The following is a 115343-nucleotide window of genomic DNA, read 5'->3' as shown; positions in this document are numbered from 1 at the left end:
CCCGCAGCCGCTGCCCGAGCAGGTCGAGGAGCTCGCTGCGCCCCGTGAAGTTCTGGTTGCGTGGCGGCAGGTTCCCCCAGACGCGTGGCTGTACGGTGCGCTCTCCCTCCACAGTGCGCTGGGGCGTGGTCGACATCGGCGGGGCTCCTTCGGTGGATCCTGAAGCGGTGGACGGGGCTATGGCGGCTCCGGCAGGCGGGACCTTGGCAAGCGAGACTGCATACCGCTGATCGTGCCATTTCAGCGCATGTCGCAACAATCGGGCGCGCTGAAGGTGTGATCCGGACAAAGCGTCCAGCGCAGTCAGCTCGATTCGGAGGAACGGTGCGGTCTTCTGGGTCACCCGCGGCTGTGACCCCTTGCCCAAAGGTTCCGCGGGAGGCGGCAGGAGGGAGGCGCTCGACGGGTCCGAGGCCAGTACCTCGCGGACGTCGCGCAACGTACGGATGGTGGCGCTGCGGCGGCCCAGTGCGAGGAGTTGCTCGCGGGCGTCGGGGAGGAAGTCGTAGACCACGGCCCCCGGGGCATCGCGGTGGACACCGGTCGGCCGGACCAGTCCGCTCATGAAGAACTCGGAGGCGTGCACCGGCCCGGCGCCGGGAGTCGACCGGATCAACCTGCGGACGATCGGCAGACTGAGCGGTGCCGCAGCCAGGCGGGTGCCCAGCCGGAACGCCGTCGGGGAGGCCGCTGCACGGAAATCGAAAACACGGTCGGCGGCGGACAGCGGTCCCTGAGAGTCGGAGAACTCGGCCGCCCACGGAAAGTTCCGGGCCGCGTCCGGCCGTCCCTTCCATGCGTTGGCCGGCGTCGCAGGCAGGTCCAGCGGGTCCGGCTGTGCCCCGGCCAGCAGGTCGGACAGGGCACGCGAGCCGTGGTGCGTGAGGGAGAGGACGGGTACCGCGACCGGACGGTCCTCGCCGTCCGTACCGCTGACCGGTTGTGCCGGCTCCCCTTGCACGCCGCGCAGTGCGACCTCTTGTTCGTGCCAGTCCCAGTCGGCGTTGCAGGCCCACGGGTCCAGTGCCCTGACCTGCACGTGCAGTACGTCGAGGCCGGTACGGAACCAGAGGTGGGGCGGCAGCGGGTCGATCACGGCGACGGGCTGGGACTGCGCCCAGCGCCATAAGAGGGGCTGGACCGCTCCGAGGTGCCAGCCGGCCGCCAGGCCGTCCGTGACCACGAGGATCACCCGGCGTGTTCCGCCCGGCGGCGGGTCCAGGGGAGGCTCGGTGCGAACGGAGGCCGGGGCCGTCTCGTCCGTGCCGAGCAGAGCCACGACCTGCACCGCGGTGAAACTCCCGGCCAGGGCCCGGGTGAGGCCGTCGATCGCCTCGTCCCACACGCGCATGGTCACGTGGGAGTCGACGACGAGGACGGCTTCCCTGGGTGCCGCCCCACCCTGGAAACGCCAGTCACTCCACGGGCGCGTCGGGTCAGCTCCGGATCCTGACCGGTCGCGCCGAGCGTTGTCACTGGCCATGGTCACTCTCACGGCATCGCTGTGGTGGCGGAAACGGGGACACGAGGCTCCCGGTTCCCGTTGCGACAACCCCGTACGAGGGCCAGCCTACCCACAGTCCGGGCAGGCGGCAGTGCTCTCCGGTCGACGCACTTGACATCTCAGAGTGCCCTCCCTTCTGTCCCCCGTCCGCGGTCAACTCTCATCTGTCACTGCCGGGATCGCTGCCCGCTGCCGAGGGGCCGGGCATGCGCTCCGGATCGTCCAGGAGGAGGGCCAGATGACGGCCCACGTGTCTGTGCCAGTCGTCCGGTCCCAGCGCCAGCGCCTGATTGCGCCATCGCCGGGTCCGCTCCAGAACCCCGGCCAGGCCGCGTTCCTGGACGATGTCCGCGGCCGCCTCCCGGAACGCGGTGCCGGTGCCGCCCCGGTCCCAGAGGATGGCCGGGATCCCGGCACGCAGGGCCGCGACGAACTCCTGGCGGGCGGCGGGCGAATCGGCGCCGGGCGGGGTGCTCAGCACGAGGCAGACGATCTGCTGGTCGTCCTTGAGCTCCCGTTCGAGGTGGAAGGCGGACTGGTTCGGCAGGCTCCAGTGCGAGCGGCTCTCCGCGGGTCTGTCCTTGAGCTGCCGCCAGCGGTTGTTCCAGGGCCGGTGCCAGGCCGTCTTGCGCAGGCGTTCGAAACTTCGGATGACAACGGTGTAGTCCATGACCAGAGGAGTGGGTACGGCCGCGTCGGTCTCCTTGTGCCACCACTCCACCGGCTCTCCCAGCAGTGCCCAAGGAAGGATGAACTCGATCACGACTGGCTGACGCAGATCCCACCAGCGTTCCTCGGCCTGTTCGATGAGGCGGTCCACGGCAGCCGGGAGTTCGTCCCGGTGCAGCTTGAGCGTCTCACCGGGTATCGGATGCCAGCCGTCGGAGTCGGACTGCCGCCAGTGGGCCACCCAGAAGCTGTCCGGGTCCACACCGTCCGGTTCGAACTGGATGAGCAGGTACGCCGGGTGTAACGACGCCTCGCCGGGAGAGACGAACTCCCCCTGCTGCCAGACGGCCATCTCCTCGGCCAGCCCCCGGAGCTGGGCCTGCTTCCGGTTCCAGCGGCGCAGCTCCTCCGCCTCCTCGGCGCGGCCTTCCTTCACCAGGTACTCGGAGACGAGAGAGAGGAACGCCATGGACGGGGGCAGTTCGTCGGCGGCCGTGTTGTTCCCGGCCAGGTGCAGGAAGACCGCCCAGCCCGTGTCGCACCATTCCTCCAGTTCCTGGGTGCGGGAGTGACTGGCGCGGCGGGCGAGGGTGGTGAGGAGTGAGGTGGAGCGGATCTCCCGCAGGGTGGGCCGAAGGAGATGCAGATCTGTGCCCTTGAAGAAGGCGGCGGCCTCCCACTCGTCCACCAGACGCCAGAGTGCGAGCACACTCACCGATCCCTGTTCCGCGTAGCCCAGACAGCGTGCCAGGGTCTGGAGCCCCTCGTCGGCCTCCGCGCACGTCTTGACCAGCCGTCGCGTCCACAGGCCGAGCGGTTGGTCCTGGGGCGGATCCACGGACAGCCGCAGTTCCGAGTACAGGTCTTGCACCAGCATCTCCGCGCCGGTGTGGCGCCGTACTGTCTCCGTCGCCGCGAGCACACCGGCCATCTCGGCCATGAGTTCGTTGCGAACGCGTGCGGCGCTGCGCCCCTCCACCTCGTGACCTCCCCCGGGCCGTCATCGAGTTCGTCCGCGTCGGTCCAGACAGCGTACGACTAGCCTTCCCGCTGCGTCAGCGACGCGAACAAGGCGGAATCCTCAACGCTCTCCGTGTACCTCGTCGTCCGAGACCAGAACGTGGTGGTGGGTGCCGTCGGGTGCCACCAGGGTGGGCTGGAAGGTGAGCGTGACGCGATGCGTCCGCGAGGAGGAGACGGACGCGTCACCGTTTCCCTCGATGACCCAGAATTTCACCTTGCCGCCGACGCCCTCCGTGCGGTCGACCGCCACGGTCGCCTCGATCTCCACCGAGCCGAGCTCGAAGCGCAGGGGTCCGCGGCCCGGCTCGGTCAGTGCGAGGTTGAGTTGTGACCTCAACTCCCTTACCACTTCGGCCAGTTCGATCAAGATTCCTCCCCCGGTGGCGTCGCAGGGGTGTGATGATACCGAGGAAAGCCAGTGCGCCGGTCCACTCTCGGGATCACCGTCAGCCTTTGGAGTTCGCGATCACAGGTCAGTTCGCGTGGGACGGCCCGAAGAACTCGATCTCCGCGATGGCCACCTGCTTGCTCGCGGACGTCTGGTAGGCGGACTCGATCGTGAAGCGGACCGCGGTGACCTCGCCGACCCGGAAGGCGCGGCGCTGGCCGCCCGCGCCCTGGTCGAGGGTGAGTTCACGGGTCTCGGTCTTGCCGTCGGCCCTGGTGACGCGGGCCTCGACGCGGTGCGGGAGGGCCGACTGGGAGAGCTGGTCGGCGTGGGTCGACACCCCCGGAGTGATGATCAGGTCGAGGAGCCGGGTGGGCTGGTCGAAGCGGGCCTCGATCCACTGGCCCTGGCCGGTCTGGGACACCCCTGGACCCCACCAGGTGTTGTTGAGCTTGTCGAAGGCCAACGGGGGCTTGTGGCCGGGGTAGGAGCGGGACGCGGTGATCCTGTCCGGGGCGACCGGGGCGCGCTTGGAGAAGTGGTCGCGGGTCGCCTGGGCGCCCTTGGGGATGTTGACGGCCAGCACGATCAGCAGGGTCAGTACGATCGCCGCGCCCAGCCAGGCCAGGACGCGGTCGAAGGCGCGGCGCAGGCGGGGGCGGTCGCCGGCCCACGGGGTCTCGCGGTTGCCGGATCCCCACAGCCGGCGCCACCACGGCAGGCGCGCGGGGGTGTGACCCTCCCCGGCCATGGGCATCGCGCACCGGGCGCAGTAGTGCCGGTCGGGCCGGTTCCGCGTGGCACACCAGGGGCAGGGGACCCCGCCGTCCGCCCCGAGTTCCTCACCCGGGGCCCGGACGACCTGCGGGCGCTGGGGCGCCGGGCGGCCGGGCAGTACGGGGGCGACGGAGGGGGATGCGGCCGGGCGGGGACCGGGGTCGGAGACGGGTACGAGGAGTTGGCGGGCGCGGTCGGTCAGGCCGTCCGGGTCGCCGGGGGCCGGCGCCGGGCCCGCGGTGGGGACGGGTTCGGTGGGGGCGGTCTCGTCCACGGGGACGGAGAGGGTGGGACGGGTGACGGCGGGCGAGGGAACCGTGTCCGGGGCATCGGGCGAAGCGGTGGCGCCGACGGCGCTCTCGCCGCGGTCGTCCGCGTCGGCGGGCGCGGCCGGAGCCCGTTCCGGGGCGTCGCCGGAGGCGGCGGTGGCCGCCTCGGAACCCCCGGTCGTCGTGGCCGGATCCAGCAGGTCCCGCGAGGTGCGCGCCGGGCCCGCGCCGCCGTCCCGGCGGGCGAACGCGTCCCCGCCGGGGCCCGCGTCGGCCGGGGTGCCGGATGTGCTGGAGACGGCGGTGGCCGCGGGGCGGGAGGACGGGCCGCCGGACGAGTCGGCCGAGTCGGCGTCTCCGCCGCCGGCGGCTCCGCCGGGCCGGGTCGCCACGGCGTTGCCCGGGTCGCCCGCCGGTCCCTCGCCGGAACGCTCCCCGGATCCGCCCGCCGATGCCGCCGGGGCCCCGGCCGCCGTCCGGGCCCCTGCCCGGTCCGTCCAGCCGAGCACCGCCCCGCAGGCGTCGCAGAACGACTGGCCCGGTTCCGCGCGGGTGCCGCATTCGGCGCAGCTCTGGGTGGTCGTCATCTCTCCGGGGTCCTTTCGGCGGGGCGGGCGGGCTGAGCGGCGGTCACCTGGACCGTGTACGGCATGTGGGCGGGACGGGCGGCGGCCACCAGGGTGTCCAGGCGGTGCCGGTCGGCGGGGGTCGGGTCGGGCAGCCGCAGGTGGACGTGCAGCCGGGGGCGCGTCTCGCCGGGGACCGGGCCGAGCGGGCGGGCGCTCCAGTCGGCGCCGCCGCTCTCGCTGATCTCCGGTTCCACGCCGAACGCCAGCCGCACCGCTTCGGCCAGCCCGCGCCGGGTGCCGCGGATGCGGTGCAGATACGCGGCGGCGGCCACGGCGGTCCGCAGCAGCGGCTCGGGTTCGCTGCCGTCGGTCTCCGCGCCGACCCAGCCGCCCAGCCACTGGGCGAAGTCGAGCGGGGCGAGGGACGGCCGGAAGTAGGTGTCGAGGCAGTCCAGCACGCTCAGGATCGGCGCGATCACCTCGTCGAGACCGGCGACGAAGCGCTGGGCCAGATCGTCGTCGGCGAACACCGCGGGCAGCATCATGCCGATCGGCGCGGAGGAGCCGAGACCGTCGATGGAACCTCTCATCAGGAGCCGTCCCCGATCACCCGGACACGATGGTCGAACGAGAACACCAGCGAGGGCGGCGACAGGTCGATGCGGTCGGTCGGCTCGCCGCGCTTGCCGGTCAGCGGGTCGGCGGGGTGCAGGACCACGTGGTCGACGAGTTCCACCCCCGGTACGCGCTGCAGCACCGCGAACACCTCACCGGCCTGCACGGGCCGGCCGAAGGGCCAGCCGGTGCCGTCCGTGCCGCCGGTCAGCGGGTCGAGGTGGCGGTAGAGGGCGTCGTGCGCCTGCCGCCGCACCCGGCCGGTGTCGGTACCCCGGAAGGCGTGCACCGTGGCGACCACCGTCACGCCCTGGTAGTACGGCGGCCCCACCGCCAGCCGTGTCCCGATGAGGCGCCGTTCGTCCAGATGCCGGGTGATGCGGTCCAACAGGGCGTCACCCGGGACCAGTTGCTCGAAGCGCAGCCGGCCGCCCGGGTCGGGGACCGCCTGGGGTACCACCAACACCCGTACCGCGTACGCCCCGTGCTCGCCCTCCTCGCCCTCCAGGCAGGTGATGCGCGCGGTCTCCGGGGCGGCACGCCGGGCCAGCTCCTCGTAGTCGCGCAGGGTCACCGCCCGCTCCTGGGCGCGCAGGGTGACCGGCGCCCGGACCTTCGCCTCCTCCACCGTCTCCCCCTCGACCCCGCCGCGCGCCGCCTCCCGGTTGACGACCTCGGAGACGTACGGGATGGAGGTGCGCAGGATCTGTACGGCGCCCCGGGCCACGTTGCCCGCGCGGCCGCCGCCGGTGCGGTAGCGGCGGGCACGGATCGGGGCCCCCTTGGGGGCGACCGCCCCGTACTGGCGCAGGGAGCCGTCGGGTTCGCGTACGGCCGGGCCGAAGGCGATCTCGCCGGTCGTGGCGTCGAGGGTGATGTGCCGGTCGTACGGTCCCGATGCCGCGAAGTGCGGCACGACCTGCCAGTCCACCCACCCGTCGTGCTCTGCGGTCTGCAGCAGCACCGGCGGGTCGTCGCCGACCACGGGCGCGTGCGCGAGCCGCAGCCGCTGCCCCGGCAGCCCGGTGGACTCGCCGAGCGCCTCGTCGTACACCGTCTCCGCGTGGACGGCGGGGGTGGTGCCGCCGATCGTGAAGGCCTCGGCGGCCCGGACGGTGGGGGAGGTGGTGTAGAAGGGCTGGCCGGGGAGGGGTTCGGTGACCCGGCAGCGGATCCAGCCCGCCTCCTGGCCGGCGTTGCGGGAGAGCACGTGCCCGCCGGGAACGTGCAGGACCACCTCACCCGGGCGGTTGAGGCCACCGGTGCCGTCCCGGTCGACCTCGCAGGGCTGCCAGCCGTCCGCCGTCCACGCCTCCCACACCAGCGGCGGCTGGCGCGGGTCCACGCCGACGCCGTCCACCCGGCTGTCCAGGTCCAGGGCGAGCGCGCAGTGCGGTACGGCGGCGGTCAGTCCGAGCAGCATGCAGTCGCCGGGCCCGGGGGACTCCGAGAAGCACAGCAGGTCCTTGTCCTCCTCGGCGAGGTCGTGCGTCCGGTCCACCGCCGGCTCGCCCTGGTGCTGGACCAGCAGGTGACGCAACGCGCAGGAGACGACGGTCAGTTCGCGCTCGGTGGCGAAGACGACCGCCTCCTCGCTCTCGGTGCGCAGGGTGGCGACCTCGGTGCCGACCGGCACCGCCACCGGCTCCTCCTGCGGCGCCGACAGCCAGAACGTCACGTCCGTGCGGGCGGCGGACGGCGGGAACAGGGTGATCCCCACCAGATCCAGGAAGGCCAGATGGTTCTTCTCCGGCACCCGGTTGAGCCGGTAGACGATCTGGTCGGCCATGTGGGCGACCGTCTCGATCAGGGTGACGCCGGGGTCGGAGACGTTGTGGTCGGTCCACTCCGGGGCGCGCTGCTGGATGTAGCGCTTGGCGTCGTCGACGAACTGCTGGAAGCGGCGGTCGTCGAGGTTGGGGGAGGGCAGGGCCATCAGCGGTCGCTTTCCGGAGCCGGGGAGGTGCCGTCCGGCTCGTCGTGGGACGGAATGACGTAGAACGGGAAGACCAGGCTGCGCGGGTTGTTGGTGCCGCGGATCGAGTAGCGGACGTCGATGTAGAGCACGCTCTGGTCGGAGCCGGCCGTGACCTCGACGTCGTCGACCTCGATGCGCGGCTCCCAGCGGTCCAGGCTGACGTACACCTCGTGCTGGATGCGGCCCGCGGTCTGCTCGTTGACCGGCGCGAACACCAGGTCGTGGATCGCGCAGCCGAAGTCGGGCCGCATCGGCCGCTCGCCCGGCGCCGTCGACAGCACCAGCCGGATCGCCTCCTCGATCTCCCGCTCCCCGCTGACCAGGGCGATCCCGCCGGTCGGCCCGATGCGCAGCGGAAACGACCAGCCGGACCCGACGAACTGCTCGGCCATCAGAACCACACCCCGCCTTCCACGGAAACGGTCACGGAATCACCATCGGTACGGGGATGGTGGTGACCCCGAACACGGGGGACCCCACCAGGGTGGTCGGCGCCTTGATCGTCGTGTTGACGGCCGCCGTGATCTGCACGGTGGCGCCGCCCGTGAGGTTCGCGGCGCCCAGGGCGCTCATGTTCAGGGCGCCCCCCGCGTTCACCCCGATCTCGCCCGCCGCCTTCACGTTGACCAGGCCGGCGCCCTCGATGCTGAGCGGGCCGCCGCTCTTGATGGTCAGCCTGCGCCGGGCGCTCAGCGTGAGGTCGGTACCGGCCTCGACCGACACCGACCGGCTGCCCTTGATCGTGACCGAGCCCCTGCTGTCCACGACGATCTCGGTCTTCGTCCGGTCCAGGCTGATGGTCAGCCGCTTGTCGCCGGACACCAGCCGGACGCCCTGCTTGCGGCCGCCGGTCTTCTGGCTGAGCAGGTCCATACGGTTGCCGTCCCGGTCGGAGACGGTGTGCCGGCTCGCCTTCTTGCGCACGGTGTCGTGCAGCGGCACGTCACTGACGACGGTCGGCTTGTCCTTGCCGTTGTAGAGCCCGCCGATCACGAACGGATGGTCGAGGGCACCCCGGTCGAACGCGACCAGCACCTCGTCGTTGACGTCCATCGGGAACACCCCGCCGCCGCCGAGACCGCCCATCTGCACGGTCCGCGTCCAGTCGCTGACGTAGGTGTCGTCCAGCCACGGGAACTGCAGGCGGACCCGCCCCTGCTTGAGCGGGTCGTTCACGTCGGTGACCAGGGCGTTGGCCACGCTGGGCAGCCGGGGCGCGGTGTCGGAGCCTCCCGAGGACAGCCCGTACAGCGAGCGCCACTGCCGTCCGCTGACCGTCACCCACGCCTCGTAGTGCTTGCCGTCGCCGAAGACGTGCCGTACGGAGGTGACGGTGTACTTGCCCTCGAACGGCTTGCCCACGTCGGCGAGCGCCACCGGAACTCCCGGACGCAGTTTGGGGTTTCCGCGCGCGATGACCTCCAGCTCGGCGAAGGAGGAGGTCACGTCGTCGGCGAGGGCGTCGGCGGCGAACTTCACCTCGTTCTGCTTGTCGTACGGCGTGCCCGTGTCGACCAGCTTGGCCGCCTTGAACTTCCCGGCCGCCGCGCCCGGAGTGGTGGCGATGGTGATGCCCGGGTTGGCGGTGGCGGGCGAGGTGGCGGTGAGCTTCTTCTTCGTCGTCACGTCCCACCCCCGCGACTCCACCTTGCCGACCTGGTCGGCGGCGGTCACGGCGGCCCGCAGCCGCAGGATGTCGTGCCCGGCCTGGAGGACGAACGGGCTCTTGTCGCCGTCGGTGCTCGGCGAGGGCGCTCCGGAGGCCGACTTGGGCTTCACGAACTGGAACTTCCCGTCCGCGTCGACCGACATCACCATCTCGTTCTCGTCGGCGAGCCGCGCGAGGAAGTCCCAGTCGGTGACGTTGGACTGGCTGATGAACTCGTACACCGTCTTCGTCGACTGGATCCGCCCGATCGGCACCCCGTCCTGGGCGGCCAGCTTGCGGGCGATGTCGGAGGCGCTCTGGTTGCGGTAGGCGGCCACCCGGCGCTGGCGCAGCAGGCGGTGCCCGAAGTCGTAGCCGCGGATGACGGTGAAGGTGCCGGTGCCGTCGTAGTCGGCCTCCAGGGCGGTGACCTCGCCCGTCAGCAGCGGATCGGATGCCCCCTGCCCGTCGGCCACCGGCGCCAGGACCACCCGGGTGCCGAAGGTGACGCCCAGCTTGCCCAGGATCAGCCGGTACGGGTCGCGGAAGGTCAGCCGGAACGCGGCCGGCACGCCGGCGCCCTGGTCGACGTAACTGTCGACGAGGGCACGGGCGAACTCGGAGGGCAGCTTGGCACCGCCGATCTTCACATCGATGACGTTCGAGAACGCGGACCGCACCATCAGGCACGCACCTCCTCGGCGGCGGGGAGCACGAGTTCGACGCCGGTCGGCAGGTGCGCGGGATCGTCGATGCCGTTGGCCTCGGCGATGGCCCGCCAGGCGGCCGCGTTGCCGTACTCCCGCCAGGCCAGCGACTGCAGTGAGTCGCCCGCCACGGCCCGGTGCACACGCTGCGCGGTGAGCGCGCCCGAGGTCGGGTTCTGCCCCTTGGTCTTGCTCGGTATCTCGTGCAACTGGAGGCGGCAGGTGGCGCGGATGGGCACGCCGGTCGTCCCGAAGAGCGTGTACGTGGCCTCCACGGAACTGACGTAGGCCGTGAACCGGGCCGTGGAGAAGGACCCCCACTGGAGCACCACCCAGGGCGGCGAGGGCTGCTTGGCGGCGATGCTCTTGGTGGTCACCTCGCAGCAGTCGAGCAGCGACTCGACCTTCTTCAGCACGGTGTTGCTGGACGGCTCGTCGGAGGAGTCGAGGAAGACCTCCACGTTCATCTCCCGGGGCCGGGACCCCATGAACTCCGGCAGGGAGCCGTCCCGTTCGATCTGCGCGGGGGTGGTCTTCCACTCGGCGTGCCGGGTCAGCGACAGCTGCGCCGGGTTGAAGTCGAAGCCGAACGTCTTGATGATCCCGCCGGGGGTCGTGCTGCCGCCGACGGGGGGCTCGTGGATGGCGAGCGTGGCGCGTACGAGGCTCTTGCCGGCGCCGCCCTTACTGCCCTTGGCCATGGTTCTCCCGTCCCCTCAGTCCGTGAATCCGTGATGGGCGATCTCCAGGACCTCGGTCGCCACCGACGGGTTGGCCGGGTCGAGGGCGGGCCCGGTCCAGTTCACCGGCAGTACGTCGATCAGCCCCCAGCGGGCCACCTCCGAGCCGTCCGCGCGCAGTGCCGCGATCTGTGCGGTGGGCCGCTTGATACCCGTCTGCACGGACGAGATCCACTTCGCGACCTTCGCCGTGTCCGGGGTGATCGGGCGGGTCAGCCGGATGGTGGAGAAGGTGACGCGGGTCGGCAGCACCCAGACGAAGCCGTTGTTGCCGCCCTCCTGGCGGTGCTCGACCTCCACCTGGGACGACAGCCCCTCGCATCCGTTGAAGTAGCCGAGGCTCTCGCCGTCGATGCTGAGGGTGAACCAGATGGTGGAGCCCGGGTCCTGGCGGGACATCGCGGGTGGGCCTTTCTGTCGTTCCTGGTCGGTTGGGGGGCTGGTCAGCGGCGGGGGTCGCGGAGCTTGCCGATCCGTTCGCGGTCCAGGCGGAGTTCGGTGCGGATCAGACGGGTGATGCGGCCGATGATCCGGTGCACGAGTTCGTCGAGTTGGAAGTCGGTCAGCTCCCGCGGGTCGAAGGCGCCCGCGGGGATGGCCTCGTACTCCGGCGGGGGCGGTTCGCCGGGCCGAGGTGCGGAGGGGGGTGGGGAGTCGCCGTCGGGTGTGTACGGCGGTGGCGGGGCGCCGGCGCGGTGGGTGATGGCCGGCTGGGTCAGGCTGGTGGCGACGGTGGCCGCCGCGGCGGCCGCGAGAGCGCCCGTGGCCGAGTTCCCGACCGGCTTCCTGGTCCTCCGGCCGAGGCGCTGGAGCACTGGGAGAGGTTCCGCCGGGCCCGAGGGCGTGGCGGAGCCGGGGGGCGGGGCGAGGGGGACGACCGGCAGGGGGGAACGGTCGCCGTGGGGGGCCGGCGGTGTGGGGGGAGTGGGTGTTGCCGCGCGTTGGACGGTGGTTGAGCCGGGGGTGGGGGGAGCGGGTGTTGCCGTGGGCTGGGCGGTGGTTGGTCCGGGGGTGGGCTCAGCCTGGGTCGCCGTGCGCTGGACGGTGGCTGTGCTGGTGATCGACGGTTGCTGCGGTGCAGCGGACGGGGGCGCCGTACGGGAGCCGATCAGGGGCGTCGGGGAAACGGCCGGGGCGTGCTGCTGCGGAGCCGGAGCGGGGCGGCCGACGAGGGGCGCGGCGCCGGCGGGTGCGGTGGTCATGGGCGCGCCGAGGGCGGAGCGGCGTGAGGTGGGAGCCGTACCCGTGGTGGACGGGGCGCGCTGCACGCTGGGCCGGGGCGTGCCGCCGGCGGTGGCGGTGGCGGTGGCGGACAGCTTCGGGACCGGGGGCCCGGGTGAACCGGTGAAGGGGGAGGGGTTTTTGGGGGTGCCAGGCCGGGCGTGCGTGTTGGGCTCGACTCCTGCGCTGGAGTGGGCCGGTGGGGCCGGCGGGAACGGCGTGCTGGAGTGGGCCGGTTTGGTCCGCTGGGCGGGCAGATCGGCCTGGGCAAGTGGGCTTGGGTGGGCTACGGGGCTGGGTGGGGTGGGGGTGCCGGTGGGTTGGGCCGGTGGGTTCGGTGGGGTGGTGGTGCGCTGGACCGGCACGCTGGGGTGAGCCGCAGGGGTCGGTTCGAGGGGCGTGCTCGGCTGGGTCCGGTGGCTCGGGCCGGCGGGCGGGGCCGCGGGGGCGGACGGCTGCGGGGAGATCGGGGCGCCGAGGCCCGGACGGGGCGCGCGGCGGGAGACGCTTCGCTGGACGGGCGGTGCCGCGCTGGTCGAGCCGCCGGCAGGCGGGGCGGCCGGGTGCGCGGGGGCGGCGGTCCCGGAGGTGGCCGGGCGCGCGGCGTCGGGCCCCGGTGTCGCCGGCGGACGCGCGAGGTCGGCGGCACGTGGAGCGGCCGGGCGTGCGGAGGCGGTGTCCGGCGCGGTGATCGGGTCCGCCGGGTCGGCGGCGCGAGCGAGGGTGGGACGTGCGGTGCCCGTCCCGCGTGGGGCGGACAGGGGCGCGGACTCGGCTGCGCGTGCGACGGGCGTGCGTGCCAGGTCGGTGTCGGACGCTGTGTCAGGGCGCACGGAGTCGCCGGTCCGCGCGGTCCTCGGAGGCGTGGAGTCGGCGGCGCGTTGAACCGGCTCGGTGGTCGGGGGGGTGGAGTGGTCCGCCGGGTGCGGGGAACCGAGGGCACCCGGGTCGTCCGCCGGCCGCGGTGCAGGTGCGGGCGCCTCGCCGGGGGGCGGCGGCGTCCGCTGGACGGGGGGCGTGTTCCTGGTCGGTACCGGGGAGTCGGTGCTGTGCGTGTCCCCGGCCCGCACCGGGACGGTCGGCGTGGGCGTCGCCGCCGCCCGCTGTACGACGGTTACCGACGGCGGCTGCGGGGTGGCAGTCGGCGGGGGAGGGGCATCGGGTGAAGGCGGTCCGGCCGGTCCCGCGGACGACGCCGGCGTGGCGGGGACAGCCGTGGGACGCCCGAGGCCGCCCGACACACGGGCGGGGTCGGGGGACGCGGGCCGTGGGCGGCCGGAGCCGGCGGCAGGCTGTCGCTGGACGGCGGGCGGCGTTCCGCCGGGGCCGGGGGCCGTCGGGTGCGGGGCCGCGGAGGCACTCGGCGTGCCGCCCCGAGGCGGTGCGGCGGCCGGCACGGTGCCGGCGGCCGTGCCCTCCTGGGCAGGCCCGGACCCGGGCCGTTGGCGATCGATGGGTGCAGCGGCGCTTCCGGTCAGTGATCGCTGAACGGGGAGGCCGCCGGCCGCCGTACCGCTCGCCGCCGTGACGCCGTCGGCCGAGGCGACCGACCGGTGGACACCGGGCACGGCCTCGGCCCGGTGGGCTGCCGCGTCCTGGCCGTCGTGAGCCGCCGACGCGGGCGAACCGCCGGCGTCCGCCGTCGTCTTCACCCCGGACGCCGCGTCACCCGCGGGCGCAGGGAGCCGCCGCGCGACCGGCAGCGCTCGCCGCTGAACCGCCGCCGCCTCGGTCCGCGCCCGGGTCAGGGACCTCTGCTGGGACGCCGAGCCGGCCGGTACGGGCGTCACCCGGAGACCGGGGACGGGGAGCGGCGTCTTCACCGCCGGGACGTCCGGTGGCCGCGGCAACACCACCGGGACGTCCGGCGGCCGCGGCGACACCACCGGGACGTCCGCCCCGGCAGCCGTCGTCGCAGCCCGCGTCGGCGTGACGGTCATGGAGCCGTCCGCGCCCCCGCCCGTACTCCCGGAACTCACGGGGCTACTCACGGCCCGCACCGACCCCACGGCACCCGACCCCACGGCACCCGACCCCACGGCACCCGACCCCACGGCACCGGACCCCACCGCACCCGGCCCCCCGTCCGGCTCACCCGGCACCCGCGGCGGGATCAGCCGCAGAGGTACCGCCGGAGCCCGCTGCACCGTCTGCTGCCCGGGAGGAGCGGCCAACGGCAGGGCGCCCGCGGGATGTTCGAGGCCCGACACCGGTCGTGCGGACGCCGGGAGGGAGGACGTGCCGCCGAGCATCGCGCTCGACCGCCCGTCCAGTACCGACGGGGACGCCGTGCCCATGAACATCGGGTTCTGCCACGTCGGCAGCCGACCGCTGAACCGGGCGTCGGCGACCCCGGCCGGCCTCGGGGCCATGGCCCGCCGGATCGGTGGCAGCCCGGGCCAGGAGGCAGCCACCACCGGCCGTCCGCCCGTAGGGGCGCCGCCGCTCGCGGCCCCCGACACCGCCGAGGCGTCGGGGGACACCTCGACGCGGGGCACGACGCCCGAGCCGCCCGAGTCGTCCGCCCGCTTCCGGAACCGGTCCAGGAAACCCACCGCTCAGCCCTCCCCGCCGGCCCGCGTCACCAGGGACGCGATCTGGTCCGTGTAACGGCGGCGGTCGTGGTGTTCCAGGTCCAGGATCTCCTCCAGGCTCCAGTGGAAGTGGTAGGCGACGTACGCGATCTCCTCGTGCAGCCGGTCGGTCGCGTACGTCACGATTCCCCCAGGCGGCTCCCGCCGAGTTCCACCTCGAACGGCTCCGCGCAGTGCGGACACCGCACGGCGGCGCGGGTGTGGCCCTCCGCGTTGATCTGGCGGTAGAAGTCCTGGAGGAAGGCCAGGTCGGAGGCGAACATGTTCTCCACGATCCCGTCGTGCACCATCGGCAGCGTGCCGAGCCGGGTGATGACCCGGCCCAGCAGCACCACCGACAGGAACGCCGGGTTCTCCTGCACCCGCACGTCACGCAGCGGGACGAGTTCGTCCCGGGCCGTCGACAGGCGCATCACGCCGTCCCGGTGGACGGTGCCCGACTCGTCGACGTATCCGCGCGGCAGCTGGAAGGGGAACTCCGTACGCAGTGACTCCTGTTGCTGCGCGGCGGCGGGTACCGGGGCCGGCATCGGCTCCGGCCCCGGCAGTTCCGCACCCGCCTCCTCCTCCGGCGCCTCGGCACCGGAGTACGCGACGGCGCCGCCGGCCCTGGCAGCCGTACGCCGCATTACTCGATGACCAGTTCTTCGAACACGATGGTCACGGTCTCGGTGAGCGCGGACGCCTCGCCCGCCTTCACCGTGCTCGCGTCGACCTTGCTGCACCAGGCGTTGCGCAGGTGATAGCGCTTCACCGGGTTGTTCTGGAAGTCCATCATGATGATCGAGGCGTTCTTGCGGGCCGTGGTCATCTGTCCGGCGATGGAATCGTTGATCCACTGGGTGAAGGAACCCGACTGGGTCATACCGCGGACGACCGTGCAGGTCCCGTCCTTCTTCACACCCGGCAGGATCTTGACCACGTTCTGGCCGTTGGGGGTGTTCTGCTGGTACTTGATGGTGTCCTGTTCGATGCTGAGGCCGCTGACCTCGGCCAGGTACTCGACCATCACGCCGTCGATCTGCAGGCCGAAATTGTGTGAGGTGAGGGCGTCACCCGGCTGGAGACTCATGTGTTCGCTGTCCTTCGGGTCCTTCTAAGGGGTGGTGAGGAAGAGCTGGGAAGGGGAGCAATGATGCGGCCTACTCCTCCAACTCCCCGCTTCCGCTGGAGAACTGGGCCAGCCGGAAGATCACGAACTCGGCGGGCTTGACCGGCGCGATGCCGATCTCGCAGACGACCCGGCCGACGTCGACCGACTCCGGCGGGTTGGTCTCCTCGTCGCACTTGACGTAGTACGCCTCCTCGGGCCGCTGGCCGAAGAGGGCGCCGCTGCGCCACTCGTTGACCAGGAACGCCGAGATGTTGCGCCGGATGCGGGCCCACAGGGCGTGGTCGTTCGGCTCGAACACCACCCACTGTGTGCCGATGAGGATCGACTCCTCCAGGTAGTTGAAGTACCGGCGGATGTTGAGGTAGCGCCAGGCCGGGTCGGAGGACAGCGTGCGTGCGCCCCACACCCGGATGCCGCGGCCCGGGAACGCGCGGATGCAGTTGACGCCGATCGGGTTGAGCAGGTCCTGCTCGCCGCGGGTGATCTGGAGCTCCAGGTCGACCGCGCCGCGCACGACCTCGTTGGCGGGCGCCTTGTGGACCCCGCGCTCGGAGTCGTTGCGGGCCCAGACGCCGGCGACGTGGCCGCTCGGCGGGACCAGCCGGGACTGGCCGCTGGCCGGGTCGAAGGTCTTGATCCACGGGTAATAGAGGGCCGCGTACTTGGAGTCGTAACCGGCCGTCTCCTGGCGCCAGACCCGGATCTGACGGGCGTTCAGGCCCGGCGGCGGGTCGATGACCGCGACCCGGTCGCCCATCAGCTCGCAGTGCGCGATCAGGCCGAGCTGGACCGCCTTGACGGCCTCCAGGTCGATCGCGCCACGCTGGTAGGCGGCCATCAGGTCGGGCACAGCGACCATGGAGACCTCGTCGATCGCCTCCAGGCCGCCGAAGCCGGTGCGGTCGGCGGAGTCGCCGAGGTAGTGGCCCGGGCCCGGGTGCGACTCGTCCGACGCCCCGGACGACGGTGCGGCGGGCGCGGCGGCCGGGGTCGCGAGGGTCACCGTCTGGTTGTCCGGGCGGGCCAGCTGCGCGGCCGGCGCGGCCTCGGTGACGGTGATGAGCTTGGAGCGCTCCTTGACCTGCGTGACGACGTAGTTGCGGCCGCCCTTCTTGGCGGTGACGTCGAAGCTCTCGACGGGCTTGTCGCCGTCCTTGACGATCAGCTTGAACCGCTCGGCCGGGCCCTCGCCCTCCGGGTCGGCGACCTCGACGCTCAGCGATCCGTTGCTGCCCGGGGCGATGGCCGCCACCGTGAACGTGCCGAGCTGCTGCGGCTCGGCCGGCGGCAGCGCGGCCGGGGCGGCGGAACCGGTCACGGCGGCGGGGGCGCTGCCTGCCGTGCCGTCGACGGGCGCGCCCTCGGCGGAGCCGCCGACGCGGACCACGTAGGCCGCCGTTCCGCCGTTGTTGAAGAAGCCGTAGACGGAGTGCGCGAGGTAGTACCCCTCAGTGAACTCACCGAAGGCCGCGACGTACTGGCTCCAGTTGGTCACCAGGGTCGGCTCGTTCAGCGGACCGGTCGGCGCGAGCCCCACGAAGGCCGCGACCGACGTGCCCACCCCCTCGATGGGGCGTGAGCCGCTGGCCACCTCCTCGACGTAGACGCCGGGCGACAGGTAGGACGGCATGCTCTGCTCTCCTCGGGGTACGAGACAGGAACGCCCTCCAGCCTCACGCGCGCGCGCACCCCGGGAAACGGCCGTCGGTTCCCTTCCGGGGGCATCGCCGTTGCCCCCGGACGTGCCCGTTGGGGCAGCTCCGGCCGGGAGTGCCCCCACGATTGCCCCTGAGGCCCTTGCGCACCCGGATCCGGCCCCCGTACCCGTAGGTGAAGCCGGTAGTCGCAGCCAGTGAGACGCCGGTCGAGGAAACGCCGTCGCCGCAGGGCCGAAAGGGAGTTCATGCACGCACCGGAGGACCGCAAGCAGACCACCCCGACCGCGCCTTCCCGCCTCCCGGCCGGCCCGGTCACCTCGCGTGCTCCCGTGAGCGGCACCGCCGCCGGGCTGATCGCCCTCCAGCGCACCGCGGGCAACGCGGCGGTGGCGCGCGCGGTGGCGCAGGAGCGGCACGAGCACGACGCCGGCTGCGGGCACGTGCCGTCGGTGCAACGCCGTGCCCTGGTGCACAAGGTGCTGGAATCCCCCGGGCAGAGCATGGACCCGGTGATCCAGCGGGAGATGGAGGCCCGGTTCGGGGGCACCGACTTCAGCCACGTGCGCGTGCACACGGGCACTCTGGCGCGTGAGTCTGCGGCGGAGCTGCGGGCCAAGGCGTACACGTCGGGAAACAACGTGGTCGTCGGTGACACCATGACCAAGGAGGACTGGGCGCACGAGCTCACCCATGTCGAGGACCAGATGGCGGGCCCCGTGCCCGGCACGGACACGGGCTTCGGGGTGCGCATGTCCGACGAGAACGACGCGGGCGAACAGCACGCGGTGAACAAGGCCCGGCAGGTGATGAGCGGTCCGGTGCCCGTTCAGCCGATCCGCGCCCCCGGGGCGGACACCGCGGCCGGACCCACTGCCGGGAGGGGGCACGGCGTGCCGATGATCCAGCGCACCGTCTGGGAATTCGTGCCGGGCTCCAGTTTCCGGGATCCCGTCGGCGGCCCACAGGTCCGCTGGCAGGACGAGACCAACCCCGGCAACGTCCGCACCTCCGCCCAACTCGGTATCGGCGCCGATGTCACACCGCATCCGGGCGACAGGTACGACGACGTGACCCGGCAGCACCACAGCAGCGGAAACGTCAGGTTCTCCAAGAAGGGGACCATCCCCGACCCCGACTACCCGCGGCACGAGATGCGGACCCGCCGGGCGGTCGTCGAGGCCAAGGAGAAGATCGCGTCGGTGCTGGCCATGCTGCAAGCGGCGGGCAACGACCCCGCCGGCCCGCTGCTGGCCGGCCTCCGGTCGGGCTTCCCCGAGTTCCGCAGCGCGAAGCCCCCGCAGATCGGGACCTTCCTGCCCCGGGTTGCCGAGGTCGTGCGCCGCATCCAGGCCGGCCTGAACTCGGCGGGTACGGAGATCGCCCTGGTCGGGGAGGGAACCGGCACCCCGGCGGACGTCGCCGGCTGGGTCGCCCCCAGCACGCGTGACATCGCCAACCGCGTGTTCAACCCGAACCAGCAGAAGAGCGAGGAGCTTCCCACCATGGACATGGGGCGCTCCGGCCCGATCCACCTGACGGAGAAGGGCCAGAACGCCTGGTACGTCATCCACGAGGCCACGCACCGGTTCGCCGGCACTCTGGACTACCAGTACAGCCCGTACGACCAGGAGTTGGAGGAGGAAGGGTACGAGAGGGAACTCGCCGCGATCATGCCGGACGAGGCGGCGGCGCGGGACGCCGCGATGCTCGGCAGGCGTGCCGTCCGCGACCCGGGCGCCTACACCGGCAAGGACGAGCCCTCCCCGGCGAAGCAGCCGAACTGGTACGCCATGGGGCAGCGCGCACTGATGAACGCCGACTCCTACGCTCAGTTCATCCTGACGGCCACCGGAACACGGGCGCCGCGGACCTGAGGCTGGGGAAATGCCCCGCCGGATGTCCACAAGGGCAACGCCCCGTGACCTTGCGCCGTGAAGTCTGCCCATCCGTCCGCTGCGCCCGCACCGCACCCCGGCTAGCGTCGCGGCGTGAGCCTGTGGACTTCTCTGGAACCGGCTTCCGCGACGGTGGATCCGGGTGGCAGTACGCGTGTGCGGCTGCGGCTGCGGAACACCGGTGACGTGGTGGACGAGTACCGTTTCGAGCCGGTGGGGCCGGTGGCGCCGTGGACGAGTGTGGAGCCGCAGACGCTGCGGTTGTACCCGGGGACGACGGGGACGGTGGAGCTGACGTTCGCGCCGCCGCGTACGCCGGACGCGGCGGCGGGCCCGAACCCGTACGCGGTGCGGATCACGTCGACGGAGCATCCGGAGGCGACGACCGTGCCCGAGGGGAATCTGACGATCACCCCGTTCACGGAGGTGCGGGCGGAGCTGGTGCCGCCGACGGTGAAGGGACGCTTTCGGGGCCGCCCCCGTCTGGCCGTGGACAACCTGGGCAACACCAAGCTCACGGCGTCGGTCAGCGGCAGCGACAACGGCGATCAGCTGTCGTACGACATCCGTCCCGGCAACCTCCAGATCGAGCCGGGCCGGGCGGCCTTCGTGAAGACGACCCTGAAACCGCGCCGCATCATCTGGTTCGGTTCGAAGGAACAGCGACCGTACACGCTGAACGTCCTCCGCTCCGGCGTCAACCCCCTTCCTGTGGAGGGTACTTATGTCCAGCGAGGGTTCCTGCCCCGCTGGCTGGCGACCTTCTTCGGTGTCTTCATGGCGCTCGCGATCACGTTCGTGATGCTGTGGATCGCCTACAAGCCCAACGTGCGCACCGGCGCCACCGAGAAGACCGCCGAAGCCGGCGCCACCCTCGCCCCCAGCCCCTCGGCGACCTCGACGCCACCACTGCCACCGGCCCCCGCGGCGACCACCACACCGCCGGCCGCCGATTCCGGTGCCACGGCCGGGGCGGGCGGTTCAGGAGACGGCGGCGGTGCCGGGCCCACGGTGACGGCCAAGCCCAAGACCGACACGGCGGCGACCGCCGTGAACCGCCTGGCCGCGCACGACCCCAGCGGGCGGCACATCTGCTACCGCTCCTACGTCCGGGGCGAAGGCTGGCAGAAGCCGGCGTGCGACGGCACCGTCAGTGGCACGGTCGGACAGGACAAGCCGATCAAGGCTCTCAACATCGCGGTGTACGGCGTCCAGGGTTCCGCCGCCAACGTCATGGTGTACGACCCCCAGTCGACCAGTGGTCAGGGCAAGTGGAAGCCGAACTGGACGGCCATCGTCGCCGACGGCAAGGACAACTACGTCGGCAGCACGAAGAAGAACGCCCCCTACCTGGTGACCTTCGTCTACAACGTCGGCTCCGGCCAGGCCTGCAACATGGTCAAGGTCCGCGACCAGGACTGGAGCGGCCAGGCCTGTAACAACGCACGCCCCGACCTCAACACCGCCGGCGCCTTCGACAACTCGCGGTGGATCGAAGCCATCAAGCTGACGGTGTGATCGCATGACTCTCTGGACCTCTCTCGAGCCCGCTTCCGCGACGGTGGATCCGGGTGGCAGTACGCGTGTGCGGCTGCGGCTGCGCAATACCGGTGACGTGGTGGACGAGTACCGTTTCGAGCCGGTGGGGCCGGTGGCGCCGTGGACGAGTGTGGAGCCGCAGACGCTGCGGTTGTACCCGGGGACGACGGGGACGGTGGAGCTGACGTTCGCGCCGCCGCGTACGCCGGACGCGACGGCGGGCCCGAACCCGTACGCGGTGCGGATCACGCCGACGGAGCATCCGGAGGCGACGACCGTGCCCGAGGGGAATCTGACGATCACCCCGTTCACGGAGGTGCGGGCGGAGCTGGTGCCGCCGACGGTGAAGGGGCGGTTCCGGGGCCGGCCGAGGCTGGCGATCGACAACCTCGGCAACACTCGGCTGACCGCCTCGGTCAGCGGCAGTGACAACGGCGACCAGCTGTCGTACGACATCCGTCCCAGCAACGTCCAGATCGAGCCGGGTCGGGCCGCGTTCGTGAAGACAACCCTCAAGCCGCGGAAGATCATCTGGTTCGGGGCGAAGGAGCAGCGGCCCTACACCCTCGCCGTGCAGCGCTCGGGCGCCAACGCGCTTCCCATCGAGGGCACTTACATTCAGCGCGGGTTCCTGCCCCGCTGGCTGGCGACCTTCTTCGGTGTCTTCATGGCGCTCGCGATCACGTTCGTGATGCTGTGGATCGCCTACAAGCCCAACGTGCGCACCGGCGCCACCGAGAAGACCGCGGAGGCCGGCGCCACCCTCGCACCCACCCGTTCGCCGAGTCCGCCGCTGACTCCGGCGGCACCGCAGGCGTCCGCCTCGGCGCGGAGCGGCGGGGAGCAGACCGAGCAGCCCGGCGGGCCGGGGAGCTCGGAGACATCGGGCGGCGGCTCGGACTCCTCCGGGTCGGGCAGCGGCGGCAGCAAGCCGGGCGGGTCGAAGGCCTCGCCCGAGCAGACCGCGGCCGCCGCCGGGCAGCTGATCATCGGGCAGCCGTCGAACCGGTGCATCGACGTCACCGACGCGCAAGGCGGCGAGGGCAAGGACGGCGCGCGGCTGCAGCTGTGGGACTGCGCGGGAAGCGCCAACCAGAAGTGGGACTTCCGCGGCGACGGCACCGTGCGCTCGCTCGGCCTGTGCATGGACGTGGCCTGGGGTTCCAAGGACGACGGGGCGGCGATCCAGCTGGCCCGGTGCAGCGGCAACCCCGCGCAGCAGTTCGTACTGAGCGCCGCCGGAGACCTGGTCAACCCGCAGGCCGACAAGTGCGTGGACGCGGTGGACAACGGCACCGGCAACGGCACCAGGCTGCAGCTGTGGACCTGCGCCGGCACGGCCAACCAGAAGTGGCGGGTGCAGGACTAGGACCTTGGGCCGCTACCAGGTGCCTTCGCCCGGCAGCAGCCGTCCCGCCTTGCGGTACTCCCGGCGGGCGCCCTCCAGGAGGTCGGCCGCGGTGACGACGTCGCCGCGGCCCGCGGCCAGGTACGCGGCGGTCACCACGGCGCTGCGGATGGAGCCGCCGGCCAGCTCGAAGCCGGCGGCCACCGGCCCGGGTTCGATGCCGTCGGCGCAGGGCACGTGGGACAGGCTGTGCCGCCACAGGGCGAGACGCTGTTCGGCGTCGGGGAAGGGGAAGTCGACCACCAGGTCCAGGCGCCGGGTGAACGCCTCGTCGATGTTGGCGCGCAGGTTGGTGGTGAGCAGGGCGATGCCGTCGAAGGACTCCAGCCGCTGGAGCAGATAGGCGCTCTCCATGTTGGCGTACCGGTCGTGCGAGTCCTTCACCTCGGAGCGCTTGCCGAAGACGGCGTCGGCCTCGTCGAAGAGCAGCACGGCGTCGGTGCGGTCGGCCTCGGTGAAGATGCGTTCGAGGTTCTTCTCGGTCTCGCCGACGTACTTGTCGACCACGGAGGACAGCTGGACCACGTAGAGGTCGAGGCCCAGTTCGGCCGCGACGACCTCCGCGGAGAGCGTCTTGCCGGTGCCGGACTCGCCGGCGAACAGGCCGAGCACGCCCCGGCCCCGGCCGCCGCCCGCGCTGAGCCGCCAGTCGCCGAGGACCCGGTCGCGGTGCCGGGCGCGCAGGGCGAGTTCCCGCAGCTGGGTCAGCGGGCGCTCGGGGAGCACGAGGTCGGTCCAGTCGACGGCGGGACGGATCCGGCGGGCGTGCTGTTCCAGGCCGGAGGCGGACTGCTGGCGGGCGGCGAGGCGCAGATGGGCGGGGGAGAGCGGGGCGCCCTCGAAGCCGGCGAGGCCCCGGGCGGCGCGGGCGGCACGGGCGATGCGGTCGTCGGGGAGGTGGTACGGGGCGACGGTGGCCGCCAGATCGAAGCCGGGCTCCTCGCCGAGAGCGGCCGACCAGGTGCGCACCGTCCCCGCGCGGTGCCGGGGCACCTCCAGGACGAGGGGGTCGTGGTCGCACCACTGGGGGTCGTACGGGCGCGGGCCGGCGATCAGGACGGTGATGTCGGAAGCCGCCCACAACTCCCGCAGCAGCACGCGGGGTTGGTCCGGGATCCCGGAGACCACGACAGCCTGCCCGCCCAGCCGGGCCTCCCGCAGCAGCTCGGGCACGCGCTCCTCGGGTCCCGAGAAGCGCAGGGCGGGGACCCCTGCCGTGTCCAGGGCGGCGGCGACGCAGGCGAGCCCGTCGCCCTCGCGTCCCTCGCGGAGATAGGCGGTGAGCGGGGGACCGGCGGTGAGCCGGGCGGCGAGCCGGCGGACGAAGCGGGTGAAGTCGCCGTCGTCACCGGGGTCTTCGTCGTACGACTCGGGGGGCGCCGGCAGCGGATGGAGGTGCCCGGCGAGCGCCGCGTCGGGGGTGTCGTCGCCCAGCAGGTGCGCCGCCGGCCGGTCGGGTACGCGCAACGAGCGGCTGAGGAAGGGACGTTCGGGCTCCTCCACCGTGAGCAGCCCGAGCGCGGACAGCGGGGCCGAGGCGTGCAGCCGGGCCCGGGCGCCCGCCGAGTGGGCGGGGATCCCGCACAGGTCGAGGGCGAGGGCGACGGTGGCCCGTCGCCTGCTGACGTCGTCGTTGAGGTAGCCGTACAGGGGCTCGAAGGTGCGGTCCAGGTCGGGGGCCAGGGCGATGAGGAGGAGGGCGGTGTCGAGTTCGGTCAGGCCGAAGCGGGCCGACAGGGCCGCCAGGCGGTCGTCCGGCGGCTCGGCGGAGTCGGGTAGCGGGGGCGGCGGGGGCTGCGCCGGGCGCAGCAGATGCCGTACCGCCTCGTCCGACAGGTACAGGCCGCGCAGGGGATCGGTGGCCGTGGGGTCGTCGGCGGAGCGGTGCTCGACCAGCAGGGCGACCCGGTCGCGCAGGGCGGCGAGGCGGGCGAGGAGTGGGGCGGCCGGGTCGGATGCCGATGCCGTCATGTCGTACGCCGGGGTCCACGTGGTCACGTCGCCCGGCCCGCCCCGCCGCGACGCCTGGCCGCCCTCCGGGCGTCCCGGGCCGCCGCCACCTGCCGGGGACGGTGCGCGCGTTCCTCCGCCTCCGCGGGGATGCCGTCCAGGGCGCGTACGCGGACCGCCGCGCCCTCGGTGACCGGCGGACCGGCGTCGTACTCGGGGTAGGCCGGGAAGGGCGCGGTGACCACCAGGTCGAGGGACGGCTTCAGCTCACCGCCGAGCGCGGACCAGATCTCCGCCAGGGAACGTGACTCCGTCTGGATTCCGGCCACCGACAGCGGTACCGCCATGCCCAGTCCGCCCAGGGCGCCGGGCAGTTCGGAGGGCGGGAGCAGCTCGCGCGGGATCAGGGTGGCCAGCACGGCGGACAGCAGCCGGTGTTCGTCCTGGGGCTGCTTCGTCCACGCCGTCACCAGGTACGACAGCCGGAACCAGCGCGGCGGCTGGCGGCGCTTGACGACCACCTCGCGCTCGTCGAGCACCGGGATGTGACCGCGCTGGCGGCGGTTCACGTCCTCCCGGATGTCGTACAGGTAGGCGTTGATCGTGGGCGCGTTGCGGCGGGCGGCCCAGTCGCGGGTGGGGGCGTCGAAGGCGACGTCGATGCCGGAGCCGGCCAGCGCGCCACCGCCGAGCAGGGCCTTGAGGACCTCGTCCACCTCGTGGATCACCGTCGTGCTCCCGCCCTGCCGTGCCCAGCCTCGTCCGCCTGCCGCCGTCACCGATCCTGCCCTCCGGGGCGGCCGTTCCCGCAGGCACGCCGGGGACGGCCGCGGGGCAGAGCGCAGTGCCCAAGAGGTCGGCATCGGATGCCCGTTCGGTCAGAGGTAGCCTTCCCGCAGGGCATGCGCCACGGCGTGCGCCCGGTTGCGCAGGTGCAGCCGGGTGGTCAGCCCGTGCATGACGTTCTTGACGGTCCGTTCGGAGTAGGACAGCTTGCTGGCGATCTGTCCGGTGTCGAACCCCTCGGCGACCAGCCGCAGGACGTCCACCTCACGCGGTGTCAGACCCGAGGCGGCGGCGCCCGGACGGCCGGCCGCGCTGCGGTGCAGCGTGCCCACCTGGCTGATGAGCCGGCCGACCAGGTCGGCCGGCAGGTCGCCGTCGCCGCGGGCCGCCGCGAGGACGGCCTGCACCAGGCGGGTCGCGGTGGCTTCGTGGCGCCACACGATGGCGCCCACCCCGCACTCGATCACATCGAGCAGCTCGGCCTCCCGCAGGGACCTCACGACGAGCACCGCCCGAGCCCCCTCACTGCGCACCAGCCGGCGCAGCCGGGTCAGCGCGGCCTCGTCGAGCACGTCATCGACGAGCAGCGCCACCGTGCCGGGGCCTGAGTCGCCCTCCTTCCGGAGGTCGACCTCCGGGTACCGGCGCAACTGGCCCAGCACTCCCTCGCGCAGGATCGGGTCGGGGGCGTGCACCGCCACCGGTATCCGGTCGGCGGAGTCGGCCGTACCGGGGTGTGTGGTCCGCGATGAGCTGAGCAAGTGTTCCCCCCCATGTCCACGTGCGCGCCACCTCTGCGGGGCCGGTGGCAGGCGTGCGTTCCTCACACTCCTGGGGCCGCGGAGGCCCGCGCAATCGTGGAGCACCACGAGCGGCACCACGAGATCGGCCGTACAACGACCACGACGTGTGTGACTTCCATGACACAACGTGTGTGACCTCCATGACATGTGTGACGTCACGACCTCTGTGACCCCCCAGACGACCACGACGTCTACGACGATGACCCCGTCCGAGCAAGGAGGCAGGGATGTCCGGACCGCAGGGTGATCAGCCGCGCGAACACGGGGAGGCCGCCGCGGCGCTGGCGGCCGGGGCCGCGCGCGCTCGCAGCGGTGCGGGCGGCCTGGTGCTGCTGCGCGGGGCCACCGGCACCGGCCGGACCACGGTCCTGGAGGCCGCCGCCAAGGCCGCCGCCGACCACGGCATGCGGGTGCTGCGTGCCCGCTGCGCACCCGGCGACGCCACCGTGCCCTTCGCCGCCGTGCTCCAGCTCCTCGGCCCCGTCCAGTGGTTCGGTCAGCCCGAGGGGACCGGCGGGGAGCGGGAACAGGCCGCCCTGCTGTGGCGGGTCCTGCGCGGTTACGCCGACGAGTCCCCGCTGCTGATCGCGGTCGACGACGTCCACCTCGCCGACGCCCCCTCGTACCGCTGGCTGGTGGAGTCCGCCCGGCACGTGGACCGGTTACGGCTGCCGATCCTGCTGGCGGTCACCGAACGCAGCCAGTACGACGTCGACCCGCCCGCACCGGGCTTCACCCACAGCCTCTCGCCCGCCCTCGTCCACACCCACACCCTGGCCCCGCTCACCGCGGACTCGGCGGCCGAACTGGTGCGCACCCGGTTCCCGGCGGCCACCGAGGCGTGGGCGGACGGCTGCGTACGGGCCGGCGCGGGCAGCCCGATGCTGCTGCGCGCCCTCCTCGACGACCTCGGCGAACCGGGCCGGCACCCGACCGTGCCGGAGACGTCCGCCGCGCTGTACCCGGGCGCGTACCCGGCGGCCGTGTCGTGGTGGCTGGACAGCGCCGGGCCCGGCACGGCGGAGGTGGCGCGGGCGCTCGCCGCCCTGGACGAGGGCTGGGACGGCAGGGCGGGTGGCGACCCCGGGTGCTCCGCGGAGGCTCTGGGCGGGCTGCTCGCCGAGCTCGCCGGTGCCGACCCGGCCCGGGTGACGGGCTGGCTCACCGCGATGACCGGCCTCGGCATGCTGCGGGCCGACCCGGACGGCCGCCCCCGGTACGCCCATCCGCTGCTGCGGGACGCGGTGCTCACCGGCGTGCCCGCGGCCCGGCGGCGCGCGGCGCACCGGCAGGCCGCCGAGACGATGCTGCACCGCGGCGCCCCCACCGAGACGGTAGCCCGGCAACTGCTGCTGTCCGGCCCGGTGGGCGACCTCTGGGCGCCGGGCGTGCTCCAGGACGCCGCCGCCCTCGCCCTGCGCGACGGCCGCGCCGAGGACGCCGTCGACTTTCTGCGGCGGGCGCTCGACGAGCCGCTGCCCGACGAGCGCCGGCAGCGGCTGCTGACCGAGCTGGGCTCCCTGGAGTGCGCCGGCCCGGGGGCCGCGTCCGGGATCTCCCGGCTCACCGAGGCCCTGCGGCTGCCCGGCGCCCCCCAGGACCGGGTGCGCGCGGCCGTCGCCCTCGGCACCGCGCTGGCCGGACGCGGGAAGACCCGCGCCGCCGTGGAGGTGCTGCGCACGCTGAACGGCCAGCTCGCCGGCCGCCCCGATCTGGCGGGGCTCCTGCACAGCGCCTCCGCCCTGCTGTCCGACCAGGACCAGACGGTCCGCCGCGAGGTGTACCGGTGGCTGTGCGACACCGCCGAACGCTCGCCCGAGCTGGTGGGGCCGGCCGCCCGGGCCCTGCTCGTCCGGTACTCGGCGACCGCCGGGCTGACCTCGGCCGACGACGCGATGAAGCAGCTGCGCGCCCTGCTCGCCGAGCCGGCAGACCCGCTGACCGAGCCCTTCCTGCTGGGCACGGCCGCCGCGGTCGCCCAGTGGGCCGACGAACTCGACGAGGCGGACCGGCTCGTGGACCGCGGCCTGGCCGGTCAGCGTCCCGACCTGCTGCACCCGATGCACGAGGCGCTGCTCAACGTACGGGCCGACATCGCGGCGGCGCGCGGCGAGTACGGGCGGCTGCCCGCCGAACCGCCCGTGACCGCGGACGCCGGGCCCGCCAACGCGCACGCCCACACTCTGATCGCACTCGTGGAACTGGGCCGCACGGCCGAGGCACGGCGGCTCGCGGACGGCTTCGACCTTCACGCGGCGCCCGACTCCTGGGAACTGAACCGGTTCCTGTACGCGCGGGGCGTGCAGCGCGCCGCCGCGGACGATCCGGCAGGCGCCCTGCACGACTTTCTGGAGTGCGGCCGCCGTCAGTCGGCCCGCGAGGTGGTCAGCCCGGTCGTCACCCCGTGGCGCTCGGCCGCCGCCGAGTGCCGGCTCGCCCTCGGCAGCCCCCGCGAGGCGCTCGCGCTGGCAGAGGAGGAGCTGCGGCTGGCCCGGGTGTGGGGCACGCCCCGCACGGTGGGCCGCGCCCTGCGGGCGCTCGGCACGGTCACCGGCGGCCGACGCGGTCTGCAGCTGGCCGAGGACGCCGTACGGCTGCTGCGGGACGCCGGCATCGGCACGGAGCCGGAGCTGGTCGCCGCGCTCATCGCGCAGGGCCGGCAGCTGACCGCCGCCGGCGACCGCGCCCGGGCCCGGGACGGCCTGCGGGAGGCGGTCGAACGCGCCGAGCGCCTCCGCGCGCCACGGCTGCACGCCCTGGCCGAGGCGGCCCTGCGCGAGGGCGGCGCCCGCCGCATGAGCGCCGCCCGCACCGGCTCCGGTGCGCTCACCGGCAGCGAGCGCCGCATCGCGCAACTGGCCGCCGACGGCCGCACGAACACGGAGATCGCCGCCCTGCTGCACCTCGCCCGGCGCACCGTGGAGACCCATCTCACCAACGTCTACAAGAAGTTGGGGATACGGCGCCGGGGCGAGCTGCGCGAGGCGCTGGGCGGCCCTGCCTGTGCCGGGGCCCTGATCCCGACCCCGCGAGCCCGGCGGCCTTGAACGACGCACGCCGGACGGCTTTGCCGTCTCTTTACAACCCGCCCCGCCGCTCCGTCGTCTCTCCGCTCGATCCGTAACACGGCCCACCCCTGCACCGGGCGGGCCGGCCGACGAAGGAGAGCGATTCATGCGCCGAACTGTCCTCAATGCCACAGCACTCGCGTGCACCGCCGTACTGGCGGGCTCGGTGCCGGCGTTCGCCGACGGGGCGAGCCCGGTCCCGAGCGCCCGCCAGGACGCCAGTGGCGCCCCGAGTGCCGATCCCAGTACCCGGGGCACCGAAGCCCCGAGCGCCGTGCCGGGCAAGGGCCAGGTCGGCGTCGTGCCGAAGGGGGCGCCGGACACCGGTGTGGCGTCCGGATCGCAGGACTCCGGAGGGAACGGCATGCTGATCGGCGGGGGTGCCGCCGGTGCCTTCGCCGCGGGTGGTGCGGCGTTCCTTGTCGTACGCCGCCGACGGGCGACCGGGGCATGACCTCGCTCTCCAGGCGCGCGTTCGTCACCGCGGCGTCGGGCGTGCTGCTCGCCGGCTGCGGGCCCAAGCCCCGCCGGGCCGCGACCGCACCCTCCGCCACCGGCACGGCCGCACCCGCCCGGCCCGCCGCGAACGGCGTGCGCGCGCTGGCCCGTTCGGTCCCGGTGCGGCTGCGGATACCGGCCATCAAGGTCGACACCCCGGTCATCCAGCTGGGGCTGGGCGCGGACGGCAGCGTGCAAGTGCCCCCGGTCACGGCGCACGACCGGGCGGGCTGGTACCGGCACTCGCCGACGCCGGGTCAGACCGGCCCGTCGGTGATCCTCGGTCACGTCACGGTCGGCGCCCACGGGGACGGGGTCTTCCGGCACCTGGACCGGCTGCGCCGCGGCGACCGGATCGTGGCGCGCCTGGAGAACGGCACGTCGGCGGAGTTCACCGTCACCGCCGTACGGACGGTCGCCAAGGCGGACTTCCCGACGGACGCGGTCTACGGGGACACGGACCGGCCGCAGCTGCGGCTCATCACATGCGGTGGCCCCCGCACCGGGGACGGCTACCTCGACAACGTGATCGTCTTCGCCGTGCTGAGCGCCGCGAGTTCCTGACCGCCGCCCGGCTCCCGGGCCGGCGGACCGTACGGGCCCGCAACCCCCGGGGAACGTACGCCGTCGGCCCGGGCTCTTCCCCACGAGAGCCCTCACCCCACCCATGGAGAGCGTTGAAACGGTCCCGCGAGAAGGCAGCAGCCGAGCTGTTCGCCGCCCTCTACCCGCGCCTGGCCGGCTGGTGCCGCGGTCTGGTCGACGACGACGAGACGGCCCACGAGGTCGCCTCGGAGGCGTTCACCCGGCTCTGGGCCCGCTGGACGTCCGTGGCGGAGCCCCGGGGCTTTCTGTACGTCACCGCCGCCAACCTCGTCCGGGACCACTGGCGGAAGCTGGAGCGCGAGCGCCGGGCCGTGCGCCGCGCCACCGCCGAAGCGGCCGTCCGCCCGCCCGCCGAGCAGGCCGACCCGTCGGTCCGGCTGCTCGTGCAGGCGCTGCCGGAACGGCTGCGCACCCCGATCCTGCTGCACTACTACGCTGACATGCCGATCCGGGAGGTGGCCGTGCTGACCGGGCGCAAGGAAGGAACCGTCAAGGCCGACCTGCACGCGGCCCGCGAACTGCTCCGCGCCCACCTGAGGAGAAGTCTTGATCACACACTCTGACGACGGTCCGGACTTCGAACCCGACGACCCCCTCGCCGTCATCCTGCGGCCGCCCTCCGAGCACCTCGCCCCGCCCCCCGGCCGGTACGAGGAGACCCGCCGGGGCGCGGCCCGCCGCCGGCTGGTCCGCACGGCGGCCGGCGTCGGTGTGTCGTGCGCCGTCGCGGTCGTCGTCGCGCTGCCGTTCCTCCGGGCGGTCTCGCACGAGCACGTGTCTCCGACGGTTCCGCTCGCCCCGCCGCCGGCGAGCAGCCCGTCGGGCGTACCCACCCCGTCGGCGTCGCCCAGCACCGGCCCGAGCGCCCGCCCGGCGCCCCGTCCCACCGGACGGACCCACCCCGGCCCCTCCGCCACGCCCACAACACGCCCCACGGCCGTTCCCACCCAGTCGCCGTAGGCGAGCCCGGCCCGGCCCCCGGTTTTGAACACGTTCAACTCGGGGCGTACGCTCCTGCCATGAGCGACAGAGCCGCCCAACTCAAGGGCATCCGCGTCTGGCTGGCCTGCTTCGTCGTGTGCCTCGTGCTCAGCGGCGCCACCGCCTTCCCGCTGGTCCACGAACTGCGCTGGACCGAGGACGTGTTGCGGTCGCTGTCCGTGCCCGAGCACCTGCCGGCGCTGACGGACTGGATCACACGCGTCCGGCAGGGGCTGGACACCGCCGACACCGACTACCCCTTCCTTCTCTACGGCACGGACTGGCTGGCGTTCGCCCACCTGGTCATCGCGGTCGCCTTCTACGGGCCGTACCGCGACCCCGTCCGCAACATCTGGGTCGTCGAGTTCGGGATGATCGCCTGCGTGGGGATCATCCCGCTCGCGCTGATCTGCGGGCCGATCCGTCAGATCCCCTTCTGGTGGTCGGTCATCGACATGTCGTTCGGGGTGTTCGGGATCGTCCCGCTGTACGTCGTACGGCAGAGGATCAAGCGGCTGGAGGCGCTCACTGCGCCGACCACGGCTCCGGCTCCCGTCGCTTGAGGGCCGCCACGACGGATCCGCTGGGCCAACCGGCGATCGTGGAGTCGCGGATCGCCCACCGCGCCTCCCGCAAGGGCCGAAAACCTGTTGTCCCGGGGCCCGTCACTCCGTCTCCGCGCTGTCATTCCCGGTACACCGGCGACCTGGCCGGGCGGCAGTGGCGCTCGGCCATCGCGGCCGCGCAGCAAGGCGACCGGCGGGCGATGGACGAGCTGGTCGAGGGCCGGCTGCCGTTGGTGTACAACGTCGTCGGCGGGCGCCGAACGGGCGCGCCGACGTCGACGACCCCGTCAGCAGCACCGACGGCTCCGCCACCGGCATGGGCGACAGGACCACCGGCTACGCCGTCCAGCCGCCCGGCACCCGGCAGATGTGGCAGAACGAGTACGTCTGCCTCGACGGCAGCGTCACCCTCACCGTGAACGAGCGGGGCGCCGACCACGGCCTGAACGTCTTCCCGGCGACCTGGGACGCGGTGGAGAAGGACGTCACGACCGGCCCCGGGCAGGGTGCCGGGCGCTACGGCCGCGTCCGCGACACAGGCAAGGACGACGCGCCGGTGCCCCAGTACGTCACGCGCGCGACCCCGGCCGACCCGGCGACGGTGGCTCAGCGTTCACGCGTGTAACGCTCCTGCGCGGCCATCACCTCGTCGCCGTGCTCGAACGCCCAGGCGCCGAAGGCGTCGATCGGGGCGAGCAGCGTACGCCCCAGCGGGGTCAGTTCGTAGTCCACCCGGGGCGGCGAGCCGCCGTGCGCGTGCCGCTCCACGAGGCCGTTGAACTCCAGCCGCCGCAGAGTCTCGGTCAACACCTTCTGGCTGATCCCGCCGATGCGGTCGCGCAGTTCGCCGTGGCGCACCGGGCCCTCCCGCAGCGCCCACAGCACCACGGCGTTCCAGGTGTTGGCGAGCAGGTCGAAGGCGAGCCGGGCACGGCAGTCGGCGAGGAAGTCCTGGTCGGTGGTCACGTACCGAATGGTGCCCGAGCGGCTTCCTACAGTCGCGGTCATGCGCATAGGAATCATTGGCAACGGAGCAATGGCGGACGCACTGGGCACGCAGTGGAGGCGGGCCGGGCACGAGGTGGCCGCGGGAAGCCGCTCGGGCGGTCTGCGGGAAGCTGCGGAGTCCGGGACGGACGCGGTTCTGCTGGCGGTGCCGTACGAGGCCGCGGTCCAGGTCGTGGCCGAACTCGAAGAGGTGCTGCGCGGACGGGTGCTGATCGACTGCACCAATCCGGTGGGCCCCGGCTTCGCGCTGCTCACGGCGGGCGGTCCGGCCGCGGCCGAACGCATCGCCGCCGCCGCGCCCGCCGCCCGCGTGGTCAAGGCCTTCAACCTCTGCCACGTGGACGTCTGGCGGCTGACCCCGCCGGTCTTCGCCGGCCGCCCGCTCGCGGTGCCGCTGTGCGGGGACGACGAGGCCGCCGTCTCGGTCGTCCGGCACCTCGCCCGCGACGTGGGCTGCGAGCCGCTGAACGCCGGGGGCCTGGACCGGGCGGGGCTGCTGGAGGCGACGGCCGCCCTGTTCATCCGGCTGTGGGTGGGGGAGGGGGCGGACGCCCAGGCGATCGCGCCCCCGGTGGCGTTCGCGGGATCCTAAGCGGTGCGCAGGGCGCACAGCAGATCGACGCGGTTCGTCGTGATCGAGTCGACTCCGAGGCCGAGGAGGCGGCGCAGGGAGCGGCGGGTGTCGGGGGTCCACACGGACAGCAGGTAGCCGTCGCGGTGGACGCGGGCCGCGAGGGCGTGGTTCACCAGCCCGAAGCGGTAGTTCAGCCAGCGCGGCCGCACCGCGTCGAGCAGCCCGGCCCGCGGTGGCGCGAGCGTCGTCCAGGTCAGGGCGAGCTCGGCGGACGGATCCGCGGCACGCACCGCGAGCATCGTCTCGGCGCCGGCGCAGTAGTACACGCGGTCCTGCGCTCCGCACTCGCGTACGACGCCGACGATCCCCCGGGCCGCCCGGGTATCGGCCCGCCCCGGCAGGTCGATCATCACCCGGGCACCGTCCGCGGCGGCCAGGGCGTCCACCAGCGTCGGCACCCGGCCGCCCGTCAGCCCGCGCACCTCCTCGGCGGACAGCGAGACGATCGGCCGGTCCTGCTCCCACAGCCGCTTCAGCGTCTCGTCGTGCAGCAGCACGGGGACGCCGTCGCGGGTGAGCCGTACGTCGATCTCGACCGCGTCCGCGCCCTGGTCGAGCGCGGAACGCAGCGAGTCGAGCGTGTTCTCGCGGAAGCGGTAGGGGTCGCCGCGGTGGGCCACGGCGGTCACGGTCTGCATGGCCCCCATTGTGGAGGGCGTCAGCGGGCCGGCCACGCCGAGGTGTACGACTCGATCTCCTCGGTGATCCTGGCCTTGCCCGCCGCGTCCAGGAAGGAGGCCTCGACGGCGTTCTTCGCGAGGTCGGCCAGGCCGCGCTCGTCGAGGTCGAGGATGCGGGCGGCCACGGCGTACTCGTTGTTGAGGTCGGTGCCGAACATGGGCGGGTCGTCGGAGTTGACCGTGACCAGGATGCCGGCCCGCACGAACTCCCGGACGGGGTGCTCGTCGAGGGTGCGGACCGCGCGGGTGGCGATGTTGGAGGTCGGGCAGACCTCCAGCGGGATGCGGTGCTCGGCGAGGTGCGCGAGCAGCTTGGGGTCCTGTGCGGAGCTGGTGCCGTGCCCGATGCGTTCTGCGCGCAGCTCGGTGAGGGCGTCCCAGACCGTCTGCGGGCCCGTGGTCTCGCCCGCGTGCGGCACCGAGTGCAGCCCGGCGGCGATGGCCCGGTCGAAGTACGGCTTGAACTGCGGGCGCGGTACGCCGATCTCGGGCCCGCCGAGACCGAAGGAGACCAGCCCCTCCGGGCGCAGCCGGTCGTCGGTGGCCAGCCGCACCGTCTCCTCGGCCGACTCCAGGCCCGCCTCGCCGGGGATGTCGAAGCACCAGCGCAGCACGGTCCCGAACTCGGCCTCGGCCGCCTTGCGCGCGTCCTCGATGGCCTCCATGAAGGCGGCCTCGTCGATGCCGCGCCGGGTCGAGGAGAACGGGGTGACGGTCAGCTCGGCGTACCGCACCTGCTGGCGGGCCAGGTCGCGGGCCACCTCGTACGTCAGCAGCCGGACGTCCTCCGGGGTGCGGATCAGGTCCACGACGGACAGGTAGACCTCGACGAAGTGCGCGAAGTCCGTGAAGGTGAAGTAGTCGGCCAGGGCCTCGGGGTCGGTGGGGACCTTGGAGTCGGGGTGGCGGGCGGCCAGTTCCGAGACGATGCGGGGGGAGGCGGAGCCGACGTGGTGGACATGCAGTTCGGCCTTGGGCAGTCCGGCGATGAAGGCGTGCAGACCGCGGTCGGCGGTGCCGGCGGTGGGTACGGCGCTGAAGTCGGTCAAGGTTCCTCCCCGGAACGGCGCCCAAGGACCGTGGTCCGGGCGCGGGTGATCGGCTGATCGGTGACTCGGGGATCATCGTAGGCCGGGCCCCTGCGGCTCGTGTCCTTGGCCGTAACATGACGGGACGCACAGGAGAGGGGACCACCCACCATGTCCGACGAGGTGCGTCGGGGGAACGGTCACGAGGACCCGGCCCCGGATCCCTGGCCGCCACCCGCCGGCCAGGTCCCCGGTGACCACGCGCCCGCCGACCGGATACCCGGCGATCCGGCACCGAGCCCTTGGGTATCCCCGGCCGCCCACACCGCCCCCGGTCCCGGTGACACGATCGTCTCCGGCGCCGCGGGCACCCCCGCACCACCCTCCGTCCACGACGAGCGGACACTCACCTCCTTCCCGGACGCGCCGGCACCCCCGGCATGGGCCAACCCCTTCGCCGCACCGTCGCGGACGACGGCGCAGAGCCCGCCCCCGAACCCCTTCGCCCCGCCCACCGCGGCCGCCCCCCAGCCGCGGTACGCCACCGTCCCGCCGCCGCCCATCGCCCCCGACGGCCCCGGCCAGGTCCCGTACGGCTACCCGGCCCAGCAGGGCTACGGCTGGCCCGGCATGCAGCCCGTGCCGAGCAACGGGATGGGCACGGCCGGACTGGTGCTGGGCATCCTCGCGGCGATCTGCTTCTGCCTGTGGCCGCTGGCCATCGTGCTCGGCGTGCTGGCTGTGATCTTCGGCGCGGTGGGCCGTGGCAAGGCCCGCCGCGGTGAGGCGACCAACGCCGGCCAGGCCCTGGCCGGCGTCATCTGCGGCGCGGCCGGCATCGTCCTCGGCCTGGTGGTGGTCGCCTTCCTCATCGCCACCGGCTGACCCTCGCCACCGCCTGACCTCGCCGCCGCCCGGCAGCAGACAGCCGGGGCGCCCGTCAGGCGCCCGCGGCCAGCCGCTCCCGCGCCTCCATCAGCGCGAACCCCAGCAGGTTCGGCCCCCGCCACCGCTCCGGGTGCATCGCCGCCTCGTCGTCCGCCGCGAGGCCGATGCCCCACACCCGGTCCACGGGGCTCGCCTCCACCAGGACCCGGTCACCGGTGTTCAGCAGGAACTCCCGCAGCTCGGGATGCGCGGCGAACTTGTGCACGCTGCCCTCGACCACGATCCGGAAGCGCTCCCGCTCCCATATCGCCTCGTCGAAGCCGCGCACCAGCCGCCCCGCCTTCTTGGCCTGCGAGGGATGCCCCGCAGCCAGCACCCGGCGCTCCCCCTCCGCGTCCTCGAAGAGCCGCGCCTTGCCGGCCATCATCCAGTGCTCGGCCGTCGGGTACTCCACCCCGTCCACCACGAACGGCGACGGCCACCACTGGCTGAGACAGCTCGCCCCGACCCGCCCGTCCGGCCGCGGCCGGTGTCCCCAGAAGTGCAGGTACCTGACCTTCGCCCCCGTACGGACTTCCCTGATCAGGGCTTTCCGGCAGTCGACCTTCCCCATGCACGCGAGTCTGGCACGCACCACTGACACTCCGTCCCCCCTTTTCCGTGCCGACTCGACACCTGGTCGACAGATTCCGTCGCGTAACCAAAAGGCAACAACGGAATCACTTGTTGGAGTCCCTTCCCTCTGTCAGGATCGGCACTCAAATCGAGCTGGAGCTACGCCACCCGCCCCCCGGACGGAGGAGCGACATGCACAACCCGGGCACCGCCACCCCGGAACGATTCCCCGCGCAGGAGCGTCTCGCGGACGGCGCGCAGTTCATCGCCGGCCGCCTCACCAAGGGCACGTCCGGCCGCACGCACGCCGTGACCGACCCGGCCACCGGCGAGGACGTGTACACGTACGAGCTGGCCGGGACGGACGACGTCGACGCGGCCGTGGCCGCCGCCCGGGAGGCCTTCGCGGGCTGGGCCGGTGTCACCCCGGGCGAGCGGTCCGACGCGCTGCACCGCTTCGCCGCCGTCATCGCCGACCGCGCCGAGGAGTTCGCCCGCGCCGAGTCCCTCCAGTGCGGCAAGCCGCTGAAGCTGACCCGGGAGTTCGACGTCCCGGGGACGATCGACAACACCGCCTTCTTCGCGGGCGCCGCCCGGCACCTCCAGGGCCAGTCCGCGGGTGAGTACTCCGGCGACCACACCTCCTACGTCCGCCGCGAACCCATCGGCGTCGTCGGCTCCATCGCGCCCTGGAACTACCCCCTCCAGATGGCCGCCTGGAAGATCCTCCCGGCGGTCGCCGCGGGCAACACCATCGTGCTCAAGCCCGCCGAGCTCACCCCACTGACCTCGCTGCTGTTCGCGCAGGCGGCGACCGACGCGGGCATCCCGGACGGGGTGATCAACATCGTCACCGGCACCGGCAAGGAGGCCGGCGAGCACCTTGTCGGTCACCCCGACGTGGCCATGACCTCCTTCACCGGATCCACCGCCGTCGGCAAGCGGGTCGCCGAGATCGCCACCGCCACCGTCAAGCGCCTCCACCTGGAACTGGGCGGCAAGGCGCCCTTCGTGGTCTTCGACGACGCCGACCTGGAGGCGGCCGTCCACGGCGCGGTCGCGGGCGCGCTCATCAACACGGGCCAGGACTGCACCGCCGCCACGCGCGCGTACGTGCAGCGCCCGCTGTACGAGGCGTTCGTCGAGCGGACCGCCGCCCTCATGGAGAGCGTCCGGCTCGGCGACCCCTTCGCCCCCGGCACCGACCTCGGCCCGCTCATCTCGCACGTCCAGCGCGACCGCGTCGCCGCCTTCGTCGACCGGGCGCGCGGCTACGCACGCGTGGTGACCGGCGGCGAGGCCCCGCGGGGGGAGCTCGGGAAGGGCGCCTACTACCGGCCGACCCTGATCACCGGAGCGCCGCAGGACAGCGAGGTCGTCCAGGCGGAGATCTTCGGGCCCGTACTGGTCGTTCTCCCCTTCGACGATGATGATGAAGGCATCCGCCTCGCCAACGACACCCCCTACGGCCTCGCCGCCTCCGCGTGGAGCCGGGACGTCTACCGCGCGAACCGCGCGACCCGCGAGATCAAGGCGGGCTGCGTCTGGGTCAACGACCACATTCCGATCATCAGCGAGATGCCGCACGGCGGCTTGAAGCAGTCCGGCTTCGGCAAGGACATGTCGGCGTACTCGTTCGAGGAATACACCCAGGTCAAGCACGTAATGTTCGACAACACGGCGGTTGCCCGCAAGGACTGGCACCGCACGATCTTCGGGGACCGATAGCGACGACCGGCGCTGCCGCCGACCACGGCAGGCCGAACCCTCCTTCCCGAAAGGGCACCACGCGCATGGAGCAGTACGAGCCCGACCGCCTGACCCCGGCCCAAGCGGCCGCGATACGGCGCAGCCTCCGAGGCGGCCGGGCGGCCATGACCCGCCGTTCGCTGCTGCGCGCCTCCGCGGGCGGCGCGCTGACGGCCGGCGGACTCGGGGCGCTGAGCGCCTGCGGGATCCCCGCGGCAGGAAAGACCCAGGGCGGTACGTCCGCCGAGGACCACTCGGCGAAGGAGAAGGTCGTCGACTTCTCCAACTGGACGGAGTACATCGACGTCGACGACAGCGGCAAGCACCACCCGACGCTGGAGACGTTCGCCAGGCGGACCGGCGTCCAGGTCAAGTACACCGAGGACATCAACGACAACAACGAGTTCTTCGGCAAGATCAAGCCGCAGCTCGCCGCGGGCCAGGACACCGGCCGCGACATCATCGTCCTCACCGACTGGCTGGCCGCCCGCCTGATCCGCCTGGGGTGGGTCCAGAAACTGGACCCCGCCAACCTGCCGCACGCCTACACCAACCTGTCGGCGCAGTTCCGCAACCCCGACTGGGACCCCGGCCGCGCCTACTCGTACCCCTGGCAGGGCATCTCGACCGTCATCGCCTACAACAAGAAGGCGCTCGACGGCATCGAGGTGAAGTCGGTCTCCGACCTGCTCGACAACCCCAAGCTGAAGGGCCGCGTCGGCTTCCTGTCGGAGATGCGCGACAGCATCGGCATGACGCTGCTCGACATGGGCAAGGACCCCGGGAAGTTCACCGACGACGACTACGACGCGGTGATCGCCCGCCTGCAAAAGGCCGTCGACAAGGGCCAGATCCGCCGCTTCACCGGCAACGACTACACGTCCGACCTCACCAAGGGCGACTTCGCGGCCTGCATCGCCTGGGCGGGTGACGTCGTCCAGCTCAAGGCGGACAGCCCGGACGTCGACTTCGTCATCCCCGACAGCGGATACATGACGTCGACCGACAACCTGCTGATCCCCAACAGGGCCCGTCACAAGACGAACGCCGAGCGGCTGATCGACTTCTACTACGAGCCCGCGCAGGCCGCAGCCCTCGCCGCCTACATCAACTACGTGACTCCGGTCGACGGAGTGAAGCCCTACCTTGTGAAGATCGACAAGGCGGCGGCGGACAACCCGCTGATCATTCCCGACAAGGCCATGCAGGCCCGGTCCCACGCCTTCCGCTCCCTGAGCCAGAAGGAAGAGACGGCCTACGAAGAGAAGTTCGCGAAGCTCACAGGGGCGTGACGACGATGAAGACGACGACACACAGCAGCGGCGACGTCCGCCTCTCCGGCATCGGCAAGACCTACGGCTCCTTCACCGCCGTGCACCCGCTGGACCTGACCGTCCCGCAGGGCTCCTTCTTCGCCCTGCTCGGCGCCTCCGGCTGCGGCAAGACCACCACCCTGCGCATGATCGCCGGTCTGGAGGAACCTTCCTCCGGCACCGTGCACCTCGGCGACCAGGACGTCACCCACCTGCCGCCATACAAGCGGCCGGTGAACACCGTCTTCCAGTCCTACGCCCTCTTCCCACACCTCGACATCTTCGAGAACGTCGCCTTCGGCCTGCGCCGGCGCGGCATCAAGAGCGTGAAGAAGCAGGTCGGGGAGATGCTGGAGCTCGTCCAGCTGGGCGAACAGGCGCGCAAGAAGCCGCACCAGCTCTCCGGCGGCCAGCAGCAGCGCGTCGCGGTCGCCCGCGCCCTGATCAACCACCCCAAGGTGCTCCTCCTCGACGAGCCCCTCGGCGCCCTCGACCTCAAGCTGCGCCGCCAGATGCAGCTGGAGCTCAAGCGCATCCAGACCGAGGTCGGCATCACCTTCATCCACGTCACGCACGACCAGGAGGAGGCCATGACGATGGCCGACACGGTCGCCGTGATGAACGCGGGCCGCGTGGAGCAGCTCGGCTCGCCCACCGACCTCTACGAGAACCCGAACACCACGTTCGTCGCCAACTTCCTCGGCACCTCCAATCTCATCGAGGCCGAGGTCGACACCAGGAGCGGCGACGACATCGTCCTGAAGGCGGGCGGCGGCAAGCTGGTGCTCCCCGAGGCGCGCTGTTCCGCGCCGACGGCCACGGGCGGCAGGGTGCTGGTCGGCATCCGCCCGGAGAAGATCTCGCTCACGCACGCCGACGACGCGGGCGCGATCCCGGAGGGCCGCAATCGCATTACCGGCACGATCGCCGACTCCAGCTTCATCGGCGTCTCCACGCAGTACGTCATCGACAGCCCCGTCTGCCCCGAGTTCGAGGTCTACGCCCAGAACATCGACCGCGACGCCCGGCTCCTGCCCGGCGCCGAGGTCGTCCTGCACTGGAACCCGGCCCACACCTTCGGCCTGGACGCGGCGCAGGACATCGACGCCGGCGTGGAGAGCGTCGAGGAAGAGGCCGCGTAGACATGTCGACCCTCACCGAGGCGCCCCCGCCTCTCGCCCCCGCCGCGTCCGAGAAGAAGCCGCCGCGCAAACGCGGCCGCTTCACGCCGTACTGGCTGCTGCTGCCCGGCATCCTCTGGCTGGTCGTCTTCTTCGCGCTGCCGATGATCTACCAGGCCTCCACGTCCGTGCAGACGGGCTCCCTGGAGGAGGGCTACAAGGTCACCTGGCACTTCGCGACCTACTGGGACGCGCTCGGCGCGTACTGGCCGCAGTTCCTGCGCTCGGTCTTCTACGCCGCCGCCGCGACCCTGCTGTGCCTGCTGCTGGGCTACCCGCTGGCCTACCTGATCGCCTTCCGCGCGGGCCGCTGGCGGAACCTGATCATGATCCTGGTGATCGCGCCGTTCTTCACCAGCTTCCTGATCCGCACCCTCGCCTGGAAGACGATCCTCGCCGACGGCGGCCCGGTCGTCGGCGCCCTCAACACGCTGCACGTCCTGGACGTCACCAACTGGCTCGGCTGGACGGCGGGCGACCGCGTCCTGGCCACCCCGCTGGCCGTGGTGTGCGGCCTGACGTACAACTTCCTGCCGTTCATGATCCTGCCGCTGTACAGCTCCCTGGAGCGCATCGACGGGCGGCTGCACGAGGCGGCCGGTGACCTGTACGCCAGGCCCTGGACCACCTTCCGCAAGGTCACCTTCCCGCTGTCGATGCCGGGCGTGGTCTCCGGCACGCTGCTGACCTTCATCCCGGCGGCCGGCGACTACGTCAACGCCGAGCTCCTCGGCTCCACGGACACCCGCATGATCGGCAACGTCATCCAGACGCAGTTCCTGCGGATCCTCGACTACCCGACGGCCGCTGCGCTGTCCTTCATCCTCATGGCCGCGATTCTCCTCATGGTCACGATCTACATTCGCCGGTCCGGGACGGAGGATCTGCTCTAAATGCCACTTGTCACCTGGCTCAAGCGCCATCTGGTCGTGATCGCGGGACTCCTGACCCTGGGATATCTCCTGCTCCCGAACGTCGTCGTCACGGTGTTCTCCTTCAACGAACCGAAGGGGCGCTTCAACTACGAATGGCAGCAGTTCTCCACGGACGCCTGGAAGGATCCGTGCGGGGTCGCCGACATGTGCGGCTCGCTGTCCCTCAGTCTCCAGATCGCCGTGTGGGCGACGGCCGGCGCCACCGTCCTCGGCACGATGATCGCCTTCGCGCTGGTCCGCTACCGCTTCAGGGCGCGGGGCGCCGTCAACTCGCTGATCTTCCTGCCCATGGCCATGCCCGAGGTCGTCATGGCGGCCTCGCTGCTCACCCTGTTCCTCAACATGGGTGCTCAGCTGGGATTCTGGACGATCCTGATCGCGCACATCATGTTCTGCCTCAGCTTCGTCGTCACCGCGGTCAAGGCGCGCGTGATGTCGATGGACCCGCGCCTGGAGGAGGCGGCCCGGGACCTCTACGCCGGACCGGCGCAGACGTTCCTGCGGGTCACCCTGCCCATCGCGGCCCCCGGAATCGCCGCTGGCGCGCTGCTGTCGTTCGCGCTCTCCTTCGACGATTTCATCATCACCAATTTCAACGCGGGCTCGACCGTCACGTTCCCCATGTTCGTGTGGGGGTCGGCGCAGCGCGGAACGCCCGTTCAGATCAATGTCATCGGTACGGCCATGTTCCTGGTCGCCGTCCTGCTCGTGCTGGCCTCGATGGTCGTCACCAACCGCCGTACCAAGCAGAAGGCGTAACCGCAAGAACTCTGTGGGGAGTTGAAATCATGGCCCCGAGCGCCATGAGTCATGGCAAGGACAACTGGATCGCCTCTCTTTCGGAGGCGCAGCCGGTCCCGTACTGGCTGGAAGACCCCGGCAAACCCCACCCCGAGCCCGCGCTCACCGGCGCCGATACCTGCGACCTGCTGGTCGTCGGCGGCGGCTACAGCGGACTGTGGACCGCGCTCAACGCCAAGGAGCGCGACCCGCAGCGGGATGTCGTCCTGCTGGAAGGGCGTGAGGTGGGCTGGGCCGCCTCGGGCCGCAACGGCGGCTTCTGCGCCGCCTCCCTCACGCACGGACTGCCCAACGGCCTCACCCGGTGGCCGGACGAGATCCAGACCCTCCAGAAGCTGGGCGAGCGCAACCTCGACGAGATCGAGGCGGCGATCGTCCGGCACGGAATCGACTGCGACTTCGAACGCACCGGCGAGATCGACGTCGCCACCGAGACGTACCAGGCCCGGGAACTGCGCGACTGGCACCGGGAACTCCAGGACAAGGGCCTCGCGGACGGCATCGAGTTCCTGGACGCCGACGCCGTGCGCGAACAGGTGGACTCGCCCACCTTCGAGGCGGGCCTGTGGGACCGCCGGGGCGTGGCCATGCTCCACCCGGCCAAGCTGGCCTGGGGTCTGAAGAAGGCCTGCCTGAAGCTCGGCGTGCGGGTGTACGAGCACACGCCCGCTCTCACCCTCAAGCAGTACGGCGCCGGCATGGCCGTACGCACTCCGTACGGCTCGGTCCGCGCCCGCAGGGTCGCGCTCGGCACGAACATCTTCCCGAGCCTGCTGCGGCGCGTGCGCTCGTACACCGTGCCGGTCTACGACTACGCGCTGATGACCGAGCCGCTGAGCACGGACCGGTTGGCGTCGATCGGCTGGAAGAACCGCCAGGGCCTCGGGGACTCGGCGAACCAGTTCCACTACTTCCGCCTGTCCGCCGACAACCGCATCCTCTGGGGCGGCTACGACGCGATCTACCCCTACGGAGGCCGCGTCCGCGCCGAGTACGACGACCGCCCGGAGACCTACGCCAAGCTCGCCGGGCACTTCTTCACCTGCTTCCCGCAGCTGGAGGGCGTCCGCTTCACGCACGCGTGGGGCGGCGCGGTCGACACCTGCTCCCGCTTCTCGGCGTTCTTCGGCACCGCCCACCAGGGGAAGGTGGCCTACGCGGCGGGCTACACGGGCCTCGGCGTCGGCGCCACCCGCTTCGGCGCCGACGTGATGCTCGACCTGCTGGACGGCGAGGAGACGGAGCGCACCCGCCTGGAGATGGTCCGCAAGAAGCCCCTCCCCTTCCCGCCCGAGCCCTTCGCCTGGACCGGAATCGCCCTCACGAAGTGGTCCCTGGCCCGCGCGGACGCCCACGGCGGGCGGCGCAATCTGTGGCTGAGGGCGATGGACCGGTTGGGGCTGGGGTTCGACAGCTAGCGCGGAGGCGAACGGGCGGCCGCAACGCCGGCCACAACGAGGACAGCAGCACCGCGCACAGGCACCAGCTGGCCACGACGTCCAGTGGCCAGTGCCAGCCGTGCCGGACCAGCCCGAAGGAGACCCCGAGCACGAGGGCGGCGCAGGCGGCGACCAGTGCGCGACGGGCCAGGGGTGAGCGGAGCCCGGGGAGGAGCAGCAGGGTCGCCGAGCCGTACGCGATGGCGGCCGTGGCCGTGTGGCCGGAGGGGTAGTAGCCGACGCCGGGCGGCACGACCGGGGTCCCGGGGCGGGCGGTCCAGTGCTTCAGCGGTACGACGACCACCGGGACCAGCGCCATCAGGAGGGCCGCCGCGGTGGGCGGCAGCCACCAGCGGTCTGTACCGGTGGCACGGCCCCGCCCTGCCACGTACACCAGTACGGCCATGAGGACCGGCACCGCGACCTGGACGTCGCCGAGGCCGGCGAGGACTTCCGAGGTGCGGTCCGGGTGGACGACGGCGCTGCTCAGCCGCTCGTCCAGACGCACCAGCGGGCCGTCGGACACGACCTGCCAGGTGATGAACGCGAAAAAGAGGGCCGGAAGGCCCAGGAGAAGGAGGAGAAGGAAGGAGGTCGGCCGCCCCGGAACAGGGGGGGTGGTTCCGAGGCGGCCGTCCGGATCGGAACGTCGCGCGCCCCGGGGGGTTTGGGGCGGGCGACCGTCCGATCGGTGAGGAGATCCGGAGCCGGAGGCTCCGGTTGTGTGCGCGAGGGCACGACCAGGTCGAAGCTGGGGAGGCCCCGGCCTGATGTCGCCCACAGTCCCCTGTGGGCGGGGTGTATCTCTCATCTGGGTAGAACCTACGGCAGGGGGTGGCGCCAAAACAGACCGAATCGCGTCCCGTCATCCACCTCGCACACCTTCTTCACACGGCCTGCCGCAAGGGCCCTGTCCAGGTCCTTCGGAGGTGCGGACCAGCCGCTCAGATGCGTGCGAACGCCTGCTCGATGATGTCGAGGCCCTCGTTGAGGAGGTCCTCGCCGATGACCAGCGGGGGCAGGAAGCGGAGCACGTTGCCGTACGTGCCACAGGTCAGGACCAGCAGTCCCTCCTGGTGGCAGGCCTTGGCCAGCGCGGCGGTCGCCTCCGGGTTCGGCTGCTTCGTCGTACGGTCCTTGACCAGCTCGATCGCGATCATGGCGCCGCGGCCACGGACGTCACCGATGACGTCGAACTTCTCTGCCATGGCGGTGAGGCGGCCCTTCATGATCGCCTCGATGTTCTTCGCCCTGGCGTTGAGGCCGAGCTCCTTCATCGTCTCGATCGCGCCGAGCGCACCGGCGCACGCGACCGGGTTGCCGCCGTAGGTGCCGCCCAGACCGCCCGCGTGCGCGGCGTCCATGATCTCGGCGCGGCCGGTCACGGCGGCGAGCGGCAGACCACCGGCGATGCCCTTGGCGGTGGTGATCAGGTCGGGGACGATGCCCTCGTCCTCGCACGCGAACCACTGGCCGGTGCGGCAGAAGCCGGACTGGATCTCGTCCGCGACGAACACGATGCCGTTGTCGGCGGCGAACTGGCGGACGGCCGGCAGGAAGCCCTTCGCCGGCTCGATGAAGCCGCCCTCGCCGAGCACCGGCTCGATGATGATCGCGGCCACGTTGTCCGGGCCGACCTGCTTGGTGATCTGGTCGATGGCCTGCGCGGCGGCCTCGGGGCCGGCGTTCTCCGGGCCGGTCGGCCAGCGGTAGCCGTACGCCACCGGCACGCGGTACACCTCGGGCGCGAACGGCCCGAATCCGTGCTTGTACGGCATGTTCTTGGCGGTCAGCGCCATCGTGAGGTTGGTGCGCCCGTGGTACCCGTGGTCGAACACGACCACGGCCTGGCGCTTGGTGTACGACCGCGCGATCTTGACGGCGTTCTCCACGGCCTCGGCACCGCTGTTGAACAGCGCGGACTTCTTGGCGTGGTCACCCGGCGTGAGCTCGGCGAGGGCCTCGGCGACCTCCACGTAGCCCTCGTACGGGGTGACCATGAAACAGGTGTGGGTGAAGTCCTGCAGCTGGGCGGAGGCCCGGCGTACGACGGCCTCGGCGGAGGCGCCGACGCTCGTCACCGCGATGCCCGAGCCGAAGTCGATCAGCCGGTTGCCGTCGACGTCCTCGATGATGCCGCCGCCCGCGCGCGTGGTGAACACGGGCAGCACGGAGCCCACACCCTGCGCGACCGCGGCGGTACGACGGGCCTGCAGCTCCTGCGACTTCGGACCGGGGATGGCGGTGACGACGCGGCGCTCCTGCGGAAGTGCGCTCATGGGGGGCTCCTGGGGGTCTTGCGGTTCTTTCCGTCCTTTCTCGCAGGCTAGGACGGGGAGCGGGGGCTGGGCATGCTCCATGTGGGCGTTGTCAGGGAGTCCGGTTGTCCGTGGTGGACATGGTGCCCCGGAAGGGCATCCGTACGTTCTCTCGGCCGCGTAAGCGGTGAACTCCCCAGGCCGGGGCGTTAGATTGACTCGCTGATGGTGGACGGAACGGCTGGTCAGGGGGCAAGGGCGATGGACAGCGACGGGACGCGGGACGTGCGGGGTACGCATGCGAATCCTGTGCCGCGTCCGGCGGGGCCGCCGGAACACTCCGCTGTGCCGCCGAGGCCCTCGGCGCCGCCCGGGGTGCCACCGTTGCCGGACGGTTCGGCGTTCCTGGCCTGGTTGAGGGCGCCCAGGCCTCAGGCGGCGCCGGGGGTGTGGCGGTACGGGCACCGGCCCAGGCCGGAGGAGGAACCGGAGCAGATCCCGACGCGGCAGCTGCTGAGCGGGGCGCTGATCGCGTTCCTGGTGGGGTGGCTGGTGTGGTCGCTGCTGTGGAACGGCTATCTGGGCGGCTGGTGGGTGCTGCCCCTCGAACTGTTCACCCCCGACTCCTGGCGCCAGGGCAACGACCGTGTCGGCAACGCCATCCTCTGGTACAGCTACTACACGCTGATCGCCGTCGCCATCATGCTCGTCGTGGGTCGGCTCGGCCGCTGGGGCGAGGTCTGGCGCCGCTTCGGCCCGCCCGCCTGGGGCCCGGCCACCCAGGTGGACGAGCGTCCGCCCGCCCCCGAGGAGGACCCCGCCGCATGGCCCCACCTGCGGGCCGCCGGGGCCCCCGACGCCGCCGACCGGCTGGCCGCCGAGGCCCGGGCCGGGCTCATGCGGGACGTGGACCACGCCCGGATCAGCCGCGCCTGGCAGGGCGTGCAGCACGGCCGGCACAGCCTCGCCTCCTTCCGCGGCGCCGTGGTGAAGGACGGCGCCGCCGCCTGCCCGCACCCCTCCGGGGACCGCGACCTCCCGGCCCGGCACGCCCGGCACGACCTGGTCACCGGGCAGGTACGGCTCGGCACCACCGCCGACGACCCGCGCAACCCGTACCACTACCGCGGCACCGGCCTCGCCCTCGGCCCCGACCTGCTCGGCACCTCGCTGCTCGCCGTCGGCCCGGCCGGGTCCGGCAAGACCGGCAGCATCGTGCGGCCCCTCGCCGAGTCGCTGTGCCTGCACGCCCTCGCCGGCCGGGCCGCCGTCGTGGTGGTCGGCGCGGCCGGCGCCGGGATCGGCCCGGCCGACGCCTACGACGTCGTCGTACGCGTCGCCCACCCCGAGTCGGCGTACGACCTCGACCTGTACGGCGGCACCACCGACCCCGACGAGGCCGCCGCCATACTGGCCGAGGCCCTCGTCGGCGACCTCGCCGACCCGCACCCGGGCGGCGACAGCCGCCGCTCCACCACCGTCCTCGCCCAGCTGCTCGGCCCGTTCCGGGCGGTCCACGGCCGCTTCCCCTCCGTACCGGAGCTGCGGCAGCTCCTCGACGGCACGCCCGGCGCGCTGGCCGCGCTGCGCAAGGCCCTGCACGACACCGGGCACGAGTCGCTGATCAGGGAACTGGACGCGCGTGAGCGGCAGATGAGCCACCCGGGGGACGTCGGGACCGTCCTCGCCGACCGGATCGCGCTGCTCGACCGGCCAGCCTTCGCCGGGTTCTTCGACACCTCCGGGCAGTCGCGGCCGTTCTCCCTCAAGGCCCTGGACCACCCGGTGCGGGTGCGCATCGACCTGCCCGAGCGCGGGCACGCGGACGCCTCGCGGATCCTGGCCCGGCTGGTGCTCGCCCAGTTCACGGCGAGCGTCGCGGTACGGGACGACCGGTCGCTGTTCGCCGGCCTGCTGCTGGACGACGCCTCCGGCGTGGTCACCCCGGAGGCGGTCCGCGGGATCCAGCGGCTGCGGTCGGTCAACGCCGGGGTCGTGGTCACCCTGCGCACGCTGGACGACGTACCCCGGCCGCTGCGCGGGCCGCTGCTCGGGGCCACGGGATGCCGGATGGCGCTGTCCGGGCTCACGCCGTGGGACGGGCAGGACTTCGCCGAGGTGTGGGGCAAGGAGTGGACCGAGACGCGGGACGTCACCGACCGGCAGATCATCGCCGAGACCCCGGCCGGCAAGGCCGTGCACGTGCTGCGCCGGGTGATCACCGGCAAGGCGCCGACCGCGCGGGCGGTGACCGTCCGGCAGGTCGAGCGGGAGCGGTGGTCCGCGTCCGAACTGGCGCACGCCGTGCCGCCGGGGCACGCGGTGCTGTCGCTGACGAACGTCAAGGGCGAGCACGCCCCGCCGCTGCTGGTGGATCTGCGTGGCTGAGGTGTGACCACAAGGTCAGCGGGCGACCGTACGGTGAGGCAGAATCGGCATAGGCCGTTCATACGCAGCGGCCAATAGATCACAATGATCACCCGATCTCCCCAGACCTGAAGGCCCCATGCCCCCGACGCTCGCCTCGCTCGTCCACCACTCCGCGCTCAAACTCACCGTGCGCGCGGGCGAGGACCGACTCGACGTGCCCGTCCGCTGGGCGCACGTCAGCGAGCTCGCCGACCCCGTGCCCTACATGGAGGGCGGGGAGCTGCTGCTGATCACCGCGCTCAAGCTGGACGCCGAGGACCCGGAGGCGATGCGGCGGTACGTGAAGCGGCTGGTCGGGGCGGGCGTCGTCGGGCTCGGCTTCGCCGTCGGGGTCAACTACGACGAGATCCCCAAGGCCCTCGTCGACGCCGCCGAACAGGAGGGGCTGCCGCTGCTGGAGGTGCCCCGCCGCACCCCCTTCCTCGCGATCAGCAAGGCGGTGTCCGCGGCCATCGCCGCCGACCAGTACCGGGCGGTCACGGCCGGATTCGCCGCCCAGCGCGAGCTTACCAAGCAGGCGCTGAACGCCGGCCCCGAGGGGCTGCTCGGCGCGCTCGCCGCGCAGGTCGACGGCTGGGCGGCGCTGTACGACGCCTCGGGCGCCGTGGTCGCCACCGCGCCGGAGTGGGCCGGACGGCGGGCGGCCCGGCTCACCGCGGACGTGGAGCGGCTGCGGGACCGGCCCGCGCCCGCCTCGTCGGTGGTCGGCGGCCCCGACAACGAGGACCGGGTCGAGTTGCACACCCTCGGCACCGGGCGGCGCCCGCGCGCGGCGCTCGCCGTGGGCACCGCTTCCGCCCTCGGCACCGCCGAGCGGTACGCCGTCCACTCCGCCATCGCGCTGCTCACCCTCACCACCGAGCGGTCGCGGTCGCTGCAGGCGGCCGAGCAGCGGGTCGGCGCGGCCGTGCTGCGGATGCTGCTCGCCGGGGAACCGGATCACGCCCGGGCCGTCGCCGGAGACCTGTACGGCGGGCTCCTCGACGCGCCCTTCCGGATGATCGTCGCCTCCGCGCTCGCCGCCGCCGACACGGGCGGTGACCGGCTGGGCGGCCTCGCGGAGACGGTGGAGTCCGCGGCGGCCCGGGCCGGGGAGGCCGTGCTGGTCGTGCCCGAGGGGGAGCGACTGGTGGTGCTCGCCGCGGACGGGGGTGCCGCGGTGGCCGCCTGCGCGGAGTACGCGGCGGGGCTGGAGGCCGCGCGGGCGGTGCCGGAGCAGGGGACCGCCGAGGAGGGCGACCTCGTCGTGGGACTGTCGGCGCCGGCCGGGCCGATCGCCGCGGCGGCCGCCTACAAGCAGGCCGAACAGGCGTTGTCCGTGGCCCGGCGGCGGGGGCGGGTGCTGGTGGAGCACGAGCAGTTGGCGGCGGGGTCGGTACTGCCGTTGCTGGCGGACGACGCGGTGAAGGCGTTCGCGGACGGGTTGTTGCGGGCCCTGCACGAGCACGACGCGACGGGCCGGGGTGACCTGGTCGCGTCCCTGCGGGCCTGGCTCTCCCGGCACGGCCAGTGGGACGCGGCGGCGGCCGACCTGGGGGTGCACCGGCACACGCTGCGGTACCGGATGCGGAGGGTGGAGGAGATCCTGGGGCGTTCTCTGGACGACCCGGATGTGCGCATGGAGCTGTGGCTCGCCCTGAAGGCGACGTCGTCCGAATAGGTGCCCCGGGTGGGTGCTGGGCGGTGGGTCGCGCAGCCCGGCGCCGACGGGTGCCTCCCCCGCCCTCGGCCTCGCTCGAGCGGGGGGACCCCCATCGCCACGTAGGACAAAGCGGAGTGTCTCCAGCCACCCACTACTCCTACTCGGCCAAACGCTCCGCGCCCGCCCCCGCCCTACCGTGGACCCGAACGCCAGGAAACAACCACCCCCAACGCGGAAGGGCCGGGACTCGCACATGCCCCAGGAAAAGAATGTGGGGGCCACCCACGCCTTCTGGCTCGCCGGCCGCCAGGTCACCGGCGAGGACACCTTCGACGTCACCTCCCCGTGGGACGGACGACTGGTCGGCAAGGTCAGCGTGCCGACGGACGCCCAGGTGGAGGAGGCCGTGGCCGCCGCTTACGCGGTCCGCGAGGACTTCGCCGCCACGCCGGCCCACGTGCGCGCCGCCGCCCTCGACCACGTCAGCAAGCGGCTGGCCGAGCGGACCGAGGAGATCGCCCGGCTGATCTCCGCCGAGAACGGCAAGCCGGTCAAGTGGGCCCGGGGCGAGGTCGGCCGTGCCGTGTCCGTGTTCCGGTTCGCCGCCGAAGAGGCCCGGCGGTTCAACGGCGGCGAGGCGCAGCGCCTCGACACCGACGCCGGCGGCCAGGGGCGCCTGGCGCTCACCCGCCGCTTCCCGAAGGGTGTCGTGCTCGGCATCGCGCCGTTCAACTTCCCGCTGAACCTGTGCGCCCACAAGGTGGCCCCGGCCATCGCCGCCGGTGCGCCGATCGTCCTGAAGCCCGCCCCGGCCACTCCGCTCTCCGGGCTGGTCATCGGCGAGCTGCTCGCCGAGACCGAGCTGCCTGCCGGTTCCTGGAGCATCCTGCCGGTCTCCAACGACCGCATGCCCGCCCTCGTGCAGGACGAGCGGCTGCCGGTCATCTCCTTCACCGGTTCCGAGAAGGTCGGTTACGCGATCATGGACTCGGTGCCGCGCAAGCACTGCACCCTGGAGCTGGGCGGCAACGGCGCGGCGGTCGTGCTGGCCGACTACGCGAGCGACGCGGACCTCGACTGGGCGGCCACCCGCATCGCCACCTTCTCCAACTACCAGGGCGGCCAGTCCTGCATCTCCGTGCAGCGCGTGATCGCGGACGCCTCCGTCTACGACCGCCTGCTGCCGCGCATCGTCGCCGCCGTCGAGGCCCAGGTCACCGGCGACCCCTCCGACGACAAGACCGACGTCGGCCCGCTGGTCAGCGAGGACGCCGCCAGGCGCGTGGAGTCGTGGGTGCGGGAGGCCGTCGACGCCGGCGCCTGCCTCCTCACCGGCGGCAAGCGCGACGGTGCCTCCTACGCGCCGACCGTCCTCACCGATGTACCGGCCGACACGACGATCTCCTGCGAGGAGGTCTTCGGGCCCGTCCTCACCGTGCAGAAGGTGGACGGCGAGGCCGAGGCGTTCGCCGCCGTCAACGACTCCAAGTACGGCCTCCAGGCGGGGGTGTTCACCCACGACCTGCAGACCGCCTTCCGCGCCCACCGCGCCCTCGAGGTCGGCGGCGTGGTCATCGGCGACGTGCCGTCCTACCGCGCGGACCAGATGCCGTACGGCGGCGTGAAGCAGTCGGGCGTCGGCCGCGAGGGCGTGAAGTTCGCGATGGAGGACTACACCTACGAGCGCGTGCTGATCCTCACCGGGCTCGCGCTCTAGCCCACCCCCAGCCAATGGGAACCATGTTCAGCTAGGCGTCCCGAAGGGGCGCGGCACCGATGCCTTACGGTGCCGCGCCCCTTCTCTGTGCCGGCTTCGTCCGGACCCTCGCCGAAGTCGCAGTCGCAGTGGACCAGGAAGGACCCCCGACGCACCACCGAGGGCGAAGACCGACGGTTTGGGCCGAACGGACGCGCGAGGACTGGTGAGGGCGGCCTGTTTCGGGTACCAACGATCCAGTAGCACTGGTCGGTAACGAACGGTCCGCAATCATCCCTCTCCGGGCGAGGTGAGCCTCATGTCCGCCCCCACCACCAAGAAACCCACCGTCACCGAACGCGAGGCGCGCCAGGTGGCGGAGGCCGCCCGGGAACAGGACTGGCGCAAGCCCAGCTTCGCCAAGGAACTGTTCCTCGGCCGCTTCCGGCTCGACCTCATCCACCCGCACCCGCTCCCAGCCGACGAGGACGCGCAGCGCGGCGAGGAGTTCCTCGCCAAACTGCGCGACTTCTGCGAGACGAAGATCGACGGCGCCCGGATCGAGCGCGACGCGCAGATCCCGGACGAGGTCATCGACGGGCTCAAGGAGCTCGGCGCGTTCGGCATGAAGATCGACACCAAGTACGGCGGCCTGGGCCTGACGCAGGTCTACTACAACAAGGCCCTCGCCCTGGCCGGCTCGGCGAACCCGGCGATCGGCGCCCTGCTGTCGGCCCACCAGTCGATCGGCGTACCCCAGCCGCTGAAGATCTTCGGCACCCAGGAGCAGAAGGACACCTTCCTGCCCCGCTGCGCCCGCACCGACATCTCCGCCTTCCTCCTCACCGAGCCGGACGTCGGCTCCGACCCCGCCCGGCTGGCCACCACGGCCGTCCCCGACGGCGACGACTACATCCTCGACGGGGTGAAACTCTGGACGACCAACGGGGTCATCGCCGACCTGCTCGTGGTCATGGCCCGCGTGCCGAAGTCCGAGGGGCACAAGGGCGGGATCACCGCGTTCGTGGTCGAGGCCGCCTCGGAGGGCATCACGGTCGAGAACCGCAACGCCTTCATGGGCCTGCGAGGCCTCGAGAACGGCGTCACCCGCTTCCACCAGGTGCGCGTCCCGGCCGCGAACCGCATCGGTCCGGAGGGTGCGGGCCTGAAGATCGCGCTGACCACCCTGAACACCGGCCGGCTGTCGCTGCCCGCGATGTGCGCGGGCGCGGGCAAGTGGTGCCTGAAGATCGCCCGCGAGTGGTCGGCGGCCCGGGAGCAGTGGGGCAAGCCGGTCGCGCTGCACGAGGCGGTCGGCGCCAAGATCAGCTTCATCGCGGCCACCACGTTCGCGCTGGAGGCCGTACTCGACCTGTCGTCGCAGATGGCCGACGAGGACCGCAACGACATCCGCATCGAGGCCGCCCTCGCCAAGCTGTACGGCTCCGAGATGGCCTGGCTGATGGCCGACGAACTGGTCCAGATCCGCGGCGGCCGCGGCTTCGAGACGGCCGCGTCGCTGGCGGCCCGCGGCGAGCGCGCCGTCCCCGCCGAGCAGATCCTGCGCGACCTGCGCATCAACCGGATCTTCGAGGGCTCCACCGAGATCATGCACCTGCTGATCGCACGCGAGGCCGTCGACGCCCACCTGTCGGTCGCCGGTGACCTCATCGACCCGGAGAAGACCCTGTCGGACAAGGCGAAGGCGGGCGCCAACGCCGGTGTCTTCTACGCCAAGTGGCTGCCGAAGCTGGTCGCGGGGCCGGGCCAACTACCGTCCTCGTACAGCGAGTTCAAGCACGGGGTGGACCTCTCCGGCCACCTGCGCTACGTCGAGCGGCACGCCCGCAAGCTCGCCCGCTCCACCTTCTACGCCATGTCCCGCTGGCAGGGCCGGATGGAGACCAAGCAGGGCTTCCTCGGCCGGATCGTGGACATCGGCGCGGAGCTGTTCGCGATGAGCGCGGCCTGCGTCCGGGCCGAGCACCTGCGCGGCCAGGGCGACCACGGCCGCGAGGCCTACCAGCTCGCCGACGCGTTCTGCCGCCAGTCCCGCATCCGGGTCGAGGAACTCTTCAACCGGCTGTGGCACAACACCGACGACCTCGACCGCAAGGTGGTCGAGGGCGTCCTCGGCGGCGCCTACGAATGGCTGGAGCAGGGGATCATCGACCCGTCGGGCGACGGTCCGTGGATCGCCGACGCCACCCCGGGCCCGAGCCGGAGGGAGAACGTGCACCGCCCGGTGAGGTGACCCGGCAGTACGCACAGCGTTCGCCGCGGTGTCCGAAGACAACGGCGGCACCCGCGCTCGCGGGCGGCACCCCCAGGGGTGCCGCCCGGTCTTCACGCAGACTTCACAAGGGGGATTTCGCTCCAATCGGCGACGAGACCAGATAAGGCACCCGCCCGAGGGACGCGCTGTCCTTCCGGCCACCGGTTGCGGCCACAATGGAGGGATGACCGACAGTCCCGCCAGTCCGGCGCCCCTCGCCGACCCGCACCTCGTCCACGACCCTCTCGCGGGGGACGGTCCCAAGGACGTGGTGATCCTCGGCTCCACGGGGTCCATCGGCACCCAGGCCATCGACCTCGTGCTGCGCAACCCCGACCGCTTCCGGGTGACCGCCCTGTCCGCGAACGGCGGCCGGGTGACCCTCCTCGCCGAGCAGGCGCACCGGCTGCGGGTACGGACCGTCGCGGTCGCCCGCGAGGACGTCGTACCGGCGCTGCGCGAGGCGCTCGGCGCCCGGTACGGAACCGGGGAGCCGCTCCCCGAGATCCTCGCCGGGCCGGACGCGGCCACCCAGGTCGCCGCCTCTGACTGCCACACCGTGCTGAACGGCATCACCGGCTCCATCGGCCTCGCGCCCACCCTCGCCGCCCTGGAGACGGGCCGCACCCTCGCGCTCGCCAACAAGGAGTCGCTCATCGTCGGCGGCCCGCTGGTCAAGGGGCTCGCCAAGCCCGGCCAGATCATCCCGGTCGACTCCGAGCACGCCGCGCTCTTCCAGGCGCTGGCGGCCGGCACGAGGGCCGACGTGCGCAAGCTGGTCGTCACCGCCTCCGGCGGCCCCTTCCGAGGCCGTACGAAGGAGCAGCTGGCGCACGTCACCGTCGAGGACGCCCTCGCGCACCCCACCTGGGCCATGGGCCCGGTGATCACGATCAACTCCGCGACCTTGGTCAACAAGGGCTTGGAGGTCATCGAGGCACACCTGCTGTACGACATTCCCTTCGACCGCATTGAGGTGGTCGTGCATCCCCAGTCGTATGTCCACTCGATGGTTGAGTTCACGGACGGATCGACACTCGCTCAGGCGACGCCCCCCGACATGCGCGGGCCGATCGCCATCGGCCTCGGCTGGCCCGAACGCGTCCCCGACGCGGCGCCCGCCTTCGACTGGAGCACGGCCTCCACGTGGGAGTTCTTCCCGCTCGACAACGACGCGTTCCCGTCGGTCGCCCTGGCGCGGCACGTCGGTGAGCTCGCGGGAACCGCGCCGGCGGTGTTCAATGCGGCCAACGAGGAGTGCGTGGAGGCGTTCCGCACCGGCGCGCTGCCGTTCAACGGGATCATGGATACCGTCACCCGGGTGGTCGAGGAGCACGGCACCCCCCGGACGGGAACCTCACTCACGGTGTCGGACGTCCTCGAGGCGGAGACCTGGGCACGGGCCCGGGCCCGGGAACTGACAGCGCAGACGGCGACCGCGGAGGCGCGTGCATGACGACCCTGATGTTCATCCTCGGCATAGGCGTCTTCGCGCTCGGCCTGCTGGTCTCGATCGCGTGGCACGAGCTGGGACACCTGTCCACCGCCAAGCTCTTCGGCATCCGCGTGCCGCAGTACATGGTCGGTTTCGGCCCGACCATCTGGTCGCGCAAGAAGGGCGAGACGGAGTACGGGATCAAGGCGATCCCGATGGGCGGATACATCCGCATGATCGGCATGTTCCCGCCCGGCGACGACGGCCGCATAAGCGCCCGCTCCACCTCGCCCTGGCGCGGCATGATCGAGGATGCCCGCTCGGCCGCCTTCGAGGAGCTCAAGCCGGGTGACGAGACCCGCCTGTTCTACACGCGTGCCCCGTGGAAGCGGGTCATCGTGATGTTCGCGGGCCCCTTCATGAACCTGATCCTCGCGGTCGGGCTGTTCTTCGCCGTCCTGATGGGCTTCGGCGTCACCCAGCAGACCACCACCGTCAGCTCGGTCTCCAAGTGCGTGATCTCCCAGACAGAGAACCGCGACACCTGCAAGAAGTCCGACCCCGTCTCCCCGGCCGCCGCCGCGGGCCTGAAGGCCGGCGACAGGATCGTCTCCTTCGACGGGGTGAAGACCGACAGCTGGAACCAGCTCTCCGACCTGATCCGCGCCAACCCCGGCAAGACGGTGCCCATCGTCGTCGAGCGCAAGGGCCACGAGCTGACCCTGAACGCGACGCTGGTGAAGAACCAGGTGGCGAAGAAGGACTCCCACGGCCAGATCGTCAACGGCTACACCAAGGCGGGCTTCCTCGGCTTCAGCGCCGCCAACGGCGTCGTACGCCAGGACTTCGGCGAGTCGGTGACGTGGATGGGCGACCGCGTGGGCGAGGCCGTCGACTCCATCGCGGCGCTCCCCGGCAAGATCCCCGCCCTCTGGGACGCCGCCTTCAACGACGCCCCGCGCCAGCCCGACTCCCCCATGGGCGTGGTCGGCGCGGCCCGCGTCGGCGGTGAGATCTTCACCCTCGACATCCCGCCCACCCAGCAGCTGGCGATGTTCGTCATGCTGGTCGCCGGCTTCAACCTCTCCCTCTTCCTGTTCAACATGCTCCCGCTGCTCCCGCTCGACGGCGGGCACATCGCGGGCGCCCTGTGGGAGTCGCTGCGCCGGCATGTGGCGAAGGTGCTGCGCCGCCCGGACCCGGGCCCGTTCGACGTGGCGAAGCTGATGCCGGTGGCCTATGTGGTGGCCGGGATCTTCATCTGCTTCACCGTCCTCGTGTTGATCGCGGACGTGGTCAACCCGGTGAAAATCTCGTAGCCACGCAGCGTTTCGCGGCGGCCCGGACCACTGCGTTCCGGGCCGCCTCCCAATGAGTGGGTTTCCGGGTGTGATGTGCTCCGGCGTCGGCCCGTGCCGTAATCTCGAAGCCTGGAGCCCGATGCCTGACGGGACCGGACCTTGATCCACGACTTGGGGTTGCACAGCAGATGACTGCGATTTCTCTCGGCATGCCGTCCGTTCCGACCAAGCTCGCCGAGCGCCGCAAGAGCCGGCAGATCCAGGTCGGATCCGTGGCGGTCGGCGGGGACGCGCCGGTGTCGGTGCAGTCGATGACCACGACCCGTACGTCCGACGTCGGGGCCACGCTCCAGCAGATCGCCGAGCTGACCGCGTCCGGCTGCCAGATCGTGCGGGTGGCCTGCCCGACGCAGGACGACGCGGACGCGCTCGCGACCATCGCCCGCAAGTCGCAGATCCCGGTGATCGCGGACATCCACTTCCAGCCCAAGTACGTCTTCGCCGCGATCGAGGCGGGTTGCGCGGCGGTCCGCGTGAACCCGGGCAACATCAAGCAGTTCGACGACAAGGTCAAGGAGATCGCGAAGGCGGCCAAGGACCACGGCACGCCGATCCGCATCGGTGTGAACGCCGGCTCGCTGGACCGGCGGCTGCTGCAGAAGTACGGCAAGGCCACGCCGGAGGCGCTGGTCGAGTCGGCCCTCTGGGAGGCGTCCCTCTTCGAGGAGCACGACTTCCGGGACATCAAGATCTCGGTCAAGCACAACGACCCGGTCGTGATGATCGAGGCCTACCGGCAGCTGGCCGCGCAGTGCGACTATCCGCTGCACCTCGGGGTGACGGAGGCGGGCCCCGCCTTCCAGGGCACGATCAAGTCGGCGGTCGCCTTCGGCGCCCTGCTCTCCCAGGGCATCGGCGACACGATCCGGGTCTCGCTGTCGGCGCCTCCGGTGGAGGAGGTCAAGGTCGGCAACCAGATCCTGGAGTCGCTGAACCTCAAGCAGCGCGGCCTGGAGATCGTCTCCTGCCCGTCCTGCGGCCGGGCCCAGGTGGACGTCTACAAGCTGGCCGAGGAGGTCACCGCGGGCCTGACCGGCATGGACGTCCCGCTCCGCGTCGCCGTCATGGGCTGCGTCGTCAACGGCCCGGGCGAGGCCCGCGAGGCCGACCTCGGTGTCGCCTCCGGCAACGGCAAGGGCCAGATCTTCGTCAAGGGCGAGGTCATCAAGACCGTCCCCGAGTCCAGGATCGTGGAGACCCTCATCGAGGAGGCCATGAAGCTCGCCGAACAGATGGAGGCCGACGGCGTGGCCTCCGGCGAGCCCGAGGTGTCGGTCGCCGGCTGACCGTCATCCCCCTTGCCCACACCCGTCACTTTCCTTGTGGCCGGGCGTAAGCGTTGTTTCCAGTTACCCTGCCAGATCCGATGTACAGCGGAGCCTTGACCCTCAAGGGCATCACGCAGTGGGACCCGTACGACGCGGTGTTCAAGGTGCTGACGGCGCCGCACCGCGAGGGCCTCTACCGCGCCGGCCAGGTCAAGGCCAGCGAACCCGCCCTCACCGACGGCGACTTCACCACGTACACCGACAACAAAGGTGTCCCGCCCGCCGGTTACACCCTGGACCTCGGCCGGTCCGCACGGCCGCCTTTACCACCGGGAGAGCCTCGGCAGGAAGGAGGACTCGGCGCGGATCAAGGACTACCCGGTGTCCGTGAGTGACGACGGCGCCACCTGGCGTGCGACGAAGGCAGGCGTGCTGGAGAGCGCGCGGCGTCCGCTTCACCGACCTCGGCGACCGGCTGCGCACCCGGTACATCCGGCTCGACCTGCCCACGACCTGGGCCGCGCCGACGGTTGCCCCCCACTGCCAACAGCTGAAGACCGACGAGATACAGGCCGGTTACGGCCACCCCGCCGGTCGCGGCTGACCCACCCGTCCCACCGCGCCGCCCCCGCAGGGCGGCGCGGCACATTTCCGGCAGGTACAGTGCGGAGATCAGCAGACCCTCAGGGTGAGGCCTCGCACGTGTTGACCCAGACCACCTCTCGGGTGCTCGAACCGAGCGACCTGGACGCCGCGCTCGCCGTCCTCGACCGCGAGCCGGTCGCCAACGCCTTCGTGACCTCCCGTGTCCAGGTCGCGGGCCTCGACCCCTGGCGGCTCGGCGGCGAGATGTGGGGCTGGTACGAGGACGGCATGCTGACGTCCCTGTGCTACGCGGGCGCCAACCTCGTCCCGATCTGCGCCACCCCCAGGGCCGTACGCGCCTTCGCCGACCGCGCCCGCCGGGCCGGCCGCCGCTGCTCCTCCATCGTCGGCCCCAGCGGGTCCACCGCCGATCTGTGGCGTCTGCTCGAACCGCACTGGGGCCCCGCCCGTGAGGTACGTACCCGCCAGCCCCTCATGGTCACCGACCGCATGCCCGTCGGCATCGCCCCCGATCCGTACGTCCGCCGCATCCGCAAGGACGAGGTCGAGACGATCATGCCGGCGTGCGTGGCGATGTTCACCGAGGAGGTCGGCGTCTCCCCCCTGGCCGGCGACGGCGGTCTCCTCTACCAGGCCCGCGTCGCCGAACTCGTCGGCTCCGGCCGCTCGTTCGCCCGCGTCGATGAACACGGCAAGGTCGTCTTCAAGGCGGAGATCGGCGCGGCGACCTCCCAGGCCTGCCAGATCCAGGGCGTGTGGGTGGCGCCGGAGTACCGGGGGAGGGGGCTCGCAGCGCCCGGAATGGCGGCGGTCCTGCGGTACGCGCTGGCCGACGTGGCGCCGGTCGTCAGCCTGTACGTCAACGACTTCAACACCCCGGCGCGGCGGACCTATCAGCGGGTGGGCTTCCAGGAGGTCGGCGCCTTCATGAGTGTCCTGTTCTGAACCCAAGGGGCGCGGGGAACCGCGCGGCCGGCCATGGCGGAGCCGCACCCGGAAATCAACCCGCAGTCCGCCGCACCATCCGGCGAAACACCCCGGTAGTCTCCCCGCATGGACGTCGTGATCGGCCCCCTGGACCTCTCAGCCCACGTCGACGAGGCCTTGGCCGTCCAAGCCGTCGCCTTCGGACTGGGCGACGACGAGGTGGCCGTACGCCGCCAGATCGTCCTGCGTCACATGCAGTACCCGGGTGCCAGAGCCCTCGGCGCAACCGCCGGAGGGCGCCTCGTCGGGTTCGTCTACGGCATGCCCAACGACCGCACCCACTGGTGGTCCACGGTCGTCGAACCGTATCTGCGGGCCCGCGGCCACGACGACTGGCTCGACGACTCCTTCGTGATCACCGAACTGCACGTCCACCCGGGCCACCAGAACCGCGGCATCGGCCGTGCCCTGATCACCACGATCACCGACCGGGCCACCGAACCCCGCTCGATCCTCTCCGCGATCGACACCGACAGCCCGGCCCGCGGCCTCTACCACTCCCTCGGCTACCAGGACCTGGCCCGCCAGGTGCTCTTCCCCAGCGCCCCGAAGCCGTACGCCGTGATGGGCGCCCCGCTGCCGCTGCGCCGAGGTTAAGGATTTCCGGCCGTGGCAGCCGCCCGGCTAACCTCCTAGCCAGCACCCTCCCCCACTCGTGGCTTCGCTCGAGCGGGGGGACCCCCATCCGGCAGGAGTACGAGAACCATGGCGAACGCACCGGTCCAGCGCATGTCCCAGCTGATGGCGAAAACGCTGCGCGACGACCCGGCCGACGCCGAGGTGCTCAGCCACAAGCTCCTCGTCCGCGCCGGATACGTCCGCCGCACCGCCGCCGGCATCTGGACCTGGCTGCCGCTCGGCAAGAAGGTCCTCGCCAACGTGGAGCGCATCGTCCGTGAGGAGATGGACGCCATCGGCGGCCAGGAGGTGCTGCTCCCCGCCCTGCTGCCGCGTGAGCCGTACGAGGCGACCGGCCGCTGGGACGAGTACGGACCCGAGCTGTTCCGCCTGCACGACCGCAAGGGCGGCGACTACCTCCTCGGCCCCACCCACGAGGAGATCTTCACGCTGATCGTGAAGGACCAGGCGTCCTCCTACAAGGACCTGCCTGTCATCCTCTACCAGATCCAGACCAAGTTCCGCGACGAGGCCCGGCCCCGCGCGGGCATCCTGCGCGGCCGCGAGTTCCTGATGAAGGACTCCTACTCCTTCGACCTGGAGGACGACGGTCTCGCACAGTCCTATGCCCTGCACCGCCAGGCCTACCAGCGGATCTTCGAGCGCCTCGGCCTCGACTACCGCATCTGCGCCGCCACCGCCGGCGCGATGGGCGGCTCCAAGTCCGAGGAGTTCCTCGCCCCGGCCGGTGCCGGCGAGGACACCTTCGCGGACTGCCCGAACTGCGACTTCGCCGCCAACACCGAGGCGATCACCTACGAGCTGCGGGAGCAGGACGCCGCCGGCGTCCCCGCCGCCGAGGAGATCCCGACCCCGGACACCCCGACCATCGAGACCCTCGCCGCCTCCCTCGGCGTCCCGGCCTCCGCCACCCTGAAGAACCTCCTCGTCAAGGTCGGCGGCGAGATCGTCGCCGTCGGCGTGCCCGGCGACCGCGAGGTCGACATGGACAAGGTCGAGGCGCACTTCGCCCCGGCCGCCGTCGAGCTCGTCACCGCCGAGGACTTCACCGGCCGCCCGGACCTGGTCCGCGGCTACGTCGGCCCGCAGGGCCTGGACAAGGTCCGCTACATCGCCGACCCGCGCGTCGCGCCGGGCACCGCGTGGATCACGGGTGCCAACAAGGAGCACACGCACGCCAGGAACGTGGTCGCCGGCCGCGACTTCACGGTCGACGCGTACGTGGACGTCGTGGTCGTGCAGGAGGGCGACCCCTGCCCCAAGTGCGGCACCGGCCTCAAGCTCGACCGCGCCATCGAGATCGGCCACATCTTCCAGCTCGGCCGCAAGTACACCGACGCCCTCAAGCTCGACGTCCTCGGCCAGAACGGCAAGCCCGTCCGCGTCACCATGGGCTCCTACGGCGTCGGCGTCTCCCGCGCGGTCGCCGCCCTCGCCGAGCAGCACGCCGACGAGCACGGCCTGGTCTGGCCCAAGGAGGTCGCCCCGGCGGACGTGCACGTCGTCGCCGCGGGCAAGGCCCTCCAGACCGAGCTGGCCCTCGAGGTCTCGGGGAAGCTGGCCGCCGCCGGCCTGCGCGTCCTGGTCGACGACCGGGCCGGCGTCTCCCCGGGCGTGAAGTTCACCGACGCCGAACTCATCGGCGTACCGCAGATCCTGGTCGCGGGCCGCCGCTCCGCCGAGGGCGTCCTGGAGCTGAAGGACCGCCGCAGCGGTGAGCGCGAGGAGCTCACGGTGGACGAGGCGATCGCGCGCCTCACCGCCTGACGGATCCGGTCGAAGAAAACTCCCGGGGACTTCTGCCGAGGCGAACGGACGCCTCACAGACTTCCCTCAGGCCGTTCCCCGACCGTGGTGCGTGACCCAGCGTCACCGTGGCCACCGAGGGGAACGGCGCGAGCCGGGCGGGCCATCCGCTCGGGAATCTACAGCCAGCCCGCGAACTCCAGGAGCAGTTCCGCGTCCTGCTCCCGGCCCACCCGGCGGGCCCGCACCCCGGACTCCACGGCCCGGAACAGGGTCCAGCCCCTGAGCCGCTCCTGGTCCACGTCCAGCGACTCCGCCAGCCGCTTCACCCGCCGCCGGGTCGTGGCCGCCCCCGACGGCGAGGCGATCAGGTCCTCCACCCGGTCCCGGACCAGCCGGGCCAGGTCGAAGGCGCACTCGCCGACCAGCGGGTCCGGGCCCACCGCCAGCCACGGCATTCGCTCCCCGGCCAGCACCTTGCTCTGCCGGAAGGTGCCGTGCAGCAGCCGGTGTTCCGGCGGCGCGGCCAGCAGTTCCTCGCGGACCGCGAGCGCCGCCTCGACCAGCGGGGCCACCTCGGCGTCGGTCGCCGCGCTCGCCCGCATGGCCTCGGCCTGCCGGCCGGTCCGCCCGGCGACGGTCTCGAAGGCGAAGTCCGCGGGCGGCTCGACCCACAGCCGGCGCAGCGTCCCGGCCGCCTCCAGCAGCGCCTTCGCCTCGGGCAGGGACCGCACGGACACGTCCGGGTGCAGCCGTTCGAGCAGCAGCACGCCCGGGGCGCCGTCGGTCTCCAGCAGCTGTACGGCGCCCAGGCCGTCCCAGCGCGCGAGCGCCGCCCGCTCCGCCTCCGGCCGGGCCCGGGGCGGGGCCAGCTTCAGTACCGCGGGCGTCCCGTCGGCCCGCCGAACCAGCACGACCAGGCTGCTGCGGCCGCCCGGCACCTGCACCCGCTCCACGGTCAACCCGCGTAGCGCGACGGCCTGCCGCACGGCCTCCGGCAGCTCTTCCAGCCAGCCGTCACCGTCCGGTGCCGTCTCACCGAGCGCCCTGACGAGACGCCGCGGCGGTTCGAAAGCCATGCGCGAGCCGTTCCTTCCTGGGCTGCCGGATCATGCCGTCGCCGACGCGGCGGCCGGCGCCGGGGTCGCGGACGTACCGGTCCCGTCACCGCCCCGCTCGGCGAGACCAGGGAAGGCTACGCTCTCCCCGCGCCAGCGCACCGCCCGCACCGCGGCCTCCCGCAGCGCGGCGGCGGCCGCCCCGCGCCGCCCGCCCGTGGTCGCCCGCACCAGGTCGGAGTACACCCCGGCCACGCGTTCCTCCAGCACGGCGGCGAGCCGGACCGCCGCGGCGGAGTCCGGTACCGGGAACGGCAGCGCGTACGCCGCGGACGCGGCCACCGGGTCGCCGCCCAGATCGCGCACCTCGCGCACCAGCGCGTCCCGGCGCGCCCGGTGCGCGTCGTACGCGGTCCGTGCCTCAGTGCGCCGATCCGCCCGGATCCGGCCGCCGACGACCCCGTACCCGTACACGGCCGCGTGCTCGGCGGCCAGGGCCGCCTGCAGGGCCTTGAGCTCGCCGTCCCTGGCCTCGTCGCTCACTTGCCACCCTCCGTCAGCAGATACGCGTGCGCCGCCCCGGCCGCCGCCACCGAGGCCAGCAGCCGCGCCAGCTCGGCCTCCACCGCCGGCAGCGCCCCGGCCCGCCGGTCGGCGAGGGTGCGCTCGGCGGCGGCGAGTGCGGCGAGGGCGTCCTTCCCGTCCGCCGGCACGGCCGGGGACGCCGACGCCCGCGGGGACCGCGACGGAGCGGGCGCACCGTCCCCGAACGCCTCCGCGTGCGCCGCGGTCTCCTCCCGCAGCGGCCGCAGCCGCTCCGCGAGCGCCGGATGCGCGGCGATCACCGCGTCGTACCGCTCCACCAGCCCCCGGCTGTCCCGGGCGGCACGCGTGCGTGCCCGCGTGGACACCGACGGGCCGTCGCCGCTGCCCGCGGCATCGGGGCCGGTGGAGCAGCCCACCAGCACGGCGGCCGAGGCCGCCGAGACGAACAGGCTCCTTCTGCGCACGCCCGAGGGCATGGGCGGCGGTGGGGGGAACGGCACGGCTGACGTCCTCGGGGAACTCGTACGAACAGACCACGATCAGGCGGGTGGGCCGAGGCCCGTGATCACCGTACCCGCGCCCCCGCCCGGCACCGGTCATCGGCACCCTCCGGGCGCAGGTGGACGGCAACACCCCGTGCGACCGGATACCCTTTGACCAGACACGCGACCCATCCCACAACAGCACACGCGGCCGAGGAGTCACCCGGATGAGCACCACCCAGAGCGAGAGGCTGCGAGAGCTCCTGGAACCGCTCGTGGCCTCCCAGGGCCTGGATCTCGAGGAGATCGCCGTGGACTCCGTCGGACGCAAGCGGGTGCTGCGCGTCGTCGTCGACTCCGACACCGGGGCGGACCTGGACCAGATCGCCGATGTGAGCCGCGCGCTCTCGGCGAAGCTCGACGAGACGGACGCGATGGGCGAGGGCGCGTACGACCTGGAGGTCGGAACCCCGGGCGCGGAGCGCCTCCTCACCGAACACCGGCACTACGCGCGCGCCGTCGGCCGGCTGGTGAAGTTCCAGCTGACCGAGGAAGGCGAGCTGGTCGCCAGGATCATGACGGTCGACGACGAAGGTCTCGACGTCGAAGTGCCCGGAGTCAAGGGCCGCAAGGCCACCACCCGCAGACTCGGCTTCCCGGACATCGCCAAGGCGCGCGTGCAGGTCGAGTTCAACCGCAAGGACAAGAACGAGAAGGAAGAGGAGGCGTAGCCGTGGACATCGACATGAGTGCCCTGCGGGGCTTGGTTCGGGAGAAGGAGATCTCCTTCGACCTGCTGGTCGAGGCGATCGAGTCGGCCCTCCTCATCGCCTACCACCGCACCGAGGGAAGCCGCCGCCACGCGCGCGTGGAGCTCAACCGGGAGACCGGGCATGTGACCGTGTGGGCGAAGGAGGACCCCGAGGACCTCGAAGAGGGCCAGGAGCCCCGCGAGTTCGACGACACCCCGTCCGGCTTCGGCCGTATCGCCGCCACCACCGCCAAGCAGGTCATCCTGCAGCGGCTGCGCGACGCCGAGGACGACGCGACGCTCGGCGAGTACGCCGGCCGCGAGGGCGACATCGTCACCGGTGTGGTCCAGCAGGGCCGCGACCCGAAGAACGTGCTCGTCGACATCGGCAAGCTCGAGGCCATCCTGCCGGTGCAGGAGCAGGTGCCGGGGGAGACGTACCCGCACGGCATGCGCCTGCGCAGTTACGTCGTACGGGTGGCGAAGGGCGTCCGCGGTCCGTCCGTCACCCTCTCGCGCACGCACCCCAACCTGGTGAAGAAGCTCTTCGCGCTCGAGGTGCCGGAGATCGCCGACGGGTCCGTCGAGATCGCCGCCATCGCACGTGAGGCCGGTCACCGTACGAAGATCGCCGTCCGTTCCACCCGTTCGGGCCTGAACGCCAAGGGCGCCTGCATCGGTCCCATGGGCGGCCGGGTGCGCAATGTGATGGGCGAGCTGAACGGCGAGAAGATCGACATCGTCGACTGGTCGGACGACCCGGCGGAGATGGTCGCGAACGCGCTGTCACCCGCGCGGGTGTCCAAGGTGGAGGTCGTGGACATGGCCGCCCGGTCCGCCCGGGTGACCGTGCCGGACTACCAGCTGTCGCTGGCGATCGGCAAGGAGGGGCAGAACGCCCGGCTCGCCGCCCGGCTCACCGGCTGGCGGATCGACATCCGTCCGGACACCGAGCCGGCCGGGGAATAGATCCAAGCCGCAGCACGCTTAGATCACGTCAGTTATACGCGCGGCAACTGTTCGATTCCTGCCCCAAAAGGGGTGAGGTCGCCGCGGGGAGGTAGACTTAACTGTGTCTGGCCGGACGCACGCCCGAGTATGCCCTGAACGCACCTGTGTGGGGTGCCGGGAGCGGGCGGCCAAGACTGATCTGCTGCGCATCGTGGCGATCGAGGACGCATGCGTCCCTGATCCTCGCGGTACGCTGCCCGGCCGGGGTGCGTACGTGCACCCCGCCCTGGTCTGTCTCGACCAGGCGGTACGCCGTCGGGCGTTCACGCGGGCACTGCGCGCCCCGGGAGCGCTCGACACAAAGGCGTTGCGCCAGTACGTCGAGCAGACAACAGTTGCTGAGCAGGCAACACCGTAAGACGTGCCGTACGGAACCCCGTGCGGCTTGGTACCTCGCGAGTCGAAAGCAGGTCGAGATTGCGATGAGCACTCGATGAGTACGCGATGAGTACGCCCATGAACTAGCGACGGTCCGGCCGCAACCCGGACCTCAGAGGAGCGAAGTGGCTAAGGTCCGGGTCTACGAACTCGCCAAGGAGTTCGGTGTCGAGAGCAAGGTCGTCATGGCCAAGCTCCAGGAACTCGGTGAATTCGTCCGTTCGGCGTCTTCGACGATCGAAGCGCCTGTAGTACGCAAGCTGACCGACGCCTTCCAGGGCGGTGGCAACGGCAAGTCCGCCGGCAAGCCCGCCCCGCGCAAGGCCGCCCCCAGGCCCGCCGCGCCCTCTCCGGCGCAGGCTGGGGGTACCTCCCACGGCGTCAGGCCGGTGGGGGAACGTCCGGCTGCACCGAAGCCGGGCGCCCCCAAGCCGCCGTCGGCCCCGCAGCCGGCCGCCCAGCAGCCCACGGCCCAGCAGCCGTCGGCTCCGTCGGCGCCCGCGCCTGCCCCCGGCCAGCGTCCGGTGCCGGGCCCCAAGCCCGCGCCGCGTCCGGCCCCGGCGGCCCCGACGACGCCCGAGTTCACGGCCCCGCCGTCGGCTCCGGCCTCGTCCCCGGCCGCCCAGGGCCCGCGCCCCGGCGCGCGTCCCGGTGCTCCCAAGCCCGGTGGCCGTCCGGCTCCCGGCCAGGACCGGCAGGGTCAGCGTCCGGCCGCCGCACAGGGCGGCGGTCGTCCCGGTGGCCAGGCGCCGCGTACCGGTGCCCGTCCGGCCGGTCCGCGTCCGGGCAACAACCCGTTCACGTCCGGTGGCTCCACCGGCATGGCCCGTCCGCAGGCGCCCCGTCCGCAGGGCGGTCCGCGTCCCGGCGGTCCCGGTGCCCCCGGCGCCGGTCCCCGTCCGCAGGCGCCCGGCGCCCAGGGCGGCGGTCCGCGTCCGCAGGCTCCGGGCGGTCAGCGCCCGACCCCGGGCTCGATGCCGCGTCCGCAGGGCGGTCCGCGTCCCGGCGGCGGTCCCGCGGGTCCGCGTCCGAACCCGGGCATGATGCCGCAGCGTCCCGCCGCGGGCCCGCGTCCCGGCGGTGGCGGCCCCGGCGGCCGTGGCCCCGGTGGCGGTGGTCGTCCCGGTGGCGGCGGCGGTCGTCCGGGCGGCGGCGGCGGCTTCGCCGGTCGTCCGGGTGGCGGTGGCGGCGGCTTCGCCGGTCGTCCCGCCGGTCCCGGTGGCGGTGGCGGCGGTTTCGCCGGTCGTCCCGGTGGTCCCGGTGGCGGCGGTGGTGGCCGTCCCGGCTTCGGCGGTCGTCCCGGTGGTCCCGGTGGTCGTGGTGGCACGCAGGGCGCCTTCGGCCGTCCCGGCGGTCCCGCGCGTCGTGGCCGCAAGTCGAAGCGGCAGAGGCGCCAGGAGTACGAGGCCATGCAGGCCCCGTCGGTCGGCGGCGTGATGCTGCCTCGCGGCAACGGCGAGACCATTCGCCTGTCGCGCGGTGCGTCGCTCACCGACTTCGCCGAGAAGATCAACGCCAACCCGGCGTCGCTCGTCGCGGTGATGATGAACCTGGGCGAGATGGTCACGGCCACGCAGTCCGTCTCCGACGAGACGCTGCAGCTCCTCGCCGACGAGATGAACTACGCGGTTCAGATCGTCAGCCCCGAGGAGGAGGACCGCGAGCTGCTCGAGTCCTTCGACATCGAGTTCGGCGAGGACGAGGGCGACGAGGAGGACCTGGTGGTCCGTCCGCCGGTCGTCACCGTCATGGGTCACGTCGACCACGGTAAGACCCGACTGCTCGACGCCATCCGCAAGACGAACGTCATCGCGGGCGAGGCCGGCGGCATCACCCAGCACATCGGTGCCTACCAGGTCGCGACCCAGGTCAACGACGAAGAGCGCAAGATCACCTTCATCGACACCCCGGGTCACGAGGCGTTCACCGCCATGCGTGCCCGTGGTGCGAAGTCGACCGACATCGCGATCCTGGTCGTCGCGGCCAACGACGGCGTCATGCCGCAGACGGTCGAGGCGCTCAACCACGCCAAGGCGGCCGACGTCCCGATCGTGGTCGCGGTCAACAAGATCGACGTCGAGGGTGCCGACCCGACCAAGGTGCGCGGTCAGCTGACCGAGTACGGCCTGGTGGCCGAGGAGTACGGCGGCGACACCATGTTCGTCGACATCTCCGCCAAGCAGGGTCTGAACATCGACTCGCTGCTGGAGGCCGTGATCCTCACGGCCGACGCCTCGCTCGACCTGCGGGCCAACCCGAACCAGGACGCGCAGGGCATCTCGATCGAGTCCCGTCTCGACCGCGGCCGTGGTGCCGTGGCGACGGTCCTCGTCCAGCGAGGCACCCTGCGGGTCGGCGACACGATGGTCGTGGGCGACGCCTACGGCCGGGTGCGCGCCATGCTCGACGACAACGGCAACAACGTCGCCGAGGCCGGCCCGTCGACGCCGGTCCAGGTCCTGGGCCTGACCAACGTCCCGGGTGCGGGCGACAACTTCCTCGTGGTCGAGGAGGACCGTACGGCCCGCCAGATCGCGGAGAAGCGCGCCGCCCGTGAGCGCAACGCCGCGTTCGCCAAGCGCACGCGCCGCGTGTCCCTGGAGGACCTGGACAAGGTGCTCAAGGCCGGCGAGGTCCAGCAGCTCAACCTCATCATCAAGGGTGACGCTTCTGGTTCCGTCGAGGCCCTCGAGTCCTCCCTGCTCCAGCTGGACGTCGGCGAAGAGGTCGACATCCGCGTCCTGCACCGCGGCGTCGGTGCGGTCACGGAGTCGGACATCGACCTGGCGATGGGCTCCGACGCCATCGTGATCGGCTTCAACGTCCGTGCGGCCGGCCGCGCGGCGCAGATGGCCGAGCGCGAGGGTGTGGACGTCCGGTACTACTCGGTCATCTACCAGGCGATCGAGGAGATCGAGGCGGCCCTCAAGGGCATGCTCAAGCCGGAGTACGAGGAGGTCGAGCTCGGTACGGCGGAGATCCGCGAGGTCTTCAAGTCGTCCAAGCTGGGCAACATCGCCGGTGTCCTCATCCGCTCCGGCGAGGTGCGCCGCAACACCAAGGCCCGCCTCATCCGCGACGGCAAGGTGGTCGCGGAGAACCTCAACATCGAGGGCCTGCGTCGCTTCAAGGACGATGTCACCGAGATCCGCGAAGGGTTCGAGGGCGGTATCAACCTCGGCAACTTCAACGACATCAAGGTCGACGACGTCATCGCGACGTACGAGATGCGGGAGAAGCCGCGCGCGTAACGCACGCGGTGAGCTGAGCCGGGTCGGGGCCGGCCGGCGGGATTCGTCCCGTCGGCCGCCCGCCCGGATTCCCGGACCCGGGGTCGGTCGGCGAGAGGTAATCCCGTCGATCGGCCCCGGCCGTTCGTTGTACGGTTCTGATGTTCCTGCCGATCGCTCGGCAGGCCCCTCAATCCCGTACCGGCGGGTCATCCGGCTACACACATGTATGTGGGGACTCTGTCCTTCGACCTCCTGCTCGGCGACGTACGGTCGCTGAAGGAGAAGCGCTCCGTCGTCCGCCCGATCGTGGCCGAGCTCCAGCGGAAGTACGCGGTGAGCGCGGCCGAGGTCGAACACATGGACCTCCATCGCAGGGCGGTCATCGGCCTGGCGATGGTCTCCGGCGACACGGGGCATCTGACCGAGGTACTGGACCGGTGCGAGCGGCTGGTCGCCGGGCGCCCCGAGGTGGAGCTGCTCTCGGTGAGACGGCGCCTGCACGGGGACGACGACTGATTTTTTTGAACGTGGAACAGGAAGAACGGGAGACGACCAGTGGCCGACAACGCGCGGGCTAAGAGGCTGGCGGACCTCATCCGAGAGGTGGTGGCCCAGAAGCTGCAGCGCGGGATCAAGGACCCGCGGCTCGGCTCGCACGTCACCATCACGGACACCCGGGTGACCGGTGATCTGCGGGAGGCGACCGTCTTCTACACCGTGTACGGGGACGACGAGGAGCGGGCGGCCGCGGCCGCCGGCCTGGAGAGCGCCAAGGGCGTGCTCCGCTCCGCGGTCGGTGCGGCGGCGGGCGTGAAGTTCACGCCGACGCTGACGTTCGTGGCGGATGCCCTGCCGGACACCGCCAGGACCATCGAGGACCTCCTCGACAAGGCGCGCCAGTCCGACGAGAAGGTGCGCGAGGTCTCGGCCGGCGCCACCTACGCCGGTGGAGCGGACCCGTACCGGAAGCCGTCCGAGGACGAGAGCGACGAGACGGACGACACCGCGGAATGACCGACAAGCGCACCACGCCCGACGGCCTCGTCATCGTCGACAAGCCGTCGGGCTTCACTTCGCACGACGTGGTCGCCAAGATGCGCGGGATCGCCAGGACCCGCCGCGTCGGCCACGCCGGCACCCTCGACCCCATGGCGACGGGTGTCCTCGTCCTCGGGGTGGAGAAGGCGACGAAGCTCCTCGGGCACCTCGCCCTCACCGAGAAGGAGTATCTCGGCACCATCCGCCTCGGTCAGACCACGGTCACCGACGACGCCGAGGGTGAGATCACCGCCTCGGCCGACGCCTCCAAGGTCACCCGCGACGCCGTCGACGCCGGCATCGCCAAGCTGACCGGCGACATCATGCAGGTGCCGTCCAAGGTCAGCGCCATCAAGATCGACGGCGTGCGGTCGTACAAGCGGGCGCGGGAGGGCGAGGACTTCGACATCCCCGCCCGGCCCGTCACCGTGTCCTCCTTCGCCGTGTACGACGTCCGGGACGCGGTCGCCGAGGACGGCACCCCGGTCCTGGACCTGGTGGTGTCGGTGGTCTGCTCCTCCGGTACCTACATCCGCGCGCTCGCCCGCGACCTCGGCGCGGACCTCGGCGTCGGCGGGCACCTCACCGCCCTGCGCCGGACGCGCGTCGGGCCGTACAAGCTGGACGCCGCCCGCACCCTCGACCAGCTCCAGCAGGAGCTGACCGTGATGCCGATCGCTCAGGCGGCCGCGGCCGCGTTCCCGCGCTGGGACGTCGACACCAGGCGCGCCCGGCTGCTCACCAACGGCGTGCGGCTCGAGATGCCCGACGAGTACGCGGGCGCCGGCCCGGTGGCCGTCTTCGACCCCGAGGGACGGTTCCTCGTGCTGGTCGAGGAGCACAGGGGCAAGGCCAAGAGCCTGGCCGTCTTCGGCTGACCCGGCTTCGCGGCTTTCCTGCCCGTGGAGCGGCGGCCACGGGTTGTTGCCGCCGCTCCACGGTCCCCCCTCGGTTCCCCCACTCCTAGGGTGTATCCAGCCGCCCCCGCCTATTCACCCGACCGTGCAGGCGCTCGGAGTGAACCGGGGGAGCGGAAGGGGGCGCTTTCGCCGCGTGATCTGTCCCGCTGATCACTCCACGCCTACCGTCGTAGGCGGAGCAAGGGTGTACGGGCGGGGAGGTTCGATCATGGCGGAAAAGGGCCCGACTCCCGGCGAGGACCGCGACCGGGCCCTCGACGCGTGTCTGGTACGGATCCACGACCCGGCCGGCCGCCCGCGCGGCACCGGCTTCCTGGCCGACCACCACGGCACGCTCGTCACCAGTCATGAGGCCGTCGACGGCCTGCCCCGGCTGGTGCTGCACACCGCCGGCGAGCGGACCCGTGTCGTGACGGCCGACGCCGTCACCCCGCTGCCCGCCCTGGACCTCGCCCTGGTCCGCACCGAGGGCCTCGGCGTGGACCCGCTCCCGGTGACCGTGCGGGAGAGGATCGCGACCGGCACGTACGTCCGCATCCCCGCCGGCGGCTGGCGCGAGGCCCGGGTGCTCGGCCCCACCGGGGTGACCTACACGGCCACCGACCGCTGCCATCTCCTCGGCGAAGCACTGGAGCTGGCGATGGGCACGGCCGGCCGGGACGCACTGCGGCTCGGCGGCGGGGCGGCCGGCGGACCGGTGCTCGACGCTCGGACCGGCGCCGTGCTCGGCGTCCTCGGCACGGCCCTGCGGTCCGGTGACCGCGACGCGGGCTTCGCCGTGCCGCTGCGCCCCGCCGATGGCCCGCTCGCCGAGCTGCTGGCCCGCAACGCCGCGACCGTGCCCGCGTACGGCGCCGACCTCAACCTGGCGGGCGTCCTGGAGGTGACCGCCACCTCGGTGGGGCAGGACGGCCCGCCCGGAGCGCTCGCCGGACACGTCGGCCGGGCCGTCACCGCGGGCCTCGGCCCGGTCGAGCCCGTGGAACGGGCGGAGGTGGTACGGCAGTTGACGTCCTTCACCGAGGACGGCGGCGGCGCCGCCGTCCTCGCCCTCGTCGGCGCCCCGGGCAGCGGCCGTACGACGGAACTCGCGGCCCTCGCCGCCCGGCGGGGCCGCGGCGCGGAACCGGCGCCCACGCTGTGGCTGCGCGGCGCCGACCTGGAGGACACCGACGGCTCGGTGGCCGACGCGGCGCGCCGCACGCTGGAGCGGGCGGCCCGTATCGTCGCCGCCTCCCGGGCGCCGCTGCCCGGTGGCGCGGGGCATCCGGGTGACCCGGCCGGTCCGGGAGGCGTCACCCCGGAGCGTCTCGCCCGGGTCGCCGCGCAGGTCGGCCGTCCCCTGCTGCTCCTGCTCGACGGCCCCGAGGAGATGCCTCCCGTCCTCACCCACCGGCTCCCCGAGTGGACGGCGGGGACGGAGGAGTGGCTGCGGGCGACGGGGGCACGGCTGGTGGTGGCGTGCCGGGAGGAGTACTGGGAGAGTGCCGGGGCGGAGTTCCCGCCCGAGCTGCTGTATCCCGCTGCCCCGGCCCCGGCGTCCGCCGGCGCTCCCGCCGACGCGCCCCGCCCCCTCCCGCCCTGCGTGCACCTGACCGACTTCTCCGCAACGCAGGCCCGCCGGGCCCGCGCCCGCTACGCCGTGCCCGAGGGCTCCCTCACCGACCGCGACGTCCGCCATCCCCTCACCCTCCGCCTCCTGTCGGAGGTGCGTGCCGCCCTGCCGGACACCCCAGCGGCCCCCGTCGACCGGCACGAGGTCTTCGCGGCCTACCTGGACCTGATGTGCCTGCGCATCGCGGTGCGCCTCGCCGCCGAGAACGGCCTGCGCGGCACCGCCGTACGCCGTCTCGCGGCCCGGGTCTCCGGGCAGGTCCACGAGGCCGCCCGGCGCAGTCTCGGCCCGGGGCAGGGCGAGCTGGACCGGGCGTCCTTCGAGGCGGTGTTCCCCTGGGGGCCCGCCCCGTCCTGGCTGGGCGGCGGCACGGGCTGGGCGTCCGCCGTCCTGACCGAGGGCCTGCTGGTGCCCGCCGGGAGCGGTTACCGCTTCGCCCACGAGGAGCTCGCCGACTGGATCCAGGGCATGCACCTCGACCTGGACGAGGCCCTGCACGTGCTGGTGCACGGCCGCCGCGCCCCGCGGGACAGCCACCCCCTGCCCGTCCCGCACCACCGCGTCGGCCCGGTCGTCCAGGCCCTGCTCCTCCTCGCCCGCCAGCACGGAACCGGTCAACTCGCATGCCACCTGGAGGAGTTGGTCCACGCCCTGGACGCGGACCCCGCTTCCTGGTGGGCCGCCCGCCTGCTCGCCCAGGCGCTGACACAGGTCCCCGACGCGACCCCGTACACCGGCGTGCTCCGTCTGCTGGCCGACCGCATCGTCGCCTGGCGGCGGCAACACCGCCCGGTGCCCGCCGAGTTCGGCCCCGTTTTCTGGACCGCCCTGCCGATTTCGGACCCCGGGCGCTTCGACCTGCTGCGCCGGCTGGTCCAGGCGGACGAGCCTCCGCCGGAGACCGCGGGGGCGAAGACCCCGCCGGAACCGCTGCCGTGGCGCGGGGAGGACGGCAGGCGCCCCGCCCCGCCGCCCACCAGCCCGCGATACCTCGACGCCGTGGCCCGGCTGCTCGCCGCCGACCCCACCGCCGTACAGCCGCGCCTGACCCGGTGGTTCGACGACGAGCGGCCGCTGCCCGCCACTCCGCACGCCACCGTGGCCACGGCCGCGCAGGCGCTGCTGCACACCTACCGGCACGGCGCGCTGGACGACCTCACCGAGGTGCTCGCGGACAGCGCGCACCGGCGCGGCGGCGAGCTGCTCGCGGTGCTCGCCGAGGACGAACCGTCCGCGGTCTGCCGGGCCGTCGACCGGTGGGCGCGCGACGAGCGCCAGACGCGGCGGGAGGCGGCCCTGGCGTACGGGCTGCGCGCCGCACCCCACGTACGCGCCGAGGCCGACCGCGAGCTGCTGCGCCACGCGGCCCTCACCCTGCTGGCCCGCCCCGCCGACCGCAGCCTGCGCGGCGGCGCGCTCGCCCTCCTCGTCCGGGACCCCTGCACCCGCGCCCGGCATCTCCCGGAGGCCCTGCGGCACTTCGCCGCCGGCGACCCGCAGTTCGCGCCGAGCGCCCTGATCCCCGCCCTGGCCACGGACCCCGACCCGGTTCTCGACGCCTTCCGCGCCCGGCTGCGCGCCGGGGTGGACTCCGGGGAGGCGCTGCGCACCCTCGCCGACGTCACCGCGCCCCCGCTGGCCCACCGGGTCGCCGCGCTGGTGCGCGAGGCGGCCGAGCTGCGGCCGGAGACCGCGCGGCCCGTGGCGGCGTACGTCGACCGCCGCCTCGACCAGGGCCCGTCCGCCCGCCCCGTGCTGCTCCCGCTGGTCACGGGCCTCCTGGACGGCGGCCCCGAGCCGGTACGGACCGCCCTCGCGGCCGTACTGGCCACCCCCGGCACCATGGCCTCCCGCCCCCTGCGGCGGGAACTGCTGGAGTTCCTGCTGGCCCACGAGCAGGACGCCACCGTCCTGGACGCCCTGCTGCACGCCGCCGCCCGGGCCGGCGACGAGGACGTCTGCGACCTCGTCCACCGCACGGGCCTGCTCCTCGTCCGCACCCCCGACGGCGCGACCCGCTTCGACCGCGGCCTGGTCGACCTGGGCCGGCAGGTCCCCGGCTTCGCCGCGCTGATGGCCCGCCGGCTCACCGACAGCCCTCAGGAGTGGGCCGCGGTGGTGGGGCCCAGCACACGGCGTGTGATCGGGAACCTGGCGGGCGTACACGTACCCGCCTGAGACGTGCGCCCTGTCACAGCCCCCATGCCGATGCGGGCCCGGAGCACGCGGCATGGCACCCTTAGACCTGCGTAAGCGGTCAACGGTAGATACGGACACGGGTTCGAGGAGCGGTCACAGTGCAGCGCTGGCGTGGCTTGGAGGACATCCCCCAGGACTGGGGGCGCAGCGTCGTCACCATCGGCTCCTACGACGGAGTGCACCGCGGCCACCAGCTGATCATCAAGCACGGCGTGGACCGCGCCCGCGAGCTGGGCATCCCCTCCGTCGTCGTCACCTTCGACCCGCACCCCAGCGAGGTCGTCCGCCCCGGCAGCCACCCCCCGCTGCTCGCCCCGCACCACCGCCGCGCCGAGCTGATGGCCGAGCTGGGTGTGGACGCCGTGCTGATCCTCCCGTTCACCACGGAGTTCTCGAAGCTGTCCCCGGCCGACTTCGTCGTCAAGGTCCTGGTGGACAAGCTGCACGCCAAGGCGGTCGTCGAGGGTCCCAACTTCCGCTTCGGCCACAAGGCGGCCGGCAACGTCGAGTTCCTCGCCGAACAGGGCAAGATCTACGACTTCGAGGTCGAGGTCGTCGACCTGTACGTGACCGGCACGGCGGGCGGCGGCGAGCCCTTCTCCTCGACCCTGACCCGGCGCCTGGTCGCCGAGGGCGACGTCGAGGGCGCCCGCGAGATCCTGGGCCGCCCGCACCGCGTGGAGGGCGTGGTCGTGCGCGGCGCCCAGCGCGGGCGCGAGCTGGGCTTCCCCACCGCCAACGTCGAGACGCTCCCGCACACCGCGATCCCGGCCGACGGCGTGTACGCCGGCTACCTGCACGCGCAGGGCGAGGCGATGCCGGCCGCGATCTCCGTCGGCACGAACCCGCAGTTCGACGGCACCGAGCGCACGGTGGAGGCGTACGCCATCGACCGCGTCGGCCTCGACCTGTACGGCCTGCACGTCGCCGTCGACTTCCTGGTGTACGTGCGCGGGCAGGCCAAGTTCGAGTCGCTTCAGGCCCTGCTGGAGCAGATGGCCGAGGACGTGAAGCGCTGTCGGGAACTGGTCGCGGCGGAGCAGTAGGTACGACGAGGAAGGGCGGCCGGTGCTGATGAGGCACCGGCCGCCCTTCCTCGTGCCGCGCTACTGCTGGGGCGGAGCCTGCGGGGGGTAGGGCTGGCCCGGCTGCTGCTGCGGGTAGGGCTGGCCCGGCGGCTGCGGCTGCGGCTGCGGGTAGGGCTGCCCCGGCTGACCCTGCGGCGGGTACGGCTGACCCGGGGCCTGCGGATACGGCTGGCCCGGCTGCTGCGGGTAGGGCTGTCCCTGCTGCGGGTACGGCTGTCCGGGGTTGTACTGCTGCCCGGGAACGGGCTGCCCCGGCATCGGCGGCGCGGCCACCGGCGGCGGGTTGCCGTCGCTGGTCCACAGGCCGTGGGACTGCTGGTGGCGTACGAAGTCCTCGGCGACCATCGCCGCGAGGTTGAAGTACGCCTCCCGCACCTTGGGCCGCATCATGTCGAGGTCGACCTCGGCACCGGCCGCCAGGTGCTCGTCGAACGGCACGACGACAACGCCCCGGCAGCGCGTCTCGAAGTGCGCGACGATGTCCTCGACCTTGATCATCTTCCCGGTCTCGCGCACTCCCGAGATGACGGTGAGGGACCGCGAGACGAGGTCGGCGTACCCGTGCGCGGACAGCCAGTCCAGCGTCGTACTGGCGCTGCTCGCACCGTCCACCGACGGCGTGGAGATGATGATGAGCTGGTCGGCGAGGTCGAGCACACCGCGCATGGCGCTGTAGAGCAGACCCGTACCCGAGTCGGTGAGGATGACCGGGTACTGCCTGCCCAGCACGTCGATCGCGCGCCGGTAGTCCTCGTCGTTGAAGGTCGTCGAGACGGCCGGGTCGACGTCGTTGGCGATGATCTCGAGCCCGGACGGCGCCTGGGACGTGAACCGCCGGATGTCCATGTACGAGTTGAGGTACGGGATCGCCTGGACGAGGTCACGGATGGTCGCCCCGGTCTCGCGGCGCACGCGGCGGCCGAGCGTACCGGCGTCCGGGTTCGCGTCGATGGCGAGGATCTTGTCCTGCCGCTCGGAGGCGAGGGTGGAGCCCAGCGCGGTCGTCGTGGTCGTCTTGCCGACACCGCCCTTGAGGCTGATGACGGCGATCCGGTAGCAGGACAGCACGGGCGTCCGGATCAGCTCCAGCTTCCGCTGCCGCTCCGCCTCCTCCTTCTTCCCGCCCAGTTTGAACCGCGACGCCGCCGCCGAGGGCCGCCCGCTCTTCGCCTTCTGCTTCTTGTTGTTCAGCAGCCGGTCCGACGACAGCTCCACGGCAGCGGTGTAACCCAGCGGCGCGGCACCGGGGTTGGTCATCTGCCGCTGGTCGTGCTGTATGGGCTGCGGCCAGGCGGCACCGGCACGGGGGTCGACGGGGGCCTGTGCGTGCGGCGCTTGGGCGGCGTGCGGGGACTGGGCTGCCGGTGCCTGAGGGGGCTGCGGCTGGCCCTGGTCCTGGCCCTGGCCTTGCTGTGCGGGGGGCTGGGGGAAGCCGTAACCGCCCGGTTCGGCAGGGGAGTTGGGGGCTCCGGGTGCGCCTGCGGGACCTGTGGACTGAGGGAACCCGTAACCGGCGGGCTGTGCGGGGGCCTGGGCGTTCGGGGCAGGGGCAGGGGGCTGCTGGGTCTGAGGTGCGTGCGGGGGCTGAGGGGTGGGGGCAGCCGGCGCGCCCGGTGCCGCGGGGCCGCCTGCGGGGTGCGGGAAGCCGTATCCGGCGGGTGGAGTGGGGCCGGGAGCCGGTGCGCCTGCGGGGCTTCCGGTCTGCGGGAAGCCGCCCGGGGCTCCCGCGGGGGCTCCGGGGCCTCCGGTCTGCGGGAAGCCGTGACCACCGGGCGGGGTGGGGCCCGGAGGGACAGGGGCGCCGCCCGGCTGCTGGGCCGGGGGCTGCGGGCCGGGAGCGCCTGGGACACTCGGCTGGGGGAAGCCGTAGCCCTGGCCGGGCTGGGCGGGCGATGCGCCCTCGGGGCCCGTGGGCTGCGGGAAGCCGTAGCCGGTCTGCGGGTTGGGTGCGGGAGGGGTGGCGTCGGCCGGCTGGGGTGCTGCCGGGGCGTACGGCTGGCCGGGCTGGGGGGTGGCGGGCGGCGCAGGGGGCTGGTTCCAGGCGGCGGGCGCGGGCTGCGGCGCCTGGGGCTGGAACGGCGGCTGCTGCGCCGGTACGGCCGTCGGGCCCTGCGCGGCGGCAGGCTGCGGCTGCCCGGGCACCGGGTCCGGCTGCTGCGGCCCCGGCTGCGCGGGCCACTCGGCCGCCGGAGCGGGGGCGGCGGGCTGGTACGACGGCGGCAGCGGCGGCACCCCGGCCTGCGGCGCCGGCGGGGGAGTCCAGGCGGGCGGGGCACCCTGGGGCGCGCTGTCCTGCGGAGCGGCGTCCGCGGCGGGGGACTCAGCGTCGGGGGTGTCGTCCTGAGCGGACGCGGCCTCGGGGTCGGCGGGCTCGGCGTCGGCCGGAACGGCGTCCTGAACCTCGGCCTCCGCGTCGACGGCGTCCTCGGCCTCGGCGTCCGGCGCCGGTGCGGCCTCCTCGTGCTGGGCACCGTCATCCTCGGTGTCCGAGGACTCGGCGACTTCCGCCTCCGCGAGGGCGGCGGCGGCCGCGGCGTCCGCGGACTCCTCCTCCACCGGCGCGTCACCCTGCGGCGAGACCTCCTCGGCGGGGGCCTCCGGCGCAGCCTCGGCCTTCACCGACTCGACGTCCTCATCGGCGTCGGCGGCCCCGTCACTGCCGTCCTCCCCGGGCGCGTCGGCGCCCTCGGACACGTTCTGCGGCTCGACCACGTCGGCCCTGTCGGCCCCTTCGGCTGCAACCGGGTCCTGGACCTCCGCCGTGGTCACTCCCTCCGAGTCATCGGAGTCATTGGCGTCATGGGCGTCGTCCGAACCGCCGTCCGCGGACGCGGCCTCGCGCTCCGCGATCGCGGCCATCTCGCGCTTCAGCGCGACGGCCGAGAACCGCATGGTGGCGCCGCTTTCCAGATCACCGTTGCCGGACTCCGGCTCGGCCACGGAAGGAGCGGCGGGAGCCGCGGGAGCAGCCGCAGCCGTCGGCGGAGCCGCGGGCGGAGCCCACGGCTGCTGGAACCCACCCGCCGGAATGTTCGGCAGCGCGGCCGGGGACGCCGGATCCCCGCCAGGCCCCTCGACCCGAGTATCCGGCTGCGGCGGCTGCGCCTGCTGCGGGGCCTGCGGCTCGAACCCGCTGCCCACCGGCAGCCTCGGCACAGCACCGGGCGCCCCGGTCGGCGGCGCGGGCGGTGTGAGCGGAGCGCCGGGAGCCGGCGCGGGCGGTGTGAACGGCGCCCCCGGCGCGGGAGCAGGGGCGGGCGGTGCGAAGGGCGCGCCGGGTGCCACGGCACCGCCCGCCTGGTTGGCGTGCGGAGGAGGGGCCAGCCCCGGAATCGGAGCCCCCCCGGCATCCGCGAAAGGCGAAGCGGACTGCCCACCGGCCGCCCCGGCGGCACCAGGCGCGCCGGAAGTCGCGCCGGCCCCGGAGTCCTGCTCCGGGTTCCCCGTCGTCCCGCCCGCCTGCGACGCGTTCTGCGTGTACCAGGCAGGCGGCGCGTAGTCGATGGTGAACTCGCCCGTCGTCTCGATGGCGGACTCCGCGTCGGGCTGGTCATCGCCGGGTGTGGCCCAGCCCCCGCGGATCCCGTCCCGATCGCTGCTCACAGTTCCTCCTGGTGTGGTCGAGCACCCTCATGCCGTGCCGGGGCGACCATGTCGTGTCGTTCTCAGTCGTCCGTAGTCGTTCGAGGTAGTCCGATCCACCGGCTCTCCCCCTGGGTCGTCGATGCCCGGTCCACGGGTTCTGGCATCGCGCCCGGTCCCAGCCTAATCACCACGAGCCGCCCCCGGGCAGGCCCGTCCGCCCCTCAGCACCGGCCCACCAGGTCGCACCCGTCCGGAAGTGGCGCACAAGGCCGCCGTATTGGCGCACCATTGACGAGCAAAACGGACAACAGCCGTCAGGTCGGGCCAGGGGCCGGCCCGTTCACCGGACCACCGTCAGTCCATCCGCCGTGGTGTACCCAACAATCCGGTCTCGGCATCGGTCGGCTGTGTCATGACGTACTGCCGGTCCCGGTCGGTGCACCACAGGGTGACGCCGTCGGCGAGCGTGGGAAGGGCCTCCACCTCGACCCGGTTCAGCCCCATGGTGCGGCCCAGTTCCCGGGCCTCGTCCGGCGAGACCCGCTGGATGCCCGCGAGCCGCGCCTGCCGCAGCAGCCGGGGCGCGACCGGGCTGAGGTACGGCAGCAGTGTCAGCACCGACTGCCAGGGACCGGACGTGACCCGCCCCCGGGGCGGCCGCATGCCGCAGTCCCGCACCACCAGGACCGGCGTACCGGCCGACGCGCCCTGCGGCGGCACCCGGCCCACGTCGTACACGGCGAGGCCGTTCTGACCGCCCCCCATGGCGTGCACCATCTGTATCCAGGCCTGCGGCCGCCCGGTCTCCACGGCGACCCGCGCGCCCGTCGCCGCCGCCCGCAGCGCGAGTACCTGCGCGGTCCACAGCCCGCCGATCAGCACGACGTCGTACGCCGTGGGCCGGTTGAGCCCCAGCACGGCCGGCTGCCCCTCGGCGTCCACACCGGCCACGACCCCGTCGTCGCCGATGGGCAGCGCGAGCGAGTCCAGCAGGTGCGCGGGCACCGCGTGCCGCCCGTGCCGGGGGCCGAGCAGCCCGAGGCCGTTGCGCAACCGGGCGGTCGCCCGCTGGACGGCGAAGGGCTCGGCGCCCTCCGGTACGGCCGCCGGATCGGCGGTCCGCCGCGTCGTCGGGGTCGTCACCGCACACCTCCCAGGGGCAACGTGGCGAGCAGGCCGGGCAGTTGTTCCCGGTCGAGCCGGGCGAGTCCCGCGCCGGCCTGCCGGGCGGCGCCCTCCGCCGCGCGCCGGGCAGCGACCAGTTCGTCGTCGCTGCGCCCGGTCACCCGCAGATGCCCGCACAGGGACACCTCCTGCCGCTCCCCGCGTGCGAGGGTGAGGCTGAAGGTGGTGGCCAGCGCCGGTATCGCGGTGATCCCGGCGATCAGCTGCGGCAGTGATGTGGCTCCGCCGCCCAGTGGGGGCCACCGGCGCACCCAGTACGTGGTGTGCCGGCGGTTGTCGCAGCGCCAGCTCCGGCCGGACTCCTGCGTCCGCCGCTCGCGCGCCTCGCTCCGCCCGGCCTCCGCCGTCACCAGCGGATTGGCACAGGCCGACGTGGCGAGGGCGGCGACGAGTTCCTCCTCGTCGAGCACGGTCGCCCGGAACCCGGCCCCCGTCAGCCGGCTCGCGAGATGGTCGGCCGTACGGACCACGCACTTCTGCGCGCCGAGAAGGCCGCCCCCGCGCGCCGCCACGGCCTCGGCGCACAGCTCGGGGTCCAGCTTCAGCGCGATCCAGGTGATGCGCACCGCCGGAGCACCGGTCTGCTCCTGCAGGGGCAGGTAGTTGGCGACGGCCACGGACTGCTGCGGCAGGTGCAGCGCGGGCGCCGGCTGCGTGTGCAGCACGATCTGTGCCGACTCCAGACGTATGCCGTCCACCTCGAGGGCGTCCCGCACCAGCCCGAGCGGCAGCGGCTGACGGTTCCGCTCGGCCCGCAGCGCGGTGGCGTCGGCCTCCACCTGAAGGACGGCGGTGACGAAGGTCCCGTCGCCGATGATGCCGACGGGACGCCGGTCGCGCACCCCGTAGGAGTAGGTCCGCAGGGCGGGCTCGCACTCCAGGGCCGGTACCAGGGCCGGTTCCGTGCCCGGGGGTATCGGGGTGTGTGCCGCACGCTTCTGACGTACCTTCAAGTCGCGGGCTGTGGCGAGCCATTCCGGCAACGAACGGCCGCGACGGCGGACGAAGGCGAGCGCCACCAGCAGCAGGGCGACGACGGCTGCCGGCGCCAGGACCACCGGGTCGACCGCCCAGCCGACGAGGAGCGCAGCGGCCGCGAGTTCGGGCAGTACGAGCCGTTGCAGGCGGAATGAACCGGACTGCGCCGGACGGACACTCGGACGCACCGCGTCCGGCTGCGGCCGGCGTGGTGTCGGCGTCGGCCCCTGCCCGGCCGGTTCCGGACCCGGTGCCGAAGGGCTCCGCGTCCGTCCCTGTAGACCAGAGCGGGTCCGCGTCCCGCAAGCCCTCAATTCGTCCCCCCGTTTTCCTCACAATGCGCTGGAATTCCGCCAGTCGGCAAGGCCCTTGACAGCCCAGGCACCCTACCCGCTCCCCGGAATCGATCAGACACCAGGCATAGTAGGGGGTCGGTCCGACAACGCAGGGACGGAGGCGTCGGCCTTCGACCGCCACTCGGACGCGACACGGGGAGAATCAGGGGCAGATGGCATCTCGGCGGGATCAACTCAACGCCTACACCTTTGCGAAGCGGCGCATGCTCGCAGCGTTCGTCCAGCCTTCCTCCGACGGCTCGGAGGAAGGAGCCCCCAGGCCACTGCGGGCGGTGCTGCCGGGGACCATCGTCGCAGTGGTCGTCATGGCCGTGTTCGGCGCCTGGGGCATGTTCCGGCCGACCGCGCCGCAGGGCTGGGACGCCCCCGGCGAAAAGGTGATCATCGCCAGCAAGTCCACCACCCGGTACGTCATCCTCACGACGGACGGCAGGAAGCAACTGCACCCGGTGCTCAACATGGCGTCGGCGAAACTCCTCCTGAAGGACGGGAAGGGGGAAGTGGTCACCGTCGACGAGTCGATCCTGGACAACGGCAAGATCCCGCACGGTGTCACCATCGGCATCCCCTACGCACCCGATCGTCTGCCCTCCGGCAAGGAGGCGGGCGCCAGGAAGCGCTGGGCCGTCTGCGAGCGCCCGAGCGCGGGCGGCAGGGCGATCCAGAAGGCGGCGTTCGTCCTCGCCGCCCGCGACCTGAGCAGGACCGAGGGGCCCCGGCAGAAGCTGCGCGGCGGCGAACTGCTCTACGTCGCCGCCCCGAACGGGACGCGGTACATCGTGGACGCGCACGGCACCGCGTACGAGGTCGACAAGAACGACGAGCTGCTGCTGCGCACTCTGGTCGGCGCCGGCCGGCAGCCCGAGCGGGTGTCCCAGGACTGGATCAAGACCCTTCACGAGGGTGATCCCGTCGAGTTCCCCGAGGTCGAAGGGCGCGTGGGCGCCGACGCGGGGATCTCCGGAAGCCTGCCCGCCGAGGCGAACAAGGTCGGCATGGTGCTCCGGGCGCCCAACGGCGACCACCAGCAGCACTACGTCGTCGAGCAGGGCAAGGTCCGGCCCGTCTCGGACTTCACGGCGAGGCTGCTCCTCAACAGCAAGGAACTGGTCGGTCTCGGCCAGGCCGGCACGGCCCTCGACGTCAGCGCGGGCGCCTTCGTGCCCGGCACGACCCCCTTCGCGTCCGACCGCAAGTGGCCGAGCCTCACCCCGAAGGTCGTCAACGACGCCGGACTCACGGACGGCAGCCGCAACACCGTCTGCAACGTCCTGCGCGACGTGGACAAGAACGACGGCGCGACCACCCTGAGCACCTGGGCGGGCACCGACTTCCCCGCCACGCTTCCCACCGGGTCATCGAGCGCCTACGTGACCCCCGGCTCGGGCGAGCTGTACCGCCAGTTCCAGGGCACGGAGACCAAGGTGGGCGGGGTCTTCCTGGTCACGGACACCGGACTGCGCTATGCCATGCAGTCCAACGCCGACACCGACTCGGACGGCACCGAGTTCGGCATGACGGAGAAGCAGCGCAAGGAGCTGCGCCAGGAGGCCCAGCTGGCCCAGATCCGTCTCGGCTACGCCGACGTGGACCCCGCCCCCATTCCCGTGTCCTGGTCAGTCTTCCTGCCTACAGGACCGCGTCTGTCGACGACGGCTGCGAGCCAGCCGCAGGGCTCGTAGGGGGCGCAGTGCGGTACCTACCTTCGTCTTCGCGCCTGCTCCGCACCGCGGCGATCGCGGCCGCGACCCTCTGCACCGTCACGGTCGCCCTCGCGCCGCCCGCGACCGCGGACTCCTTCAGCGACCAGTGCACCTTCCCCAACAAGAAGTACCCGGGCCGTCCCTGGGCCCTGCAACGCGTGCTGCTGGACGAGTTGTGGCGCCAGTCCAAGGGCAAGAACGTGCGCGTGGCGGTCATCGACACAGGGGTGGACACGAAGAACCCGCAGCTCACACACGCGGTGGACGCGTCGAGCGGTGCCAACCTCCTCCCCGCCGAGAACGCCAAGGGAGAGAAGATCGACCGCGGCAAGTCCGATGGCACGACGGACACGGTGGGGCACGGCACCCGCGTGGCGGGGATCATCGCCGCCCGCCCGATCGCCGGCACGGGCTTCGTGGGGCTGGCCCCCGAGGCGACCATCATCCCCATCAAACAGAACGACGCGGAGGGCAACGGCGACACCGAGACCCTCACCGCTGCCATCCGGCACGCGATCCGGGAGAAGGCCCAGGTCATCAACATCTCCCAGGACACCACGAACGCGGTGAAGCCGGCGTCGGACCTGCAACGGGCGATCGGCGAAGCGCTGCGGAACAACATCGTCGTGGTCGCCTCCGCGGGCAACGACGGTCTCGACGGCAACGTCAAGCGCACCTATCCCGCGTCCTTCCCCGGTGTCCTCGCGGTCGCCGCCTCGGACCGCAACAACGAGCGTGCGCCCTTCTCCCAGTCCGGTGACTTCGTGGGCGTCGCCGCCCCCGGTGTCGACATGATCTCCACTGTCCCCAGGGGCGGCCACTGCTCCGAGAGCGGCACGAGCTTCTCGGCGCCCTACGTGGCCGGGGTCGCCGCGCTCATCAAGGCGAAACACCCCAAGTGGACACCGCGCGAGGTCGTCGCCCAGATCGAGCAGACCGCGGAACGCTCGGTCGCCGGCCATGACATCCGGGTCGGCTGGGGTGTGGTCGACCCGGTCCGCGCCCTGACGGACGACGACCACCCGATCGAGAGGCCCGACCCGCACGAGGGCCTGAGCCGGGCCGAGGCCCCGACCCCGGCCCGACTGCACCTCGGGGAGACGGCGGACGAACGCAACGCCCGCCTGGCGACGTATGTGTCCGTGGGAGCTGCTGTTCTGGTGGCGGCCCTGGGCGGGGTGGCGGTGGCGATCCGCGACGCGCGCAGGCGGGGCGGGGCCGGTGGTCCCGTGGGCGACACATGAAGGTTCCCTCGGCAGTAGCACGGTTGTTGCATAAGGGAGTTGGGACTGTCAGTTCGGTTGACTAGAGTGACACCGTTGCGAAAACGAATGTCCGGGGAACGCAGTTACCTCGGACGGGGGACACGAACGGGGGAAACGCAACGTGCTTCCTGACGACGCGGGCGGGAGTGGCCTGAGGCGTGGGCTGGAGGCGTTGAAGATCTTCAAGGGGCGGGTGGACACCCTGCTCGCCACCTTCGAGGGATCGCCGGGCAGTTACGCGAAGGTCGCGGCCCACACCCTTTCCCCCGCCGCGTTCTGCGGCAAGGGGGAGTTCGCCGAGGCCACTGGTCTCCATCGGGAGTACGAGCGGGTCCACGAGCGCATCACGTCGCTCTCCAAGTCGCTGGCGCTGCAGATCGAAGCGATGCAGATCGCCGTGCACGGAGCCGACATCGGCTTCGACAACCTGGAGGACGACCTCCGGCGACGCTTCCACGAGATCCGCACCGAGATCAACGAGCAGCAGGCCGAGGCACAGAGCGATCAGAAGCGCTCCGACCAGCAGCAGGCCAAGGCGGGGTACTGATGGGCGACCAGCACACACAGCCGGATCCGCACGCCGCGGACGTGCAGCGGGCCAAGCAGCAGATCGGTGCCGTGGATGTGGTCATGGCCGCGTCCCGGGGTCTCGATCCGCTGGGCTTCGGTCAGGGCATCCGCTTCGGCCGGACCAGCTTCGAGAAGCACCAGCTGAACGACATGATCGACATGGTGGAGTCCGCGAAGCCGGAGCACCTGGAGACGGCGGGCAAGGCCCTCTGGGACGCCCGGGACGCGATCAACGACGCCGCCGAGGAACTGAGCGGCCACATAGGCCGGGTCGACTGGGAGGGCGAGGCGGCCACCGCGTTCCGGGACTGGGCCAACGACCTCGTCACCAACGCGTACAGCCTTGCCCTCTTCGCGGAGAACGTGGGCACACAGATCACCGCGGCCGGCACGGGGCTGGCTTCCGTACGCAAGTCGATGCCGCCCCGCGACAACAGGTTCATCGCCAAGAGCCTCGACTCCTTCGCGACGGTCGAGCAGATCGACAGCAACAAGGAGTACCAGGCTGCCCTGAAGGTGGAGGGGCACCGCCAGGAGGCGATCAACCAGATGAACCGGTTGGCGTCCTTCTACGCGGTGTCGGAGGAGGGGCTGCGGGGGCAGGAGGTGCCCCGGTTCGGCAAGATGCCGGAGATGGGGGTGCCGCAGGCGGAGCCCAGTTTCGGGTGGGAGAAGGGGCCCGGCACGGGTGAGGCTTCTCTCCCTCACACGCCCGCGGCCGTTCGCGACGCGGGAACAACGGCCCGTCACTCCGTTGCTGCTCCGGACGGGCCTGGTGCTGGGGAGACGCTCGACCCCGCGAAGAAGCTGCCCGATGTGGTCACGGGACCGGAACGACACCCGGGCACGGATCCGTCTCAGCACGTGGGTACGGACATCGACAGCGTCAATACGCTGCCGCCGGACACCGCTAAGCCGACTATCCCGGTCAACCCACCGGCGACACCTGCCCCCACCACCGGCACCGGCGGACCATTTCCCCCCATCCCCACCGGCCCCATACCGCCGACCATGGGCCTCCCCGTGGGGCGTGGCGGCGCAGGCGGAACGAGAGGTCCGGTCGTGACACCGCCGCGCATGGCCCCGCCTGCCGGTGGAGGCTCCCGAGTCGGAGGCGGCGCTGGCCGCTCGCCTCTCGGCCCGGTGGGCAGGCCTGCCGTGCCCGGTCAGGCGGGAGCCCGTGGTCCGGTGTCACCGGTGGGCAGGGCGCCCATGGGAAACAGTCCTGCGGGCAAGGCGCCCGTGAGCCGCAACATCGTCGGCGGAATACCGAGAACCGGAGGCGTACCGGCCGAGCGCACGGGCGGTACGGGCCCGACCGGAGCAGCGCGTACCAGTGGGGTGATCGGTGGGAAGCCCACCACCGGACCCTCACGAGGCGTGACCGGCTCCCAGGTGCCACGCGGCACGGTTGTCGGCGGTGAGAACACTTCCCGCCCTCCGCGGTCCGTCGAGAGGCCGGGTCAGCGAGGAGTAATCAGGGCCCCCGAGCAGGGAACCGGCGGCGGGCAGGTACCGCGCAGGCCCGTGAACTCCGCGGAAGGCGTTGTGGGTACGCCGAACGGCAAGACGCAGGGGGCCAGGAACGGCGGGCCGGCGTCCGGTGAGGGCGTCCCGGGGCGCGCGCCCGTCGGCAACCGCGGCTCCGCAGCGGACCGTGGCAGAAAGACATCGGGTCGGCAGGAGAAGCCCGAGGCACGGCGCGACACACCGTCGGGCACCGAGTAACCAGACGAAGCGAGGACGTACGAGAGGCATGTTGTCAGCGAGCAGGAGACGAGTGACCGCCGTCTGCGCAGCACTCGGTGCACTGATGGCCCTGCCGGTGGGCCTGGCCCCCGGCGCGGCGGCCGACGACGTCCAGTCGCAGCAGTGGTACCTGTCGGCGATGAAAGCCGACCAGATGTGGAAGGTGAGCACGGGCAAAGGGGTGAAGGTCGCGGTCATCGACTCGGGCGTCAATCCCGCGACTCCCTCCCTGAAGGGGCAGGTGCTGGTCGGCGGGGTGCCAAAATCCGTCGCCTACGGCGCCACCAAGGACTATGGGGGCCACGGTACGACGATGGCCGAGTTGATCGCCGGGACGGGTGCTGGCGGTGGACTGAAGGGTCTCGCTCCCGGTGCCAAGATCGTGCCTTATCGGATTGCCCTCAAACAGCTTGACGACAAGGCGGAGGCAAAGAAGGCTCCCAACTTCTCCAGGGTGATTCGAGCCGTCGCGGACAGCGACGCGAAGATCATCAGTATGTCCTTCGGTGGAGACATCAGCTCTGATGAGGAACAAGCGGCGGTGAAGTACGCTGCTTCCAAGGGGAAATTGATGTTCGCCGCATCGGGTAACGAGGCGGAGACCACGAATGCCAATCTTTATCCGGCCTCGTATCCCTATGTCGTCGGAGTCTCTGCCGCGGACAACACGGGCACGGTGGCGAAGTTCTCGGTTCGCGGACGCTATGTCGATCTCGCAGCCCCTGGCGTGGACGTGCCCATGTGGTGCGACGCAACCTTCCGATCGTACTGTGGCCACGAGAATGGCACCAGCGCCGCCACCGCCGTAGCCTCCGCCTCGGCCGCCCTCATCTGGTCCGCCCACCCCAACTGGACGGCCGACCAGGTGCTCCGCGCCCTGATCGACACCGCCGGTCGTGACTGGCCCAAGGACACGCCCAGCAACTACCTCGGCTACGGCCTCATCCGGCCCCGCAAGGTGCTGGAGAACGCCGACTACAACCCGGGCCCGGCGCACGCCGACCCGCTCGCCAAGGAGAACTCCGCGGGCAGCGCAGGGGCGGCACCCTCAGCCTCCGCGTCCACCTCGGCACCGCCCGCCAAGTCCACGTCCGGCGGCCGGTCTTCGGCGGCCGGAGCAACCTCGAAGTCGTCCGACGACACCCTGCCGTGGGTGGCCGTCGGCGCGGCAGCCGCGCTAGTGGTGATCGGCGGTGCGGCCTTCGCCGTCATCCGGTCACGACGACGCGCCTGACAGCTCACCCGAGAAGACATCACCACCCGGTGATGCAGCGCACCGAAGACGAAGCACAGCTCTCACGAAGGGGAGTGCCGCAATGGCCGACGGCCGTAAGTTTGATGACGCACATGCACAAAAGCTGCAGACGAACGTCATCGACCGCTACGAGTCCATCAAGAACCAGCTCCGCCAGCTCCAGGGCACGATCGACATGATCGAGGCCAACTGGACGGGTCACGGCGCCAACGCGTTCAAGACGAAGCAGCACGAGATCAACACGCACATGGCCGGCATCGGGCGCATGCTCGAGGACTTCCTCGAGGGCGTCCACCTCACGAAGTCGGACAAGAACAAGCTCGAGGACGAGCTGCACTCGACGATCTCCAAGATCGAGGTCGACGCCGGTGCGGCGACCTCGGCGCTGAACTACTACTGACGGACCCCGGAGAGAAGAGGAAACCATGACCGGCACACCGCACCTTCAGGATCTTTCCGTCAAGTACGGCGTCCTGGACGCCCTCGCCACCGAACTCGGTGACGCGGCCAAGAAGCTCGAAGCCGACCTCGGCCATCTGAAGAAGGGCGTCCTCGACGTCGCCGAGGGCTGGGACGGTGAGGCGTACCGCGCCTTCCAGGCCAAGTCCAAGAAGTGGGACGAGCACGCCAACGCCATCCACCAGGCGCTGCTCTCCATCACGCACCGGGTCCACGAGGCCGGCGGTGACTACCGCGGCGGCGACCTGAAGGGCGCCAGCTACTTCGAGTGAGCCAGGCCGGCAGAGGGCATTGAGGGCATCGAGGTGGGTGCGCGCGGGAGGCGCCCACCTGGTGCCCCTCAATCGGGGTCCCTCTCCAACTGGCCGGCAGGCGGGACCACTGGAGAAGGGCGCGAGGCGCTCATGCGCGTTCCGTGCGGCAAGGGAGTCCCCTGGATGCTGAGCCGCTTGGGTGGTGGCCTTCGACTTCAGGGAGCAGATGGAAACGGGGACTGGTTGCTGTCGCCGGTCACCGGCGTTGTCATCGTTCCGCACAGCGGGGAGAAGGCCCACTTCTCCCCGAGCGCCTTTCCGGTGGACGACTACCTGAACCGACGCGCCTCGGGCGACTGGCCCCCAAGGAGCAGGGCACTGCGCGACTGGTCCTCGTCCGCGCTGTCCACGTGATCCGGTACCGCTGATCTCCAGGCCGGCCTCGCAGCCTTCGCGAGCGGTGCGAGGCCTGTCCACTGTGCGCGGAGCAAGTGGACAGCCTCAGCCGTCATGTCGATTGCTAATGTGACTGGCGCACGTCCAACTGAACGCAGACGGGGGTCGATTGTTCGTGACGGAGTCATCGGAAGCGCCACATATAGTCGGTATGCGGCTGAACCAGTATCCGGCCGACTCAGGGGGATCCGCGGGGCCCCTGGGGCCGACCGGGGGCAAGAAGGATCTCGCGTCCTCACCGGCCGAGAAGCAGGCCGCGGCCAGGGCTCTCGAGAACCACATCGAGCCCGACACCAAGAAGGCCGGCGCGTGGGCGGACGACGACACCGCTGCCGCGGTGAAGGCGTTCCAGGCCAAGGACGGCGAGGGCTGGCTCACGTCGGGGGCCATCAAGGCGGCCCACAAGACGTGGGGCGACCAGGTGCAGAACCTGTTGCTGCGCCTGTCGTCGGAAAAGGCGGCGCTGCGCGGCACCAGCACCCTGCTGCAGGGCACGGACCTCGGTGTCGGCTCCGGCGTACGCGCGACCTCCTCGCTCGACGGGTTCTGAGGACGCGGCAGCGGAATCGGCCGCCCGCGGCAGGGCGCCGCGTCCCGCGCACCCGCAACTCGTTCGAGAGCGTCCACCCAGACACGCCACCATGCACAACGGGGACTCATGCCGACTTACCACGAGATCATGACGACGGACCTGTCCGCGCTCACCACGGCCGCCGAACAGTGGGACGGCATGGCGGCGAAGTTTCACAAACAGGAACTGGCTTACAAACGTGACGTGCACGGCATAAGCCTGGGGCCGACCTGGCAGGGCCTGAGCGCGGAAGCCGCCAGCAAGCGCTTCGACGTCACGCTGAAGGAGTTCCAGAGGGCCCAGGTCGAGGCGAAGGCCATCGCCTCCCTCCTCCGGGATGCGCACACCCAGGTCACGAGCCTGCGCGGCAAGCTCGAATCGGCCCGGAAGGACGCCGTCGAAGCGGGCATGAAGGTGTCCGACAAGGGCGTGGTGTCGTTCGACACCGAGAAACTCAGCCAGGCCGAGCACACCGCCTATGTCCACGACCCCGACTACCAGGACAGCGTCCGCAAGTCCGTCACCTCCTGGCAACAGCTCATCGACCAGAGGGTGAAGGACGTGGGCGACGCCGACAAGGACATCCAGACAGCGCTGCAGTCCGTGGTGATCGACGACAACGTCGAAGACGGCACCTTCGCCGGCTTCAACGGGCAGGCCAAGGGCGATATCGACGCGTACGGGCACGAGAAGCCCGCCGCCACGAAGCCGGACGGGTACGAGGGCGAGTTCAAGGTGACCGGGCCCGACGTCGGTTTCACCGTCACCGGCGACCCCAAGTACGGCAAGGAGGGTTCGGTCAAGGCGTATGCCGACCTTTTCCACGTGACGGCGAAGGGATCGCACACCGACGGAAAGTGGAAGCTTTCGGGGGTAGGCGACCTCTACGGCGGAGCCAGGGCCACCGCGAACTACGGATTCAGCGACAAGGGCTTCACCGCCAAGGCTGAGGGGTCCGTAGGAGTACGGGACCTGGGGGAGGTCCGGTTGGACTACGGCGACCGGGGCGGTGTCTACGGGCGTACCGAGGGATTCGCGGGGGCCGAGGCCGGCGTCAATGCCAAGCTGACCAAGGAGGAGGCAACCGTCGGCGCCAAAGCGTTCTACGGGGCGAAGCAAAGCATCGCCGGGGGCGTGGAGGTCGCCGGGATCGGTATCGGCGGGTCGGCCGAGGGCGGGGTCGGTGAAGGTGTCGATGCCTGGGTGGGCTGGAAGAACAAGAACGGGGTGTGGAAGTTCGGCGCCAAGGGTTTCGGCGCGGCGGCCGTGGGTGCGGGTGCGGGAGTTGAGATCACCGTCGATACGCACAAGTTCGGCAAGGCCGTCGACGGCGCGGCTGACGCGGTCGGTGATTTCGCGGGCTCTGTCAAGAACACCGTCGGCGGCTGGTTCTGATCTACTTCACTGTGAAAGGGGGGCCAATGCCCACGACACTGCCGGTGCCGATCGAGTTCCGGCTGCCCGAGGGGTGGTCCCCGGCCCGTCCTGAGGGGACCGGCGACCCCGGAGTGGCCTTTGCGGCCGTGCATCCGCAGCCGGATGCCGGGTTCGCTGCCAACATCACCATCGACGGCGGATTCCCGTTGGACGGGGTGACGCCGGCCGATCTCGCTGACGCGTCGGTGAGGCGCCTGCACGAGGTCGCCGAGGCGGTGGTGGTGACCGACCGCCGTGAGGTCGGCTCCGCTGACGCGCCCGCCCTGACCCAGAGGGTGACCTTTTCGGCCCTCGTCGGCGAAGCGCGCCGTGACCTCGTCCAGTCCCAGGTGTACCTCTCCCTGGTGGACGTCCAGGATCCGCACAGGCGTGCGATGATCAGGCTGGCTCTGACAGCCACCGCGGCGCAGCACGACGCCGTTCTGGAGGACTTCCAGGACTTCATCCGCACCGTTCGTCCGGACACCGGGGCGGAGGCATAGCGATGGGCCGGCTTCGGGACAGTTGGGGCCGTTACCGGGACTGGCGGACCGGCACGAAGTACCCCGAGAGCGGAGTCGTCCCGCGACCCACCCAGGAGCTCCGTGCCGCGCTGCTCGCTCTCAACGAGGGGGACGTGCCGTTCCGCGTGCGCGATGCCGTGGGCACGGAGAAGGCGGATCTGGTGGCGGAGTGGCAGCTCGTGCTGCCCTACTTCGGCGAGGCCCTCTCCGCCAATGAGGTGGAGCGGACCATGAAGACCCGGATGCGCTTCGTTCCCGACAAGCGTGAGGTGCGTGCCCTCGACGAGGTGCGGGAAGTCGCCTTGGTCGGAAACCCTCCCCGGCGGGGTCTGTCGCGCACGTGGAGCCGTGGACCGTACGTCCAGCGACAGTGGACGTACGAGCGTGGCCCGGACGGCCGCCGGCGCAAGGTGATCCAGTTCGACTCGCGGGACATGCGGGACCCCTTGCGGAACACGGTCCTGGAGGCGGGATGGACCTGGCGGGGAGTGCTCAAGCTCTGACGGGGTGCCGGGCTGCGAGTGTGACCGGCCGGTGCGACCGGGGTGGGCGACGGCCCCTGCGGCCGCCGGCTCCTGCTCGCCGGCCGGGGCGACTCCGCAAGGCGGGACCGTGCGGGAAGCGGGTGTACGCCCCGGGGGAGCCGCCCGGGCCCCCGGTCCGCGCTCCTGCGAGGACCAAGGATTGTCAGCTCGCAGCCGGGGTGGGCGTCTCGTCGGCCTTGATGTCGAAGTGGGCGTCGTCTCCGTCGACGGAGGACACAGTGACCGTCACGCCCAGGGTGCTCCCGTCACCCGCCGTGAGCGTGCAACGGGTGGAGTTGCCGACCTCGCCGACGAGATCCTTGGGACAGGTGACGTCCGGCTTCGGCTGGCCCGTTGTGGCGGCGAGCCTTTCGGCAACGGTGTCGGCCAGCTTGTCCTTGGGCATCTTCGGCTTGTCGTCTCCCGAGGTGACCGAGACCGAGCAGCCGACGAGCAGGGCGCCGGCGGCTACGGCCGAGAGGCCCCAAGCAGTTGCGGACAAACGGGCTTTGGCCATGGTGCGATCCATTCAGGTGATCAGGTTCAGACAGGTTGTCGGCGGGACTTTCGGGCTTGAGCCGGAGGAGCAGGCCCGGTGCAGCGGCGCAAGGCTCCAGGCACATGCCCCGTTCCCCTCCGCGGCGCTCAGGATATGGCGTGTACGCGACTGACACGCAGCGTGGATCAACCAGAAGGGGGCAAACGACGGCGCGTCCATGGACTCTTCGCCCCACCCGCAGATGATCCCCACGCACGGCCAGGCAGAGCAGCGTCATCGCCCACCTCGATGACGACCCGGAGTAACCATTGGCGCGAGGTTGTCCAGCCCGCCTCTCGGAACCTGCGAACTCCCCTGCCTATCACGGTTCTCCGCGCGGGATGGACCCGCCGGGGCCCGCTCAAGCCGTGCCCGGCCGCCAAGCCCCCGCGCCTCACCTGGGTCCGTCGTCACATTCCCGCCTGCCTCGCGACGCCAGGACCTAGTACTCAACGGGCACCAACCCCGTCTGCACCAGCGCGTTGCCCTTACGGCGGGAGACGAAGACGCCCCTGCCCGCGGGCATCGGCCGCGGGCGCACTCCGCCCAGCAGATCGCCTTCGCTCGGGTCGCCGGCCAGGATCACGCCCTGCGCGCCGAGTTCCGTGAGCCGTTGCATGAAGGCCTCGAAGGAGGCCCGCCCGGCACCAGCCGTCGACCGCGCGATGATGAACCGCACGCCGACGTCACGGGCGAACGGCAGCAGCTCGGTGAGCCCGGCCAACGGGTTCCCGCTGGAGGTCGACACCAGGTCGTAGTCGTCCACGACGACGTACACCGTCGGCCCCTGCCACCAGCTCCGCTCCCGCAACTGCTGGGCGGTGACATCGGCGGTGGGTGTGCGCCGCTTCATCAGGTCGGCCAGGGCCACCATGTGATGGTCCATGGCATTGGACATCGGAATGTACTCGGCCAGGTGCGAGGACGGGGTGACGTCCAGCAGGGACCGCCGGTTGTCGACCACGAAGAACTTGGCCTCGTCACCCGAATACCGCTCCGTGAGCTGCTTGATGAGCAGCCGCAGCAGGTTCGACTTGCCGGACTCGCTCTCACCGAACACCAGGAAGAACGGATCCTGCTCGAAATCGACGAAGACCGGCTCCAGGTTGTCCTCGTCGAGGGCGAACGCGATGCCGCGCTGCGGGAAGCGGTGTCCCGGAGGCAGCTGCTCCGCCGGGAACGCGCGGGGAAGGAGCCGTACTTCCGGCGCCCCGGGCGCCTCCCAGTGCCGGGACACCTCGGTCGCCAGGGCCGCGGTCGCGTCGGCGAGATCCGTGTCGGACGTCAGGGCGTCGATCCTCGGCACCGCCGCCATGAAGTGCAACCGCTGCGGCGACAACCCGCGTCCGGGCACCCCGGTGGGGACGTTCGCCGCGACCTTCCGGTCGATCTCGGAGTCCATCGTGTCACCGAGACGCAGCTCGAGGCGGTTCATCAGATGGTCCTTGAGGTTCGCCCGGACCTCCACCGACCGCGAAGCCGTCAGGATCAGGTGGATGCCGTAACCGAGCCCGCGCGACGCGATCTCCAGGACCGCCGGCTCGAGACCCTCGTACTCCGTGCGGAAGTTGCCCCAGCCGTCGATCACCAGGAAAACGTCGCCCCACGGCTGGTCGGTGACCGAGATGTCACCGCGGGCACGCCGGGCCCGGAAGTCCGCTATCGAGGCGATGCCCGACGCCCGGAAGTACTCCTCCCGGCGCCGCAGCACGCCGTACACCTCCGAGACCGTACGCCGCACCCGCTCCGGGTCCAGCCGGGACGCCACACCGCCCACGTGCGGCAGACCGGCCACCGCAGCCATGCCGCCCCCACCGAAGTCCAGCCCGTAGAACTGCACCTCGTACGGCGTGTGCGTGAGCGCGAAGGAGCACATCAGCGTCCGCAGCAGCGTCGACTTCCCGGACTGCGGGCCGCCGAGGATCTGCAGGTGACCCGCGGCACCGGAGAAGTCGAGCCACAGCGGCTCACGCCGCTGCTCGTACGGCTTGTCGACCAGACCCACCGGGACGACGAGGTGCCCGGCACCCTCGTAACCGGGCTGCGTGAGGCCACGTCCTGGCACGGCCGTGAGCTTGGGCAGCAACCCGTCCAGCGAGGGCGGACTGTCCAACGGCGGCAGCCACACCCGGTGCGCGGCGGGGCCCTGCGCCTCCAGACGGCGCACGATCACGTCGAGCACCGTGTCCGCGAGCGCGTCGTCGACCTGCGGCGTCGTCTCCGCCCGCGGCCGCGGCGCCGACGTGTGCCGCAGCGGCACCTCCGTGGCAGTGAACAGCACCGGCCGCCGGTCCACGGCCGGCCCCCCGACCGCTGCCGCCTGCCGGGAACCGGAGCGGTACACACCGGAGACGTACGCCGCCTTGAACCGGACCATTTCGTCGGTACCGAACTTCAGGAAGCCGGACCCGGGAATGTTCGGCAGCTCATAGGCGTCCGGGACGCCCAGGGCCGCACGCGACTCGGCCGCCGAGAAGGTGCGCAGACCGATGCGGTACGAGAGATAGGTCTCCAGACCGCGCAGCCGGCCCTCCTCGAGACGCTGGGAGGCCAGCAGCAGATGGACGCCCAGCGACCGCCCGATGCGGCCGATCTGGACGAACATCTCGATGAAGTCCGGTTTGGCCGTGAGCAGCTCGCTGAACTCGTCGATGACGAGCACGAGGGAGGGGATCGGCCGCAAGGGGGCGCCCGCCGCCCGGGCCTTCTCGTAGTCGTGGATGTTGGCGTAGTTGCCCGCGTCGCGCAGCATCTCCTGGCGCCGGTTGAGCTCACCGCGGATGGAGTCGCCCATGCGGTCGACCAGAGTGAGGTCGTCCGCCAGGTTGGTGATGACCGCGGCCACATGGGGCAGCTGCGCCATGCCGGCGAACGTCGCTCCGCCCTTGAAGTCCGCGAGAACGAAGTTCAGGGTCTCGGAGGAGTGGGTCACCGCCAGGCCCAGCACCAGCGTGCGCAGCAGTTCCGACTTGCCGGAACCGGTGGCGCCCACGCACAGACCGTGCGGGCCCATGCCCTCCTGCGCGGCCTCCTTGAGGTCCAGCATGACGGGACGGCCGTCCTCGCCGATGCCGATCGGCACCCGCAGCCGCTCGGCCAGCCCGCGCGGCCGCCAGGTGCGCAGGGGATCGACGGACGCCGCGTCTCCGAGGTTCAGCAGGTCGGTGAACTCGAGGTTCGCCAGCAGCGGTTCGTCGTCGTCACCGCCGGAGGCGATGCGCAACGGGGCCAGTTGCCGGGCGAGCGCTTCGGCGGACTCGTACGACAGGAAGTCGGGAGTGCCCTCGTAGACGTTGCCGCCCGCCGACTCAAGGCGCAGCACGGTGGGCTGCACGACGACCGCGAGGTCGCCCCGGGCGCCGGTGAGTTCCCCGGGCACGACCTCGACGACGGTGACGCCCTGAAGCCCTTCGGGATTGGCCAGGGCGGAGTTCTGCGACAGCGAGGCACCGTCGAGCACGACGACCATGTGCGGCTCCTCCGGGAGCGGCCCGGCCTCCGGGTGGAACCGGGGGCGGCCGGTGAGGCGGTCGGCCAGCAGCGCCTCCAGGTCCTGTGCGTCGGTGCTGATCAGCCGGCGGGCACCCGCCCCGTCCACCGCACCGGCCGTCTGCGCATGGGGCAGCCACTTGACCCACTCCCAGTGCGGCAGCGTGTCCCGTCCCGCCGCGACGGCGACGACCAGGTCCTCCGGAGAGTGCAGCGCCGCCAGCGAGCCGACCAGGGCACGCACGGAGGAGCGCACGGACTCCGGGGCGCCGCTGACGGTGACGTGGTAGAAGGCGCGCAGTGACACCGCTATCGGCAGATCGTCCAGGGTGCCGTGCAGGCTGAGGAATCGTTGCATCGCGCCCGCCGTGAGCGGTTCCAGCCGGCCGGCCGGACCGGTCTCCGGGGCGACGAGCGGGGTGGCCAGCCCCTGCGGGCCCAGCCCGACGCGCACCTGGGCGAAGTCCTCGTCGCCCGGCCTGCGCTCCCACACCCGGCTGCCCTCGGCGACCAGGGCCCACAGCTGCTCGGGGGAGGGGTGCAGGTAGTACTGCGCGTCGCGTTGCGCCTTGGCGGTGTCCAGGGCCGCCCGCCGGGTCTGTGACAGATAGCGCATGTAGTCGCGCCGCAGGTCCGCCAACTGCCCCTGCGAGCCGCGCCGGAAGCGAACCACCATCGCGATGGACATGGCGATCGTCGACACGATCATCACCATGCCCATGATCCTCATGAACGGCTGCCCGCTCGTGAAGAAGAACACCACCGAGCCGCCCATGCCGAGCGTCGGCAGCAACTGCATGAGGACGCTCTCGTGCTGCCCCCGCGGAAGTTCCGGGGGCGGCTGAAGAACGACCTCTTCCGTGGGCACTTCGGACGGCAGCGCCCGAGGCGGGCGCTTGACGACGATGTGACTCACTGCTCCCCAATTCCCTTGCCGGGCCCCAAGAATGAGGTCCGCCCCCCGTTACAGGCGGACGCAGGCCGCCGCGTGATCCTACTGACTCCACGACTGAGCGGTGGGCGGTAGGGTGCCGGGTGTTCGCTTGAGCACACGCGAACGGACCCCGCGAACCGGGGTATTCCGTGCGAGGCGTCACCGCACGCCACCCCTGGCAGGGCCAGGCGGCGCCCTGTGTGCCGTCCGGTCGGCCCCTGCCGGGGGGAGAGACGCAGGATTCTCACATCACGGACGCAGAACCATCACTGAGGGGGAGCACAAGGTGAGCACGACGGCCACGGGGGCAGCGGTGCCCGGCGTCGGGACGGGGTCGGGGCTCGGTTTCTGCCGCGTCACGATCGTCGCACCCGACAGCCGCATAGACGTGGCGTTGCCCGACGACATCCCGGTCGCCGACATCTACCCGGAGATCCTCCGGCTCTCCCGGCAGAGCCCTGCCGAGGGCGCTCCGGTCGGCTACCACCTCGTACGCCGGGACGGCACCGTTCTCGACAGCTCGCGCTCCTTCGCCGCGCAGCGGATCCTCGACGGTGAACTCCTCACCCTGCGCCCCTTCTCGGAGTCACTGCCGCCCGCGGTCTTCGACGACGTCTCCGAGGCGGTCGCCTCGGCGGTGACCCGGCACCGCACCCTGTGGAGCGGCGACCTGACGCGTGCCGCGGGGCTCGTCGGCGGAGGCGTCCTCGCCGCCCTGCTCGCCTTCGTCGCCTGGAGCGCCGATCCGCGGCACGACATGCACAGCCTGCCCGGCATCCTCGCCGGTGTCGCGGGAGTGCTCCTGGTCGTGTTCGCCGCCGTACGGGGCCGGATATACGACGACCGGGGGGCGGCCATAGCCCTGGGCCTCGGCGCCCTCCCCAACGTCGGTGTGGCCGGCTCCGGGCTCCTCTCCCTCGCCCACGGCCAGGGCATCGGCAAGCTGCAGTTCCTGCTCGCCTGCGCGGCGGTCCTGGTCGCCGCGGTGATCCTCACCCTCTGCGCGCCGGGCGGTGACGGACCGTTCGTCGCCTTCGTCCTCGCCTCCGCCGTCGGTCTGATCACCGTGTTCGTGGCGATCCTCGTGCACTGGACACCTACCGAGATCGCCGCTCTGTGCGCCCCCGTCGCGGTCGGCGGCCTGGCCTTCCTGCCGGGCCTCTCCATGCGCTTCGCCCGACTGCCGATCGGCTTCGACCCGCCGGACACCGCACCGCGCAGCGCCTACGCCGCGGAGAGCGCGGCACCGGAGCCGGTGGACCTCGGCCGGATCGAGGCGCAGGCCCGCCGCGGCCACGAAATCCTCGTGGGGCTCGTGGGCGGCTGCGCGCTGATCGCCGTCGCGGCGTGCGCGGTGCTCGGATTCTCCGACGACGTCTGGGCCCAGCTCCTCGCCTTCGTGACGGCCGTCGCGCTGCTCATGCGTGCCCAGCTCTTCCGCTACACCGGTCAGGTGGCCCCACTCCTGGCGGCCGGGCTCGGCTCGCTCGTCCTGCTCGGTCTCGGTCTGGCACTCAACCCGCCGCACTCGCTGATCCGCGAGGCGGTCACGGGAGACCGCACCGGTCTCGACATCCGTACGATCTGGCTCGTCGCTGCGATCGCGGCAGCGGCGGCCCTCGTCGCCGCGCTCGGCCTCATCGTCCCGCGCCGCGGTCTCAGCCCATTCTGGGGCCGGTTCCTGGAGATCATCGAGGGCTTCGTGCTCCTGACGCTGGTGCCTCTGGCGCTCGCCGTGTTCGACGTGTACGCCGCGGCCCGGGCGGTGACCAGCAAGTGACCCCCGGCCGGCCCCGTCGGCACGGACCGCACACACGGCGACGCACCCTCGGCACTGAAGAAAGGAACGTTTCAGCGTGAGCTTCGGCCCGCCTCCTTCCGTCTACACCCAGTCCACGCTGACGGCACACGACGAGCGGAAGAGGTCTCGAAGGCGTCTGTTCGGCATCACGGCGGCCGTACTCGCCGTCGCCCTGGGCGTGGGCGGCTGGCTCCTGACGCGCGCCGGCGACGGCGAACAGTCCGGCGCCCCGCACGTGGCGGCCGCCGCGGACGAGGTCAGGGAGACCGTCGAGAAGATCCCGGCCACGCCCGAGGGACAGGTGGTGGTCGACCACAACGAGGAGGACCTGTCGGGAGTCACCGACTCGCACCCGCGCTACGCGCCCGGCACCTGGGCCACGGGCAAGATCCTCGCCAAGGGCGTGGCCAACAGGATCGTCGGCATCAAGGTCGAGCCGCACTACGACGAGACGGCCTGGACGCTCAAGCTGGACGGCCACATCTGTGCCACCAGCAACCACGTCACGGTCGACGGCCGTACGGCGGTCGTGGTGCAGCCCGCCAGACGCAAGGGCACCGCCGGCGCCGGCATCTGCGACGAGGTGGTGTTCGTCGACCTGAACACCGGCAAGAAGCTGTGGCAGTCCTCGATGCCCTCGGCGAGCTCGGCCTTCGTCACCAACACGAACCTGACCCTGACCAAGGGCGTGGTCGCCGTCGCCTGGGGCAAGGGCTCCGTGGCGTACGACATGAAGAACGGCAAGCAGCTGTGGAACAGCGGGACCCTCTCCAAGTGCGAGGACCAGGGCTTCGCCGGAGGAAGGGCGCTGCTCGCGCTGGAACGCTGCGGAGACGCGCCCGACACCACCTACCGGGTGGAGAAGCTCGACCCGCGCACGGGCAAGGCGCAGTGGACGTACAAGCCGGCTGCCGGCGTCGAGAGCGTCCACCTGCCGTCGTCCGACCCGCCGGTGCTGGCCGTCGCGGCCGGGGACACCTCGGTCACCGACCTGATCACGCTCGACGACGAGGGCAGGCGCCTGGCCACGATCTCCATGGAGGGCGGTGCCTACGACCCCAGGTGTGATGACGGGCTGGGTTTCTTCGGCGTCGTCGAGAAGTGCCCCGGCATGGTCGTGGGCCAGGACCAGGTCTTCGTCACGAGCAAGGACCAGACCGAGCTCGACCAGCCGGAGAACTGGATCGTCGCCTTCGACATCAAGACCGGCAAGACCGAGGGGAAGATCGACGGGCGTCGGCAGTCACCGATCGTCCCCCTGCGGATGAGCGGCGACGACCTGCTGGTGTACCGGCGTTCGTTCAGCGACGTCGAGCCGGACGCCGTCGTGCGCTGGAACCCGCGCACCGGCAAGGAGACGCCCCTGCTGCTCTTCACCCTCTCGGGCGGCGACAACCACGCGTTGGGCGATCCCGAGCAGTCGGACATCGTCGTGGAGAAGGGCCGGGTCTTCTTCGCGCAGCAGGAGCTGTCCGCAGACCCCAAGCACCCGAAGGACCCGGTGCTCTTGGCCCTCGGCATCGGGAGCGCCGGCTGAGCCGGACAGATGCGTGGACGGGCGGCACACGCGCGTGCCGCCCGTTTCCGTCACTGCGGGGTCAGCCCACCGTTGTGCGGCATCGGCTTCAGGTCGAACTCCCCGTCCCGTGCGCCCAGTACGAAGGCCCGCCACTCCGCCTCCGTGTAGCGCAGCACGGTGTCCGGGTCGAGGGAGGAGCGCATGGCCACCGCGCCTCCCGGGAGGTATGCGATCTCGACCCGCTCCTCGTGCTCCTCCGTGCCAGGTGCGCAGTGCCATTCGACGTCCGAGATGTCGAGCGCGTACAGCTCGTCCCGCTCCCGTTCCTTGCGTGTCCTGAGTTCCTGGTCATCGACTTCGGCCATCGAGGCTGTGGTCCTTCCCTGTGTGCCGGCGAGCTGTGCAGTCACCCTACTGGGCATGGTTCTCCCTGCTCAGGGGTTCGCCGACATGGGCCGGACGACGAGCTGCCACTGCCGCGTCACCATCCCGAGCCGCCCTGTTGACGGCGGCTGAGGAAGAGAAAGGTTTCGACCTCATGAGCTATGGCCCTCCGCCGTCCGTGTACACCGAGTCCGCACTGGAGGTCGGCCGGCGCGGGAAACGCCGCAGACGGCTGGTCCTGGGTGCCCTGGCCGCGGCGGTGGCGCTCGCGTGCCTGGTCGTCTGGACGGGGTCGTACGGCGGCGAACCCGGGTCGGACGGCCGGCCGGCCGTGGTGAAACAGGCCCCGGACGCGATCCGCCGGACCGTGGAGACACCGCCCGAATCCCCCGAAGGCAAGGCGGCGTTCAGGTACCGGGAGGAGATCCGCCAGGTCGGCGCGACCGCCGCGGCCCCCGGAGCCTGGGCCACGGGCAAGATCTTCGCCAAGGGCTTCGTCAACTACATCAAGGGGTTCTCCCTTTCCAAGCCGGCCCGTCTGAACGACGAGAGGGGCGACCGCGCGGCGTGGCAACTGAGGTTCCCCGGACCGTTGTGCGCCACCACTCGGCATGTGAGCGCGGCCGGTTGGACGGCCGTCGCCTTCGCGGGCAAGCCCGTCGACCCGAAGCAGGTCCTCGGCACGCCCTGTGACCGGCTCGCCGTCGTCGACATCGACACGGGCAGGAAGCTCTGGCAGACCGCACTCCCGAGCGGCGACAGTCCCCCCACCAACGTCAACGTGACGATGACGGACGGCACGGTCGCCGTGGCCTGGGATCAGGGCTCGGCCGCGTACGACATGACCCATGGGAAGCGGCTGTGGGTGCACACGCTCGCGGACTGCATGGACACGGGGTTCGCCGGCGGTGGCAAACTGCTGGCCCTCGTGGAGTGCGGTGACTCGGCGCAGCCGGAGTTCCGCATCGAGCGCGTCGACCCCCGCACCGGCCGCACGCAGTGGAGGTACAGGGTGGCCCGTGGCATCAAGGAGGTCTATCTGGCGTCCTCCTCACCGGCCGTGATCGCAGTCGCCGCGGGCGACTACACCGTCACCGACCTGCTCTCCCTCGACGAACAGGGGCGGGCCCGCGCCACGATCCGGCTGGACGACGACCACCAGGTCGTCGACTGCGACAAGCCCTTCAGCGCCGTGGTGGAGAGCTGCCCCTCGATCGTCGTGGGAAGGCGCCAGGTCTTCATCTCCACCAACGACGACATCGTCGCGTTCGACCTGGGCACCGGGAAGAGCGGGATGAGGTTTCCCTCGCCCACGGGTGCCACGATGATTCCGCTGAAGATGAGCGGCGATCAGCTGATCGCCTACCGCGGGGGCGGCGGCGTCGCGCCCTGCGCCGTGGTCAGCCTCGACCCGGCCAAGGGCAAGGAGAGGTTCCTGCTGCTGTTCTCGTGGTCCGACGACGATCTCTCGGGGCTCGACAAGACGGACGACGAGTTCTTCTACGAGCAGGGCCGCCTCTATTACGCGGCGACGAGTGTCTACGGGCCGAGGAACAAGGGCGAGGTGGGAGGGCTCAGCAACATCGCCGAGGGGATCGAGAGCGTCGCCTGACGGGCCGGGCAGGGCCCGCCACCGACCCTGGTACCCTGAGTGACGGCCGTTCGTGTACGCACCCCCGGAGCCCATCCCAGGCCCTGGAGGCCGCGCCCAGCGGATCCCCGCCTCCCGAGTTACGGAAGCTCCCCCGAGATGTAGACCGGGGGCACTCGGTGGCACTCACAGACTATGAGGAGTACGCGTGTCGCTCGACGCCGCTACGAAGAAGCAGATCATCGGCGAGTTCGGTACCAAGGAGGGTGACACCGGCTCCCCCGAGGTCCAGGTCGCTCTGCTGTCCCGTCGGATCTCCGACCTGACCGAGCACCTCAAGACCCACAAGCACGACCACCACTCCCGCCGTGGTCTGCTGATCCTGGTCGGTCAGCGCCGCCGGCTGCTGCAGTACCTGGCGAAGAAGGACATCCAGCGCTTCCGTGCGCTGGTCGACCGCCTCGGCATCCGCCGCGGTGCGGCGGGCGCCAAGTAGGACGCCGTGAAGGGAGCGGTTCCCGACAGGATCGGGGCCGCTCCCTTTGCCGTACGTGCGGAAACGTGCGGACTGTCACTGCCGCTTTGTAGTGTGGTAGCAGGACGCAATACGTACGACACAGCGTGATACGGGGTACCCGTAGCGGGTACCGCCCATCACGCACACCGAACGAGGAGAAGCGCACCTCGCCGCCGCCGGTCCTCGGTAGTGGCCCCCGGGGGGAAGCGAGCCCCGGGTGCTTCGATCGAAGACCGGCCCGCACCAGATGGAGCGCTTCTCCGCAACCGTCCCCCTGCCACACGGGCAGCCGGGGACGAAGACGAGGAGAAAACGCTAGTGGAGAACGAGACCCACTACGCCGAGGCCGTCATCGACAACGGCGCCTTCGGCACCCGTACCATCCGTTTCGAGACGGGCCGCCTGGCCAAGCAGGCCGCCGGTTCCGCCGTGGCGTACCTGGACGACGACACCATGGTGCTGTCGGCCACCACCGCCTCCAAGAACCCCAAGGACCAGCTCGACTTCTTCCCGCTGACGGTGGACGTCGAGGAGCGGATGTACGCCGCCGGCAAGATCCCCGGCAGCTTCTTCCGCCGTGAGGGCCGGCCGAGCGAGGACGCGATCCTCACCTGCCGCCTCATCGACCGCCCGCTGCGCCCGTCCTTCAAGAAGGGCCTGCGCAACGAGATCCAGGTGGTCGCCACGATCATGGCGCTCAACCCCGACCACCTGTACGACGTCGTCGCGATCAACGCCGCGTCCGCGTCCACGCAGCTGGCCGGTCTGCCCTTCTCCGGCCCGATCGGCGGCGTCCGCGTCGCGCTGATCCGCGGTCAGTGGGTGGCCTTCCCGACGCACACCGAGCTCGAGGACGCGGTCTTCGACATGGTGGTCGCCGGTCGCGTCCTGGAGGACGGCGACGTCGCGATCATGATGGTCGAGGCCGAGGCCACCGAGAAGACCATCAGGCTGGTCGAGGGCGGTGCCGAAGCGCCCACCGAGGAGGTCGTCGCCGCCGGTCTGGACGCCGCGAAGCCCTTCATCAAGGTGCTCTGCAAGGCCCAGGCCGACCTCGCGTCGAAGGCCGCCAAGCCGACCGCCGAGTTCCCGATCTTCCTGGACTACCAGGAGGACGTCCTGGAGGCCCTGACGGCCGCCGTCCGCCCCGAGCTCGCCCAGGCGCTCACCATCGCCGGCAAGCAGGAGCGCGAGGCCGAGCTGGACCGCGTCAAGCAGCTCGCCGCCGAGAAGCTCCTGCCGGAGTTCGAGGGCCGCGAGAAGGAGATCTCCGCCGCGTACCGCTCGCTCACCAAGCAGCTGGTCCGTGAGCGCGTGATCAAGGAGAAGAAGCGCATCGACGGCCGCGGTGTCACCGACATCCGTACGCTGGCCGCCGAGGTCGAGGCCATCCCGCGGGTGCACGGTTCCGCCGTGTTCGAGCGTGGCGAGACCCAGATCCTGGGCGTCACCACCCTCAACATGCTCCGCATGGAGCAGCAGCTGGACACTCTCTCCCCGGTGACCCGCAAGCGCTACATGCACAACTACAACTTCCCGCCGTACTCCACCGGTGAGACCGGCCGCGTCGGCTCGCCGAAGCGCCGCGAGATCGGCCACGGCGCCCTCGCCGAGCGCGCCCTGGTGCCGGTCCTGCCGACCCGCGAGGAGTTCCCCTACGCGATCCGCCAGGTGTCCGAGGCGCTCAGCTCGAACGGCTCGACGTCCATGGGCTCGGTCTGCGCCTCCACCATGTCGCTGCTGAACGCCGGTGTGCCGCTGAAGGCCCCGGTCGCCGGTATCGCCATGGGTCTGATCTCCCAGGAGATCGAGGGCGAGACGCACTACGTCACCCTCACCGACATCCTCGGTGCCGAGGACGCCTTCGGTGACATGGACTTCAAGGTCGCCGGCACGAAGGACTTCGTGACCGCCCTCCAGCTCGACACCAAGCTGGACGGCATCCCGGCCTCCGTCCTGGCCGCGGCCCTGAAGCAGGCCCGCGACGCCCGCCTGCACATCCTCGACGTGATGATGGAGGCCATCGACCGTCCGGACGAGATGTCCCCGAACGCTCCGCGGATCATCACCGTCAAGATCCCGGTGGACAAGATCGGTGAGGTCATCGGCCCCAAGGGCAAGATGATCAACCAGATCCAGGAGGACACCGGCGCCGAGATCACCATCGAGGACGACGGCACGATCTACATCGGTGCCTCCGACGGCCCGGCCGCCGAGGCCGCCCGCGCCACGATCAACGGCATCGCCAACCCGACGATGCCCGAGGTCGGCGAGCGCTACCTGGGTACGGTCGTGAAGACCACCACCTTCGGTGCGTTCGTCTCCCTGCTGCCCGGCAAGGACGGTCTGCTGCACATCTCGCAGATCCGCAAGCTGGCCGGCGGCAAGCGCGTGGAGAACGTCGAGGACGTCCTCGGCGTGGGCCAGAAGGTCCAGGTCGAGATCGCCGAGATCGACTCCCGCGGCAAGCTCTCCCTGATCCCCGTGATCGAGGGCGAGGCCGAGTCCGACAGCGGCTCCGCCGCGGGTGCCGAGACGAAGAAGGACGACGCCGACCAGTGACGTCCCGTAGCTCCAAGGCGACGGCCCGCACCTCTTCGGAGGCGCGGGCCGTCGCCCGTACCCAAACCCTGATCAAGGGCACCAACGGCATCGGTACGGTCCGCAAGACCACTCTCCCGGGCGGCCTGCGCGTCGTCACCGAGACCCTGCCCTCCGTGCGCTCCGCGACCTTCGGCATCTGGGCGCACGTCGGCTCCCGCGACGAGACGCCGACCCTGAACGGCGCCACGCACTACCTGGAGCACCTGCTCTTCAAGGGCACGCAGCGCCGCTCAGCGCTCGACATCTCCTCCGCCATCGACGCCGTCGGCGGCGAGATGAACGCGTTCACGGCGAAGGAGTACACGTGCTACTACGCGCGCGTGCTCGACACCGACCTGCCGCTCGCCATAGACGTCGTCTGCGACATGCTCACCGGCTCGCTGATCCTCGAAGAGGACGTCAACGTCGAGCGGGGCGCCATCCTCGAAGAGATCGCCATGACCGAGGACGACCCGGGCGACTGCGTGCACGACCTGTTCGCGCACACGATGTTCGGCGACAACCCCCTCGGCCGCCCGGTCCTCGGCACGGTCGACACGGTCAACGCCCTCACCGCCGACCGCATCCGCCGCTTCTACAAGAAGCACTACGACCCGACCCACCTCGTGGTCGCCTGCGCCGGCAACATCGACCACAACAGGGTCGTACGACAGGTCCGCGCCGCCTTCGAGAAGGCGGGCACCCTCAACAACCCCGAAGCCCAGCCCATCGCCCCGCGCGAAGGCCGGCGCGGCATCCGCACCGCGGGCCGTGTCGAGTTGCTCGGCCGCAAGACCGAGCAGGCGCACGTCGTCCTCGGCATGCCGGGCCTGGCCCGCACGGACGACCGCCGCTGGGCCCTGGGCGTGCTCAACACGGCCCTCGGCGGCGGCATGTCGTCCCGCCTGTTCCAGGAGGTCCGGGAGAAGCGCGGCCTGGCCTACAGCGTGTACTCGTACACCTCGGGCTTCGCCGACTGCGGCCTGTTCGGCGTGTACGCGGGCTGCCGTCCGAGCCAGGTGCACGACGTGCTGAAGATCTGCCGCGACGAACTCGACCACGTGGCCGAGCACGGCCTGTCCGACGACGAGATCGGCCGCGCCATCGGCCAGCTCCAGGGCTCCACGGTCCTGGGCCTGGAGGACACCGGCGCGCTGATGAACCGCATCGGCAAGAGCGAGCTGTGCTGGGGCGAGCAGATGTCCGTCGACGACATGCTGGCTCAGATCGCGGCGGTCACCCCGGACGAGGTCCGCGCGGTCGCCCGCGACATCCTGGGACAGCGCCCGTCGTTGTCGGTCATCGGTCCGCTGAAGGACAAGCAGGCCGCACGGCTGCACGACGCCGTGGCCTGATCCCCTCGCCATCCCCTCGCTAAGGAAGCAACAGACATGAGCAAGCTGCGCGTGGCGGTCCTCGGGGCCAAGGGACGCATCGGTGCCGAGGCGGTACGGGCCGTCGAGGCCGCCGAGGACATGGAGCTGGTCGCCGCCCTGTGCCGGGGCGACAAGCTGGAGACGCTGGCGGAGACCGGCGCCCAGGTCGCGGTGGAGCTGACCACCCCCGCCTCGGTCATGGGCAACCTCGACTTCTGCGTGCGCCACGGCATCCACGCGGTCGTCGGTACGACGGGCTGGACCGACGACCGCCTCGCTCAGCTGAAGGGCTGGCTGGCGCAGTCCCCGGAGACGGGCGTGCTGATCGCGCCGAACTTCTCCATCGGGGCCGTGCTGACCATGAAGTTCGCGCAGATCGCCGCGCCGTACTTCGAGTCCGTCGAGGTCGTCGAGCTGCACCACCCGAACAAGGTGGACGCCCCGAGCGGCACCGCCACGCGCACCGCCCAGCTCATCGCCGAGGCCCGCCGCCAGGCCGGCACCGCGCCGGCCCCGGACGCCACGGTGACGGCCCTGGACGGCGCGCGCGGCGCGAACGTGGACGGCGTTCCCGTCCACGCCGTCCGCCTGCGCGGTCTGCTGGCCCACCAGGAGGTCCTGCTGGGCGGCGAGGGCGAGACGCTCACCATCCGGCACGACTCGCTCCACCACAGCAGCTTCATGCCGGGCATCCTGCTCGGCGCCCGCCGCGTGGTGACCACTCCGGGCCTGACCTTCGGCCTCGAGCACTTCCTGGACCTGGGCTGACTCGAGGCTGCTGACATGCGCGCGAAGCTCTCCTATGCCGTCACGGCCGCCGTCCTGGTCTTCTACTTCGTCCTGGTCGGCAGCCGCGGCGTCATGCTCATCCAGTCCGGCACGGTCCTCACCGTCACCTTCGGGATCGCGGTGCTGATCCTGCCGGTGATCGGTCTGTGGTTCCTCTGGAAGAACACCCAGTTCGTCCGCAAGGCCAACCAGCTCGCCGCCGAGCTCGACGCCGAGGGCGGCCTGCCCGTGGACGAGCTGAAGCGCACCCCGGGCGGCCGCATCGACCGCGACTCGGCCGACGAGGTCTTCGCCAAGCGCAAGGCCGAGACGGAGGCGGCCCCCGACGACTGGCGCAGCTGGTTCCGCCTCGCCGTCGCCTACCACGACGCCCGCGACACGCCACGGGCCCGCAAGGCGATGCAACGGGCGATCGCCCTGCACGACGGCAGGTCCGTGCAGGCCTGAGCCGCACCAGCGAGGAAAAAGGGGCCGGTCCGCACCACCGCGGACCGGCCCCTTTTCGTGTTGCTCCCGGGGATCAGCCCCGCTGGTACTCCGCCGCCCATGCCTCCACAGCGTCCGCCGCCCGGTCGAAGGCCGTGGCCCGGGCCAGGAAGTCCAGGCCGTGCGAGGTCAGCAGAGGCGGCACGTCCTGCGCGCCGCGATCCCTGCGTACGAGGATCAGCGCCTGCCCCTGCACCGCGCGGGGCAGCCCCAGCCAGCGCACCGGCTGCTGCACCGTGCGCACCGCGCCGACCCGCTCCCAGAGAACGGTGCGCGTGCGGAGGAAACCCACCTGGCGCACCCCGCGCCCGCTCACCCACACGCCCATCCGCAGCAGCCGCAGCGCACCGAGGATGATCACCAGCGCGACGCCGAGGACCACCCCGGCGGAGGACCGCGAGCCGGTCAGGGCGATGAGGACCGCGGCGAACAGCACGAACGAGGCGAGCATCAGGATCAGCGCCGCCACGGCCACCCGCCACGGGCCGGGCCGGTAGGGGCGCCGCCAGCGGTCGCGGTCGTCGTGCGGCAGCGCGTTGTCTGGCGCCGCCTCGAAAGTGCGGTCGGCCGTCAGGAAGGGCAGGGGCACGGCTGGTCCTCACTCAATCCATCCATGGGCTGTGCCCGGTGAGGCTATCCGCCTGTGTTCCTGCTCACCACCCGAGGGGGTCCGGAAGAGTCAGTGGCCCTGTGAAGCCTGTGACTGCTGCGTGGACGTGGCGGATGGGGTCGACAGCGCCGGCATCCCGAGGACCAGCGAGCCCACGAGCCCGGCGATGATGGTGAGCCCCAGCAGCCAGCGCCCGGCCATCTCACCGAAGGACGCCCGCTCGCGGGGCGGGGGAGTGACATTACTGCGGTACTTGTCGGCTTCGGCCAGGAAGGCGAAGGGTACGGGCTCGCGCCGACGAAACATCGGGGACGCGTCTCCTTTCGGGTCGAACGGATGACTCTCACCAACACAGACGCACGAGTCCCGCGAAAGGTGCCCGCTTGACCCTGATTCACAGAACTTCACCGAAGATGTCGCGTCCCGGCACCGAACGCCCCGATGTCAGAGCCGGGCCGTAGAGTGGGCGCCGCCCGAGAGAAGTAATGGGAAGGACCCTCCGAGCCGTGACCGACACCCCCGCCGACGACCTCAAGCCCAGTTTCCGCAGCGACGTCACCGTCGAGCTGGTCAAGCACAGCGCGTCCGACGCCGACGTCCTGTTCGCCGCCCGGGTCTCCACGGTCGGCGAGCAGTCCCTGGACGAGCTGAACAAGGACCCGGAGCGCTCCAAGGGCCTGATCAACTACCTGATGCGGGACCGGCACGGCAGCCCCTTCGAGCACAACTCGATGACGTTCTTCATCAGTGCCCCGATCTTCGTCTTCCGCGAGTTCATGCGGCACCGGGTGGGCTGGTGTCTCGCCGGCGACACCGAGATCACGCTGGTGAGCGAAGCCGGAAATCTCCGGCGCCGCTCCATCCAGGACCTGTACGAACTGTGGCACCTCGGCGTCGAGGACCGTTTGCCGCACTCGGCGGGCGGTGTGACCTGGCACACCCGCGCGGAGAAGTGGATGGCGCAGGTGCGTCGCGGCGGGACCAACCACTACCTCGGCCTGTACGACAACCGCGAGGCGGCCGACTCCGCCGTCGCCGAGTTCCGTGAGCAGCACCCGTCCACCCGCATGCGCAAGCTCGAATCGGTCCGCCGCAACCACGTCCGTTGCTACGACGAGGAGACACTGACGGCCGAGAGGGCTCAGATCCTCGATGTCATCCAGTCGGGCGTCAAGCCACTGATCAAGATCACCACAGTCGCCGGCAAAGTACTGCGCTGCACGGTCGATCACGCGGTGCTCACCCCGGACGGCTGGCGAAAGGCAGGTGAGCTCACGGTAGGGGACGCCGTGATGGCAGCCGGAACGGCGCCCCGTCCCTCGGAGCGGCTGGTCCCCCCCAGCCTCCGTCGTGGTGTGGGGGTCTGGACCTCGATGCAGCGCGAGCGCCTGATCGGGGAGACCGACGTCTGTCACCTCTGCGGAGAGACCTTCCAGCGTGAGCACCTCGCGCTGGATCACATCGTTCCCGTGGCCGAGGACCTCACCCGCGCGCTTGACGAGCGCAACCTCGCGCCCGCGTGTGAGCCCTGCCATGCGGCCAAGAGCGCCGAGGAGCAGAAGCTGGCACGTCGCGGCGGGAACATCGCCGTGGCCGTTCCCGATCCGGTCGTGTCCATCGAGGACGACGGCGAGGAGATGACGTACGACCTCACCGTCGAAGGACCCTGGCACAACTTCCTTGCCAACGGCATCGTCGTACACAACTCCTACAACGAGGAGTCCGGCCGGTATCGCGAGCTCCAGCCCGTCTTCTACGTTCCGGGAGCGGACCGTAAGCTCGTCCAGCAGGGCCGTCCCGGCAAGTACGAGTTCGTGCAGGGCACCGAGACCCAGCAGGCGATCGTGGCGCGCTCCATGCAGGAGTCCTACGTCCAGGCGTACGAGCGTTATCAGGAAATGCTCGCCGCCGGCGTCGCCCGGGAGGTGGCCCGCTCGGTCCTCCCCGTCGGCCTGTTCTCCTCGATGTACGCCACCTGCAACGCCCGCTCCCTGATGCACTTCCTCGGCCTGCGCACCCAGCACGAGCTGGCCAAGGTGCCGTCCTTCCCGCAGCGGGAGATCGAGATGGTCGGCGAGAAGATGGAGGCCGAGTGGGCCAGGCTCATGCCGCTCACCTACGCCGCCTTCAACGCCAACGGCCGCGTCGCGCCGTAGCTCGGCGGACAGGTACGGTCAGCCTGGTGAAGTGTCCGTATTGCGGCATTTAGAGAAGTTCATCTAGCCTGATCAAACGGACCCGGCACTGCTTGAACCCCCGAGCAGGCAGTGCCGGGTTCCGCATTTGTCAGGACTTACCCGGTATCCCGAGGGCAGACCTCGCATTGAGCAGCGAGTAGCGTGTAACCATGGCTCCGACCTCCACTCCGCAGACCCCCTTCGGGCGGGTCCTCACCGCCATGGTCACGCCCTTCACGGCGGACGGCGCACTCGACCTCGACGGCGCGCAGCGGCTCGCCTCGCACCTGGTGGACGCAGGCAACGACGGCCTGATCATCAACGGGACCACCGGCGAGTCCCCCACCACCAGCGACGCGGAGAAATCGGATCTCGTACGGGCGGTCCTGGAGGCGGTCGGCGACCGGGCCCACGTTGTGGCCGGCGTCGGTACCAACGACACCCACCACAGCATCGAGCTGGCCCGCGCCGCCGAGAAGGTGGGCGCGCACGGCCTGCTGGTCGTCACCCCGTACTACAACAAGCCCCCTCAGGAGGGCCTGTACCGGCACTTCAAGGCCGTCGCCGACGCCGCCGAGCTGCCGGTCATGCTGTACGACATTCCCGGCCGCAGCGGCGTCCCGATCAACACCGAGACGCTCGTCCGGCTCGCGGAGCACCCCAGGATCGTCGCCAACAAGGACGCCAAAGGCGATCTTGGCCGCGCCAGCTGGGCCATCGCCCAGTCGGGCCTCGCCTGGTACTCCGGCGACGACATGCTGAACCTGCCGCTGCTCTCCGTGGGCGCGGTCGGCTTCGTCTCGGTCGTCGGCCACGTGGTCACCCCCGACCTGCGGGCACTCGTGGACGCCTTCGTCTCCGGCGACGTCCAGAAGGCGACCGAGATCCACCAGAAACTGCTCCCCGTCTACACCGGCATGTTCCGCACCCAGGGCGTCATGACCACCAAGGCCGCGCTCGCGCTTCTGGGCCTGCCCGCCGGACCGCTGCGCGCCCCCATGGTCGAGCTCACGCCCGAAGAGACCGCCCAGCTCAAGATCGATCTTGCTGCCGGCGGGGTACAGCTCTGACAACAGACTTCGCGCGGTCCGCCGCGTACTGATGGTCCACAACTGAACACAACCGAAGAAGCGGGCCACCGGTGCCCGCACCCCACAACGACAACTGCTACTGCACGAACGTCACGCGCGCCACGTGCCCACCGGTACGTGGCGCGTGTGGTGAGGAGAGTCTTTTGAGTCATCCGCACCCTGAACTGAGCCCGCCCCCGCTGCTTCCCGAAGGCGGCCTACGGGTCACCCCGCTCGGCGGCCTCGGCGAGATCGGCCGGAACATGACGGTCTTCGAGTACGGCGGCCGCCTGCTGATCGTCGACTGCGGAGTGCTCTTCCCGGAGGAGGAGCAGCCCGGAATCGACCTGATCCTGCCGGACTTCTCGTCCATCAGAGACCGCCTCGACGACATCGAGGGCATCGTCCTCACGCACGGCCATGAGGACCACATCGGCGGTGTCCCCTACCTCCTCCGCGAGAAGCCGGACATCCCGCTGATCGGCTCCAAGCTGACCCTCGCCCTGATCGAGGCCAAGCTCCAGGAGCACCGCATCCGCCCGTACACCCTCGAGGTGGCGGAGGGGAACCGCGAACGCATCGGCCCCTTCGACTGCGAGTTCGTCGCCGTCAACCACTCCATCCCCGACGCCCTGGCCGTGGCCATCCGCACGCCCGCCGGCATGGTGGTCCACACGGGCGACTTCAAGATGGACCAGCTTCCGCTGGACAACCGCCTGACCGACCTGCACGCGTTCGCGCGGCTGAGTGAGGAGGGCATCGACCTTCTCCTCGCCGACTCGACGAACGCCGAGGTGCCGGGGTTCGTACCGCCCGAGCGGGACATCTCCAACGTCCTGCGCACGGTCTTCGCGAACGCCCGCAAGCGGATCATCGTGGCGAGCTTCGCCAGCCACGTCCACCGCATCCAGCAGATTCTGGACGCGGCGCACGAGTACGGCCGCCGGGTCGCCTTCGTCGGCCGCTCGATGGTCCGCAACATGGGCATCGCCCGGGACCTGGGCTACCTGAAGGTGCCGCCGGGCCTGGTGGTCGACGTGAGGACGCTCGACGACCTCCCGGACCACGAGGTGGTCCTGGTCTGCACGGGCTCCCAGGGCGAGCCGATGGCGGCGCTGTCGAGGATGGCGAACAGGGACCACCAGATCCGGATCGTCGACGGCGACACGGTGATCCTGGCGTCGTCACTGATCCCCGGCAACGAGAACGCCGTGTACCGGGTTATCAACGGCCTGACCCGCTGGGGCGCGCACGTCGTCCACAAGGGCAACGCCAAGGTGCACGTCTCCGGTCACGCGTCCGCGGGCGAGCTGCTGTACTTCTACAACATCTGCCGCCCGAAGAACCTGATGCCGGTGCACGGCGAATGGCGCCACCTGCGGGCCAACGCCGAACTCGGCGCCCTGACCGGTGTTCCCCACGACCGGATCGTGATCGCCGAGGACGGCGTGGCCGTCGACCTCGTCGAGGGCAAGGCGAAGATCTCCGGCAAGGTCCAGGCCGGTTACGTGTACGTCGACGGCCTCTCCGTCGGCGACGTCGGCGAGCCGGCGCTGAAGGACCGCAAGATCCTCGGCGACGAGGGCATCATCTCGGTCTTCGTGGTGATGGACTCGTCCACCGGCAAGATCACCGGCGGACCGCACGTCCAGGCCCGCGGTTCCGGCATCGAGGACTCCGCCTTCTCGGACGTCATCCCGAAGATCACGGAGACCCTGGAGCGGTCGGCCCAGGACGGCGTGGTCGAACCCCACCAGCTGCAGCAACTGATCCGCCGCACCCTGGGCAAGTGGGTCTCGGACACGTATCGGCGGAGGCCGATGATCCTCCCGGTCGTCGTGGAGGTCTGACCCGCGTACGGCCCCTCGTACGCGTGAACCCGGAGCGGGGCGCCTCGATTTGCATCGGGGCGCCCCGCTCCAGTACGTTTACGGCTCCGCCCGATCGGGAACCCGGCCACCTCATGGGTGCCGGAGTCAGTCCCGGAGCGGGTGGAATTCCGACTCAGAACTTCTGATAAAGTCGGACCGCCGGAAAGGGAAACGCGAGAGCGGGAACCTGGAAAGCACCGAGGAAATCGGACCGGAAAGGTCTGATAGAGTCGGAAACACCGAAGGGAAGC

General features: G+C 71.8%; 96 protein-coding genes and 3 pseudogenes (1 of these 99 running past the window's edge). 64 read left to right on the top strand and 35 right to left on the bottom strand.

Annotated elements, in window-relative coordinates:
* The 15 genes from fxsT to ACIBBH_RS13895 form a co-directional block, all read right to left on the bottom strand.
* A protein-coding gene (gene fxsT / locus ACIBBH_RS13965) for an FxSxx-COOH system tetratricopeptide repeat protein (protein ID WP_399404483.1) crosses the window boundary here: on the bottom strand, positions 1–1483 show its 5' portion. It extends 2417 nt beyond the left edge of the window; 1483 of the gene's 3900 nt are visible here — the first part of the coding sequence; the start codon lies at positions 1481–1483; its stop codon lies beyond the left edge, outside the window.
* 181 nt (positions 1484–1664) lie between these two features.
* Positions 1665–3152 carry a hypothetical protein gene (locus ACIBBH_RS13960; protein ID WP_399404482.1) on the bottom strand — a complete coding sequence of 496 codons (1488 nt, stop codon included), beginning with the start codon at positions 3150–3152 and terminating at the stop codon, positions 1665–1667.
* 102 nt (positions 3153–3254) lie between these two features.
* Positions 3255–3563: a trypco2 family protein gene (locus tag ACIBBH_RS13955; protein WP_399404481.1), complete on the bottom strand. Its 309-nt coding sequence runs from the start codon at positions 3561–3563 to the stop codon at positions 3255–3257.
* A gap of 106 nt (positions 3564–3669) precedes the next feature.
* Positions 3670–5217 carry an NADase-type glycan-binding domain-containing protein gene (locus ACIBBH_RS13950; RefSeq protein WP_399404480.1) on the bottom strand — a complete coding sequence of 516 codons (1548 nt, stop codon included), beginning with the start codon at positions 5215–5217 and terminating at the stop codon, positions 3670–3672.
* Positions 5214–5789 carry a phage tail protein gene (locus ACIBBH_RS13945; RefSeq protein WP_399404479.1) on the bottom strand — a complete coding sequence of 192 codons (576 nt, stop codon included), beginning with the start codon at positions 5787–5789 and terminating at the stop codon, positions 5214–5216. Before ACIBBH_RS13945 ends, ACIBBH_RS13950 begins: the two co-directional genes overlap by 4 nt.
* The gene (locus ACIBBH_RS13940) at positions 5789–7750 is read right to left on the bottom strand and encodes a putative baseplate assembly protein (RefSeq protein ID WP_399404478.1); all 1962 of its coding nucleotides are present in this window, start codon (positions 7748–7750) and stop codon (positions 5789–5791) included. The genes ACIBBH_RS13945 and ACIBBH_RS13940 overlap by 1 nt, the downstream gene beginning before the upstream one ends.
* The gene (locus tag ACIBBH_RS13935; protein WP_399404477.1) at positions 7750–8184 is read right to left on the bottom strand and encodes a GPW/gp25 family protein; all 435 of its coding nucleotides are present in this window, start codon (positions 8182–8184) and stop codon (positions 7750–7752) included. Before ACIBBH_RS13935 ends, ACIBBH_RS13940 begins: the two co-directional genes overlap by 1 nt.
* Positions 8185–8215: 31 nt before the next feature.
* On the bottom strand, positions 8216–10123 hold the full coding sequence (locus ACIBBH_RS13930) for a VgrG-related protein (protein ID WP_399404476.1): 1908 nt from the start codon (positions 10121–10123) through the stop codon (positions 8216–8218).
* Entirely contained in the window at positions 10123–10848 is a 726-nt protein-coding gene (locus ACIBBH_RS13925) for a tail protein X (protein WP_399404475.1), read from the bottom strand. The genes ACIBBH_RS13930 and ACIBBH_RS13925 overlap by 1 nt, the downstream gene beginning before the upstream one ends.
* Before the next feature lie 15 nt (positions 10849–10863).
* A complete protein-coding gene (locus ACIBBH_RS13920; protein WP_399404474.1) occupies positions 10864–11286 on the bottom strand; it encodes a phage tail protein in 423 nt (140 codons plus the stop codon).
* A 44-nt stretch (positions 11287–11330) separates the two neighbouring features.
* Positions 11331–14663, bottom strand: a complete 3333-nt coding sequence (locus tag ACIBBH_RS13915; protein WP_399404473.1) for a hypothetical protein — start codon at positions 14661–14663, stop codon at positions 11331–11333.
* Between the two features lie 3 nt (positions 14664–14666).
* Positions 14667–14825 carry a DUF6760 family protein gene (locus ACIBBH_RS13910; protein ID WP_399404472.1) on the bottom strand — a complete coding sequence of 53 codons (159 nt, stop codon included), beginning with the start codon at positions 14823–14825 and terminating at the stop codon, positions 14667–14669.
* Positions 14822–15331 (bottom strand): hypothetical protein, encoded by a 510-nt coding sequence (locus tag ACIBBH_RS13905; RefSeq protein ID WP_399404471.1) that lies wholly within the window; start codon positions 15329–15331, stop codon positions 14822–14824. Before ACIBBH_RS13905 ends, ACIBBH_RS13910 begins: the two co-directional genes overlap by 4 nt.
* Entirely contained in the window at positions 15331–15774 is a 444-nt protein-coding gene (locus ACIBBH_RS13900) for a phage tail protein (RefSeq protein ID WP_399404470.1), read from the bottom strand. Before ACIBBH_RS13900 ends, ACIBBH_RS13905 begins: the two co-directional genes overlap by 1 nt.
* Before the next feature lie 70 nt (positions 15775–15844).
* Positions 15845–17446, bottom strand: a complete 1602-nt coding sequence (locus ACIBBH_RS13895) for a phage tail sheath subtilisin-like domain-containing protein (protein WP_399404469.1) — start codon at positions 17444–17446, stop codon at positions 15845–15847.
* A 273-nt stretch (positions 17447–17719) separates the two neighbouring features.
* On the opposite strand from ACIBBH_RS13895, the gene ACIBBH_RS13890 reads away from it, so the two are divergent.
* From ACIBBH_RS13890 to ACIBBH_RS13880, 3 genes are all read left to right on the top strand, one after another.
* Positions 17720–19348 carry a DUF4157 domain-containing protein gene (locus ACIBBH_RS13890; RefSeq protein ID WP_399404468.1) on the top strand — a complete coding sequence of 543 codons (1629 nt, stop codon included), beginning with the start codon at positions 17720–17722 and terminating at the stop codon, positions 19346–19348.
* A gap of 114 nt (positions 19349–19462) precedes the next feature.
* The gene (locus ACIBBH_RS13885; RefSeq protein ID WP_399404467.1) at positions 19463–20887 is read left to right on the top strand and encodes a hydrolase; all 1425 of its coding nucleotides are present in this window, start codon (positions 19463–19465) and stop codon (positions 20885–20887) included.
* Positions 20888–20891: 4 nt separating this feature from the next.
* Positions 20892–22277 (top strand): ricin-type beta-trefoil lectin domain protein, encoded by a 1386-nt coding sequence (locus ACIBBH_RS13880; RefSeq protein ID WP_399404466.1) that lies wholly within the window; start codon positions 20892–20894, stop codon positions 22275–22277.
* Between the two features lie 12 nt (positions 22278–22289).
* Here the strand turns inward: ACIBBH_RS13880 and ACIBBH_RS13875 are convergent, their stop codons facing one another.
* The 3 genes from ACIBBH_RS13875 to ACIBBH_RS13865 all read right to left on the bottom strand — a co-directional run bounded on the left by ACIBBH_RS13875 (position 22290) and on the right by ACIBBH_RS13865 (position 25813).
* Complete coding sequence (locus ACIBBH_RS13875) at positions 22290–24287, bottom strand: ATP-binding protein (protein WP_399404661.1); 1998 nt, start codon at positions 24285–24287, stop codon at positions 22290–22292.
* Between the two features lie 23 nt (positions 24288–24310).
* Positions 24311–24994, bottom strand: coding sequence for a DUF4255 domain-containing protein (locus ACIBBH_RS13870; protein ID WP_399404465.1), 684 nt, complete (start codon positions 24992–24994; stop codon positions 24311–24313).
* Between the two features lie 150 nt (positions 24995–25144).
* Positions 25145–25813 carry a LuxR C-terminal-related transcriptional regulator gene (locus ACIBBH_RS13865; protein WP_399404464.1) on the bottom strand — a complete coding sequence of 223 codons (669 nt, stop codon included), beginning with the start codon at positions 25811–25813 and terminating at the stop codon, positions 25145–25147.
* A 269-nt stretch (positions 25814–26082) separates the two neighbouring features.
* On the opposite strand from ACIBBH_RS13865, the gene ACIBBH_RS13860 reads away from it, so the two are divergent.
* The 7 genes from ACIBBH_RS13860 (at position 26083) to ACIBBH_RS13830 (ending at position 32199) form a co-directional block, all read left to right on the top strand.
* Complete coding sequence (locus tag ACIBBH_RS13860; protein ID WP_399404463.1) at positions 26083–28902, top strand: LuxR C-terminal-related transcriptional regulator; 2820 nt, start codon at positions 26083–26085, stop codon at positions 28900–28902.
* A 127-nt stretch (positions 28903–29029) separates the two neighbouring features.
* Entirely contained in the window at positions 29030–29377 is a 348-nt protein-coding gene (locus ACIBBH_RS13855; protein ID WP_399404462.1) for a sortase-dependent protein, read from the top strand.
* The gene (locus ACIBBH_RS13850) at positions 29374–29985 is read left to right on the top strand and encodes a class F sortase (RefSeq protein ID WP_399404461.1); all 612 of its coding nucleotides are present in this window, start codon (positions 29374–29376) and stop codon (positions 29983–29985) included. Before ACIBBH_RS13855 ends, ACIBBH_RS13850 begins: the two co-directional genes overlap by 4 nt.
* Positions 29986–30098: 113 nt before the next feature.
* The gene (locus ACIBBH_RS13845; protein ID WP_399404460.1) at positions 30099–30590 is read left to right on the top strand and encodes an RNA polymerase sigma factor; all 492 of its coding nucleotides are present in this window, start codon (positions 30099–30101) and stop codon (positions 30588–30590) included.
* On the top strand, positions 30574–30987 hold the full coding sequence (locus ACIBBH_RS13840; protein WP_399404459.1) for a hypothetical protein: 414 nt from the start codon (positions 30574–30576) through the stop codon (positions 30985–30987). Before ACIBBH_RS13845 ends, ACIBBH_RS13840 begins: the two co-directional genes overlap by 17 nt.
* Positions 30988–31046: 59 nt before the next feature.
* On the top strand, positions 31047–31571 hold the full coding sequence (locus tag ACIBBH_RS13835) for a hypothetical protein (protein ID WP_399404458.1): 525 nt from the start codon (positions 31047–31049) through the stop codon (positions 31569–31571).
* A gap of 319 nt (positions 31572–31890) precedes the next feature.
* A complete protein-coding gene (locus ACIBBH_RS13830; protein WP_399404457.1) occupies positions 31891–32199 on the top strand; it encodes a hypothetical protein in 309 nt (102 codons plus the stop codon).
* Here ACIBBH_RS13830 and ACIBBH_RS13825 read toward each other — a convergent pair.
* On the bottom strand, positions 32181–32540 hold the full coding sequence (locus tag ACIBBH_RS13825) for a winged helix-turn-helix transcriptional regulator (RefSeq protein ID WP_399404456.1): 360 nt from the start codon (positions 32538–32540) through the stop codon (positions 32181–32183). The genes ACIBBH_RS13830 and ACIBBH_RS13825 overlap by 19 nt on opposite strands.
* Positions 32541–32580: 40 nt before the next feature.
* Between ACIBBH_RS13825 and ACIBBH_RS13820 the strand changes: the two genes are divergently transcribed.
* Complete coding sequence (locus ACIBBH_RS13820; protein WP_399404455.1) at positions 32581–33174, top strand: NADPH-dependent F420 reductase; 594 nt, start codon at positions 32581–32583, stop codon at positions 33172–33174.
* Here ACIBBH_RS13820 and ACIBBH_RS13815 read toward each other — a convergent pair.
* Positions 33171–33854 carry a glycerophosphodiester phosphodiesterase gene (locus tag ACIBBH_RS13815; RefSeq protein ID WP_399404454.1) on the bottom strand — a complete coding sequence of 228 codons (684 nt, stop codon included), beginning with the start codon at positions 33852–33854 and terminating at the stop codon, positions 33171–33173. The two genes, ACIBBH_RS13820 and ACIBBH_RS13815, sit on opposite strands and share 4 nt — an antisense overlap.
* A 20-nt stretch (positions 33855–33874) precedes the next feature.
* Complete coding sequence (locus ACIBBH_RS13810; RefSeq protein ID WP_399404453.1) at positions 33875–34945, bottom strand: adenosine deaminase; 1071 nt, start codon at positions 34943–34945, stop codon at positions 33875–33877.
* Positions 34946–35095: 150 nt separating this feature from the next.
* On the opposite strand from ACIBBH_RS13810, the gene ACIBBH_RS13805 reads away from it, so the two are divergent.
* Positions 35096–35809: a DUF4190 domain-containing protein gene (locus tag ACIBBH_RS13805; protein ID WP_399404452.1), complete on the top strand. Its 714-nt coding sequence runs from the start codon at positions 35096–35098 to the stop codon at positions 35807–35809.
* A gap of 55 nt (positions 35810–35864) precedes the next feature.
* Here ACIBBH_RS13805 and ACIBBH_RS13800 read toward each other — a convergent pair whose 3' ends face one another.
* Positions 35865–36425, bottom strand: a complete 561-nt coding sequence (locus ACIBBH_RS13800) for an NADAR family protein (RefSeq protein ID WP_399404451.1) — start codon at positions 36423–36425, stop codon at positions 35865–35867.
* 194 nt (positions 36426–36619) lie between these two features.
* Here ACIBBH_RS13800 and ACIBBH_RS13795 point away from each other — a divergent pair, with 194 nt between their 5' ends.
* The 6 genes from ACIBBH_RS13795 (at position 36620) to ACIBBH_RS13770 (ending at position 43824) form a co-directional block, all read left to right on the top strand.
* Positions 36620–38155, top strand: a complete 1536-nt coding sequence (locus ACIBBH_RS13795; RefSeq protein WP_399404450.1) for a gamma-aminobutyraldehyde dehydrogenase — start codon at positions 36620–36622, stop codon at positions 38153–38155.
* A 65-nt stretch (positions 38156–38220) separates the two neighbouring features.
* Positions 38221–39468, top strand: coding sequence for a spermidine/putrescine ABC transporter substrate-binding protein (locus ACIBBH_RS13790; protein ID WP_399404449.1), 1248 nt, complete (start codon positions 38221–38223; stop codon positions 39466–39468).
* A gap of 5 nt (positions 39469–39473) precedes the next feature.
* On the top strand, positions 39474–40631 hold the full coding sequence (locus ACIBBH_RS13785) for an ABC transporter ATP-binding protein (protein ID WP_399404448.1): 1158 nt from the start codon (positions 39474–39476) through the stop codon (positions 40629–40631).
* A gap of 2 nt (positions 40632–40633) precedes the next feature.
* Positions 40634–41563 (top strand): ABC transporter permease, encoded by a 930-nt coding sequence (locus ACIBBH_RS13780; protein ID WP_399404447.1) that lies wholly within the window; start codon positions 40634–40636, stop codon positions 41561–41563.
* Positions 41564–42364 carry an ABC transporter permease gene (locus tag ACIBBH_RS13775; protein WP_399404446.1) on the top strand — a complete coding sequence of 267 codons (801 nt, stop codon included), beginning with the start codon at positions 41564–41566 and terminating at the stop codon, positions 42362–42364. It abuts the gene before it with no gap.
* Positions 42365–42393: 29 nt separating this feature from the next.
* Entirely contained in the window at positions 42394–43824 is a 1431-nt protein-coding gene (locus ACIBBH_RS13770; RefSeq protein ID WP_399404445.1) for an NAD(P)/FAD-dependent oxidoreductase, read from the top strand.
* On the opposite strand, the gene ACIBBH_RS13765 is transcribed toward ACIBBH_RS13770, so the two are convergent.
* The gene (locus tag ACIBBH_RS13765; protein WP_399404444.1) at positions 43727–44626 is read right to left on the bottom strand and encodes a phosphatase PAP2 family protein; all 900 of its coding nucleotides are present in this window, start codon (positions 44624–44626) and stop codon (positions 43727–43729) included. The genes ACIBBH_RS13770 and ACIBBH_RS13765 overlap by 98 nt on opposite strands.
* Positions 44627–44789: 163 nt before the next feature.
* Positions 44790–46124 (bottom strand): 4-aminobutyrate--2-oxoglutarate transaminase, encoded by a 1335-nt coding sequence (gene gabT, locus ACIBBH_RS13760; RefSeq protein WP_399404443.1) that lies wholly within the window; start codon positions 46122–46124, stop codon positions 44790–44792.
* 240 nt (positions 46125–46364) lie between these two features.
* On the opposite strand from gabT, the gene ACIBBH_RS13755 reads away from it, so the two are divergent.
* The 12 genes from ACIBBH_RS13755 to ACIBBH_RS13700 all read left to right on the top strand — a co-directional run bounded on the left by ACIBBH_RS13755 (position 46365) and on the right by ACIBBH_RS13700 (position 62209).
* Positions 46365–48491: an ATP-binding protein gene (locus ACIBBH_RS13755; protein ID WP_399404442.1), complete on the top strand. Its 2127-nt coding sequence runs from the start codon at positions 46365–46367 to the stop codon at positions 48489–48491.
* 118 nt (positions 48492–48609) lie between these two features.
* On the top strand, positions 48610–50193 hold the full coding sequence (locus ACIBBH_RS13750; protein ID WP_399404441.1) for a PucR family transcriptional regulator: 1584 nt from the start codon (positions 48610–48612) through the stop codon (positions 50191–50193).
* 253 nt (positions 50194–50446) lie between these two features.
* Positions 50447–51892 (top strand): aldehyde dehydrogenase family protein, encoded by a 1446-nt coding sequence (locus tag ACIBBH_RS13745; RefSeq protein ID WP_399404660.1) that lies wholly within the window; start codon positions 50447–50449, stop codon positions 51890–51892.
* A gap of 298 nt (positions 51893–52190) precedes the next feature.
* Complete coding sequence (locus ACIBBH_RS13740) at positions 52191–54125, top strand: acyl-CoA dehydrogenase family protein (protein ID WP_399404440.1); 1935 nt, start codon at positions 52191–52193, stop codon at positions 54123–54125.
* 205 nt (positions 54126–54330) lie between these two features.
* A complete protein-coding gene (gene dxr, locus ACIBBH_RS13735) occupies positions 54331–55602 on the top strand; it encodes a 1-deoxy-D-xylulose-5-phosphate reductoisomerase (protein WP_399404439.1) in 1272 nt (423 codons plus the stop codon).
* Between the two features lie 8 nt (positions 55603–55610).
* On the top strand, positions 55611–56900 hold the full coding sequence (locus ACIBBH_RS13730; RefSeq protein WP_399404659.1) for a M50 family metallopeptidase: 1290 nt from the start codon (positions 55611–55613) through the stop codon (positions 56898–56900).
* 170 nt (positions 56901–57070) lie between these two features.
* A complete protein-coding gene (ispG, locus tag ACIBBH_RS13725) occupies positions 57071–58228 on the top strand; it encodes a flavodoxin-dependent (E)-4-hydroxy-3-methylbut-2-enyl-diphosphate synthase (RefSeq protein WP_399404438.1) in 1158 nt (385 codons plus the stop codon).
* 80 nt (positions 58229–58308) lie between these two features.
* Positions 58309–58605, top strand: coding sequence for a hypothetical protein (locus ACIBBH_RS13720; RefSeq protein ID WP_399404437.1), 297 nt, complete (start codon positions 58309–58311; stop codon positions 58603–58605).
* A 17-nt stretch (positions 58606–58622) separates the two neighbouring features.
* Positions 58623–58814: a hypothetical protein gene (locus ACIBBH_RS13715; protein ID WP_399404436.1), complete on the top strand. Its 192-nt coding sequence runs from the start codon at positions 58623–58625 to the stop codon at positions 58812–58814.
* A 98-nt stretch (positions 58815–58912) separates the two neighbouring features.
* Positions 58913–59761 carry a GNAT family N-acetyltransferase gene (locus tag ACIBBH_RS13710; protein ID WP_399404435.1) on the top strand — a complete coding sequence of 283 codons (849 nt, stop codon included), beginning with the start codon at positions 58913–58915 and terminating at the stop codon, positions 59759–59761.
* A gap of 108 nt (positions 59762–59869) precedes the next feature.
* Positions 59870–60400 (top strand): GNAT family N-acetyltransferase, encoded by a 531-nt coding sequence (locus tag ACIBBH_RS13705; protein WP_399404434.1) that lies wholly within the window; start codon positions 59870–59872, stop codon positions 60398–60400.
* Between the two features lie 108 nt (positions 60401–60508).
* On the top strand, positions 60509–62209 hold the full coding sequence (locus ACIBBH_RS13700; protein WP_399404433.1) for a proline--tRNA ligase: 1701 nt from the start codon (positions 60509–60511) through the stop codon (positions 62207–62209).
* A gap of 158 nt (positions 62210–62367) precedes the next feature.
* On the opposite strand, the gene ACIBBH_RS13695 is transcribed toward ACIBBH_RS13700, so the two are convergent.
* Genes ACIBBH_RS13695 through ACIBBH_RS13685 form a run of 3 tightly spaced genes read right to left on the bottom strand, consistent with a single transcriptional unit; the run spans position 62368 to position 64292 of the window.
* Positions 62368–63267, bottom strand: a complete 900-nt coding sequence (locus ACIBBH_RS13695; RefSeq protein ID WP_399404432.1) for an aminoglycoside phosphotransferase family protein — start codon at positions 63265–63267, stop codon at positions 62368–62370.
* 30 nt (positions 63268–63297) lie between these two features.
* Positions 63298–63789: a ferritin-like domain-containing protein gene (locus ACIBBH_RS13690; RefSeq protein ID WP_399404431.1), complete on the bottom strand. Its 492-nt coding sequence runs from the start codon at positions 63787–63789 to the stop codon at positions 63298–63300.
* On the bottom strand, positions 63786–64292 hold the full coding sequence (locus tag ACIBBH_RS13685; RefSeq protein WP_399404430.1) for a hypothetical protein: 507 nt from the start codon (positions 64290–64292) through the stop codon (positions 63786–63788). The genes ACIBBH_RS13690 and ACIBBH_RS13685 overlap by 4 nt, the downstream gene beginning before the upstream one ends.
* Positions 64293–64501: 209 nt before the next feature.
* Here ACIBBH_RS13685 and rimP point away from each other — a divergent pair, with 209 nt between their 5' ends.
* The 9 genes from rimP (at position 64502) to ACIBBH_RS13640 (ending at position 76465) form a co-directional block, all read left to right on the top strand.
* Positions 64502–65005 carry a ribosome maturation factor RimP gene (gene rimP / locus ACIBBH_RS13680; protein WP_399404429.1) on the top strand — a complete coding sequence of 168 codons (504 nt, stop codon included), beginning with the start codon at positions 64502–64504 and terminating at the stop codon, positions 65003–65005.
* Positions 65006–65007: 2 nt separating this feature from the next.
* A complete protein-coding gene (gene nusA / locus ACIBBH_RS13675; protein ID WP_399404428.1) occupies positions 65008–65994 on the top strand; it encodes a transcription termination factor NusA in 987 nt (328 codons plus the stop codon).
* Positions 65995–66097: 103 nt separating this feature from the next.
* The gene (locus ACIBBH_RS13670) at positions 66098–66394 is read left to right on the top strand and encodes a YlxR family protein (protein ID WP_399404427.1); all 297 of its coding nucleotides are present in this window, start codon (positions 66098–66100) and stop codon (positions 66392–66394) included.
* Positions 66395–66539: 145 nt separating this feature from the next.
* Complete coding sequence (gene infB / locus ACIBBH_RS13665) at positions 66540–69665, top strand: translation initiation factor IF-2 (protein ID WP_399404426.1); 3126 nt, start codon at positions 66540–66542, stop codon at positions 69663–69665.
* A gap of 204 nt (positions 69666–69869) precedes the next feature.
* Positions 69870–70163: a DUF503 domain-containing protein gene (locus ACIBBH_RS13660; RefSeq protein ID WP_399404425.1), complete on the top strand. Its 294-nt coding sequence runs from the start codon at positions 69870–69872 to the stop codon at positions 70161–70163.
* A gap of 39 nt (positions 70164–70202) precedes the next feature.
* Complete coding sequence (rbfA, locus tag ACIBBH_RS13655; protein ID WP_399404424.1) at positions 70203–70661, top strand: 30S ribosome-binding factor RbfA; 459 nt, start codon at positions 70203–70205, stop codon at positions 70659–70661.
* Positions 70658–71563 carry a tRNA pseudouridine(55) synthase TruB gene (truB, locus tag ACIBBH_RS13650; protein WP_399404423.1) on the top strand — a complete coding sequence of 302 codons (906 nt, stop codon included), beginning with the start codon at positions 70658–70660 and terminating at the stop codon, positions 71561–71563. The genes rbfA and truB overlap by 4 nt, the downstream gene beginning before the upstream one ends.
* Before the next feature lie 250 nt (positions 71564–71813).
* The gene (locus ACIBBH_RS13645) at positions 71814–75398 is read left to right on the top strand and encodes a trypsin-like peptidase domain-containing protein (protein WP_399404422.1); all 3585 of its coding nucleotides are present in this window, start codon (positions 71814–71816) and stop codon (positions 75396–75398) included.
* A 119-nt stretch (positions 75399–75517) separates the two neighbouring features.
* A complete protein-coding gene (locus ACIBBH_RS13640) occupies positions 75518–76465 on the top strand; it encodes a bifunctional riboflavin kinase/FAD synthetase (protein ID WP_399404421.1) in 948 nt (315 codons plus the stop codon).
* Between the two features lie 60 nt (positions 76466–76525).
* Here the strand turns inward: ACIBBH_RS13640 and ACIBBH_RS13635 are convergent, their stop codons facing one another.
* The 3 genes from ACIBBH_RS13635 to eccE form a co-directional block, all read right to left on the bottom strand.
* Positions 76526–80110: an SCO5717 family growth-regulating ATPase gene (locus ACIBBH_RS13635; protein WP_399404420.1), complete on the bottom strand. Its 3585-nt coding sequence runs from the start codon at positions 80108–80110 to the stop codon at positions 76526–76528.
* A gap of 336 nt (positions 80111–80446) precedes the next feature.
* The gene (locus tag ACIBBH_RS13630) at positions 80447–81235 is read right to left on the bottom strand and encodes a hypothetical protein (RefSeq protein WP_399404419.1); all 789 of its coding nucleotides are present in this window, start codon (positions 81233–81235) and stop codon (positions 80447–80449) included.
* Positions 81232–82443 carry a type VII secretion protein EccE gene (gene eccE, locus ACIBBH_RS13625; RefSeq protein ID WP_399404418.1) on the bottom strand — a complete coding sequence of 404 codons (1212 nt, stop codon included), beginning with the start codon at positions 82441–82443 and terminating at the stop codon, positions 81232–81234. The genes ACIBBH_RS13630 and eccE overlap by 4 nt, the downstream gene beginning before the upstream one ends.
* A gap of 320 nt (positions 82444–82763) precedes the next feature.
* On the opposite strand from eccE, the gene eccB reads away from it, so the two are divergent.
* The 12 genes from eccB (at position 82764) to ACIBBH_RS13565 (ending at position 93336) form a co-directional block, all read left to right on the top strand.
* On the top strand, positions 82764–84293 hold the full coding sequence (gene eccB / locus ACIBBH_RS13620) for a type VII secretion protein EccB (RefSeq protein ID WP_399404417.1): 1530 nt from the start codon (positions 82764–82766) through the stop codon (positions 84291–84293).
* An 8-nt stretch (positions 84294–84301) separates the two neighbouring features.
* Positions 84302–85558: a type VII secretion-associated serine protease mycosin gene (gene mycP, locus ACIBBH_RS13615; RefSeq protein WP_399404416.1), complete on the top strand. Its 1257-nt coding sequence runs from the start codon at positions 84302–84304 to the stop codon at positions 85556–85558.
* A gap of 142 nt (positions 85559–85700) precedes the next feature.
* Positions 85701–86126 carry a hypothetical protein gene (locus tag ACIBBH_RS13610; protein ID WP_399404415.1) on the top strand — a complete coding sequence of 142 codons (426 nt, stop codon included), beginning with the start codon at positions 85701–85703 and terminating at the stop codon, positions 86124–86126.
* Entirely contained in the window at positions 86126–87877 is a 1752-nt protein-coding gene (locus ACIBBH_RS13605; RefSeq protein WP_399404414.1) for a hypothetical protein, read from the top strand. The genes ACIBBH_RS13610 and ACIBBH_RS13605 overlap by 1 nt, the downstream gene beginning before the upstream one ends.
* Before the next feature lie 85 nt (positions 87878–87962).
* On the top strand, positions 87963–89132 hold the full coding sequence (locus ACIBBH_RS13600; RefSeq protein ID WP_399404658.1) for a S8 family serine peptidase: 1170 nt from the start codon (positions 87963–87965) through the stop codon (positions 89130–89132).
* Positions 89133–89214: 82 nt separating this feature from the next.
* Positions 89215–89553, top strand: coding sequence for a WXG100 family type VII secretion target (locus ACIBBH_RS13595; protein ID WP_399404413.1), 339 nt, complete (start codon positions 89215–89217; stop codon positions 89551–89553).
* A 25-nt stretch (positions 89554–89578) separates the two neighbouring features.
* Positions 89579–89884 carry a WXG100 family type VII secretion target gene (locus ACIBBH_RS13590; protein WP_263213313.1) on the top strand — a complete coding sequence of 102 codons (306 nt, stop codon included), beginning with the start codon at positions 89579–89581 and terminating at the stop codon, positions 89882–89884.
* Between the two features lie 225 nt (positions 89885–90109).
* Positions 90110–90280: a hypothetical protein gene (locus ACIBBH_RS13585; RefSeq protein WP_399404412.1), complete on the top strand. Its 171-nt coding sequence runs from the start codon at positions 90110–90112 to the stop codon at positions 90278–90280.
* A 193-nt stretch (positions 90281–90473) separates the two neighbouring features.
* On the top strand, positions 90474–90872 hold the full coding sequence (locus ACIBBH_RS13580) for a hypothetical protein (RefSeq protein ID WP_399404411.1): 399 nt from the start codon (positions 90474–90476) through the stop codon (positions 90870–90872).
* A gap of 129 nt (positions 90873–91001) precedes the next feature.
* The gene (locus ACIBBH_RS13575; protein WP_399404410.1) at positions 91002–92288 is read left to right on the top strand and encodes a hypothetical protein; all 1287 of its coding nucleotides are present in this window, start codon (positions 91002–91004) and stop codon (positions 92286–92288) included.
* Between the two features lie 26 nt (positions 92289–92314).
* Complete coding sequence (locus tag ACIBBH_RS13570) at positions 92315–92812, top strand: hypothetical protein (protein WP_399404409.1); 498 nt, start codon at positions 92315–92317, stop codon at positions 92810–92812.
* A gap of 2 nt (positions 92813–92814) precedes the next feature.
* Positions 92815–93336, top strand: a complete 522-nt coding sequence (locus ACIBBH_RS13565; protein WP_399404408.1) for a hypothetical protein — start codon at positions 92815–92817, stop codon at positions 93334–93336.
* A 184-nt stretch (positions 93337–93520) separates the two neighbouring features.
* Here the strand turns inward: ACIBBH_RS13565 and ACIBBH_RS13560 are convergent, their stop codons facing one another.
* Positions 93521–93874 carry a DUF4333 domain-containing protein gene (locus ACIBBH_RS13560; protein ID WP_399404407.1) on the bottom strand — a complete coding sequence of 118 codons (354 nt, stop codon included), beginning with the start codon at positions 93872–93874 and terminating at the stop codon, positions 93521–93523.
* Positions 93875–94337: 463 nt separating this feature from the next.
* A complete protein-coding gene (gene eccCa / locus ACIBBH_RS13555) occupies positions 94338–98300 on the bottom strand; it encodes a type VII secretion protein EccCa (protein ID WP_399404406.1) in 3963 nt (1320 codons plus the stop codon).
* Between the two features lie 304 nt (positions 98301–98604).
* On the opposite strand from eccCa, the gene eccD reads away from it, so the two are divergent.
* Positions 98605–100098 (top strand): type VII secretion integral membrane protein EccD, encoded by a 1494-nt coding sequence (eccD, locus tag ACIBBH_RS13550; RefSeq protein WP_399404405.1) that lies wholly within the window; start codon positions 98605–98607, stop codon positions 100096–100098.
* A gap of 76 nt (positions 100099–100174) precedes the next feature.
* Entirely contained in the window at positions 100175–101656 is a 1482-nt protein-coding gene (locus tag ACIBBH_RS13545) for a PQQ-binding-like beta-propeller repeat protein (RefSeq protein WP_399404404.1), read from the top strand.
* Positions 101657–101706: 50 nt separating this feature from the next.
* On the opposite strand, the gene ACIBBH_RS13540 is transcribed toward ACIBBH_RS13545, so the two are convergent.
* Positions 101707–102003 carry a DUF397 domain-containing protein gene (locus tag ACIBBH_RS13540; protein WP_399404403.1) on the bottom strand — a complete coding sequence of 99 codons (297 nt, stop codon included), beginning with the start codon at positions 102001–102003 and terminating at the stop codon, positions 101707–101709.
* Positions 102004–102176: 173 nt separating this feature from the next.
* Here ACIBBH_RS13540 and ACIBBH_RS13535 point away from each other — a divergent pair, with 173 nt between their 5' ends.
* The 6 genes from ACIBBH_RS13535 to ACIBBH_RS13510 all read left to right on the top strand — a co-directional run bounded on the left by ACIBBH_RS13535 (position 102177) and on the right by ACIBBH_RS13510 (position 109325).
* Positions 102177–103634: a PQQ-binding-like beta-propeller repeat protein gene (locus ACIBBH_RS13535; protein WP_399404402.1), complete on the top strand. Its 1458-nt coding sequence runs from the start codon at positions 102177–102179 to the stop codon at positions 103632–103634.
* A 187-nt stretch (positions 103635–103821) separates the two neighbouring features.
* Positions 103822–104109 carry a 30S ribosomal protein S15 gene (rpsO, locus tag ACIBBH_RS13530; protein WP_030177470.1) on the top strand — a complete coding sequence of 96 codons (288 nt, stop codon included), beginning with the start codon at positions 103822–103824 and terminating at the stop codon, positions 104107–104109.
* Between the two features lie 339 nt (positions 104110–104448).
* Positions 104449–106692 (top strand): polyribonucleotide nucleotidyltransferase, encoded by a 2244-nt coding sequence (locus ACIBBH_RS13525; RefSeq protein ID WP_399404401.1) that lies wholly within the window; start codon positions 104449–104451, stop codon positions 106690–106692.
* Positions 106689–108068, top strand: a complete 1380-nt coding sequence (locus ACIBBH_RS13520) for a M16 family metallopeptidase (RefSeq protein ID WP_399404400.1) — start codon at positions 106689–106691, stop codon at positions 108066–108068. Before ACIBBH_RS13525 ends, ACIBBH_RS13520 begins: the two co-directional genes overlap by 4 nt.
* 36 nt (positions 108069–108104) lie before the next feature.
* The gene (dapB, locus tag ACIBBH_RS13515; protein WP_399404399.1) at positions 108105–108857 is read left to right on the top strand and encodes a 4-hydroxy-tetrahydrodipicolinate reductase; all 753 of its coding nucleotides are present in this window, start codon (positions 108105–108107) and stop codon (positions 108855–108857) included.
* A 15-nt stretch (positions 108858–108872) separates the two neighbouring features.
* Entirely contained in the window at positions 108873–109325 is a 453-nt protein-coding gene (locus tag ACIBBH_RS13510; RefSeq protein WP_399404398.1) for a hypothetical protein, read from the top strand.
* Between the two features lie 73 nt (positions 109326–109398).
* Here ACIBBH_RS13510 and ACIBBH_RS13505 read toward each other — a convergent pair whose 3' ends face one another.
* On the bottom strand, positions 109399–109953 hold the full coding sequence (locus ACIBBH_RS13505) for a hypothetical protein (protein ID WP_399404397.1): 555 nt from the start codon (positions 109951–109953) through the stop codon (positions 109399–109401).
* A 90-nt stretch (positions 109954–110043) separates the two neighbouring features.
* Positions 110044–110280 (bottom strand): hypothetical protein, encoded by a 237-nt coding sequence (locus ACIBBH_RS13500; protein ID WP_399404396.1) that lies wholly within the window; start codon positions 110278–110280, stop codon positions 110044–110046.
* Positions 110281–110480: 200 nt separating this feature from the next.
* On the opposite strand from ACIBBH_RS13500, the pseudogene ACIBBH_RS13495 reads away from it, so the two are divergent.
* The 5 genes and pseudogenes from ACIBBH_RS13495 to ACIBBH_RS13475 all read left to right on the top strand — a co-directional run.
* A pseudogene (locus tag ACIBBH_RS13495) lies at positions 110481–110771 on the top strand (FAD-dependent thymidylate synthase); the annotation flags it as partial.
* A pseudogene (locus tag ACIBBH_RS13490) lies at positions 110751–111677 on the top strand (HNH endonuclease); the annotation flags it as partial. The pseudogenes ACIBBH_RS13495 and ACIBBH_RS13490, both read left to right, overlap by 21 nt.
* Positions 111678–111680: 3 nt before the next feature.
* Positions 111681–112130, top strand: a pseudogene (gene thyX / locus ACIBBH_RS13485) (FAD-dependent thymidylate synthase); the annotation flags it as partial.
* 191 nt (positions 112131–112321) lie between these two features.
* Positions 112322–113221, top strand: a complete 900-nt coding sequence (gene dapA / locus ACIBBH_RS13480; protein WP_399404395.1) for a 4-hydroxy-tetrahydrodipicolinate synthase — start codon at positions 112322–112324, stop codon at positions 113219–113221.
* Between the two features lie 164 nt (positions 113222–113385).
* Positions 113386–115071 (top strand): ribonuclease J, encoded by a 1686-nt coding sequence (locus tag ACIBBH_RS13475; protein WP_399404394.1) that lies wholly within the window; start codon positions 113386–113388, stop codon positions 115069–115071.
* Positions 115072–115343: the final 272 nt, after the last annotated feature.

It is taken from the genome of Streptomyces sp. NPDC051636 (assembly GCF_044453765.1).
Lineage (GTDB): Bacteria > Actinomycetota > Actinomycetes > Streptomycetales > Streptomycetaceae > Streptomyces.
This window is presented reverse-complemented; position numbering and strand designations above follow the sequence as displayed.

Excerpts from the sequence above, each read along its gene's own strand:
- ACIBBH_RS13950 (WP_399404480.1), bottom strand. The coding sequence starts at position 5,217 with ATGACGACCACCCAGAGCTGCGCCGAATGCGGCACCCGCGCGGAACCG.
- ACIBBH_RS13945 (WP_399404479.1), bottom strand. The coding sequence starts at position 5,789 with ATGAGAGGTTCCATCGACGGTCTCGGCTCCTCCGCGCCGATCGGCATG.
- ACIBBH_RS13940 (WP_399404478.1), bottom strand. The coding sequence starts at position 7,750 with ATGGCCCTGCCCTCCCCCAACCTCGACGACCGCCGCTTCCAGCAGTTC.
- ACIBBH_RS13935 (WP_399404477.1), bottom strand. The coding sequence starts at position 8,184 with ATGGCCGAGCAGTTCGTCGGGTCCGGCTGGTCGTTTCCGCTGCGCATC.
- ACIBBH_RS13930 (WP_399404476.1), bottom strand. The coding sequence starts at position 10,123 with ATGGTGCGGTCCGCGTTCTCGAACGTCATCGATGTGAAGATCGGCGGT.
- ACIBBH_RS13925 (WP_399404475.1), bottom strand. The coding sequence starts at position 10,848 with ATGGCCAAGGGCAGTAAGGGCGGCGCCGGCAAGAGCCTCGTACGCGCC.
- ACIBBH_RS13920 (WP_399404474.1), bottom strand. The coding sequence starts at position 11,286 with ATGTCCCGCCAGGACCCGGGCTCCACCATCTGGTTCACCCTCAGCATC.
- ACIBBH_RS13905 (WP_399404471.1), bottom strand. The coding sequence starts at position 15,331 with ATGCGGCGTACGGCTGCCAGGGCCGGCGGCGCCGTCGCGTACTCCGGT.
- ACIBBH_RS13900 (WP_399404470.1), bottom strand. The coding sequence starts at position 15,774 with ATGAGTCTCCAGCCGGGTGACGCCCTCACCTCACACAATTTCGGCCTG.
- ACIBBH_RS13895 (WP_399404469.1), bottom strand. The coding sequence starts at position 17,446 with ATGCCGTCCTACCTGTCGCCCGGCGTCTACGTCGAGGAGGTGGCCAGC.
- ACIBBH_RS13890 (WP_399404468.1), top strand. The coding sequence starts at position 17,720 with ATGCACGCACCGGAGGACCGCAAGCAGACCACCCCGACCGCGCCTTCC.
- ACIBBH_RS13880 (WP_399404466.1), top strand. The coding sequence starts at position 20,892 with ATGACTCTCTGGACCTCTCTCGAGCCCGCTTCCGCGACGGTGGATCCG.
- ACIBBH_RS13875 (WP_399404661.1), bottom strand. The coding sequence starts at position 24,287 with ATGACGGCATCGGCATCCGACCCGGCCGCCCCACTCCTCGCCCGCCTC.
- ACIBBH_RS13860 (WP_399404463.1), top strand. The coding sequence starts at position 26,083 with ATGTCCGGACCGCAGGGTGATCAGCCGCGCGAACACGGGGAGGCCGCC.
- ACIBBH_RS13855 (WP_399404462.1), top strand. The coding sequence starts at position 29,030 with ATGCGCCGAACTGTCCTCAATGCCACAGCACTCGCGTGCACCGCCGTA.
- ACIBBH_RS13850 (WP_399404461.1), top strand. The coding sequence starts at position 29,374 with ATGACCTCGCTCTCCAGGCGCGCGTTCGTCACCGCGGCGTCGGGCGTG.
- ACIBBH_RS13835 (WP_399404458.1), top strand. The coding sequence starts at position 31,047 with ATGAGCGACAGAGCCGCCCAACTCAAGGGCATCCGCGTCTGGCTGGCC.
- ACIBBH_RS13830 (WP_399404457.1), top strand. The coding sequence starts at position 31,891 with ATGGGCGACAGGACCACCGGCTACGCCGTCCAGCCGCCCGGCACCCGG.
- ACIBBH_RS13820 (WP_399404455.1), top strand. The coding sequence starts at position 32,581 with ATGCGCATAGGAATCATTGGCAACGGAGCAATGGCGGACGCACTGGGC.
- ACIBBH_RS13815 (WP_399404454.1), bottom strand. The coding sequence starts at position 33,854 with ATGCAGACCGTGACCGCCGTGGCCCACCGCGGCGACCCCTACCGCTTC.
- ACIBBH_RS13805 (WP_399404452.1), top strand. The coding sequence starts at position 35,096 with ATGTCCGACGAGGTGCGTCGGGGGAACGGTCACGAGGACCCGGCCCCG.
- ACIBBH_RS13800 (WP_399404451.1), bottom strand. The coding sequence starts at position 36,425 with ATGGGGAAGGTCGACTGCCGGAAAGCCCTGATCAGGGAAGTCCGTACG.
- ACIBBH_RS13795 (WP_399404450.1), top strand. The coding sequence starts at position 36,620 with ATGCACAACCCGGGCACCGCCACCCCGGAACGATTCCCCGCGCAGGAG.
- ACIBBH_RS13790 (WP_399404449.1), top strand. The coding sequence starts at position 38,221 with ATGGAGCAGTACGAGCCCGACCGCCTGACCCCGGCCCAAGCGGCCGCG.
- ACIBBH_RS13785 (WP_399404448.1), top strand. The coding sequence starts at position 39,474 with ATGAAGACGACGACACACAGCAGCGGCGACGTCCGCCTCTCCGGCATC.
- ACIBBH_RS13780 (WP_399404447.1), top strand. The coding sequence starts at position 40,634 with ATGTCGACCCTCACCGAGGCGCCCCCGCCTCTCGCCCCCGCCGCGTCC.
- ACIBBH_RS13775 (WP_399404446.1), top strand. The coding sequence starts at position 41,564 with ATGCCACTTGTCACCTGGCTCAAGCGCCATCTGGTCGTGATCGCGGGA.
- ACIBBH_RS13770 (WP_399404445.1), top strand. The coding sequence starts at position 42,394 with ATGGCCCCGAGCGCCATGAGTCATGGCAAGGACAACTGGATCGCCTCT.
- gabT (WP_399404443.1), bottom strand. The coding sequence starts at position 46,124 with ATGAGCGCACTTCCGCAGGAGCGCCGCGTCGTCACCGCCATCCCCGGT.
- ACIBBH_RS13755 (WP_399404442.1), top strand. The coding sequence starts at position 46,365 with ATGGACAGCGACGGGACGCGGGACGTGCGGGGTACGCATGCGAATCCT.
- ACIBBH_RS13750 (WP_399404441.1), top strand. The coding sequence starts at position 48,610 with ATGCCCCCGACGCTCGCCTCGCTCGTCCACCACTCCGCGCTCAAACTC.
- ACIBBH_RS13740 (WP_399404440.1), top strand. The coding sequence starts at position 52,191 with ATGTCCGCCCCCACCACCAAGAAACCCACCGTCACCGAACGCGAGGCG.
- dxr (WP_399404439.1), top strand. The coding sequence starts at position 54,331 with ATGACCGACAGTCCCGCCAGTCCGGCGCCCCTCGCCGACCCGCACCTC.
- ACIBBH_RS13730 (WP_399404659.1), top strand. The coding sequence starts at position 55,611 with ATGTTCATCCTCGGCATAGGCGTCTTCGCGCTCGGCCTGCTGGTCTCG.
- ispG (WP_399404438.1), top strand. The coding sequence starts at position 57,071 with ATGACTGCGATTTCTCTCGGCATGCCGTCCGTTCCGACCAAGCTCGCC.
- ACIBBH_RS13720 (WP_399404437.1), top strand. The coding sequence starts at position 58,309 with ATGTACAGCGGAGCCTTGACCCTCAAGGGCATCACGCAGTGGGACCCG.
- ACIBBH_RS13705 (WP_399404434.1), top strand. The coding sequence starts at position 59,870 with ATGGACGTCGTGATCGGCCCCCTGGACCTCTCAGCCCACGTCGACGAG.
- ACIBBH_RS13700 (WP_399404433.1), top strand. The coding sequence starts at position 60,509 with ATGGCGAACGCACCGGTCCAGCGCATGTCCCAGCTGATGGCGAAAACG.
- ACIBBH_RS13695 (WP_399404432.1), bottom strand. The coding sequence starts at position 63,267 with ATGGCTTTCGAACCGCCGCGGCGTCTCGTCAGGGCGCTCGGTGAGACG.
- rimP (WP_399404429.1), top strand. The coding sequence starts at position 64,502 with ATGAGCACCACCCAGAGCGAGAGGCTGCGAGAGCTCCTGGAACCGCTC.
- ACIBBH_RS13660 (WP_399404425.1), top strand. The coding sequence starts at position 69,870 with ATGTATGTGGGGACTCTGTCCTTCGACCTCCTGCTCGGCGACGTACGG.
- truB (WP_399404423.1), top strand. The coding sequence starts at position 70,658 with ATGACCGACAAGCGCACCACGCCCGACGGCCTCGTCATCGTCGACAAG.
- ACIBBH_RS13645 (WP_399404422.1), top strand. The coding sequence starts at position 71,814 with ATGGCGGAAAAGGGCCCGACTCCCGGCGAGGACCGCGACCGGGCCCTC.
- eccB (WP_399404417.1), top strand. The coding sequence starts at position 82,764 with ATGGCATCTCGGCGGGATCAACTCAACGCCTACACCTTTGCGAAGCGG.
- ACIBBH_RS13605 (WP_399404414.1), top strand. The coding sequence starts at position 86,126 with ATGGGCGACCAGCACACACAGCCGGATCCGCACGCCGCGGACGTGCAG.
- ACIBBH_RS13600 (WP_399404658.1), top strand. The coding sequence starts at position 87,963 with ATGGCCCTGCCGGTGGGCCTGGCCCCCGGCGCGGCGGCCGACGACGTC.
- ACIBBH_RS13595 (WP_399404413.1), top strand. The coding sequence starts at position 89,215 with ATGGCCGACGGCCGTAAGTTTGATGACGCACATGCACAAAAGCTGCAG.
- ACIBBH_RS13590 (WP_263213313.1), top strand. The coding sequence starts at position 89,579 with ATGACCGGCACACCGCACCTTCAGGATCTTTCCGTCAAGTACGGCGTC.
- ACIBBH_RS13580 (WP_399404411.1), top strand. The coding sequence starts at position 90,474 with ATGCGGCTGAACCAGTATCCGGCCGACTCAGGGGGATCCGCGGGGCCC.
- ACIBBH_RS13575 (WP_399404410.1), top strand. The coding sequence starts at position 91,002 with ATGACGACGGACCTGTCCGCGCTCACCACGGCCGCCGAACAGTGGGAC.
- ACIBBH_RS13570 (WP_399404409.1), top strand. The coding sequence starts at position 92,315 with ATGCCCACGACACTGCCGGTGCCGATCGAGTTCCGGCTGCCCGAGGGG.
- ACIBBH_RS13565 (WP_399404408.1), top strand. The coding sequence starts at position 92,815 with ATGGGCCGGCTTCGGGACAGTTGGGGCCGTTACCGGGACTGGCGGACC.
- ACIBBH_RS13560 (WP_399404407.1), bottom strand. The coding sequence starts at position 93,874 with ATGGCCAAAGCCCGTTTGTCCGCAACTGCTTGGGGCCTCTCGGCCGTA.
- ACIBBH_RS13540 (WP_399404403.1), bottom strand. The coding sequence starts at position 102,003 with ATGGCCGAAGTCGATGACCAGGAACTCAGGACACGCAAGGAACGGGAG.
- ACIBBH_RS13535 (WP_399404402.1), top strand. The coding sequence starts at position 102,177 with ATGAGCTATGGCCCTCCGCCGTCCGTGTACACCGAGTCCGCACTGGAG.
- dapB (WP_399404399.1), top strand. The coding sequence starts at position 108,105 with ATGAGCAAGCTGCGCGTGGCGGTCCTCGGGGCCAAGGGACGCATCGGT.
- ACIBBH_RS13510 (WP_399404398.1), top strand. The coding sequence starts at position 108,873 with ATGCGCGCGAAGCTCTCCTATGCCGTCACGGCCGCCGTCCTGGTCTTC.
- ACIBBH_RS13500 (WP_399404396.1), bottom strand. The coding sequence starts at position 110,280 with ATGTTTCGTCGGCGCGAGCCCGTACCCTTCGCCTTCCTGGCCGAAGCC.
- dapA (WP_399404395.1), top strand. The coding sequence starts at position 112,322 with ATGGCTCCGACCTCCACTCCGCAGACCCCCTTCGGGCGGGTCCTCACC.